Annotated in this window: 96 protein-coding genes, 1 tRNA gene and 3 rRNA genes (2 of these 100 running past the window's edge); 52 read left to right on the top strand and 48 right to left on the bottom strand. The window is 44.1% G+C overall.

Features of this window, described 5'->3' with window-relative positions:
• Both B1L02_RS12750 and B1L02_RS12745 read left to right on the top strand, forming a co-directional pair.
• Positions 1 to 122, top strand: partial view of a hypothetical protein gene (locus B1L02_RS12750; protein WP_088531324.1) — the end only. The gene continues 625 nt to the left of window position 1, outside the view; the window shows 122 of its 747 coding nt (coding positions 626–747); its start codon lies beyond the left edge, outside the window; the stop codon is at positions 120 to 122.
• Positions 122 to 1,108 carry a tetratricopeptide repeat protein gene (locus B1L02_RS12745; protein ID WP_088531323.1) on the top strand — a complete coding sequence of 329 codons (987 nt, stop codon included), beginning with the start codon at positions 122 to 124 and terminating at the stop codon, positions 1,106 to 1,108. Before B1L02_RS12750 ends, B1L02_RS12745 begins: the two co-directional genes overlap by 1 nt.
• A 61-nt stretch (positions 1,109 to 1,169) precedes the next feature.
• Here B1L02_RS12745 and B1L02_RS24030 read toward each other — a convergent pair whose 3' ends face one another.
• From B1L02_RS24030 to B1L02_RS12720, 5 genes are all read right to left on the bottom strand, one after another.
• Entirely contained in the window at positions 1,170 to 1,340 is a 171-nt protein-coding gene (locus B1L02_RS24030; protein WP_010607252.1) for a hypothetical protein, read from the bottom strand.
• A 399-nt stretch (positions 1,341 to 1,739) separates the two neighbouring features.
• The gene (locus tag B1L02_RS12735) at positions 1,740 to 2,369 is read right to left on the bottom strand and encodes an SDR family oxidoreductase (protein ID WP_088531322.1); all 630 of its coding nucleotides are present in this window, start codon (positions 2,367 to 2,369) and stop codon (positions 1,740 to 1,742) included.
• 169 nt (positions 2,370 to 2,538) lie between these two features.
• Positions 2,539 to 3,927, bottom strand: a complete 1,389-nt coding sequence (gene dbpA / locus B1L02_RS12730) for an ATP-dependent RNA helicase DbpA (protein WP_088531321.1) — start codon at positions 3,925 to 3,927, stop codon at positions 2,539 to 2,541.
• Between the two features lie 99 nt (positions 3,928 to 4,026).
• Positions 4,027 to 4,836, bottom strand: coding sequence for a fascin domain-containing protein (locus B1L02_RS12725; protein ID WP_088531320.1), 810 nt, complete (start codon positions 4,834 to 4,836; stop codon positions 4,027 to 4,029).
• 95 nt (positions 4,837 to 4,931) lie between these two features.
• On the bottom strand, positions 4,932 to 6,353 hold the full coding sequence (locus B1L02_RS12720) for a DEAD/DEAH box helicase (protein ID WP_088531319.1): 1,422 nt from the start codon (positions 6,351 to 6,353) through the stop codon (positions 4,932 to 4,934).
• Positions 6,354 to 6,620: 267 nt separating this feature from the next.
• Between B1L02_RS12720 and B1L02_RS12715 the strand changes: the two genes are divergently transcribed.
• Complete coding sequence (locus tag B1L02_RS12715) at positions 6,621 to 7,622, top strand: catalase family peroxidase (protein WP_088531318.1); 1,002 nt, start codon at positions 6,621 to 6,623, stop codon at positions 7,620 to 7,622.
• Positions 7,623 to 8,150: a cytochrome b gene (locus B1L02_RS12710; RefSeq protein WP_088531317.1), complete on the top strand. Its 528-nt coding sequence runs from the start codon at positions 7,623 to 7,625 to the stop codon at positions 8,148 to 8,150.
• A gap of 29 nt (positions 8,151 to 8,179) precedes the next feature.
• On the opposite strand, the gene B1L02_RS12705 is transcribed toward B1L02_RS12710, so the two are convergent.
• Positions 8,180 to 9,487 (bottom strand): ABC1 kinase family protein, encoded by a 1,308-nt coding sequence (locus B1L02_RS12705; protein WP_223192011.1) that lies wholly within the window; start codon positions 9,485 to 9,487, stop codon positions 8,180 to 8,182.
• 134 nt (positions 9,488 to 9,621) lie between these two features.
• On the opposite strand from B1L02_RS12705, the gene B1L02_RS12700 reads away from it, so the two are divergent.
• Both B1L02_RS12700 and B1L02_RS12695 read left to right on the top strand, forming a co-directional pair.
• Positions 9,622 to 10,761: an EAL domain-containing protein gene (locus B1L02_RS12700; RefSeq protein WP_088531316.1), complete on the top strand. Its 1,140-nt coding sequence runs from the start codon at positions 9,622 to 9,624 to the stop codon at positions 10,759 to 10,761.
• A gap of 454 nt (positions 10,762 to 11,215) precedes the next feature.
• Positions 11,216 to 11,605, top strand: a complete 390-nt coding sequence (locus B1L02_RS12695; protein WP_223192012.1) for a hypothetical protein — start codon at positions 11,216 to 11,218, stop codon at positions 11,603 to 11,605.
• 595 nt (positions 11,606 to 12,200) lie between these two features.
• Here B1L02_RS12695 and B1L02_RS12685 read toward each other — a convergent pair.
• Entirely contained in the window at positions 12,201 to 13,172 is a 972-nt protein-coding gene (locus B1L02_RS12685; RefSeq protein ID WP_088531314.1) for a transposase, read from the bottom strand.
• Between the two features lie 358 nt (positions 13,173 to 13,530).
• On the opposite strand from B1L02_RS12685, the gene B1L02_RS12680 reads away from it, so the two are divergent.
• The 8 genes from B1L02_RS12680 to B1L02_RS12645 all read left to right on the top strand — a co-directional run bounded on the left by B1L02_RS12680 (position 13,531) and on the right by B1L02_RS12645 (position 20,637).
• Entirely contained in the window at positions 13,531 to 13,995 is a 465-nt protein-coding gene (locus tag B1L02_RS12680) for a hypothetical protein (protein WP_088531313.1), read from the top strand.
• A gap of 36 nt (positions 13,996 to 14,031) precedes the next feature.
• A complete protein-coding gene (locus B1L02_RS12675) occupies positions 14,032 to 14,532 on the top strand; it encodes a hypothetical protein (protein WP_088531312.1) in 501 nt (166 codons plus the stop codon).
• Positions 14,533 to 14,794: 262 nt separating this feature from the next.
• A complete protein-coding gene (locus B1L02_RS12670) occupies positions 14,795 to 14,980 on the top strand; it encodes a hypothetical protein (protein WP_017217836.1) in 186 nt (61 codons plus the stop codon).
• A gap of 310 nt (positions 14,981 to 15,290) precedes the next feature.
• Positions 15,291 to 15,575 carry a MerC domain-containing protein gene (locus B1L02_RS12665; protein WP_420541214.1) on the top strand — a complete coding sequence of 95 codons (285 nt, stop codon included), beginning with the start codon at positions 15,291 to 15,293 and terminating at the stop codon, positions 15,573 to 15,575.
• A gap of 117 nt (positions 15,576 to 15,692) precedes the next feature.
• On the top strand, positions 15,693 to 16,331 hold the full coding sequence (locus tag B1L02_RS12660; protein ID WP_088531311.1) for a DUF1826 domain-containing protein: 639 nt from the start codon (positions 15,693 to 15,695) through the stop codon (positions 16,329 to 16,331).
• 12 nt (positions 16,332 to 16,343) lie between these two features.
• Positions 16,344 to 17,279, top strand: coding sequence for an endonuclease/exonuclease/phosphatase family protein (locus tag B1L02_RS12655; RefSeq protein ID WP_088531310.1), 936 nt, complete (start codon positions 16,344 to 16,346; stop codon positions 17,277 to 17,279).
• Positions 17,280 to 17,485: 206 nt separating this feature from the next.
• The gene (locus B1L02_RS12650) at positions 17,486 to 19,459 is read left to right on the top strand and encodes a DUF2207 domain-containing protein (RefSeq protein WP_088531309.1); all 1,974 of its coding nucleotides are present in this window, start codon (positions 17,486 to 17,488) and stop codon (positions 19,457 to 19,459) included.
• Positions 19,460 to 19,731: 272 nt separating this feature from the next.
• Positions 19,732 to 20,637 (top strand): DUF808 domain-containing protein, encoded by a 906-nt coding sequence (locus B1L02_RS12645; RefSeq protein WP_088531308.1) that lies wholly within the window; start codon positions 19,732 to 19,734, stop codon positions 20,635 to 20,637.
• A gap of 46 nt (positions 20,638 to 20,683) precedes the next feature.
• Here the strand turns inward: B1L02_RS12645 and B1L02_RS12640 are convergent, their stop codons facing one another.
• The gene (locus B1L02_RS12640) at positions 20,684 to 22,459 is read right to left on the bottom strand and encodes a sulfatase-like hydrolase/transferase (RefSeq protein ID WP_088531307.1); all 1,776 of its coding nucleotides are present in this window, start codon (positions 22,457 to 22,459) and stop codon (positions 20,684 to 20,686) included.
• A 195-nt stretch (positions 22,460 to 22,654) separates the two neighbouring features.
• A complete protein-coding gene (locus tag B1L02_RS12635; RefSeq protein ID WP_039492137.1) occupies positions 22,655 to 23,395 on the bottom strand; it encodes a hypothetical protein in 741 nt (246 codons plus the stop codon).
• 406 nt (positions 23,396 to 23,801) lie between these two features.
• Here B1L02_RS12635 and B1L02_RS12630 point away from each other — a divergent pair, with 406 nt between their 5' ends.
• The gene (locus B1L02_RS12630) at positions 23,802 to 24,668 is read left to right on the top strand and encodes an alpha/beta hydrolase (RefSeq protein WP_088531306.1); all 867 of its coding nucleotides are present in this window, start codon (positions 23,802 to 23,804) and stop codon (positions 24,666 to 24,668) included.
• Here the strand turns inward: B1L02_RS12630 and B1L02_RS12625 are convergent.
• From B1L02_RS12625 to B1L02_RS12615, 3 genes are all read right to left on the bottom strand, one after another.
• On the bottom strand, positions 24,660 to 25,835 hold the full coding sequence (locus B1L02_RS12625) for an alpha/beta hydrolase-fold protein (RefSeq protein ID WP_088531305.1): 1,176 nt from the start codon (positions 25,833 to 25,835) through the stop codon (positions 24,660 to 24,662). The two genes, B1L02_RS12630 and B1L02_RS12625, sit on opposite strands and share 9 nt — an antisense overlap.
• A 121-nt stretch (positions 25,836 to 25,956) precedes the next feature.
• Complete coding sequence (locus B1L02_RS12620; protein ID WP_088531304.1) at positions 25,957 to 26,526, bottom strand: hypothetical protein; 570 nt, start codon at positions 26,524 to 26,526, stop codon at positions 25,957 to 25,959.
• Positions 26,527 to 26,556: 30 nt separating this feature from the next.
• Positions 26,557 to 27,390: a DUF2306 domain-containing protein gene (locus B1L02_RS12615; protein ID WP_088531303.1), complete on the bottom strand. Its 834-nt coding sequence runs from the start codon at positions 27,388 to 27,390 to the stop codon at positions 26,557 to 26,559.
• A gap of 197 nt (positions 27,391 to 27,587) precedes the next feature.
• On the opposite strand from B1L02_RS12615, the gene B1L02_RS12610 reads away from it, so the two are divergent.
• Entirely contained in the window at positions 27,588 to 28,706 is a 1,119-nt protein-coding gene (locus B1L02_RS12610; RefSeq protein WP_223192015.1) for a helix-turn-helix domain-containing protein, read from the top strand.
• On the opposite strand, the gene B1L02_RS12605 is transcribed toward B1L02_RS12610, so the two are convergent.
• Positions 28,703 to 29,662 carry a hypothetical protein gene (locus tag B1L02_RS12605; protein WP_088531301.1) on the bottom strand — a complete coding sequence of 320 codons (960 nt, stop codon included), beginning with the start codon at positions 29,660 to 29,662 and terminating at the stop codon, positions 28,703 to 28,705. The two genes, B1L02_RS12610 and B1L02_RS12605, sit on opposite strands and share 4 nt — an antisense overlap.
• Before the next feature lie 37 nt (positions 29,663 to 29,699).
• Complete coding sequence (locus tag B1L02_RS12600) at positions 29,700 to 30,470, bottom strand: NAD(P)H-dependent oxidoreductase (RefSeq protein ID WP_088531300.1); 771 nt, start codon at positions 30,468 to 30,470, stop codon at positions 29,700 to 29,702.
• A gap of 91 nt (positions 30,471 to 30,561) precedes the next feature.
• Here B1L02_RS12600 and B1L02_RS12595 point away from each other — a divergent pair, with 91 nt between their 5' ends.
• Positions 30,562 to 31,467, top strand: a complete 906-nt coding sequence (locus tag B1L02_RS12595) for a LysR family transcriptional regulator (protein WP_088531299.1) — start codon at positions 30,562 to 30,564, stop codon at positions 31,465 to 31,467.
• Here the strand turns inward: B1L02_RS12595 and B1L02_RS12590 are convergent.
• Positions 31,448 to 32,797, bottom strand: a complete 1,350-nt coding sequence (locus B1L02_RS12590) for an MFS transporter (RefSeq protein ID WP_088531298.1) — start codon at positions 32,795 to 32,797, stop codon at positions 31,448 to 31,450. The two genes, B1L02_RS12595 and B1L02_RS12590, sit on opposite strands and share 20 nt — an antisense overlap.
• Before the next feature lie 314 nt (positions 32,798 to 33,111).
• Between B1L02_RS12590 and B1L02_RS12585 the strand changes: the two genes are divergently transcribed.
• The gene (locus B1L02_RS12585; RefSeq protein ID WP_088531297.1) at positions 33,112 to 33,315 is read left to right on the top strand and encodes a hypothetical protein; all 204 of its coding nucleotides are present in this window, start codon (positions 33,112 to 33,114) and stop codon (positions 33,313 to 33,315) included.
• A 117-nt stretch (positions 33,316 to 33,432) separates the two neighbouring features.
• Here B1L02_RS12585 and B1L02_RS12580 read toward each other — a convergent pair whose 3' ends face one another.
• Positions 33,433 to 35,985: an Ig-like domain-containing protein gene (locus tag B1L02_RS12580; RefSeq protein ID WP_088531296.1), complete on the bottom strand. Its 2,553-nt coding sequence runs from the start codon at positions 35,983 to 35,985 to the stop codon at positions 33,433 to 33,435.
• A 197-nt stretch (positions 35,986 to 36,182) separates the two neighbouring features.
• Here B1L02_RS12580 and B1L02_RS12575 point away from each other — a divergent pair, with 197 nt between their 5' ends.
• Entirely contained in the window at positions 36,183 to 36,656 is a 474-nt protein-coding gene (locus tag B1L02_RS12575) for a VOC family protein (protein WP_088531295.1), read from the top strand.
• Positions 36,657 to 36,912: 256 nt separating this feature from the next.
• The gene (locus B1L02_RS24025; protein WP_162836400.1) at positions 36,913 to 37,074 is read left to right on the top strand and encodes a hypothetical protein; all 162 of its coding nucleotides are present in this window, start codon (positions 36,913 to 36,915) and stop codon (positions 37,072 to 37,074) included.
• Between the two features lie 72 nt (positions 37,075 to 37,146).
• Here the strand turns inward: B1L02_RS24025 and B1L02_RS12570 are convergent, their stop codons facing one another.
• Entirely contained in the window at positions 37,147 to 38,163 is a 1,017-nt protein-coding gene (locus tag B1L02_RS12570) for a CDP-glycerol glycerophosphotransferase family protein (protein WP_088531294.1), read from the bottom strand.
• A gap of 114 nt (positions 38,164 to 38,277) precedes the next feature.
• The gene (locus B1L02_RS12565) at positions 38,278 to 39,315 is read right to left on the bottom strand and encodes an NAD(P)H-dependent flavin oxidoreductase (protein ID WP_167651279.1); all 1,038 of its coding nucleotides are present in this window, start codon (positions 39,313 to 39,315) and stop codon (positions 38,278 to 38,280) included.
• Positions 39,316 to 39,419: 104 nt separating this feature from the next.
• Between B1L02_RS12565 and B1L02_RS12560 the strand changes: the two genes are divergently transcribed.
• The gene (locus tag B1L02_RS12560) at positions 39,420 to 39,599 is read left to right on the top strand and encodes a hypothetical protein (protein ID WP_010370747.1); all 180 of its coding nucleotides are present in this window, start codon (positions 39,420 to 39,422) and stop codon (positions 39,597 to 39,599) included.
• 11 nt (positions 39,600 to 39,610) lie between these two features.
• Here B1L02_RS12560 and B1L02_RS12555 read toward each other — a convergent pair whose 3' ends face one another.
• The 8 genes from B1L02_RS12555 to B1L02_RS12525 are packed head-to-tail and all read right to left on the bottom strand — an operon-like array spanning position 39,611 to position 58,141.
• A complete protein-coding gene (locus B1L02_RS12555; protein WP_232003086.1) occupies positions 39,611 to 43,195 on the bottom strand; it encodes a poly-gamma-glutamate synthase PgsB in 3,585 nt (1,194 codons plus the stop codon).
• Between the two features lie 11 nt (positions 43,196 to 43,206).
• Positions 43,207 to 43,677 carry a hypothetical protein gene (locus B1L02_RS24540; RefSeq protein ID WP_232003085.1) on the bottom strand — a complete coding sequence of 157 codons (471 nt, stop codon included), beginning with the start codon at positions 43,675 to 43,677 and terminating at the stop codon, positions 43,207 to 43,209.
• On the bottom strand, positions 43,667 to 47,866 hold the full coding sequence (locus B1L02_RS12550; RefSeq protein WP_232003084.1) for a hypothetical protein: 4,200 nt from the start codon (positions 47,864 to 47,866) through the stop codon (positions 43,667 to 43,669). The genes B1L02_RS24540 and B1L02_RS12550 overlap by 11 nt, the downstream gene beginning before the upstream one ends.
• Positions 47,866 to 48,618 (bottom strand): hypothetical protein, encoded by a 753-nt coding sequence (locus tag B1L02_RS12545; protein WP_088531291.1) that lies wholly within the window; start codon positions 48,616 to 48,618, stop codon positions 47,866 to 47,868. The genes B1L02_RS12550 and B1L02_RS12545 overlap by 1 nt, the downstream gene beginning before the upstream one ends.
• A complete protein-coding gene (locus B1L02_RS12540; RefSeq protein WP_088531290.1) occupies positions 48,605 to 50,857 on the bottom strand; it encodes a hypothetical protein in 2,253 nt (750 codons plus the stop codon). Before B1L02_RS12540 ends, B1L02_RS12545 begins: the two co-directional genes overlap by 14 nt.
• Complete coding sequence (locus tag B1L02_RS12535; RefSeq protein WP_088531289.1) at positions 50,844 to 53,948, bottom strand: poly-gamma-glutamate biosynthesis protein PgsC/CapC; 3,105 nt, start codon at positions 53,946 to 53,948, stop codon at positions 50,844 to 50,846. The genes B1L02_RS12540 and B1L02_RS12535 overlap by 14 nt, the downstream gene beginning before the upstream one ends.
• Positions 53,949 to 55,922, bottom strand: a complete 1,974-nt coding sequence (locus B1L02_RS12530) for a hypothetical protein (RefSeq protein ID WP_088531288.1) — start codon at positions 55,920 to 55,922, stop codon at positions 53,949 to 53,951.
• Positions 55,923 to 55,936: 14 nt separating this feature from the next.
• Positions 55,937 to 58,141, bottom strand: coding sequence for a CapA family protein (locus tag B1L02_RS12525; RefSeq protein ID WP_174694555.1), 2,205 nt, complete (start codon positions 58,139 to 58,141; stop codon positions 55,937 to 55,939).
• Between the two features lie 288 nt (positions 58,142 to 58,429).
• Here B1L02_RS12525 and tyrR point away from each other — a divergent pair, with 288 nt between their 5' ends.
• Positions 58,430 to 59,986: a transcriptional regulator TyrR gene (tyrR, locus tag B1L02_RS12520; RefSeq protein WP_088531287.1), complete on the top strand. Its 1,557-nt coding sequence runs from the start codon at positions 58,430 to 58,432 to the stop codon at positions 59,984 to 59,986.
• A 24-nt stretch (positions 59,987 to 60,010) separates the two neighbouring features.
• On the opposite strand, the gene B1L02_RS12515 is transcribed toward tyrR, so the two are convergent.
• A complete protein-coding gene (locus tag B1L02_RS12515; RefSeq protein WP_167651257.1) occupies positions 60,011 to 60,502 on the bottom strand; it encodes a hypothetical protein in 492 nt (163 codons plus the stop codon).
• Between the two features lie 277 nt (positions 60,503 to 60,779).
• Here B1L02_RS12515 and B1L02_RS12510 point away from each other — a divergent pair, with 277 nt between their 5' ends.
• Positions 60,780 to 61,313: an acyl-CoA thioesterase gene (locus B1L02_RS12510; RefSeq protein WP_088532277.1), complete on the top strand. Its 534-nt coding sequence runs from the start codon at positions 60,780 to 60,782 to the stop codon at positions 61,311 to 61,313.
• A gap of 74 nt (positions 61,314 to 61,387) precedes the next feature.
• On the opposite strand, the gene B1L02_RS12505 is transcribed toward B1L02_RS12510, so the two are convergent.
• A complete protein-coding gene (locus tag B1L02_RS12505; protein WP_010370776.1) occupies positions 61,388 to 62,038 on the bottom strand; it encodes an OmpW/AlkL family protein in 651 nt (216 codons plus the stop codon).
• Positions 62,039 to 62,297: 259 nt separating this feature from the next.
• On the opposite strand from B1L02_RS12505, the gene dapE reads away from it, so the two are divergent.
• The 5 genes from dapE (at position 62,298) to B1L02_RS24535 (ending at position 65,334) form a co-directional block, all read left to right on the top strand.
• Entirely contained in the window at positions 62,298 to 63,479 is a 1,182-nt protein-coding gene (gene dapE, locus B1L02_RS12500) for a succinyl-diaminopimelate desuccinylase (RefSeq protein WP_088531286.1), read from the top strand.
• Positions 63,480 to 63,633: 154 nt separating this feature from the next.
• On the top strand, positions 63,634 to 64,080 hold the full coding sequence (locus B1L02_RS12495) for an Hsp20 family protein (protein WP_088531285.1): 447 nt from the start codon (positions 63,634 to 63,636) through the stop codon (positions 64,078 to 64,080).
• A 112-nt stretch (positions 64,081 to 64,192) separates the two neighbouring features.
• Positions 64,193 to 64,639, top strand: a complete 447-nt coding sequence (locus tag B1L02_RS12490; RefSeq protein WP_223192016.1) for an acyltransferase — start codon at positions 64,193 to 64,195, stop codon at positions 64,637 to 64,639.
• Positions 64,640 to 64,666: 27 nt separating this feature from the next.
• A complete protein-coding gene (locus B1L02_RS12485; RefSeq protein WP_232003083.1) occupies positions 64,667 to 65,149 on the top strand; it encodes a hypothetical protein in 483 nt (160 codons plus the stop codon).
• A gap of 5 nt (positions 65,150 to 65,154) precedes the next feature.
• Positions 65,155 to 65,334 carry a hypothetical protein gene (locus B1L02_RS24535; RefSeq protein WP_232003082.1) on the top strand — a complete coding sequence of 60 codons (180 nt, stop codon included), beginning with the start codon at positions 65,155 to 65,157 and terminating at the stop codon, positions 65,332 to 65,334.
• A 56-nt stretch (positions 65,335 to 65,390) separates the two neighbouring features.
• Here B1L02_RS24535 and B1L02_RS12480 read toward each other — a convergent pair whose 3' ends face one another.
• Genes B1L02_RS12480 through B1L02_RS12470 form a run of 3 tightly spaced genes read right to left on the bottom strand, consistent with a single transcriptional unit; the run spans position 65,391 to position 68,097 of the window.
• Entirely contained in the window at positions 65,391 to 65,912 is a 522-nt protein-coding gene (locus B1L02_RS12480) for a hypothetical protein (protein ID WP_088531283.1), read from the bottom strand.
• Positions 65,909 to 67,087, bottom strand: a complete 1,179-nt coding sequence (locus tag B1L02_RS12475; RefSeq protein ID WP_088531282.1) for a peptidyl-prolyl cis-trans isomerase — start codon at positions 67,085 to 67,087, stop codon at positions 65,909 to 65,911. The genes B1L02_RS12480 and B1L02_RS12475 overlap by 4 nt, the downstream gene beginning before the upstream one ends.
• Entirely contained in the window at positions 67,087 to 68,097 is a 1,011-nt protein-coding gene (locus B1L02_RS12470) for a phospholipase (protein ID WP_088531281.1), read from the bottom strand. Before B1L02_RS12470 ends, B1L02_RS12475 begins: the two co-directional genes overlap by 1 nt.
• 212 nt (positions 68,098 to 68,309) lie before the next feature.
• Here B1L02_RS12470 and B1L02_RS12465 point away from each other — a divergent pair, with 212 nt between their 5' ends.
• Together B1L02_RS12465 and B1L02_RS12460 are read left to right on the top strand one after the other, a co-directional pair.
• Positions 68,310 to 69,125 (top strand): MipA/OmpV family protein, encoded by an 816-nt coding sequence (locus B1L02_RS12465; protein ID WP_088531280.1) that lies wholly within the window; start codon positions 68,310 to 68,312, stop codon positions 69,123 to 69,125.
• Positions 69,115 to 69,513, top strand: a complete 399-nt coding sequence (locus B1L02_RS12460; RefSeq protein WP_088531279.1) for a DUF3019 domain-containing protein — start codon at positions 69,115 to 69,117, stop codon at positions 69,511 to 69,513. Before B1L02_RS12465 ends, B1L02_RS12460 begins: the two co-directional genes overlap by 11 nt.
• 25 nt (positions 69,514 to 69,538) lie before the next feature.
• Here B1L02_RS12460 and B1L02_RS12455 read toward each other — a convergent pair whose 3' ends face one another.
• The 5 genes from B1L02_RS12455 to B1L02_RS12435 all read right to left on the bottom strand — a co-directional run bounded on the left by B1L02_RS12455 (position 69,539) and on the right by B1L02_RS12435 (position 74,590).
• Entirely contained in the window at positions 69,539 to 71,098 is a 1,560-nt protein-coding gene (locus B1L02_RS12455) for a cryptochrome/photolyase family protein (protein ID WP_088531278.1), read from the bottom strand.
• Complete coding sequence (locus B1L02_RS12450; protein ID WP_088531277.1) at positions 71,098 to 72,402, bottom strand: DASH family cryptochrome; 1,305 nt, start codon at positions 72,400 to 72,402, stop codon at positions 71,098 to 71,100. The genes B1L02_RS12455 and B1L02_RS12450 overlap by 1 nt, the downstream gene beginning before the upstream one ends.
• A gap of 59 nt (positions 72,403 to 72,461) precedes the next feature.
• Positions 72,462 to 72,974, bottom strand: a complete 513-nt coding sequence (locus B1L02_RS12445) for a hypothetical protein (protein WP_088531276.1) — start codon at positions 72,972 to 72,974, stop codon at positions 72,462 to 72,464.
• Between the two features lie 150 nt (positions 72,975 to 73,124).
• Positions 73,125 to 73,595 carry a hypothetical protein gene (locus tag B1L02_RS12440; protein WP_088531275.1) on the bottom strand — a complete coding sequence of 157 codons (471 nt, stop codon included), beginning with the start codon at positions 73,593 to 73,595 and terminating at the stop codon, positions 73,125 to 73,127.
• A gap of 215 nt (positions 73,596 to 73,810) precedes the next feature.
• A complete protein-coding gene (locus B1L02_RS12435; RefSeq protein ID WP_088531274.1) occupies positions 73,811 to 74,590 on the bottom strand; it encodes a delta-class carbonic anhydrase in 780 nt (259 codons plus the stop codon).
• A 609-nt stretch (positions 74,591 to 75,199) separates the two neighbouring features.
• On the opposite strand from B1L02_RS12435, the gene B1L02_RS12430 reads away from it, so the two are divergent.
• The 22 genes from B1L02_RS12430 (at position 75,200) to rrf (ending at position 103,502) form a co-directional block, all read left to right on the top strand.
• Positions 75,200 to 75,276: transfer RNA gene (locus tag B1L02_RS12430), tRNA-Met, on the top strand.
• A 271-nt stretch (positions 75,277 to 75,547) separates the two neighbouring features.
• Positions 75,548 to 76,003, top strand: coding sequence for a ribosome maturation factor RimP (gene rimP, locus B1L02_RS12425; protein ID WP_088531273.1), 456 nt, complete (start codon positions 75,548 to 75,550; stop codon positions 76,001 to 76,003).
• A gap of 39 nt (positions 76,004 to 76,042) precedes the next feature.
• A complete protein-coding gene (nusA, locus tag B1L02_RS12420; RefSeq protein WP_088531272.1) occupies positions 76,043 to 77,542 on the top strand; it encodes a transcription termination factor NusA in 1,500 nt (499 codons plus the stop codon).
• Between the two features lie 25 nt (positions 77,543 to 77,567).
• Positions 77,568 to 80,255: a translation initiation factor IF-2 gene (infB, locus tag B1L02_RS12415; RefSeq protein ID WP_088531271.1), complete on the top strand. Its 2,688-nt coding sequence runs from the start codon at positions 77,568 to 77,570 to the stop codon at positions 80,253 to 80,255.
• 82 nt (positions 80,256 to 80,337) lie between these two features.
• On the top strand, positions 80,338 to 80,742 hold the full coding sequence (gene rbfA, locus B1L02_RS12410; protein WP_088531270.1) for a 30S ribosome-binding factor RbfA: 405 nt from the start codon (positions 80,338 to 80,340) through the stop codon (positions 80,740 to 80,742).
• A complete protein-coding gene (gene truB / locus B1L02_RS12405) occupies positions 80,742 to 81,689 on the top strand; it encodes a tRNA pseudouridine(55) synthase TruB (protein WP_088531269.1) in 948 nt (315 codons plus the stop codon). Before rbfA ends, truB begins: the two co-directional genes overlap by 1 nt.
• 105 nt (positions 81,690 to 81,794) lie before the next feature.
• A complete protein-coding gene (gene rpsO, locus B1L02_RS12400) occupies positions 81,795 to 82,064 on the top strand; it encodes a 30S ribosomal protein S15 (protein WP_010370825.1) in 270 nt (89 codons plus the stop codon).
• Positions 82,065 to 82,288: 224 nt separating this feature from the next.
• On the top strand, positions 82,289 to 84,412 hold the full coding sequence (pnp, locus tag B1L02_RS12395) for a polyribonucleotide nucleotidyltransferase (protein ID WP_088531268.1): 2,124 nt from the start codon (positions 82,289 to 82,291) through the stop codon (positions 84,410 to 84,412).
• A 199-nt stretch (positions 84,413 to 84,611) separates the two neighbouring features.
• Positions 84,612 to 85,499: a lipoprotein NlpI gene (gene nlpI / locus B1L02_RS12390; RefSeq protein ID WP_088531267.1), complete on the top strand. Its 888-nt coding sequence runs from the start codon at positions 84,612 to 84,614 to the stop codon at positions 85,497 to 85,499.
• Positions 85,477 to 86,604, top strand: a complete 1,128-nt coding sequence (locus tag B1L02_RS12385; protein ID WP_088531266.1) for a hypothetical protein — start codon at positions 85,477 to 85,479, stop codon at positions 86,602 to 86,604. Before nlpI ends, B1L02_RS12385 begins: the two co-directional genes overlap by 23 nt.
• A 203-nt stretch (positions 86,605 to 86,807) precedes the next feature.
• Positions 86,808 to 89,600 carry a monovalent cation/H+ antiporter subunit A gene (locus B1L02_RS12380; RefSeq protein ID WP_088531265.1) on the top strand — a complete coding sequence of 931 codons (2,793 nt, stop codon included), beginning with the start codon at positions 86,808 to 86,810 and terminating at the stop codon, positions 89,598 to 89,600.
• The gene (locus tag B1L02_RS12375; RefSeq protein WP_088531264.1) at positions 89,600 to 89,935 is read left to right on the top strand and encodes a Na+/H+ antiporter subunit C; all 336 of its coding nucleotides are present in this window, start codon (positions 89,600 to 89,602) and stop codon (positions 89,933 to 89,935) included. Before B1L02_RS12380 ends, B1L02_RS12375 begins: the two co-directional genes overlap by 1 nt.
• A 3-nt stretch (positions 89,936 to 89,938) precedes the next feature.
• On the top strand, positions 89,939 to 91,453 hold the full coding sequence (locus tag B1L02_RS12370) for a monovalent cation/H+ antiporter subunit D (protein ID WP_088531263.1): 1,515 nt from the start codon (positions 89,939 to 89,941) through the stop codon (positions 91,451 to 91,453).
• Positions 91,454 to 91,990 (top strand): Na+/H+ antiporter subunit E, encoded by a 537-nt coding sequence (locus B1L02_RS12365; protein ID WP_088531262.1) that lies wholly within the window; start codon positions 91,454 to 91,456, stop codon positions 91,988 to 91,990.
• On the top strand, positions 91,984 to 92,253 hold the full coding sequence (locus B1L02_RS12360; protein ID WP_010370838.1) for a K+/H+ antiporter subunit F: 270 nt from the start codon (positions 91,984 to 91,986) through the stop codon (positions 92,251 to 92,253). The genes B1L02_RS12365 and B1L02_RS12360 overlap by 7 nt, the downstream gene beginning before the upstream one ends.
• 9 nt (positions 92,254 to 92,262) lie before the next feature.
• Complete coding sequence (locus tag B1L02_RS12355) at positions 92,263 to 92,589, top strand: Na+/H+ antiporter subunit G (protein WP_088531261.1); 327 nt, start codon at positions 92,263 to 92,265, stop codon at positions 92,587 to 92,589.
• 213 nt (positions 92,590 to 92,802) lie between these two features.
• On the top strand, positions 92,803 to 94,917 hold the full coding sequence (locus B1L02_RS12350) for a methyl-accepting chemotaxis protein (RefSeq protein WP_088531260.1): 2,115 nt from the start codon (positions 92,803 to 92,805) through the stop codon (positions 94,915 to 94,917).
• 103 nt (positions 94,918 to 95,020) lie between these two features.
• Entirely contained in the window at positions 95,021 to 96,943 is a 1,923-nt protein-coding gene (locus B1L02_RS12345; protein WP_088531259.1) for a DNA topoisomerase III, read from the top strand.
• 78 nt (positions 96,944 to 97,021) lie between these two features.
• Positions 97,022 to 97,879 (top strand): tetratricopeptide repeat protein, encoded by an 858-nt coding sequence (locus B1L02_RS12340; protein ID WP_088531258.1) that lies wholly within the window; start codon positions 97,022 to 97,024, stop codon positions 97,877 to 97,879.
• 628 nt (positions 97,880 to 98,507) lie between these two features.
• Positions 98,508 to 100,040, top strand: a 16S ribosomal RNA gene (locus B1L02_RS12335).
• Between the two features lie 273 nt (positions 100,041 to 100,313).
• A 23S ribosomal RNA gene (locus B1L02_RS12330) occupies positions 100,314 to 103,197 on the top strand.
• Positions 103,198 to 103,388: 191 nt separating this feature from the next.
• Positions 103,389 to 103,502 (top strand): 5S ribosomal RNA (rrf, locus tag B1L02_RS12325).
• The 16S, 23S and 5S rRNA genes sit together here, the layout of an rRNA operon.
• A 364-nt stretch (positions 103,503 to 103,866) precedes the next feature.
• On the opposite strand, the gene B1L02_RS12320 is transcribed toward rrf, so the two are convergent.
• From B1L02_RS12320 to B1L02_RS12270, 12 genes are all read right to left on the bottom strand, one after another.
• Positions 103,867 to 104,379, bottom strand: a complete 513-nt coding sequence (locus B1L02_RS12320) for a hypothetical protein (protein ID WP_088531257.1) — start codon at positions 104,377 to 104,379, stop codon at positions 103,867 to 103,869.
• Positions 104,380 to 104,497: 118 nt separating this feature from the next.
• Complete coding sequence (locus tag B1L02_RS12315) at positions 104,498 to 104,722, bottom strand: hypothetical protein (RefSeq protein WP_088531256.1); 225 nt, start codon at positions 104,720 to 104,722, stop codon at positions 104,498 to 104,500.
• Positions 104,715 to 105,692 (bottom strand): hypothetical protein, encoded by a 978-nt coding sequence (locus tag B1L02_RS24530; protein ID WP_223192017.1) that lies wholly within the window; start codon positions 105,690 to 105,692, stop codon positions 104,715 to 104,717. The genes B1L02_RS12315 and B1L02_RS24530 overlap by 8 nt, the downstream gene beginning before the upstream one ends.
• Positions 105,662 to 106,360, bottom strand: a complete 699-nt coding sequence (locus B1L02_RS24525; RefSeq protein ID WP_223192018.1) for a hypothetical protein — start codon at positions 106,358 to 106,360, stop codon at positions 105,662 to 105,664. The genes B1L02_RS24530 and B1L02_RS24525 overlap by 31 nt, the downstream gene beginning before the upstream one ends.
• Positions 106,357 to 106,653, bottom strand: a complete 297-nt coding sequence (locus B1L02_RS12305) for a hypothetical protein (RefSeq protein WP_088531255.1) — start codon at positions 106,651 to 106,653, stop codon at positions 106,357 to 106,359. The genes B1L02_RS24525 and B1L02_RS12305 overlap by 4 nt, the downstream gene beginning before the upstream one ends.
• Positions 106,653 to 107,648, bottom strand: a complete 996-nt coding sequence (locus B1L02_RS12300; protein ID WP_088531254.1) for a hypothetical protein — start codon at positions 107,646 to 107,648, stop codon at positions 106,653 to 106,655. Before B1L02_RS12300 ends, B1L02_RS12305 begins: the two co-directional genes overlap by 1 nt.
• The gene (locus tag B1L02_RS12295) at positions 107,648 to 109,720 is read right to left on the bottom strand and encodes a hypothetical protein (protein ID WP_088531253.1); all 2,073 of its coding nucleotides are present in this window, start codon (positions 109,718 to 109,720) and stop codon (positions 107,648 to 107,650) included. The genes B1L02_RS12300 and B1L02_RS12295 overlap by 1 nt, the downstream gene beginning before the upstream one ends.
• 2 nt (positions 109,721 to 109,722) lie before the next feature.
• Positions 109,723 to 110,082 (bottom strand): hypothetical protein, encoded by a 360-nt coding sequence (locus B1L02_RS12290; RefSeq protein ID WP_088531252.1) that lies wholly within the window; start codon positions 110,080 to 110,082, stop codon positions 109,723 to 109,725.
• On the bottom strand, positions 110,079 to 113,819 hold the full coding sequence (locus tag B1L02_RS12285; RefSeq protein ID WP_088531251.1) for a tape measure protein: 3,741 nt from the start codon (positions 113,817 to 113,819) through the stop codon (positions 110,079 to 110,081). Before B1L02_RS12285 ends, B1L02_RS12290 begins: the two co-directional genes overlap by 4 nt.
• A 63-nt stretch (positions 113,820 to 113,882) precedes the next feature.
• Entirely contained in the window at positions 113,883 to 114,629 is a 747-nt protein-coding gene (locus B1L02_RS12280; protein WP_088531250.1) for a hypothetical protein, read from the bottom strand.
• Entirely contained in the window at positions 114,626 to 115,045 is a 420-nt protein-coding gene (locus B1L02_RS12275) for a phage tail terminator protein (protein WP_088531249.1), read from the bottom strand. Before B1L02_RS12275 ends, B1L02_RS12280 begins: the two co-directional genes overlap by 4 nt.
• Positions 115,045 to 115,343, bottom strand: the 3' portion of a protein-coding gene (locus B1L02_RS12270) for a gp436 family protein (protein ID WP_088531248.1). 130 nt of this gene lie beyond the right edge of the window; only the last 299 of its 429 coding nucleotides appear in the window; its start codon lies beyond the right edge, outside the window; its stop codon occupies positions 115,045 to 115,047. The genes B1L02_RS12275 and B1L02_RS12270 overlap by 1 nt, the downstream gene beginning before the upstream one ends.

The following is a 115,343-nucleotide window of genomic DNA, read 5'->3' as shown; positions in this document are numbered from 1 at the left end:
CGCAACTATTGCCTGGGGCATGGCAGCTAGTGCCATGGTTGTTACCCGTTGTGATCGGCACTTTGGGTATCCTGTTTTACAAAAAGCAGTTAGTTAGCCGTCAAACTAGGAGGTGCAAATAATGTCTTGGGAGAACAAAGTACTGAACTTATTGATGATGCTAGTTGCAACCTCTAAAGTGTTTGCGACGCCGAGTCCGACAGACGCGTTGGAGCATGCCAAAACACTATTTGAACAACAGGTAAAAGTGGATGCAGAGCAAGCTTTTCTAGCTCTGCAAGAAACGCATTCCAATGAGTCATTTTATTACCTTGGTAGGATTAAACTGGCGTCTGACAAGCTCGACGAAGCCGAAGACTACCTTAAAAAAGCATTGCGTCTCGAGCCCAACAGTGCGGATGAGTATTATTGGTACGCCAAGGTCAATGCAGAGCAAATAAAGCATGCTTCTATCTTTTCAAAACTGAGTTATGCCAACAACATAGAAAATGCGTTTTTAGCAGCAATAGACAAAGACTCAGCACATATCAAAGCGCAGCAAGGGTTATTCTATTTCTACCTTTCAGCACCAAGCATTGCTGGTGGCTCTGAGGCCAAAGCGGTGCAACAGATAAGGGCGATAGAAGCCTTATCTTCCCATGCCGCAATGAAGCTATGGATCGACTTTTATTTGCAGACTGGCAATGATGAAGCGTTGATAACCTATACTAACACCTTGCTCGAACGCAAAACTATTGATGAAGCAGTGTTGTTTAAAGCTGGAATTGCGCTGCAGAGTATCAAACATTACGATGGTGCATTTGTGTTTTTCAGGACTTTAATAGTAAAAAAGGAACCAAAGCATTACGCTGCGGGGCTTTACCAAATTGGCCGGACGGCGGTGTTTTCACAGGTAAATGTAGGCGAGGGGATCGCAGCATTACAAGCGTATTTAACGCTCGAGATCGGTGCCGATGACCCAGATAAAAATTGGGCACGGTTGCGTTTAAGCCAGCTTTATATGCTCCAAGGAGATACTCCACGTGCTAAACAGTTAATCGGCGAATTAAAATCAACGCGAATTGGCGACAAAGATCTAATCAAAGCGATTAGACAGCTGCAGCTTTGAGTAACCAGTTAATTTGTTTTATTAGGATGGCAAACGTCGAGCAAGCTCGACGTTTTAGCGATTACTGAGCTGAAGTTAACCAGCTCAGAAATTGACGTGCTTCGCCGCCATTGGCGAATTGTGTGATCTTACGGCCTGTGCCGTCAGCAAAGATCACTTTAGATTTGTTCACCGAAATTGAGCTAATTGGTTGCTCAACACGGATCTCTGTTCCGTTATATGTATATGACATAATAAAACTCACTTTTATAATGCTCAGCAAATTAGCTGATGCTTTTGATAGTAGATGAGCTTCATTACAGTTTAGCGAACAGGATACACTGTCCTCACAACGACCCGATATGGGCATGACAGCTTAGACCAATCTTCTTGATTGGCTTGATTTTCGCCTGACTATATTAAGCTCTACTTGTATTTTTTATGCGGACTTACTGGATCAAGGCAAGGAGGCATTACTTGAGGTCTGCTTTATTTTGAGAGGAGGTTAAAGCAAGAGAACAAGGATATAGAATTGTAATTAGCAAAGCAAGCTTTTTATTTCAGCATAGCGATAAATACTCTCAACACTTAGCCAACTTAAGGCACCTAAGGTTGCCTCGAGGTGTTAAACCCCGAGAACATAGTTACTCCATTAGCACAGCGTTTGTTCGACTGACTGCTTGCCGTTAAATAGCTCGAACGTTAGATTCTGAGGATGCTGAGCGGCAAGGTAAACTAGCGCATCTGCGACATTTTCTCGACTTATCACGGCATCTTTTCTATTTTCAGGGCGTGTAGTGGAAAATCCTCCAGTAGCGGGCTCGTTTTGTAACGTACCTGGTCGAACGATGGTGTAGTTTACAATACTTTGCTGTAAGTGTTGATCGGCCATATGTTTAGCGACCAAGTACGGTTTGATTTCACTTTCAATGTTATCAGGATCGTCTGCACCAATAGAGCTGACCATAATAAAATGTCTAATGTTTGCTTTCTCTGCATATTTAACGGCTTTAATCGCGGCCCATAAATCGATCAGTAGGGTTTTATCAGCACCTGTCGCTCCACCAGAACCTGCACTAAATATTACCTGCTCGACGTTGTCAAAGGCTGAACTAAAATCGTTTTCAAGGTCTTGTTCAATGATACTTAACTGCTCAGACTCAATATCTGCTAGCTTGTCTTTATTACGCACCAACGCCACTATGTCATGGCCTTGTTCCAGCATTTTCTTTGTCGTCATTTTTCCAATTTGACCACTGGCACCAATGATTAAGGTCTTCATAGATAAACTCCTTTAAAGTGTTTGCTTAATTAAGACCTTGGGGTCATGGTGTAGATTTAAACCCCTTCGGTGTAAAATAAGTTATAAATAGGCGAGCAATTGCTTAACTAATCTAAAAATTATGGTGGCCAGGGAAAAGTTGACCACCGTAGAGAGGGGAAATTACCTTTTACTTTGTCACTTTGCGAGCTCTAAAGTTACGGCCTTTCATTTTCCCTTCTGAGATTGTTTTAAGCGCCACGTTGGCAATACTGCGCTCAACCGCAACGTAGGATGACATCGCAGTGACTTTTATTTTGCCGATTTGGTCACCTTTTAACGCTTTATTTGAAGTCAGTGCGCCCAAGATATCACCCGGTCTTAATTTCGCTTTCTTACCGCCGTCGATTTGAATGGTTACCATAGGCGCTCGGTTAATTTTGTTATTTAACACTTGGTCGCTTGGCAGGGTATTGGGCTCTATTGTCTTGCCTAAATAGTCTTCGAGGGCATTTACTTTATGCGACTCTTTATAACTCATTAAAGAGCATGCCACGCCTTTATTGCCTGCACGTCCGGTTCTGCCAACGCGGTGAACATGCACTTCTGGGTCATGAGCGATATGGTAGTTGATCACCATATCTACGTGATCGACGTCGATACCTCGAGCAGCGACATCCGTTGCCAATAAAATGGTCACGCTCTTATTTGCAAAACGAACCAGTGTGCGGTCACGGTCTTTTTGTTCTAAGTCACCATGAAGTGCAGCCGCATCAAAACCTAGGCTATATAGGTTGTCGCATACGCTCTGGCACTCCGCTTTGGTATTACAGAAGATAACCGCTGAGTTTGGTTGAAATTGCATTAACAGCTTTTGTACTGCTGGTAATCTTGCGTCGTTATTGTCTATTTCATAAAAGTACTGTTCAATCGAGCTATCATCATGGGTTGCTTCGACCGTGACTTTGGCTGCGTCTTTCATGATGTGCTGCGCGAGCTGCTCTATTTTTGGCGGGTAAGTTGCACTAAATAACAGGTTTTGGCGTGCTGTAGGACAGTGATCGATGATGCACTGCAGCGACTCTTCAAAACCCATCTCCAACATGCGATCCGCTTCATCCAGTACAAAAGTATTTACTTCATCTAGCGACAAACGGCCTTTGCGCAGGTGCTCTTCGATGCGTCCTGGCGTGCCCACAATGATGTGCGCGCCGTGTTCAAGAGAGCCAATTTGCGGACCCATTGGTGCACCACCACACAGCGCTAACACTTTGATGTTATGGACTGCACGGGCAAGCTTGCGAATTTCAACTGCAACCTGATCGGCAAGCTCTCGAGTTGGACAAACCACAAGCGCTTGCACACGAAAGCGTTTCACATTTAAATTATGTAATAGTCCTAAAGAGAAAGCGGCGGTTTTACCTGAGCCCGTTTTACCTTGGCCAATGACATCTTTACCCGCCAAGATAAGCGGTAAGGTTTGCGCTTGAATGTCGGTCATGGTGTGATATCCCAATGACGCGAGGTTATCGAGTAACGCGCTGGAAAGTGAGGTACTTGAAAAAAGTGGCTGAGTCAAAGTCGCTGTCTCTGTAGTTCTAAAACAGCAATTATAACATGGGTCGAATGGATAGCGTGTGTAGGGCCGTGATAAAATTTTTTACCACGGCCATGTGCGTTAAAAAATAATCTTAAACATTTCCCATGAACAGGGATAAGTGGCATTACAGCCTATGACGGTAGGATGCACATTGGCTCCTGCACCACCATTACCTGCGGCTTGGATATAGTGACCATTGATTGACCTAAGTGCCACTTTATCGCCATTTTGGATTAAGGCGCCGGGGTTATTCGGTAGCTCAATCGTAAAGGTTTCCCAAATAGAAGCCACTGTTCGATCGGCATTTAGCTCAGCGCCGCCACCTTGCTCTGCAACAAAGTAATAGCCAGTGGCTGTTTGAATGTGGATGGTGTCGCCATCAAACAGGTTACCACCGTTGACATCGATAAGATTAAACCGCTCCCAAGGGCCAATCGCGATGCGATTGGCGTTTACAGTATTACCGCCATTGTTTTCTGCAACGAAGTAATATTGTCCGCCCGTTTCAAACGAAACGTTAGTAAAAATCGTAGGACTACATGGGGCAGTGGTGAAGGTTAAGTCTTCCCCCTGAATTGTGGTGCGAGGTGGCTTTGGATCTCCTCGAAAACGAAAATGGTATTCGGTGCCACAATCTAGGTTCGTTATTTGTGCGCTAACCGGGCCATTAACGCCAGCGGGTGTCGCGAGTACGCTGTAGCCGTAGTTAGTAGTTAGGCCATAATCAAACGTTTCTCCACTTAAACCGATAGTAGAAGCGGAATAACCGTTTAATTGAGCGGAAGTTTCTGTGATATTGCTCGCAGCTTGGGTCACATATTGCGTACCAGCATGCGCTAAAAATGTACTACCAAACAATGTGAACAGTATCAATTTCAAGATATTCATTGTCTAGCTCCTTTGACGAAAAAAGGCTGTTAGGATTAACAGCCTTTTTAGCTTAGGAGAAGGTGTTGCAAATGCTATTACACCTGCTTACAGCTTTAATTGCCAGCAGTAGGCTTCTGACGTGGGGTACGCTTGTCTCCAGAGTGTTGGCTCTTTGGCTTGTTTGCAGACGATGATGGGCGACGTCTGCGGTTACCATTGTTGTTACTAGCAGGTTTGCCGTTACCACTCGGTTTATTGTTGCGAGGGCCTGAATTTTGCTTAGGTTTGTTTTTCGGCTGAGCGGAAGGTGTTTGCTCGGCTTCGTCCACCTTTGACTTTTTCGGTTTCTTTGGCTTTTTCGGCTTGATTGGGCGCGTATCCAACTTTGATTCTGGTACGGCAAGTTGCGGTTCGAATCCTGGTTCCACTTTACGCGGCACCAGCTGTTGAATTAATCGTTCAATGCCAAATAAGTCGCTCGCGGTCTCTTGCGTAACAAATGAGATAGCTTCTCCCGTCGCACCAGCGCGGCCTGTTCTACCAATGCGGTGAACATAATCTTCGTAAACATTTGGCAGATCAAAGTTCACGACATGAGGCAGCTCTTGAATATCTAAGCCTCTTGCCACAATATCAGTGGCAACAAGTACACGTACTTCACCGTTTTTAAAACCTGCAAGGGCTTTCATGCGAGCACTTTGGCTTTTATTACCATGGATTGCAGCGGCGTTGATCTTGTCTTTTTCCAGATCTTTAACCAAGCGGTTGGCACCGTGTTTTGTGCGGGTAAATACCAACACTTGTTGCCAATCATGCGTTTGGACTAAATGTTTTAGTAAACCTGTACGTTTACTTTTGTCTACTGGATACACCCATTGAGTCACGCTTTTAGCTGTGCTGTTTGCAGGTGCAACAGAAACTTCTACCGGGTCATGGATTAACCCTTTCGCCAAGGCTCTAATTTCTTCAGAGAAAGTCGCAGAAAACATTAAATTTTGTCTGCGGCTTGGTAATGCTTTAATGATGCGCTTGATATCATGGATGAAGCCCATGTCTAACATACGGTCGGCTTCATCCAATACCAGCACTTCAAGGTCGTCAAACTTCACCGCATTTTGCTGGTAAAGATCGAGTAATCGGCCAGGTGTTGCCACTAAAACATCAACGCCTTTACGCAGCCTCATCATTTGCGGGTTGATCTTCACACCGCCGTAAACTACTTCAGAGCTGATAGGAAGATGCTTACTGTACAGCGTAACGCTTTGCCATACTTGATCAGCAAGTTCTCTGGTAGGCGTTAGAATTAGCGCGCGTACGTTATTCGCACGTGGCTTAGTACCTGCAATTAGCTTTTGCAACAAAGGTAATGTAAAGCCCGCAGTTTTACCTGTACCCGTTTGCGCCGCAGCCATCACGTCTCTGCCTTCTAAAATAGCAGGAATGGCTTGCTCTTGAATGGGGGTCGGTTTGTCGTAACCTTGTTCGACAACGGCTTGATTTATTTCTGGGGCTAAACCTAGGTGGCTAAAGCTCATGATTTTGTACTCTGTATTGGGCGGCGGGCAAGAGTACAGTATTTACTCCGCTTAAGCAATTTTGCCGTGTTGTTAAATAAATATAGGCAGGGTAGATAACACTATCATAGCGTTAAAAGTATAATTTAAATATCAGGTTTACAATCAAAATAAATGAAAGGAAACGTTCACAGCACGGGTCTATTGATGGTACTGATTATTCGCGACCAGTTTGCCCCATTTAAAGGTCACATATTCAGCAAATTGGTGTAACTTAGGAGCCGTTTTGTGAAATACGCATCAGTATCTTTGGTAGAAAAGGGTTTTTATTTTGCGAGCCTTAGCGTTGTGTTGTTACTTTCACCGCTAACACAAGTACAAGCTGAGCAAGTCACCGCACAGCAATTTGTTGACTTGCAACAAGGGCGAGCTCACTTCCCTGGGTTTCGCAGGGCACATGCAAAAGGGATTTGCGTGTCAGGAGAATTTAAGTCGAATGGGAGATTATCTCAGTACTCTAGCGCAGCAGTTTTTAAAGCGGGCACGCATCCATTTATCGGCCGATTGGCCATTGCCGGAAATAATCCGCACGCTAGAGAGCTAGCAGCACCGGTAAGGAGTTTTGCGCTGAGCTTCGTGAAAGGTGCTGAGCGTTGGAATATTGCGATGAATACGCCTCCTGTGATGGCGGTAACGAATCCCCATGATTTTTATCAGCAGATAGTCGCTCTGAAGCAGGGCAAAGAGGCAATAAAAGACTTTTTTGCTGAGCACCCTGAGAGTGCGGATTATTTAGCATGGAAAGCGAGTTACACGCCAAGCCCGAGTTTTGCCCTTGAGACTTATCATAGTATTAATGCGTTTTATTTGGTGGATGAAAAATCGCAGCGTCAGGCTATTCGCTGGAAAATGCTGCCAATAAATGAAGAAAGTAAAAACCCTTACACTGGCAAAAACGCGCTACAACAAGAGTTTGCAACTCGATTAGAGAAGGGAACTGTGCGCTTCACTTGGCAGTTTATATTTGCCAAGCAAGAAGATGATGAAAATAATCCAGCCAAACTCTGGCCCAGTAATCGCGCCAAGTTAGATGCAGGAGAGATCTCCATCACTCATTGGCAACCGCAATTAGAGGGTAACTGCCATGCACTCAATTTCGATCCCTTGATACTACCCTCCGGTGTAATTGCGACCGAAGATCCAATTCTAAGAGCGCGCTCTGCTGCGTATGCTGAGTCTTATCGCCGTAGAGCTAAGGAGCAATTGATGGGGCATTTGAGGAAAAAGTGAATGACTAAGCAGAAGATACGATTTAATCTCGCGATGAGAGTGCTTCACTGGTCTATGGCATTACTTGTCTTTGCTATGATTTTTGCTGGTCTTACGATGGTGTATTCTCTAGAGCCTTGGCAGCTGACACTGCTTGGACTGCATAAGTCATTTGGTGTGTTGGCACTAATGCTACTTTTATTGCGCTGTGTTATAAGAATAAAGTCATCGACTCCAAACTTACCATCAGGGATGCCCGCAATCCAAGTCAAACTGGCCAAGCTCAGTCACTGGCTGCTCTACTTATTGATGCTAGTCATACCGACTAGCGGTCTGTTGATGCAGTATTATGCGGCGCGACAAATTGTGATGTTCGACTTCTTCATCATTCCAGCAGCGATGGTACCACGCATCGAATACTTTGCTGTGTTGCGCGAAGGACATGGCTTAGCTGTATTGCTATTGGTAACAGTACTTGCAGTTCATATTGGCGCGGCGCTTTACCATCACTTTATAAGAAAAGATGGCGTGCTAAAAAGTATGTGGTAATGACCCAAGGCCTGCTTACTGGCAGGCCGCTATTTTAAATATGTTTGCAGTGCTGTTAAGTCTACCTTTGCTTGTAATTTTGCTGCGATTAAATATAACCCTGCCAGTTTGCGGTGAATAAACAACGCATCTACAGGTGGTGTATGCCACTCGTTAGAGCGGCCATTCAACGCTAGCCCTTTTTCACTGAGCTCTTTACTCAGTTTGCTGTTAGCGAAATCAAATGGGCCGTTGTAGCGAAGCGGGGTCGTTGCAAGTAAAAACAGCTCAATAACCGCATCACAGTACTCAGGTGCAATATTTGTGTCGAAATAGCCGATGTCGCATGCAGCCTGTTTAACGGCGGCATGGTCTTGCTCCATGGCAGCCCCAAGCAAGCTTTTATAACCACTGCTAATAGTGTCGCTGACTACACGTGTTGCGCCAAAGTCTAGTAACACGATTTGAAGGGGATCTTTATTAAATAGATAGTTGGCAAAGTTAGGATCGGTTTGTATCAATTTAAGTTCGAACATTTCAATAAAGAAAAGCTCGATCAGTGTTGCCATAATTTTATTGCGAGCTGGCTGTGGTAAAGCAACAGCCTCGGCTAGTGGCTCGCCAGAGACGTATTCCATAGTCAGCAGATGCTTGCTACTTAGGCTTTGGTATACCTTAGGAATTTTAAAGCGTGTATCTTTTGCAAGTCCGCAGGCAAACTGCTGCAAATAGTTCGCTTCTTGTTGATAGTTAGTCTCTGCGAGCAATTGGAATTTAGCTTCGGCTACTAAAGGGACGATGTTGATGTTTTTAGGAAGTAGACCAGTCATTTTGATAAGACTTACTACGTTGTCTACATCGCTTTGAATACTTTTTGCCACCCCAGGGTATTGTATTTTTATGGCAAGTGGTTGACCATCTTCGGCATTGGCTTTATGCACCTGCCCAATGGACGCTTGTGCAAAACTTTTTAGCTCAATATGGCTAAACTTGTCGAGCCAGTCTTGCCCCAACTCTTGTTCTAGTGCGCCAATGAGCTGCTTGTATGGCATCGGCATTGCATCTGCACGCAGGTGTGTAAGCAGCATCGCAAGTTCAGGTGGTAATAGGTCGCCTGCATCCATTGAAAGCAATTGACCTAACTTCATTGCTGCGCCACGCAAATGGCTCAGTTTTTCTGCAACTGCGTGAATATTTTTGCTTTGTAGTAGTAAATCAGTGCGGTTGACGGGTTGTCCTTGCAGTGTCTGCCTTGCCCCTTCAAGTAGCATATTTGAGGCAACTTGACCTGCCAGCCCACCTAAGTGAACTAGGCGGCTAAACCGAGATGATGGAACTTTACGTGAGCTGCTCTTCAAACTTAAACCTTGGTGTGACTGTTTTATTTCGCTAACGAATAATACGGTATACGCTACTGTTAGGTTCACCTCTAAGTGAGCGGTTTTGAGGTAACGCACGTACAAAAGGCTGACTAAAACCTATGGAGAATGCTATGTGGTGTGCAGATTGTGAAGCAATTGAGTCATATTTTTTTGAAACAACGTACTTTTGGTTTTTCCTGCCGACCAGTAATGCTGAGCAAAATTTGATGCAAATGTGCACTGAAATGGCGCTAGCCCCAGAGTTAGTAGCAGATAAATGCATTACTGTTCAGGTGAATAAAAATGGACTTTCTACGTTTTTAAATAATATCGGTGGTTGTTTAGCAGGGCCAGAGTTCGGCCAGTCCAAAGTGACGACCATGGCACAAGAAGGCCACCCAGATATCAATGCGATTAGCCGAGTCGCCAGTGTAGAAACCTTCGCGCGCCGCCATCAAGCGCGGTGGATTAAAACTGCGGTAGAAAACGAGACGTACCAAAGCTGGTTTCAACCCATTGTACGAGCTTATTCGGAGCCGGGAAACCTTGATGTGTTTGCTAATGAAGCGCTATTTAGGCTGTTCGATGATGAAAATAATATGGTACCGCCAAGCCTCGTTTTTAATTTAGCCGAGCAAAGCGGTTTACTCTTTTCCCTTGATTTAATTGCACGAAAGTCTGCTGTAGAGCATGCTGCTAAAGCGAATTTGAATTCCAAGATATTCATAAACTTCAACCCTTCTAGCATCTATGATCCGTCATATTGTTTGCGTTCGACCGCCTCTGCGATTAGTGAACTGGGGTTTCAACCTCAGGACATCGTATTTGAGGTGACCGAGACACACCAAGCTCGGGATATGAATCATTTGAAGGGAATTTTGGCGTTTTATCGTAGCTGTGGCTTTGGTGTTGCACTAGATGACATTGGCTCTGGGTGGTCGAGCTTAAATATGTTGGCGCAGCTGAGACCAGATTATATAAAGGTAGATATGGAGCTGGTAAGACACATCGACACCAATCAACACAAGCGTAATATTGTCTCTCATTTAATCCAGCTCGCACATGAAAATGGTATCGAAGTAATTGCGGAAGGGGTGGAAAGTCGTGCAGAAGCACAAGTGCTCCGAGATATAGGGGCAGATTATCTGCAAGGTTATTATTTCGCGAAACCAGCTGCGCTGAGTACACGATTGTCTAATAACCTTGAAGAGGAGATAACGCAAAAGGTAAAGCCCTTATCAAACGCCGCTAATCAATTTGATAGATTGTGATAAATAAGCAAGAGAGGGGAAGAAGTTTTTAAAGAAGCCGAGATAGTATCCCCCTTCGAGTTGAAGCTGCCATTTTAGGAGCGTCCACATTTGAGGTGGGTGTCTAAACACATTTGAGGTGGGTGTCTGGTTTAAATTTGATAAATACAGTAATTGCAAGGACCAGCTGCCTAAACGAAGTGAAGAGTTGCCTCAGGGTATTTAGATTCAAAATGACAACGGCTATTTTAGATAACAGTGTTCTGCCAAATAGCACAGGTTGTGCGCCTCTATGTTCTTCAGTATAGGTGATTTCATTGAATTCCTTGTGTATCAAGTCCGATAAAAAGTGTGCTATGTTTGTCGATGTTAGTCTCCGCTGTTTAGTTATTTGACAAACTCATTATGGCTCTGGCTTTGCCTTAAGCTAAACCACAAAGAAGCGGAGGGTAGCACTGTGTGGGAGTCATTATGTATGGGGAATATGGAAGTTAGACTTGTGGTAAAAATCATCCTTTGCATCTGGTGTGTCTGTTTAATTGTTGGTGGTGCAACACATATTTTTGATAGTGTTTATTTTGGCTTGTTGCCGTACAAGTTCGTCCCATTATGGCTAAATATTTACTGGTCAGCTTTAGGCGTTATAGATTTAGTTGCTGTCTTTTTACTGCTCAAGTATAGGTTGCAAGGGGTCTTACTTACGTTAGCAATCATGTTAAGTAATGTAATTGTTAACTCTATCGCTTATTATTCACTGGAAGTTATTTCGGATGCTTGGTCGTTACAGCTTCAAACTTTGTTTTTTGGGTTTTGTTTAGGGTCAGCATTTTTACTGTGGCGTACAGGTGTTGTTAAACAGACGTAGTAAAAAATAAGTGACAAAAATAAAGAGATACGAATAGCGAATAGATCAATAGCGAATAGATTAGCGAATAGATGAAGATTAGCGAATAGATGAAGATTAGCGAATAGATGAAGATTAGCGAATAGATGAAGATTAGCGAATAGATGAAGATTAGCGAATAGATGAAGATTAGCGAATAGATGAAGATTAGCGAATAGATGACACCCACAACTATTTGCACCAACGCTGGAAAATGCAGGTTAAAAAGTATAAAAATACTTCAATCACTGGGTACAAAAACGTTTTTCGATAGGGCTATTTTTTAGCACTCAAGCGTATCCATTCACTAAAACTGGGTTATCGCGTATGACAAATAAGTAAAAATAAGTGACACCCATCACAGAAAATAAGTGACACCCATCACTATTAGCCTCAAAGCTGAGAAAGTGAAGTTAAAAAGTATCAAAACACTTCAATCACTTTGGTCAAAAACGTTTTTCGATAGGCCAATTTTTAGCGCCCAAGCATATCTTTACACTCAAACCGGGTTATCGCGCACGACAAGGCGCTGCAAATACAGCAGTAAGAAATTCGAAAATTGAGAATGTGAGTTTTGCTAAGCTAACAAGCGCTCGCAGTTTGTTAGATTCGTCCGCCGTCGTTTTTGTAGTGTTTCACAGTAAGCGGTTATTGTTCGCTCTCGACCAACTGCACCATGGAATACCCGAGAAAATTGTGTGGTGAGTTTTATCCGGTTCTCAGTCTCTATATTTAATCGAGTAAGAATGGGTTGTGCTTCATCGATATACCCGCGTTTATCGGCGCGAATACATTGGCCTGTGAGTTCAACCAACTCAATATAGGACTTGAGTTCAAAAGGCAGGCCTTTTGGCATATGTTTTCGTGGGCTGCCCGCAAAGCGTAGTAGGCTTTTTGGTTGTTTGCCCTGTTTAGCGTGGTCGATGCGTTTTTTGATGCTGGTGTAGTCTGAGGTTTCAGGTGTTGCTGCGATTTTGGCTCTAATGGGGTTTAGGTCTACGTAAACGAGACAAGCAGCCAATGCCGCCTCGTCCAGCAGCGCTTGGGATTTAAATCGTCCTTCCCAAAACCGACCTGTACAGTTATCTTCTTTATTTGCTCTGCGGGCGATGTCTTCGTTGAGTACTCGCATAAACCAGCTAATATCTGCAAGTCTTTCCCTGTACTTGGCGACATGTTCACTGAGTATCAATTGCTCCAATTCACTGAGTGGCTCACCTTCAATAAATTTTTGGCTTATCCAATTGCCTTTAAATAGCTTGTGCCACCGTATCACAACTGCTTTATCAGACAGGCGCTTAGCCTTTCTATCATCAACATATAAAACAATGTGGGTGTGATTACTCATCACGGCATAAGCACAGATATCAATACAAAACACAGACCCTAACATTAGGAGCTTTTCTTCAACCCAATCCCGGCGATGCTCGTATGATTTGCCAGTAAATTTATCTTCACCGCATAGAAACGCGCGCCTTACGCAACGGGAGATACAGTGGTAGTATTTGGTGTCGGTTAAACTGATTTGCTTTTTACGGGCAGTAGCCATAGTTGGTTTCCTCAATCCTTTGAGTGCAGAATTAAAGCTTAGACGGCATCTTAGGATGATGCAAATTAGTGATGGGTGTCTGTGATTTAGCATGTGATTTACAAATTAGTGATGGGTGTCTGCGATTTACAATTTACAAATTAGTGATGGGTGTCTGCGATTTACACTGGCTTGCGATTTACACTGGGTAAAAGTTTCTTTTGGGCTAGAACTATAAAGGTCCCTTATCTGACAAAAAATGAAGCACTTGAGTTAGTCGAGGAGCTTAACAATTACTTACATCGCACATAATAAGTCAAGACTGCCGGACTGCTTCGCTGCCGCAGCTTGACGCATTAGGCATACAAAGGAGAATGATATGCAAAAACTAAGCTTTGCATTAATGTTGATAGCTGTATCGTTTTCAAGTGTAGCTGGGAACGAATTTACACCTGAACAATTAATTGAAAAAGGTAAGGCGTTTGTCCAAGCTAAAAATGCGCGCCAGCAACCGAGTAGTAAGATTGAGGATATTGAAAACTATTTATCTTTGTTGTCAGACAGCTTTATTGATGAACACGTTAAATACAATTTCACTTATACCGATAAATCTAGACTCCGGCAAGATATGGTCGGAAAGCTCAAAGACGAAGTTATTAGTAGCAGCATCACTATCAATGAGGTTATGACTGGCTCAAATGTCATTTTTATCAAAATGACGGAGTCTGGTAAAGTAAAGCCAGCGCATCTAGACAAAATCATTGAATACAATAAAACCAACATTGTCTCATTGGAATTCGATAAATCCGGTTTAATTAAGCGTATACGAAGGCACCATGGTTAAAAGTGTGCCTTTGAGCAAGGCATTGGTTAGGAAGTTATGCGTAAGTTTTTAAATGTGAGTAAACAACGTCAAACGGCGTTAGAGAAACAATTTCCAAATCTTATAGATTTAGCTCAAGTTAACGAAATGAAAGGGTACACTTACTTAGCTGTCTCTATTTTTGACCATTGGCTAACGCGAGATGAATCAATAGATCTATTGGGTGATCTTGATACAAACGAGATCATAAGAAGAGCTTCTAAGTTTGAAACCTTCAATCAGTTATTATCAGAACAAACAGAAATTTTAACTTTTCGGTTTCGTGGACTAAGAGGCGACAAACCTAAGTTTAAATCATTCCTATCACAGCAAGTGCAATCTTCGTATTTGAGACAAACTGATATGGGGATGTATCAAGTTGTTCTCCCTGAATTAAATGCGGTGTACTTTGAAGGCAATGACGACACAAATGTGATTTATTTACAAGATCTCAGTGTTAGACCCATTATTGAGTCATGTGCCGAGAAAGTTGGCTTACATTGTCTGGATCATTGGTAATCTAACCAGAGATTATGGCGTCAACGAAATTGTAAGAGTCGTTTAAAGCTGTGAATACGTTTTAATCATTGGGAGTCAAAAGTGCTCATACATGGGGCTTTTGGCGCTTGCCACATTACAGCATTGTTTAGGCTTAGAGATCACATTACTAATGTGTTTAACAAATGTATTATATATTGATTTTTTGTTTCTCCGCTGCCAGTATAGTCATTAGCTAGTTTCCATTTTGGAAACTTTAAACAATGATTATCAAGGAAATAAAATGAAACTGAGCCTTAAGAAAAGGAACATGAAAGTACTCAATAAAGATAATAGCCAAATAGCTAAAAATGTCACTTTGCAAATTGCTGGTGGTTATAATCGAGGTTATACAGACTTTTATTTTTGTGGGACAACGCATTGTCCATCTGCGTATCCAGAGTGTGAAACTATGGGGTGTAACGCGTAACCTTGCTCCATAGTTGGCGATTACTCATCAATTCATAGGTTTGTTCTGAATCTCAAACCTGTGAATTGTAATTCAGTGCATTCCTATTTTATCAAACACCTTCCAAAGTGCCTTTGCGTTTACTTGCTACAACACAGAAAAATCACGACAAGTAGAGATTGACTCTCTGAGTGCTTTAAATATACGTCACTTTTATATGTTGGGCTTTGTATCAAACACTCTTTTGTAGTATGGCTTTTAACGTTTTACTCTTTTTTGATTGGTATGTTATATTGTATCAATTGTGGGCGAGCATGACAAAGGAGAAAGCGTGAACGTAAAAGTACAGTCGTTTGGAGACAAGGCAGCAATTGGGTTATCTATGTTGTGCTTAGTCCATTGTTTAATATTACCTTTTTTATTATTTGTACTTCCTCCCTTTGCGGGCTTATTAGCGCTCTCTGATGAAGCTTTTCACGAGTGGTTACTAATAGCCGTAATACCCATTAGCGTGTTGGTCCTTGGGTTTGGCTATATGTGGCATAAGTCAGGTCTTGTGGTGGGCGTGGGGTTAGTGGGCTGCACACTCTTGGTGCTAGCAACTATATTTAGATGAACAACGCGGAGAAACCTTGTTCACAGTGCTTGGCGCTATGCTCATCTCCTACGCTCATCTTCGAAACTATGCGCTGCGTCGCAATTTTCACTAAATAAAACCCTATTTGGAGTTACTATGAATAGCCTTATGCCAATAGAGCCGTTGCTTGAGGTGGACTCAGTGCATCATCAGCAGTCAGAACACGCTACCGTGTTAACCAAGATTTATGAGCCTGACACCAATATTGTGATTTGGCAACATGCATTATCACCTGCTTTGAAAACAGAGTTTGGTCACTACTTAGAAACAGCAAAAGAGATAGAGCTAGCGCTACAAATTGCGACTAGCAATATCACTTGCGAAGTTAGTGAGCCGTTAAAGCGGCTGAATTTTAGCGATACGATGGTGGCGCATATTATTGAAATAGTAGATATGTTTAGCTGCTTATTTGAACTTCGCGTCGTTGGTTTACGGTTAAAAATACTCAAGACTGCAATGTGCCCGAAATTTCATGCTGATAAAGTACCTGTACGACTAGTGACTACACTAGCAGGCGCTGGCAGTGAGTGGCTTAGAAACCAGCATGTATCAAGGGATGGCAACAAACTGACTGTTGTCCCGGAAGCAGACGCAATATCACTAGCCTGTGGGGATGTGGCATTATTAAAAGGCGAGCGTTGGGAAGGCAATGAAGGCCGTGGCTTAGTGCATCGCTCGCCCGCGGTAGAAACCGGAGAAAAACGATTGCTACTGACGTTAGATTTTATCGCATAGATTGGATTCATTATGACAACAAAATTAACTGCATTTGTATTTAGCGCTATTTTTAGCCTCTCGCTGTTGGGATGCCAATCGGAGCCTTCGAATACCGATACCTCCGTGGTAAGCGGCCAAGCAACGGCCGCACCGCTTAAAATCGCGACTTGGAACATGGAGCATTTAGCGTACCCATCGAGCGCAGGATGTAGGCCTCGTGACGAGCAGGAGATAAGCGCACTGCGCGATTATGCAAAAGGGCTTAATGCAGACGTTATTGCACTGCAGGAAGTCGCATCGGTTAAAGCATTAGAGCAGGTCTTTCCAAGCAGTGAATGGCAGTTACTGATTTCAAATAGAGCTGATAGCGCGACGTACGACTGTAGAGGAAGTGGCAACCTCTCTACACAGCAGAAAACCGCGTTTGCAATTAAAAATAGCCTTACCTCAAGCAAAGTGGATAACGTGACCGAACTTAGCGTGGATGTTGAAGGGCTAAGACATGGTCTAGTTGTGACCTTAAATACTCAGTTTGGCGAGCTTTCAGTGCTTAATGTGCATCTTAAAAGCGGCTGTTTTGTTGATAACTACTCGACTTCGGATAAAAAGGCCTGTCGATTGCTGGCAGAGCAATTACCAGTGCTCGAGTCTTGGTTGGAGAAACACGCAAATAGCAACACCATTGTGTTGGGCGACTTTAATCATCGTTTAAGCCATGGCGACAATCAATTTTGGCAGCAGTTAACCAAGCACCAAAATAATGCCTCCGCACCTTTGATAAACGCAACTAAAATACTGACAGGTTGTCATCCACGTTACCCTGTGCCGATTGACCATATATTGCTGAGCAACAAACTTGCAAACACGGTGAAATTCGACCCCAGCGTACACTTTTTTGCGGATATGGCTGAAGAGAAAATGCTCAGCGATCACTGCGCTATTTCGGTGTCAATTAGCATGCGTTAAGACGGTTGTTCGTTGCACCAAAAGGGAGCGTATATAGCCAAAAAGCCAACCGGTGACGTGCAAATATTATCAAGGTCTAATCGCCAAAAGGGGGTGTCTTTAACGGTAACTTTAGTGTTGAAATTAGACCTTATTTGCTTTAGTCTGCTGCGCAAATTGAGCTGAGTTATATAGACTTAGCGCTTTGCATTCAAAGGATTTGAACAATGACTAAACGCTTTTGGTTTACCACGCTTTACGGTGTATTGCTGGCAATCATTTTATTGGTTGTGAGCACTCCTTCTCAGGCTTATTTAAGATTTAAAGATGCGTCGGTAGCGGATCCTCACTTCTCTCAGCTACAAGTTAAGCTCGATATTAATAAAACTGGTGCACTTCAAGTGACGCAGCAAGGCATATTGCAAGGCGGAAACTTCGATTGGCAGGGTCTCGCACAAACAATTGAGCTGGATGTGAGGTATCCAGATGGTACACACTATCTGAGCGATATCAGCATTGACTCAGTAAAAATCGACGAGCAAGAAGTGCGTTATGCACTGAAGTATAACTACGATAGAAGTGCAGTAACGCTCGTAATAAGCAAAGAGCAGCTCCCAAAGCAAGGGCAAGCTCAGCAATTTGAAGTGCGATATCAATCAAAAAACCGTATGCGATTTTATCCGGCATTGGACGAATTGACTTATGCACTCTTTCCGAATGTTAATCTGAAAATAAATAAGCTCACCGTCTCCATTCTCTATCCTCAAACCGCGACGCTGAAGGAGCATCAATTGTTTGTCGATCATCTAAGCAATGATGCGTTTGTGATAAGCAATAGGATGGTTGATGGACGTAATCAACTCCTGTTGAAGAGCCAATCTGAGATAGCAGATAAAGCACAGGGAGAAATCGCTCTTGCGTTTGAAAAAGGTGTATTTAAGGATAACTATCTTTACCGCAAAGTTTGGTATCCGTTTAGAGTGTTATTTATTGCTTTGCCGTTTTTAATGCTATTTGCATTGGCTGTGTGGCAAACGCGTAAGCGCCTCCACGCATTGCCAAAACTTGCCGATGCGCATCCTTGTTCAACTCAACCACCAGACTTACCGATTTGCTTGGTGAGAGAGCTGGTTGCTGCAAATATCGAACGCATGCTAACAGCAAAAGACGCGTTAGCTGAGGTGCTAAAGCTTGCAGTGGCGAAACAGTTAACGATTAGCGAACGGGGTAAAAACAATGATGAATTTAGTAATGTTGACCCAAAAAAGCTGCATCAAATTCAGTTAAATCCTGAAGCGCCGAGCCAGCCAGAGGCGGTTGGGTTAAGCGGTAAACTGCATCGTTACTTTTATCAACAGCAAGACGTACAAAACCCGAGTGGAAAACGCAAGCGAAAACGAGTGATAAAAAACCGCTTTGTTATTAACAAAGGAAACGAGGGGAGAACGCCTTTCACAGAAATAATATGTCATTATGTGAATAATGCCGAGGTGGGGAAAGCTCAGCATAATGTAAACTTTCTTGCTTTTATTGTGCCTATTTTACTTTGGTTAAGTGCTTCTTTTGTTGTGATTGGAGTTGGTGCTGGCAATGGGTGGCAAGTATTTGCGGGTAGTTTAATTGTAGGTTTATTGTGCACTTCAATATTATTAATTGCGGTGCTTATTGTAGAGATGTTCATAGAACATCGCAGCGAAGATAAAAAGAGCCGGGAAATGTGGCTTGTACGCGCGTTAATTTATATTCCTACCTATTTATTCTTATTATGGATGTGTGTTGATGGTGATGATGAGCTGGTGAATGGTACCAGTGTGGTTTTTCACTTCTTTTACCTGGGTTTTATTGCGGCTTTCTTTTCATTTATCGGGCCTTCCAAGCAATTTAAAGCTTGGGTATTGCAGTCTCAGCAATTTTATCAATACATTAAACTTAAGAGTCAGCACTGCTTCGCTGAAGGAGTCGAAAAAGCGGAGTACGAAGCATTGTTACCTTATGCGTATGCATTTGGTTTGTTGAATGAATGGATTAAAGGGTATGAGGCCTACCTAACAGCTGAGCTGGACGACACTATGCCTTTGATCCCTTGGATCAGGTATAAAAAAATTACCGAGCCGAGAGAATTAAAGCAACATTTAAGTTGTCTTGAAGCGGTCATGCCTGCAATATCATGTTTGGCCTATGATAAAAATATTGTGTATTAGGGGCTGTTGCTAACATAACCTGAGGTTTGGATAAGGAATGAGCTAACTCATTGTTTTTAATGCTATATTAAATTATACCCTTATCTAGCCAGTCAGTTTTAGGGATAACAAGGCGAATTTATGCACCAATAGCTGGCTATTGGAAGTGAATTCAACGCAGTTAGCGCTAAAACTGGCTGCTAGAAAGGCATTAATTATCCGAAGCTCAGGTTAACGTAAGCAGTAATTTGACAACCGCGCTTGATGATTAACTTAAACGAAAGGAGTGTGCTATGCCATCTGCAAACTTACTTGCCTTGCTTGATGATGTCGCTGCGCTAACAAAATTAGCGGCGACCAAAACTGCTCCTGTGTTAGGTGACGACCTTGCCGTCAACGCAGAGCAACTATCGGGTGGAATAAAGCCTGATAGAGAGCTTGCTGTGGTATGGAAGGTGTTTAAAGGCTCCTTGCTGAACAAGTTTATTTTAGTGCCCGTGGCTTTGGCTTTTAGCTACTTTGCGCCGTTTATGATCCCCATTATGCTAATTTTAGGGGCGCTGTACTTGCTATTTGAGGGCGGCGAAAAAATTCTCCACGCTATTTTTCACCGTCAGGAGCAACAGCAAGAAACCGATGAGTTTGTCAAAGCGCTTGAGGATGAGCGTGTTGACTTGGTCGAGTTTGAAAAAGACAAAATCAAGGGCGCTATTGTTACCGACTTTGTTCTGTCGGCGGAAATTATCATTATTGCGCTGGGGGCGATTGCTGATCAGCCTTTTGAAAAGCAAGCAATAGTCCTTTCGTTAATTGGGCTTGCGCTGACAATCGGGGTTTACGGGATTGTGGCCCTGATTGTTAAGCTTGATGATATTGGTTTAGCCATGATTAAGGACGCAAGTAAGACGACACTTGCGGCGATAAAACGTGGGGTGGGTAAGGGGCTGCTTTATTTTGCTAACGGTCTGATGAAGTTTTTGTCAGTCGCCGGTGTGCTGGCAATGCTTTTAGTTGGTGTTGATATTTTGGCTCACCAGTTCCACTTACTCGAAGAAATTGTTCACGCTATCGAAGAGCTGCTCCCTGCAATGAGCTGGCTTTTGAGTATTATCGCCAAGCTTGGATTGGGTGCGGTGATTGGTGTCATTATTGCGGCGGTGCTAAGTCAGTTGTTGGCAGTGTTTAAAAAGCATAAATAATCGCAAGTAGCCCGTATATTTCAGGGCTACTTGCAGAGCTTTTCGATTACCTTCTAATCGGCACTTGCTGGTTGATTGGCTTTTGCGGTGCTTCATTGAGGTTTTGTGGTAATAAACGTTTGGCTTTACGCTGCTCCCGTAGCGTAAATTGCAGCGCTTTTAAAATCCGCGCATCCAATGGCGTTTCGCAAAACGGGCTTAGCAGGTTGTTCTCTTCCGTCGGATCTTCACTCAAGTTATAACACTCGTATTCACTGGGAATGAACTGAGTGGTTGTTATTCCGTCAGGGTTGCCGACGCCAACGACATTACTCACAGACGATTGCGTGGTAGGCTCATCGTTACCACCAAGATCAACTAAGTTCGGGTCTTGCTCATAGAATCGAGCACTATCAAAATAACGCACAAACTTCCATTTCGTGTCACCGCTGATGTCCGGTAGTTGCGTTACCACGGCTTCGATATGATTCGGTTGGATAATACTGTTGTAAGCTTTACCGGAAAGCATATTCGTCATATCACTACCAACCTCGATGTTGTCATCGGTCATAAAGTAAATGGCTTCTTCTTGAGGCGACGTTTCACCTAAAATAACGTTGGCTAGGTTTCTGCCAACGAGTGGCTGTGCTTCACTGTGATCTTTAGCAAGTTGAGTACGAGTTTGCTCAATATCTATATCTGCTAGACCAAGCAGGGTAGGCAGTAAGTCGATATGTGATGTGGTGATATCAAGCTGCTTAGGTTGATTGAAAAGCACAGGATTAGAAATAATAAACGGCACGTTTAATACTTCTTGATAGGCGGTGTACCACTTTTGATGTAGACCGCCGTGAGCACCCAGTAGCTCACCATGATCTGAGGTAAAAACGACAATGGTATTTTCATAAAAAGATGACCGCTTTAATGCGTTAAATACCTGTTCTATATGCTTGTTCACTTCTGCGATAAGGTAGTAATAAAACTGTCGATAGGTTTCATCTGGTGGCTGTGGTAGATACATATGCGGGTACATAAGCTGATAGTCTTTTTGGCATCTAGGCTTGTCCATTAAGCTTTCATTTTGGCTTGGGGCTGGCGCAACACTTGGAAGGTTACCTGCTTCTTTTTCGGCATAAAAGTTGGAAAACCAATCTTTTTGTCCCATTAATACAATGTCGTGTGGGTTTACGAATGAAGAAACCAGTAAAAATGGCGTTTGGTCGCCGTTTTGTGCCTTTTCTTCAAGTTGTTTAATGGTTTCACAAACTTGATTGGCAAATCCCGGATCTCGAGATGTACCTGAATTGTTCTCTGCAGCGCCATGAGGTTCAGGACCTATCCATTGACTAAAGCCAAACTTATCTAGACGCTCAGCGCGCTCATAGAGCGCTTGTTTTGCTGGGTAAGGCTCTCCGGTTTCGGAGTTACTATACAGCGCTTGCTGACTCCCCGGTACGATAATATCCTCATCGGAGAGGTGCCACTTACCACGATAATAGGTTTGATAACCCGCTTCGCGAAACCAAGAGCCCATGGTTGGCACGGTATTGGGAGCCAGCCAGAACATGTTTTGATCAAATGACGACTTGCCAATTCCAGGTGTTTGGCTGACGCCGTGTAGGGATGGATATTGTCCTGTGTAAATGGATGTTCTACTCGGTGCGCATGCCGTTGCTGCTGCATTATGGTTCATAAATTCCATGCCACAGCGGCGCATTTCTGCCATGCACGCACTGTGCTTGAGTCGATACTCTTTTGCTTGTGAATTTTCGTAAGGTGGAGGGAAACGCTCTTCATCGGTGGTAATGATTAGAAAATTCGGTTGTTTGCCATTAATCTTCATTACAATCTCCTTTTAACTTGTACAGGGCAAATGCCCACGGAGAGTGTAGTTGAAGATCCTTAGATATTTGCGCTTGGTGTAATTTAATTGTTTTTTTATTTTAAATAATGTGTAAAAACAACATTCTGTATTTTCTCAACGACGAATAGAAAAAAGGCCTTATCGGCCTTTATATAGGTTTTGGTATCTGGTGAGTTACCAGTCGCCTGGGTCGCCGCCATCTGAGTCGCTGATCTCCTCGTAAGTACCGCCAGTGTCAATACTCAGCTGTTTAAGAAACTGAAATGTTGGGGTACTAGATACTGACTGAGATGCAGATGAAACATCCAATACATACATCTTATCTTTATTAGCCAGAATATTTTGCACTGTGCCTGTATAGATTGTGGCATTGAATTGCACTGGTGGTAGCTCAAACAGGTATTTAGAGGTTACGCTCGTTTGCCAATTTGAGCCGCCACAGCTAGAGACTGGGCTGTCATTTTCGCCGCCATCAGTAGAACCATACACTCTTAACAGTGCGCCATTAGCGGCTTCTGTTGAGTAGTTTGCTCTTAATTCATCAGCGCCATCACACATAGCTTGTGCAAGTGCAGTTAACCCTGAGCACCCTTCTGGATCTAGTTGATAGAGTGCCATCATTGCCGCATTGAAACCGACAAACCCGTTAGTTAGGGATTGAATTTGACCGCCACTAGCAAACGTTTTCACATTTAGCTGTTGGCCATTAATTGTGGCATCTAAAAAGAACTTTGATACTTTTTGCACTGCTTGTTGCTTTGAGAACGAACATCGGCTTTGTCCATCTGGGCGTAACGTGTTCATTGAACTACTGCGGTCTAAAAAAAGCACGCCATAAGATTCAGGTGCAGCGAGTGAATTGAAACTCGACATTGTGGTTGCCAATACAATGGCAGATACTAAGATTTTCATCATCGTGAACTCCATGTCAAAAGAGACCATTTGCATTATCTAGTCGGAAAACTCCAAGACTGCGATAAGATATTGTTCAAATGGTGTAAGGAGTATCTGGCCGTACTGCTGATGCAGATACCTGATTTGCGCAAGTAAAAAAAATGAACTCAATTGGTTGCAAATTTGTTGCGCAGCGTAAGGGTAGGGTAGATTCTGATTTTATCCATTACACCTCATTACAGCGAAAATTTATTTTTAAAACATACTGTTACATTATTTTTATAAGTAAACTTTAATACTTTCAAGGTTTTATATTTAGCTGCCTGACATAATAGCGGTTGCGATTTAGTTTCTAAAAAATATACAGTAGGATGAAGTAAGCGGTACTCAAAAGTACGAAATAATAAAAACAATGACAGGACGTTTTATGAAGCGATATCTATTTTCTCTCTTAGGTTTAATTGCCATCGTCGCTGCTGGTTGGAAGTTTACCCAGTATCAGTCTCATTATACTTCTGACTATGTTGATGTAGTGTTGCCTTCACAAGTGCTTAATGAAGATCGAAAGGTCTTTATTCGCCTCCCGAAAGGATATGACAAGGCACGTAGTTACCCACTCATTATTCGCACCGATGGCAACTTTAATCTCGCACGGTGGGATGAGGTACTTAGCAGCCTCGCCGAACAAGGTAAGGTAAAAGATGCCATTTTAGTGTCTATTCCCAACCAATTTTGGACAGAGACCCGTAACCGCGACTTAGTACCGCCTTATGCTCGACAAGATGTTACGATTGAAGCTCGTCCAGAGAGTGACAATGATCCTGCCATTTTTGGTCGTGCAGATCGTTTTTTGCAATTTGTTGAAAGCGAGCTGTTACCCTATTTAGACGCTAACTATTCAATTAACGACAACCGTGTGTTAAGTGGATTCTCTGCTGGTGGAAGTTTTGTACTTTATACCATGGTGACTAAACCTGCGCTTTTTGATGGCTACTTTGCGTTCAGTCCTGCAGCGTGGTACGACGACTCGGTTGTCGTAAAAGAATTCGCAAAAAGCCTAGCAAGTATTCAAGGAAAACCTAAGTATATTTACCTCTCCATCGGCGGTGCTGAGAATGACATTATTACGGGGTCATTTCACGGTTTATTAGATGCACTTGAACAGCATGCGCCTGCTAATGTGCGTTGGGGACACAGCATTAGCGAGGGCGCGGGGCATTCGCAAAACCCAGTGGTTTCCGTGCCACTTGCGTTGAGTGAATATCATCACTTTAGAAAAAATCAGTTAATGTAAATGCTGCAATGCTTTGATTTCAGAGAGTAAATGTTTTTGCTCGCGTTCACTTAGCCCTTCAAGCTTAAGCATGGCTTGGTAGGTCTTTAATAGCGATGACTTATCTCCTTTTTGCTGATAAGCCATCGCCAATTGCTGCAGTGCCTTGAGGGACTCTGAGTTGTGCTGGCTCACAAAGCTAAATAGGTTGATGGCCGCAGTGAAGTTACGTTCGAATAGGGCGGCATACCCGAGCGAAGTCAGTGCATTGTAGGGGTAAGCCTTGAGTCCATATAGTGACTTAGCGATGGCGACATGATTTTCCAGCTGAGTGATACTAGCGGCTGCTACCTTCAAGGATGGCTGGTAATGGTTGAAGAGGTGCTGCAGACCATGATAATAGCTCGGGTAGACGGCGCTCATATGGGTTTCGCCGCTAAAGTGCTGCGCTTTGAAGTCAATTCCATTTGGCTTTCGCCAAGCATCATTGAGACGTTGAAATGACTGAGTTATGATTGCGCTTTCGTCGGCCATGCTGATGTAGATACACTTGTTGATTAACGCTTTTGCCAGTAAGTCATTTAATAATCGCTCTTTATCCCACCAAAGGCTTGGACTTGCCAACATCACACCATTAAATAAATCGGGTTTTTCAAGTAGCGCATAGGTTGCAAACAGCCCGCCGAATGAATGTCCTGCTAACGCGCGATAGCCTGATGTTCGATAATGCTTGTCTACGTAAGGGATGAGTTCTTTGTCGATAAATTGCAGTAGCATTTCCGCACCGCCCGGGTTTTGCTGCCGTGTTGGGCCTGCAAAATGTCCCAGTACAGCAAGGCTGCCTTTGCGATAAGGCGGAGTAAGATCTCGAGTGCGGTGTTCGTTGGTTTCGATGGCAACAATGATAAGTTCCGGTATTTTATGTTGTTGTGCCAAGAAGCGAGCCGCTGAAGCAGTATGTTCGAGATTACTCTGACCATCTGTCAGATATAACACTGGATAGCTTGTATTGCCTTGCTCATAGCTTGGTGGTAGGACGATATGAACCGTTCTTTTTTGCGAAAAATAAGCGGACGAAAGCTGCAGTGTCGAGTTCGGATCTACTGAGTTATTAGCAACAGCGCTACCAATTGACAGCAATGTAAAAATAGCCACGATAACAATGTGAGTAACTAACCTAGTTTGCATAACCGCTCGTTCCTTGCTTAAAAATCATCGCTAATTTAACACGAGTCAAAACGACAAGGAACGAGTTATATAGAAGCGCCTAGGAATTATTTGTTTTGTCTTGAGCTTTGCAAGGTCACTATTACTCCACTCTCATTGGTGTTTGTATCTTCTTAAGTAATTTAGAAAAGATAGGTTTTAAGCAAAAAAGAGAAAACACTGAAACTAATGCCATCACTAAAATGCCGATCAGTGGAATAGCATAACCAAAGGTAAAACTAGCACCGACCACGTGTCCCAATATGCATTCTGCGCGGTAGATTGGATAAAATAATCCAGCTATCAAAAGTCCTAAGGCTGTATATATGGTGAGGCTTTGATAACCGAACTCCCAAAGGGCTGATTGCAACAAACTAAAGAGTAACATCACAAAGAATGCGACCAAAAACTCAGTAGGAATAACCACGGGTGCTGTTTTTTTAATGCTCTCTGTGCCAATTGCTTTATGTAGCCGCAGTGCAGTAAGCCAAGCTAATACGGGAATTATGATAATTCCCCATGCGTTAGATACTGCTGGAAAATCCGCTCTGTGAAGTAAGTGGTGACTCACTATTCCGCCATTTAAATGTTGCCACATCAGCGTTAATATCACGAGCAAGATTGCCGATGTAATTAGGCCTTTGTTGATTTTTTTCGCTTTGACTGAAAGCATGTTTCTACTCCTAACTGATTAAACTGTAATTTAACTAAAAAAGACGGCTGAAATACGTGGCCACCACATCATGACAGCAGTCGCGCAGACGCCAATCGCGGTGATCACAAAACCAAGGCTCATCATCACCGCGATTATCCAAACTGTTATGTTGACTTTGGTTTGGCGTTTTGCCCAAAAGTAGAGCTCTGCGAGTACCATTGGTAGCAGATAGCAGGCAAACGAAATAAATATATCGACAGGGCCATCTAAGGTTGCGGTATTGCCATTGAAGCCTTGGTTGACCATGTACCAACCAAACAAATACAGACGAAACGTCCACACCCCATTAACCAAGAAAAAACTATGTGCGGCATAACGTTGATGTGTAGCGATATTTTTTTGTATGGCAGCGCGCCAAGCAAAAAATATCGCAATGGGAATTAATATACCGTTGAGTGTTATCCCAATGGCACCAACATCGCTTAGCCTAAGACCGGTTACCCAAGTGAGATATAACCCTGTGAGTGCGCCCGAAATACCGAGAATAAAAAATACGCGTCCGTTGTAGCGGTGAAAGCGTGGGAAGCGTTTTCGCACCGCAGGAATAAGCTGTAATAAGCCGCTGGTGGCCAAAATCACAGCGGGTAAAACATGGCTAAAAAACACCTTGGCATCTTTTGTGTGTCCACTCGCCGGTGAAGCGGCTGCACTTTGCTCTGTGAGCTCCATGATGAGCGGAATGGCGTACAGGCCTAAAATATAAACAGCAAACATCCATTGCCCGAGCAGTGCAACACATATCCAGCTCTTTACGGCACCATTCAATACGCCAAAGGGACTAAAGAAAACCCTTGTTGAATTGGTTAGATTGAGGCAAGACAAAATACTTATCCTTATAAATCAATAAACTTGATATATAAAATGACAAGGTTTTGCTATCTCGTCGCTTTGATTTTGAAAATCAAAGCAAAGAAAGTAGGCCGAATTTTAAAAATGGCGGTGTTAAGTTTGCTTAACCTGATGTAATGGTTATTTACAAAGTTAATTTGAATGCTTTTGGTGTGGCTGTTAGAGTTTCTGTGTCGATCAATATTCCTTCAACCACCATGACTATTGAAAACTATTACCTACTTTTGCTTAGCCTATGTTGCACTTTAGTTGTTGCTCAGCTTTTTGTAAAAGAGAAAAAAGCAGCACATTTACTCTTTGCTTTAGTGTGCGGCTCGATAGCATTGGCCACGACCAAAAAGCTGACTCAGGACTCCTTAAATGGATATCAGTATTTAATTGGCATGGTCGCTTGTGTGACCTGTAATGGGTTTTGGTTGCTTGCTCGGGCACTATTTAGAGAAAAACATGCCATTTTAAAAAGGCATGTTGTGTTTGCAATCGCCATTGCTGCATTGGTCATATGGCGACAAGGTTATTTGTTTATCGATAGTCAATTACACATGACTGCTAGCGGATTTGTTGAGTGGCTTAACATTGCGGCGTATGAGCTTACCTTGTTGTTGTCATCTAGTGTGCTCATGCTGGCATTTTGGGAAGGGTGCCGAGGGTTCTCGCAGTCTCAAGGGCAAGAAAAAGCACAAAGGGTGCTATTCTTATCCGCTTATTTTATTTGCGTCGCAGGCACCAAATTAGTCGAAAATCGCTTTGCCAACAATCGTGAGGTTCAAGAATGGGCAGTGACAAGCGCAGCCATCCTCATCATATTGACGGCGCAAGTGTTACTGTATTGGCGATTTTCATCTCAACGTACAATTACATCATCCGTTAGGCTCATTGAATCAAATGAACCAACACAAACCGAGGATGATATTGCGCTCCAGCAACAGGTGGAACACTTTCTTATCAAGCAAAAAGGCTTTCTCAAAGAAGGGTTAAAAGTCGCTGACTTAGCTCAGCAATTTAATGAACCTGAATACAAGATAAGCCGAGTGATACGGCAAAACCTGCAAGCGCGCAACTTCAGCCAATTGGTCAATGAGATGAGGGTTGAGTATGCCAAAGTGCTGTTACAAGACCCCGCTAAACAGCATTGGCCAGTACTTGTCGTTGGACTGGAAAGTGGTTTTGCGTCGGTTGGACCATTTACTAGAGCATTTAAAATCGCCACGGGAACCACGCCAAATCAATTTAGAAAGCAAAATAACCAAACGCAAGTGCTACGTGAAGCGCAAGATCAACAGGCCTAATCTAGCTTAGTTAGTTTGTATTGTAGCTGCTGAATAGGTAGCTCTATCGTCTGTGGATCAAGCTCTGGCGTAATATCACTGACGGGAAAGACGTTATCTATTTCCACCGCATTCGCGATAGCGTTAGTATCGCCATTGGGTAAAAAAGTAAGTTGGGTGTAATCACTGGGCTGTAAGTCATACCGAGCCAGCGTTGCCTTTAAATCTATGCTGTATTCGTATGCGGCTAACAGGCTACCTGCGTTATCGTTGTATCTGCAGATCCGCCATTGATAGCTACTTTCGATAAACTCCAGCGCCCAAATCCCACCTTTATCTTGGATCATTTGTTGTGGTTGTTGGCAGGGCTGCGGTAGAGGCAGTAAACGGCTATGAGACCAAAGCCCCTCGTGGTTTTGGCACAATAAGTCACCTTTACCAAGGTCGATAATATGCGAGCTTAGACCATATTGGCAAAACTGGGAGGCGGGAACGAAAAAGGGTGCGGTATGCTTGTTAAGCGCGCCAAACGCAATATAGCCCATTAATACCTCAGTATTGGTCATCCAGCCAAGATAAACATATTCATCATCTTGCCAGTTTGTTGATGCGATTTTCCCCTGTTTAATGGTGTTAGTCAGCGTGAAGTTTTCGCTTTTGCCATTAAATGTACAAGTCAAACTGCCTTGTGTAGCGTCGATGTTGCATGATTGCTTAGCTCGCTCCTGTGATAGCCGCTTAATTTTAGAGTTTGGCGTTTGATGAGTAAGCGCGGAGGTGAATTTAGCTGAAGCAGACAACTGGCCGGTTTGATCTTGTTTAAAACGGCATTTAGGCTGTATCTTTGAGGAATTGAGCACGACACTACCATCAAGTACAGCAAGCTCACAGCTTTTGGCCATTGTGCAAGTTGTGAGCAGTATAAAGCCTGCAAAGGCAATCCACGTGTTTTGCAAATCACAATACTCATCAATCATCAGCTACGTCTTATAAACATAGCTGATAACACACTGATTAAGCAATATGTGCAGCAATACCCGACTTCCCATTAGCGACTTCGGCTTTGAGCACTTGGCCGTTGATGTAATCGCCACTGTTTTGTTTTCGGTAGGGGATTGGCTGCTCACTGAATACGTGTGTTAAGCGCTCTGACCAATTGGCAATTTCATCAGCTATACGCTGATTAGGTTCGCCTTTGGCGTCGAAAATAACATGGTTTTGTAAAACGTCCATACCAGGGAAAAACAAAGTCCCGTGCGTGATCGGAAACAATAATTCGTCCATTGTGCCGTTTATCCCTAAAGGAGAGTAATCCTCATATCCACCCCCTGTAGTTACGCAAATCAAGGCACGTTTTCCCTGTAAAATCCCCTCGCCGTAGCGCAATTGGTTCCCCTTGTTTTGATAGCCGTAAGCAAAGCCGTAGGCATAGACTCTATCAAACCAGCCTTTAAGTATGGCGGGCACGCTGTACCACCAAAGCGGAAAATGAAAAATAACCAAGTCTGCGGCCAGCAATTTTTGCTGCTCTTGAAGAACATCTTCGGTTAGGGTATTTGAGTGATACGCTTTGCTAGACGCAGTAATAATCGCAAGTGGTGCTTGAGAGTCATCTTGTGGGAAGTCGGTTGCGTCGATCACTGCTTTCCAGTTCATTTGGTATAGATCTGAGGTTTGAACTTGCAAGCCCATGCGCGTTAAGGTTTCGACACTGGTTTTGGCGAGTGTCAGGGTTAAGGAAGTCGGCTCTGGATGTGCCGATACCACTAGTGCGGATTTGGTCATGATAAGTGCTCGGTAACGAATAGGTGTTGTTACTATCTCTATAATCTTGTTATAAATGAAATTAAATATTTTTGCTCCAGGTATAAATTAAATGGATAGTAAGAGGGTGGACTTAAACCTGCTTCAGACTTTGGTGGTGTTACTGGAAGAGTGCAATGTGACCAAAGCGGCAGATAGGCTGAACCTCAGCCAGCCAGCAGTAAGTACTCAGCTAAGTCGTCTGCGTGGGCTATTTGATGATCAGTTATTAGTCCCTATTCATAAAGGCATGCTACCAACTGCCAAAGCGCTTGCTTTGCTGCCTGAACTTCGCGCTGCGATGAAGTTAGTGAGCAATGTGTTAGTAGAGCATCAAGACTTTATCCCTGAAACGGCCAATTTAACCTTTAAAGTGGCATGTACAGACTATTTACAGCTGGTGGTGATGACAGAGGTGATACGGCGTTTAAAAGTTGCTGCGCCCAATATTAAGGTCGTGCTTTGCCATCTAAAAATAGCAACGCTTGCAGCCCAGCTACAACACTCAGAACTCGACTTGGCATTAATGTCGCCGGAATGTGGGCCTGATTCATTAAGATTTAAAACCTTATATCAAGAGAAGTATGTGTTGATTGGCAGAAACCACCATCCACAGCTAACGTCAGAAATGACAATCGCAGATTATGTGAAGCTTGAGCATATTGTGGTGTCTTTTGAGGGAAATAGCACCTCGACATTCGTTGATTCAATCTTGCAGCAATATGGTGTATCGAGACAGGTGATGACGTCAGTACCCTCATTTTTATTGGTGCCGGAACTGGTGAGAAATACTGAGTTGGTTGCACTTATTCCAGCTCGTCAGGCATCAAAACTCGGAGCAGATTTTACCCTCGTTGAAAACCCTATACCTGACTGTGCTTTTGACGTCGCTATGGTGTGGCACGAAGTGCAGCATCAATATCCTGCACTTCGTTGGTTACGGGCGTTTATCAGTCAGACTATGGCTGAGGTTTGTTAGTCGTTTCCTCTTGCTCCTCGGCTTGCTCACTAACTTGCCCATTGTCGTCGAGTTCATCGTCATTGTCGCGAGGTTCGTCTTCGTCAACAACAAGCAGCTGCTCGTGCGCCGTTTTTTCCTCGATACGCGGATCCATGGTGGCAGCGAGCGGTGAGCTGGTAATATCAGAAGTCGCGGCAACATAGTCGCTAGGCTCTGGCTGCTCGGCTTTTTGTCTAGCGTTGATAAAGTGGAGGAGCAAGAACATGACAACGGTTAGTGCGCTTAACGAAGCGTATAGGGCTTGATGGCCAAAATGGGACATGATCTGTGCAATCGCGGCCGAGCCAACACAAGCACCTCCCCCAAACGCCACCAGCAGTGCAGAAGAAACGCCAACACGGTCTTCATCATCAACACGGGAGTTTGCTAGTGCCGAAGAAAGTGGATACATGGTAAATGCAAATAACCCAAAGCCAAAAGTCAGCCAAAGACTGTAGCTTGGGCTCAGTGGAAGCAAAAATATACAAAGAGAAATCAAACCGATAAAAACGGCATTACTGCGCAATAAGATACTTCTGCGAACTCGGTCAGAGATAATGCCCATTGGCCACTGTGCAAGCAAGCCTGCAAAAATAGTTACCGACATATACATAGCAATTTCTTCGGCATTAAACCCTGATTGACTGGCAAAAGTCGGGGCGAGGCCATAAAAACTGCCATTAATCACACCCGCAAAACAGACCGCGGTGAGAGATTGAGGCACTTTTTTGAAGTAGGTAAACAAACTCACTTGAATGGGCTTAAGTGGCTTTGGGTGGATCCGCCTCGTCGTTGAAATTGGGATAATCCCAAAGGATAAGGCAACGACTATTAAAAATAGCGGCGCATAGCCAAGCTCGGGAAAGTTAGACAGCGCAAACTGCCCAGTTACCATACCGAGGTAGGAGGTGAGCATGTAAAAAGAAAATACTCGCCCCCGTTGCTCGGGTGCCGCTTGTTCATTCAGCCAGCTTTCGAGCACCATAAAGTTACACATCATGCCAAGACCAACCACAAGTCGTAGCCCAAGCCAAAGATAAATATTGTCACTCACCCCATGTATTGCTACGCAGGCCGTCACTGCCGCTGTGCTTGCCGCAAACGCGCGGATGTGCCCAACCGACTTGATCAAGTGGTAGCCTAATTTGGCACCGAGCAACAAACCTAAGTAATAAAATGAGGTAAGCAAGCCAATCCAAAATGTACTGACGCCGCGCTGACCTAAATAAAGCGCTAAGTAGGTGGTCAGCAGGCCTGTCCCACCGACTAAGAATAGATTTGTTAAATAAAGCGATGGAAAAGATTTCATATCGACCTTGGGATTCATTATGAATTTGTGTGTAACGCTATAATAGTAGGGGAGAAATAGTTTATTTCCAAGCAAAAAGCTGTTGACTGTTTATCAGCCTTGTTTGTTTGTGTCGTTGGCTGATTGCTACATAGTCTAAGTTATAGGGTTGTTCAGTGTGGTTCTGGCAAAAATACAGTGATAACACGCGAATGATTGAATTGTTGCTTTAATTGAGTTGAGTGTTTTTTGTTCAGGTGATACAACTTAAATTCAGGACTAAATTATTACGAGCTAGTTCCTGAGTTTATCAATAAAACAAAAAAGGATTACCAATGAAATTAACGGTTAAAAAATTAAAGTCTTTATCTAAAAACAGCCAAACACTTGATTATGCTGCGACGCCTAATGTGGCAGGTGGTTATACAACGAGACCTGGCACGATTGGTTGTGAAACCACGACCAAAGAGTGTGATTTAATCACCACGGCACTTTGTACAAGCGCTCGATGTGGTAACTACACGACTGAAAATTGTTAGCAATCAAGTAAGCAGGAGCTGGGCTGTACCTGCCTTTATTTTTTGTATTTTATTGATTAATCAACCTGAGCTCAGAATAACGTTTGACGTACATACCAAGCTCAGGCCAATGTAACTTTAATTTCCTTGATTCATCTGCGTTAATTTATCGCCAATGGGTTGAGAGAAGTTATAGCCATCGTACTTGTCCCAGTTAATCGACCATGCCATCACGCCACCAAAGTTCGGATAAGCCCTACTGGGTTGGATAGTGCCACATCCTGTACCTTTGGTTAAACAATCTAAGGCATTGATGATATTGCCGATAGGCGCTTGACCTGAATTTGCCGACTGTGGACCAGAAGGTAGACCAATGGCTACTTGGTCATCCCTAAGTGGCGCAAAGCGGGTGCCATCAGCAAGACCAAATCCCTCAATCAGCATTTTTGCATGGGCAACCATCATGTTCACTGAGCCCTCAGGAGCACTTCCCGGTTCATATGGGTTAGGTAGGCCGCCATTGTTGTATAGCTGCACGTGCAGTAAGTCTAATGTATCACGTAGCTCATTTATAAGTGGAATATAAGCGCCCCAAATACCTGAATAGGCAATCATGCCACCATGCACATAGGGATGCTCAGGGGCCATGGTAAGTACCATATTGCCACCAATATTTTGTTCTATTTGTTTTAATGCTCTTGGCAGCCGAGCTTGGATCTGAGAGCCATGCACAAGGTTCGAGCCACTCTCTAGGTCGATATCGAGTCCGTCAAATCCCCATTGTTGAATAATATCGGTGAGGCTACTGACAAATGCCGCTTCATCGGCATCCGTATTGAGGGTAATTGTGCCTTCTGCACCACCAAGGCTTAGCACAAAAACTTTACCTTGCGCTTGTAGTGCCTGCATGTCGGATTTGAATTTTACCGGGTCGATAGGCGGGCAGTTAGAGCGAATGTCTTTTTCAAATGGAGTGAAGTGCACTGTGCCATTCGAGTTTCTATCATTTTCAGCAAAGGCAATATCGATGATGTCCCAAGCATTAGACATCTGATCAAGTGGAATAGGGCAACCAGCTGGATTGACAAAGTTATGCCAATAGCCAATCAGTTTGTGCTTTTTACCGATGGGCTTGTCAATGACTTGAACTGTCACGCCGCTACTAGACACCTGATCATTATTGTCGTTGGTTGCTGTGGCATAAAGTGTTTTTGTACCAATCGATGCTGGTGCATAACTATATTCGTAGGGTGGCGTTGTGTCAGTATTGAGTAACACGCCATCAGCATAAAACTGTACTTGTGTGATTTGTCCAACAAAAGAGGATGCTTGTGCAATCAACTGAGTGGAATTACCCAAGGTAACTTGGCTGCCGCTAGTGGGGGCAAGTAAATCAACGGCAATCGGTTTATCAGTCACATTCACTGTGATCGTTTGCTCGCTTTGATTACTTTCGTTATCGACGGCAATGGCTTTTAGGCTCACGGTTTTGAGGGCTGTCGGTGTCCAGCTGTGATTAAGCATTCCTTGATTGGCCGTTGCGAGGAGTGTGCTGTCGGCATAGAGTGACAGCGTAGCAATACTGCCGTCAGTATCTTGAGCATTGACAGAGATAGTGGTGGGCGCATTGACCAAAACAGTACCATTATTGGACGGGCTTTCGAACGTTACGGTTGGCGCGATTGCGCAGATCCCTAAATCGCTCCATGCATCGCTCCAATACTGGCCCGCACCTGGCTCGTATGCCCACTGCGCGTTTGAGCTACACCAACCTGCGACATCACAGCGATATTTATGATTATTATGCGCGACGAGTTCACCAGCCTCGTAATTTTGTCCTGCGCTATATGCTCTGAGGCCTTGGCAGCCACCACCCACTTTTGTTAATACGTCGATGACAAGGTTTGCCTCACTTATCAAGCCTTGATTGTCTATCGCTGTAACATTTAGTTGGTTTACACCAATTTGCTCTGCTTGGAATTGAAATTGAAAGGGAGGATTCATGAGGCTGCCGACAAGCTGGTTGTTCACGCTAATTTCCACTCCCGCAATAGTACCGTCGTTATCTTCAGCTGTAATGCTGATCCCTACCATATCGCCTTGATAGAACTGCTGACCGTTGGCTGGTGCTACAATGGATACGCTCGGTGGTAAGTTTCCCCCACTCGGTTTTACTGTGATCCGTGCTGATTGTGAACTTCCGGTTAGCCCTTGGGCATCGGTGGCAATTGCACTGATATCGTATTCGCCAAGTACTGCGCTCCAAGTGGTTTGGAATGGCGCGGTAGTGTCCGTTGCGATGACTTGGCCATTTACTAAGAATTCGACATAAGCTAGGTCACCATCGACATCATTGGCATTAGCGGAAAAAACAGCGCTGTCATTTTCACCCAGCACAGCGCCATTATTTGGGCTGGTGAGTACGACACTCGGCGCTTGACCTGAGCCCGTTGCACAAGTTCCCAGTGACCGCCAGACATCATAAGGACCGGAGTGGCCTGCTGGATTGTCGTTTTGACTGTACCACTTAGCTTCATATGCTTGGTTTTGGGACTGTGTAATATCCCCCTGTCTGTAGACTTGTTGTTCAGACCAAGGGCTTAAATTACTACAGTTGTAGGCGTTTGCTTGGCCTGCAAGGATGAGAACACCGCTCGTCCAAGCTAATCGTAAAATAGAAGTTGGTTTCATACTGATCCCTTACATGTTGTTGTGTGTTTTATGAACAAAACCAAATTAGCATATAGGTAAATAATTCGTTAATCAACAATCGAGTTATGAGTAAGTCTTATCGTCGCAACAATATGAGCATCGCAATTTTAATTCGCATATTTCAAATAATCGGCTAGGTTTAGAGGGAATTTAACGGACTTTATAGGATCCATATAATGGCGACTTCTTCAATTCCTTCCGGTTATCATTCACTCACGCCTTATCTCATTGTGGCTGGTGCAGCAAAAGCTATCGAGTTTTACCGAGCTGCTTTTGGTGCCAGCGTAAAACTACAGTTACCTATGCCAGATGGAGGAATAGCACATGCGGAGCTGCTGATTGGTAACTCATATGTGATGCTTTCAGATATGTGCCCTGATGTGCACTTTAAAGATCCCAAGGAGCTTGGTGGTACGCCCGTTAGCTTGATGTTGTATGTTGACGATGTGGACACTGTGTTTGCGGGGGCAATTGAATTGGGGGCACAGCAAGTCACGCCCGTTTGTGATCAGTTTTATGGTGATAGGGCAGGAACGCTGCGAGACCCATTTGGTCATGTCTGGACGATAGGCACGCATAAAGAAGATCTCACAGAAACCGAGTTACTAGCGCGTATGGCTGACTTTATGGATAAGCAACAAGATGCCTAGTTGAGGTGATCTTATCTCTTCAGGTCGTGTTTTTGTTAACTTTACGTTTGTGTTTTATTTGCTTTTTGATGCTGTTTTTTCTTGGGTTTTATATTAAAAAACTTTAATTAACATTGGTTTAATGTTTTTCTTTGTCTTAAGGTGAAGTTTAAAATTAATTTTATTGTTAATAATGTTGAATTTTTTGTTTTTTCATGGCAGCTTAAGAATTAGTGATAAATTTCGATCACTACACGACTATTTCAAGGAAATGATAATGAAATTAAAATTTAAAAAAACAGCATTAAAACAATTAGATAAACAACAAAGCTTGCCTCAAGAGCAAACACCAAATATCGCTGGTGGTGCAAATAGCCGTATTCCTTGTCGTCCGCCTTTGACGGAGACTGGCAACCAATACTGGCAGTGTGATTGCTAAGATTAGTGATAAGTTAAGATGCATAAGCTCACAAAAAAGTGAGCTTTTTTGTTTTTGAAAAATGAAAATATTTTACTTTATCTTCATATAATTCAGTGCTTTACGAATTTTATAACGTCTCAATAAATTAAGCGGCTTACGTTTTAAACCAGCAGCAATTACAGTCTCTGTTGCAGCGAGTATGCGCTCAGCGCTTTTACCATCGCGGTAAGGGTGCACTTGCTGAATATATTGCTCAATACGTTCACTTTGTGCCTCGGACAGATTGAGTGCTTGTTCAACCGCTTCAGATAATTTGCCTGCTTCGGTAATATTGATTAATGCAACTTGAGGTTGGTGATTATTAAAAGTGATAACCGGTTTACCAATTAGTAGTGACTCATCAACGGCGCTAGAGGTATCAGAAATCACCACATCAGCTTGCTGAATGAGTGGAATAAGGTTATCACTCTTGGCGATTTCAAAGTCGCTAATGGTTTCAAGTTCCATGTACATCTGTTGCCATTGTTGCTTCGTCTTAGGATGAAACTTAAGTTGGACTTTGTACTTTCCTGACTCTGCGAGCTGTTTGATTTGCGCATGTAATGCTTCAAGCGACGTGAGATTCGGTGAAAAAGTGGGGGCGTACAGTATGACAGGCTTTTCATTCTCTTGCTTGGTATAATCAAAGTAAGGGTCGAGTTTTGGCCAGCCAGTTTCAATCACAGAGAAATAACCATGCTTTTGTGCGAGTTGGTTAAATGGCGCTGTTGTAATTGGGCCGTGAGTACAATACAAATCGAAGAAACCGCGGATCCCAAAATGACCTTTCTTTTTATATTCTAATCCATGAAACACTTGCACTTTGGCGCCTGGAAAAAAGTCTGGAACGACATTTCCAGGTACAAATACAGCTCTGGGGTTAAACGCCTTTACGTCCTCTACGCTCAGTAACTCTGCTTCGTCTGGTGCAAGTGAACTTGAGTTTACATCTTTACCTTTTAAAAACCACTTCACCACGTCACCGTTAGCATGGATCGCATCTTGTAGAGGTCTTAGAATGGCAAAGCTATATGGCTGCTCAATGTAGAAAAGATAATGTTTAGGCATTGAAAGTCACTTATAAAATCAGAGTTTATGGCCAGCACTTGAGGGTGTTCAACGAGGGCCAGAGCGATATTAAGCAAATAATACCGCTTTTACTGCATCAATACCAAACATCAGTTACTCGGCTGTAATGTTACCGATACGTGAATGCACCTCAGTGGCTTGGACCATCATGTTATTCATTAAGGTTTGTACGGATTCTATTTCTCGAATTAGGCCCTGAGATTGACCAATAAACTGCACGCCATGGTTTAAATCTCCGTGTATTGTGGCTGCTTCAAGCTTTTCGGTGGCGGCACCAAAGAGCGACAGCATCTTAATTTTATCAAATTGAGATAACAGTCCTAGCAGTAGCTTCCATAAGGGCATGTCGACCATTTTGGCGGCTTTGAACGATTTTATGGTGGCCATGAAAAAGTTCATCGGGCGGCGCGTTGCCTTTTCAGCCATGGGGGTTTTCATTACTCGAGCATAAAGACCATCGAAGTTCTTGGAATAAATCGTCTGTTCAACGTCTTTTTCCACTACGGTATCTTTGACATGTTGATGCAAGGGGCTTTCTTTGGATGTCGCAAAACGAGAACCCATCGCAACGCCCTCAGCGCCAAGTGCTAACGCGGCGATAAGTCCTCGACCATCGGCAAATCCCCCTGCGGCAATCACCGGTATATCGACAATATCGACTATGCTCGGTACTAAACACAGTGAAGTCACTTCTCCACCATGGGCTGCGGCCTCATGCCCAGTAACTAAAAGGGCATCAACGCCAGATTTTTGTGCTGCTAATGCATGCTTTTGCGTGACCACAGTGGCAATGACTTTGCCGCCATAAGCTTTAGCCGCTTGTACCAGCCAGTCGCCTTTTCCTAAAGAAAAATTGATGACAGGCACTTGTTCTTCTAATGCGACTTTGGCATTTTCTTTGGCGCCTGGCATCATTAACGTCACACCAATGCCAAAAGGCTTATCGGTGAGTTCACGGATTTTTCGTATTGCTTGACGTGTTTCGTCCTTGCCGAGCGGGCCTGTTGCTAAAATGCCTAAGCCACCTGCGTTGCTCACTGCCGCAACAAGTTCAGGGACAGAAATCCAGCTCATGCCGGGTAATATAATGGGTTTGTCGATGCCAAATAATTCGGTGATAGCAGTTTTCATCATTGTTATTTTACTGGTCAGATGTGTTTATGAGCATAGCTGGAATTTTGCGTGAAGTGAATACTGGTTGTAAGATACTTGTCTGTTTAGAAAGAGGAACTAAGATGAACGTAGTTATATTATTAGTGAGTTTAGTCATAGCGTTGGTCGTCTTGATACCTTTGTTGGAAAAGTATCAGCAACGTTTAGGGCTAGATAAAATGCAAAAGTATGCCAAATATGTACTGCCATTATTAATGGTGACGCTGATCATTAAACTTATCTACGTTTTGGTGGTTGGGTAATAAGCGCCGGGCTATTTTTTACGGCGCTTACCATTTTGTAACTTCAACCATCCTGGTTTTTGCGAACGATTTAATTCACTTAAAATGAGCGTTGCCTTTTCTATTGTGATCCTAAAGTCAGCGATATCTTTGTATACTTGAACTGCGATTTTTTTTCTTTTTACTGCCGCGCCAGCATCTAAAAATGACTCGACCAGTTTATTCAAAAATCGAGTTAGGGGTGAGCGAGGCAGGGTATTCTCTTTACTTTCTAACCGTTGAGTTTGTTGCTCGAGTTTACGCTTTATTTGCGTTAATTCGGCTTGGCTGAATTCGCTTTGGGCATTGGGCAAGGTTGCAAACGAGTCGAGCTTGTCAGCCAAGTATTGGCATTCAATCGCGCTGAGCTCCTCTTGTTGTAAAATTCTACTTAAGCCATTTCTAAACTCAGTTTGTGTCACGCTACGGCGGCTAAGACGCTCGCAATGCTGATTAAACAGTTGCCACTTCTGCCACATGTATACATAGCCCAATCCTGCCCCTTTGATATTTTGCATACCGACGATAATTTGATGTTCATTTGGCAGTGCTTGTTTTGCAATGATTTGAGTTAAGGCATCGGGCTTAATGTCGCTATCATGTACTAACGTACATTTGAGTTTGGCAAGTCGCTCTGCAAGCGTGGCTGCTTGCGACAGCAAGGTGCTCAGGTCTTCCGCTTCCAAAAGTGACTGAGCAATCGTCCACGCTTCAAAACGCCTTATTGTGAGCCGATGTGTTTCGTCTTCGTTATTAAGTAGCGACTGCAGCGAGTCGAGGCTTGAAAACGCAGACTCAGGTAGTCTGGCTGCCGTAGTATTTAATGATGCGATCAGCGCATCTCGTGATAACGTGAGCCGAAAGCGCGCGAGTAAATCGCGCAATGCATTGTGGTCGTTATTACTGAAAATACTCTGTAAGAGGTTTTCCAGCGCAACGAGAAAGTACTTAAAGAAGCCATCGATATTGGTGCCAACAACGACAACGGCATCAAAATGCAGATCATTGGCCAAAATGCTCGCAAATACTTGCGAGCGCGCTACACGGTCGTTGCGATTATTAATCAGTGCAACAATTTGCCCCTGTTTTCCTTGCTCGACAATGTTTAGGCGCTTCCAGTTTTCAATCGTTGCTAGGCGTTCGTTGGCAGACATGCTATTGATAAAGCTTTGACTAATTGCACCAATCTTTGCAGTCTTAAATTGCTGTAGTACACCAACATCGGGAATAACCCTAGAAGCCGTTTCTTTGAAGACATAGTCTTTGTTGATGCCAATATATTGTGCCATCTTGCAGACTAATGCGATGTTATCTGGGTGCTCAACATAGGGGTATTTCGCGAGAATATCCGGTGTTATCTGATAACCATCTCCCCAATGAATTTGAATGAGCGACGTGTTTTTCTGCTCCGCCGCCAAGTTGAGTACTGAAGCCATATTCTGCTCGGCGGTGAACACTTGGGTGTTGTAACCCAAAAAAGCAGACATTTCTTTTGCCACATCTAAGCCTGTTGGACCCAAAATATCTTCATGATCTGGATAGGCATTAGTAATAGTGGCGAAGTTGTCTTTCATCCAACGAACGAGAATTTTTACATATCTAGGGGTCAACCCCATACATTCCCATAAGAACACATCCGCTTTTACCTGCTTTGCAAAATGTAGCACATCAGCTTGCTCCCAAATACTCGCCTTGTCGAAAGGTCTAAATAGCGGGATCTCATATTGCTCACCAGAAATTTTCGAATAGATTAGCATTGCCTCACAGCCTGTGGTTTTACTCACGACTTTCAGAGCCAAGCTGCTAAATAAAGCTGATTTTAGCCTTTCAGTTCCTGACTTTCCTCGTGTTCCCCAGCCACCGATAGACACTGGAATGTGTTTGCGGTTTTGCTTTATGCTTTTACTGACATAAATATGTCGGGTCCAAAAGTAGCTAATAAATGCAAGTACAAAGAAAACCAGCTGCGAAATACTATTTTGATAAATGGCATCGACGTATTCTTTAAAACTGCTCCAAATCGTGAACAGCGCTGAGGTGACGCCAGAGCGAGAATAAAGTTGCTGAATGTCTTTGGCGACAGGAAATGGCGTTTCCGCGATGTCGCCATAGGCACTAAAATACAACGAAAACCCAAGTGCGTTAATCGCGTCCAAATATTTACCTTGCTCAAGCTCGTTGCCTTTTCGTAGATGGTCGAGCTCTGCAAACTGCCATGTTATGGTCCAGTACGCCTTGAGGCGTCGCCACAAAGTCGGAGGCGGTGTGACGGTTAAAATACCATCTGGCGTATAGGTTTTGGCATCCTCTTTACTGCGGTCATTGGTAAGCACACTTAGCAAAAAGTCGAGTAACGGTAGATGTGGTCGACTCGTTTGTTCGGCGATATTAAAGAGCAATTCCCCCGGCACTTTTGTTTCGCTAATTTCCGCGGTAGTGCAGCTAGGGACGTGGATCGATACGCTGGGCTTTTTCGCTTTGGTATGAGAATAGCTTTGACGTTTATCGGTACTTGGTTGTCTTATTTCGTGCAGTACTCGCCATAATCTTCTTGCTTGACGATAGCCTTGTTGGATACGCCAGCCAGCTTTTGTTTTTGAGGCATTAAGACTTTGACCACGTTGCGCAATATAAGAAAGGGAGCGGCCCAGTTCATCACGAGACCAAGTGGCCAGTGCGTCACTTTGTTCGTTGGCTTCAAGAGAGGTATTGAGCTGCGCGATGATGGCTTGATGATAGAAGCTACCTAGCTGCTCTCTGGCTCTGGTGATATAACGGCAAACGGCGATGTTTGTTTCGTTCGATAAGCAATCATTTAAGGTATCAATAAACCGTTTGAAGCAGAGATCAGCTTGATTTGATTCAAGTTGCATATTCAGCATAATACGCGCGCTTTGTTCAAGCGCTAAGCGCTTTAGCTGCATACTAAAGTCGCCTTTGAGTACACGTTGCCACAGTAAAAACGCAAAGTCGTGTTGGCAAAACCGGTCGGCGGATAACTGTTTTATCAGAGTGAAGCGCACGGCATTCTCACTCTCCTGCTCAAATCGTTTGGCGATTAACTCTTGTGCAAACGGTGTGGGGTAAAACTCGACAAACTCTAAGGTAACTTGGCGAACCCTCGGTAAGGTATGCTCGCTGAGTGCACAAAGCATATTGAGATCTTTTTCTGTAAGCTTTTGCTGACTGACAATAATTTTAGGGAAGATACTTAGAATATAGAGTACTTCGGCATCAACTTGCTGACTATTTTTAATGTCGTTCGCTTCTTCCAGAAGAGCCCACATGTAAGCGCGAATAAAGGTGGGGCGTTGATGTATTAAGATCTCTAAAATGTCGACGGTTGCCTGGTAGGGCATGTTGTCAGACTCAAGCAGCTCAATAAGTTTAGCGATAAGTTCTGCGTCTAATTCCGAGTCGACTTCATAGCTGTTTAGGGTTGCGACCATATTGACGAGCGCACGGATCAAGCCGTGACGAATATGTTGATTTTGGCTATGGGCGAGTAAATTTAAGCAAAATGGTTGTAAATCTAAGCGTTGCCAAGCATTTTCTAGGGTATCGTGGTGAGCACGCAAATATCGATTCGTTAGGGCCCAAGTTTGGCGATTAAAAACTTAATTTGTTGTTCAATTGTGGCAACTTGATGTTGATATCGAGCAACCACAGCGCCATCGTCAAACCATCGTGAAAATGCTTTTTTATCTTGCTCCAACGTGACTTTAGTTGCGCCAAGCTCCTGAGCATAGGCAATAATATGAAGTGCTTTTTCACTATCAAATTCAGATTTAGCGATACGCTGAACAAATCCGCTGTGGGATACCTCAAGCAACAGGATTTGTTCATGTAGAGTGTCAATCTTGTGTCTCAAAAAGGCGATAGACTGAAGCACGAGCCAGTCGGTTTCATCCTCGTTTTCCGGGCGGTTGTAGAGTAGCTCCCATGCGCACAGTTCGTCGATCAACGCACTGTATTTATGTTGATAAAGGCTCAGCCAAAACTTTTCAGTTTCGGCAAAAAATAGGGCTTCTAATTGACTCTTTAAGGCTTTAGCGCTCATGTAAATCTTGCTCTAATAAATGACTTAGCTGTAATGACTCAAAAATAATTTCGTCGTGAGCATAGGGGGCAAAAGCGGTTTGCTGTAAATTGCCTAAACGTATTTGTAGTCCAACCTGATGCGTATTGTTAAACCAGTCTTGAGTCCAAGTTACACCTAACCAGCCTGCGGTGTTATGACTAAAGTCAAAACCCGTTTGCCAACCCAATTGAGTTAAGTACTGCCATGTTGGATTAGGGCGGTTCTGATCGGCAAATACATAGCTTGATGTTAATCCGGCGTGGAAAATATGCCCTTGATAAAATTGATACCAATCAAATGAAAACAGTGCATTGTCGAGTGTTTGCCAGTCCTGATTTGACGTCAGTGTAACACCCGAACTGAAGTAGCTATCAACCCAAGGTTGATAGCGAAGCCCAGCATGCGCTTGCCAGCCATGCTTGTGATTATTACGATAAAAGGTGTACATATCAGGGCCAATTTGCTCGTCTGCAATAAATTCGTCCTTGCTGATACTGGTGTAAGTGTAAAAAGGCTGCCACCACCAAATACTTCTAAAACCGCTGTTATAACGGTGAATTTGGCCAAATTTTGCCGAAATACTAGAACTTAAATGGGTTTCACTGATTGTCGTTGCATCCTGCCAACGATTACGCATTCTTGCTTCTGCAAACCAGTTCGACTGCTGCGAGAGCCAATCGTATTGACCGTTAATTGAGAAGCTGTCTTGGTGATGATTATCCATCGTGTAGAAGGTATCAATGCGGTACCAGTTATTCTCATCCTTCACTCTCAATGATAAACCCAAATCGAGTGTGGTACGGCTAGGGCTAGGTTCAGTCGTCTGCACTATGTCATCGCTATCAATATTCAAAAAGCCTTCGATGCCAGTGCGGCTTTCATCGGTTTCAATGCGAGCTTGCTGAAATATTGGCTCAGCACTTATCGGTGTTAACCGCGGTTTGGCTTTTAAGAACAAGGGCACTTCAGGTATCAGGTTAACGCGATGCAATGTTGGACTTAACGTCCATATAAACATGCGTGCTAGCGTTTGCTGTTGTTGGCCAGTTAGAGCGACTTGTCCTGCAGGGTGAAAATAAGTGGCTTCATTTCTGATTCCATTTGCAAAGGTTTCAATTTTGATCAGGCTATCTCGAGTTAATTTCGCCGTGACTGGGGTTGTTTTATCAGAGCGATAGAAAATTTGCCTCGTATCCAATGGGATATCATGCCATTGACCTTGGTTGAAGTATTGTGGACGTACGCTCACACTTTGCCCAGACAGAGGGTTGAGCCAACGCAATTGCAATAGTCCTTGTCGCGTCTCAATTTGTTTAATGCCGTAATAGAGCGGTTGCGTTGGCTGCAATGAGATCACATCACCTTGGTTTGGCCCCACCAGCTCTACATTAGCAGGCGGTGCTAAGATTTGCGTAGCGGAAGAATAGGCAAACTTTACCCTTACCTGAACTTGTTGGTACTCAGAAAAATCAATAGTCAGTATCTCGTTAGCTCTGAGCGGCAGTCCTGATAGCTTATTCTCTGTGAGGTGTGCGGTAATTTGGTCACTAAAGCTTTGCGCCACGAGCGTATCGACCTTAACCTTTTGTGTGCCAACATAGTTTGTGTATTGCTCAGCGGCTACCCACTGACCGTAGCGCATTAAGCGGGCATATAAATCGGTTAAGATGGGATCACCCGATAAGCTCGGGTGTAGGCGTTGAAGGATCCTGTTGTAGGCTTCGTTAGTCAGTGTTTGCAGGCTCAATTGATACAGAGCATTTATTGCAATTTCTTTAGCGCTGAGCTCGTCGGCCAACAGTTTAGTGTTACTAACCAAGTGTGCGGAGCGATCTGCAAAAGCCGGAGCATTCGAGGTTTGTGGTTGTACTCTGATATCCACAAACAAATCGTTACGGCTGAAAAGCGTGAGGCTTTCATTTGCCGCTAATTGAATATATTGCTGTGATGCAATAGATAATCGAGTTGCTTGTGGCTGCAATTGTAAGTTTGCTGCGATATCACTAAATATGGGTAATAGCTTGGTTTTGGCGTTGTGCTCATACAGCAGCCATTGGGTATTTTTGTATTCTTGCCCCTGATAGGCAGCACGTGCACTTAGCTTGACCGTCAAAGGCGTTTTAGCAACCAATTTTATTGGCTTATCTGAACTTAGCGGGTACAGCTCAGTTTGATCATCCATTGACTCCACGACTTGTAAACCATCGTGACTGAGGCTGTATTGTGGTTGGGTAAGTTCGTTTGTTTGAATTGACGCGATTTGTTCGGCCTGTTTTGGTGTTAATGCCATTTGCTGGCTTGTCCACAGCGCTTCTTGTTGACGCTCTGCGTCAAGTAGGTATGTCAACAGGATATCATCGCATTGATATTGCGTAATATCGGCTTCGTAGGCAGCGCACAATAAGCTAGCTTGAATGTACTCGTCCAGTGCTAAATATCTCGTAAGTAGCTCATTGGCAGCGTATTCCCTTAGAGATTGGGCGGTGTTTTTAAGCAGTGACTTTAATAACACCTCGGCGTTTCCACTGCGCTCTAGCTGAGTCAAAATAGCAATATTAAGTTGCCAAGCCATTAGCGTAACTTGCTCACTATGACCATTCAAATACGGCTTTAGTTTTGCGAGCGCCATGAGTGGTTTGGCCTTTGCTGCCACTTGCAATTCTGCAAGCACTTTAATGGCTGTAAACTGTTTGAGGCTGTCTGTCTTAACGCTTATTTCCGGCGCACTCAGCCCGCTCAGTGATAAATGGTAAGTATCCGCTCTATTTTGTTTTCCCTTTGCTATCAGGCTTTGAACCAATGGTCCTTGGCCTAGCGCTTCTTGTGTCATGGTTAAAAATTCGGGAAATGGTTGTAAGCGGTTTACTGCCACAGCAATATCAAGCGCTTGCTTAGCACCCTCAATCGTCACAACTTTGGATGCTGGATTTATGTGTAGGGTAAGTCTTTGAAAATGACTGCTAGGCGCAACAAGCAATGTATGTTGGCCATGCTCGCTGGTGATGGTTAAGCGCTCCTGCGCTCTTGCTCGAACATATAATGTAATTGCGTTATCAACCCTTGGTATGCTCTCAAGATGATAGTTAAGTGGCTGAGACGATGTAATGTAATTTACTCGCTGAGCGCTCGAGGTGAGCAGCACTTGCCCAGCGGCGTTGCGGCTGCCCAGTGTTACTCCACTTATCGCAACATGATGAGTGAGTGGTTGAGAGGAGCTTGGCGTTAAAAAATAAGTCGTAGAGGCAATATCATTAAGCATTTGCTTACGTTTGAGCGCCAATGCCGTGTCAGCAACGCTAAAAGTGAGTGGAGAAGTATCACCATTCGTGTAAAGGGTGCTGAGTTGCTCGTTCAGCTGTTTGTTCCAATACGGATTAAATAACGACTCTTGCTGTTTTATTCCCGCGTTGTCGTCGTAAATACCGCGGTGCATTTGAAGTAAGTTAAGATAGGTAGGCACCGTTGTTGTAATGGTGAGATAACTACCTTGCGGGACGGCGATATAATCTTGGTTAGACAAGCCGACTTTAGGCTCAAGATACTCATCCGCTTGGATATCTGATATTGCAATGGTGCTGATAACCTCACCATTGACTTTAATTGTGACAGTGCCGTTTTGCTCAATCGCATGTAGATCTTTTCGAACCTCTAGTTTGAGCTTTTTGGCGTGCTCAAAGAACACGCTTGTCACTTGTGTAGGTTGTAGGTGAAACCAGCGCTCTGTATCTTGCGCCAATTGCAGCGTTTGGTCGTCAAGTCCTGGCAGTCTGAGTGCTCTTCGATATGGATCTCTGTGGCTGTGCATGCTGCCTTGCCAAAGCGCGAGAGATTGAGCATTATCACCGGTGTAAGCAATCTGAATTAAGCGGTTTTGTGCTGTTGCACTCAGTTGACAGCGGGATTGAATACATAACCAATCAGACGTTGGAATGGCACGTTGTAGCGCTGGGGTTTCCCCTGCAAAAAACTCGAATGTCTCGAGGGCACTTGGCGTCGTTACTAACCACGCGTGACTTGGCAAAAACAGCCACGCTTTTTGCTGCGGTGCAAAGTACTTGTTAGCATTGGCTTGGGTAAATTGCATACGTGACAGATCAATCCATTGGGCAGCCGTTTGTATCCCGATCTCATTGGCTCGGGATATCGTCGCAAACAGCAGTAGTGTCATTATAAAAGTGATTGCACGCATTTAGTAAACTGCTCTAGTTGTTGATTGTTATTAATTAATTGCTTTCTTGTTTGATAGCTTAGTTCAATATGGATAAAGCTATATTCTGGGAGCGCAAGTTGATGCATGATATTTTGCGTCCCGCCAAGTTCTTGCACTTCTTGAGGGTAAATCAGTGCCCGATAACCTTGCTTAACAAGACAAGACTTCAGTTTCCAAAGAGAGTCATCATTCGTTTTGCCTTGGCTCAAAATTATTTCGCTTAGTTTACCAGCGTCGGTTTTTCGCTTTTTCTGGCTAAATCCATGTATTTGAAACACTTTTGCCGTTGGGTGTAAAGATGTAAAACCTACAACAGCCGAAGTATGAATATTGTGCAGTTGCTTGGCGTAATCATAGGTTTTTGCTGTGTCATTGCCATCGTATCTGTGTTTTGTGTTGTTCAGTAACACTTGGCAACTGTGCTGGAAAATGTGCTCCCCAATGGTCAGCGTATGTTTATCATGAAAGCGATGTGGAACAGACACCACGCAAGGCCAATGCTTTGGCGTATAAAAGACTTCGCCATGTGCTTCACTTTGAGACTTTGGCGTCAATGTAAACTGCTCTGCTTGGTGCGTTAATTGCCAGCCATTGAGCGCTACTGGTTGGTTAAACCAGTGCGCCATTTTGCTGCTGTCGGGAACCGCAGCGTTAACATTCAATGACAGGCAGAATGCAATGTAAGGTGCGTAGCGACTAAGGCGTCTCATCTTGCCACCAGTTTAATGTTGCATCAGGCTGTTCATGTTCCTCTAGTACACTTATCCAAACATCATGTGAAAAGCGAAGTGTCATGGTTTTAGGCGATGTTAAGTCTTGAAACAGCGGCAAAGTAATACTTGGGTACTCGTACAGCTCTGCGTGATTAGGGTTAAAAAACATCCTCGCTTGTGCTTTGTTTGGGTGTAGCACAAAGTGTTTAGCTAAAATAGTGTATTCATCGCTTGGGGTGATTACCTTAGTGCTATTCAGAGCGGTTGCTACCGTTATTTCATCTTGAGGATCGGCGCTAAACACTTTGACGACCAAAGCGTTAGGTTGCAGGTTATTATCACTCACAGCAACAGTAAGTGGCGTTGCTTTAGCCACTTTGTACAGGCGGATCTTTCGCACGGTTCTTGGGATCCCTTGATTGATGAAAAGTGCTTGGGTGTTAGCTAACTCCTCTATTTGTAAGCTGTTTAGGGGAACTTCAAATAGCGTTGGTTTACGCTTTTGCTTCACAATCACACTGCTTGGATAGCTTGTCGCTTCCCCGAGCTTAAAGAGTGCAGATTTGGCTACCTGACGATATTCAAACTCCATTTGCGGTACTGAGTTATCAAAGTAAGCTTGCTCAATGGGCACCAACGCGATATCCGAGACAGCTAAAAGCTGATCTAAGTCTTTTGAACGGTACTGAGGTAGCAACTCAGGTACTTCAGGGGGCGCTTCAAATAAGCGCACTGATGCTATCTGCTTTTGTGTATGAAATAGGTAATGGTTGTCGGCCTTTTGGCTAAACCATGCGTCAATACCCTGATACATTGGATTTTCAGGGTCGCACACTGGGTCGCAACGATGGCTCAGATAATTAAATGTTGGGCTGCGGGCTTGCAGCTTCACCATCGCATCTTCGGCTTCAATTTTAATTTGATTAACGTTATCGGGTATTGCCAAATAACGCTTCTCTGCGGTCGGTAAGGTTTGGCGCTCCGTGGTTTCTGTTATCAGTCTATCGTACAAAGCCTGCTCCGCCGTTGCGGTAAAAACATAGTCCTTGATCCGCTCATTGTTGCTATAGAGGCGCACAGAAAGAGTGCTGCCAATGGGCGCGCGCCACTCCAAAGCGATATCGCTTTTAGGAGAGACTTGATAGTAAACCGGTGTTTGCGCGTTGAGCATATAATAATAACTATGCAGCGGGACTATTGGGTCGACACCATTTTTGAACACCCGAATACTGGTTGGGGCGTTTGCGCTAATGGTAACAAGGCCTGCTGGTAAGTTGTTCAATTTAGATTGCGTATTGGATAGCATCTCAGGCGTTAGTAGTTTTGGTGCATCGAGTTGGCGTAAATCATGCCAAACAAGGGTGAGGTTTGCTTTTTCGGTGTAGCTTAGCAAGTATTCCGTGTTTTCATAGACGCGAAAGCTTGCGCTCAGCTGCTCAGAAATAAACAAACTGTCTAAGTCTAGCTGGGTCGAAAAATCATGATTAAGCACATTGTAGGGGAGTGACTCATATAACAAGTCAGCACGAAAGTCGATGTTAGGTACGCCCTGTGGCGCTAGCTTTTGCCAGTCCAACATGACCGAATTGTATTTTTCTTCGTTGGTTAAGGCGTTTTCACCTATGGTGTGGTAATTCGTCATGCGTTCACGCCACTCGGTTGGCCTTTTAAGCCATGCTTTGGCGGGATCGGTAATACTGTTACTAGTTTGGGCATGGACGCGTACTACCACGCCTTTAAGTTGAGCATTTTCTGGTATCAGCTTTAACGTGATAGTCGTGGCCTGTTGTAACTCTTCACGATTTAAATAAAAGGATTGTCCAGACGCCACGGCCAACGCTTCACGGTTTTCAATGATTTGTTTTACCTGTTGCTGAAAGTCGTTCGAGGCGGCTTTAGCTGCATGGTGATAAGTACCACGATAAATAACCGTTCCTTTGGTATCAACTAACTGATATTCAATGGCATAGTTAACAGGTTGGTCATCCAGCGGCTGAGATTCGAATATCCCATTGGACAACACCCGAACAGACATGGTCCGAGACGCAGAAAAGGAAAACTTCAGTGCACTGTCGGTCTTTAGCCAATGAACATTGGAGCGGATATTAAACAGGTTCGAGGTATTTGAAGGCTCCGCCGATTTTATCCATACAAACAAAGTGACGGCTAACCAAACGAAAAGTAGCAGCAAAGCCGTAAAAATAGCAAATCGTAATATCTGCTTAATCCAGTACATAACGCCCCTCATGAACCGCTTTTGCATAAGTGGCTAAGTCGATAACGCGATTTCTTCTTGGTAAGTATAGCGCGAGCAGTGCGTTGTCACGGGTAAACATTAATCCCAGCTCACCATTTCTCTGCGTGCTAAAGGCGCTTATTTTGCATTGGTTTTCAAATTGACAAAGCGCTTGGATCATCGGTAAATGTTGCGTGGTGGCATAACGTCCAGTGGCGACGTGAAGCGCGTCAATAAATTGCGGTTCGGCCTCATGCCAATCATTTGGAGAGAGGGTAAGCAAGTCGATTGTTTTGAGCTTTGGTGTTTGTGCAACGGCCAAAAGACGCTGCAATAAGGCATCGTTGGTAATGGCAAAGTGCGATTTAAAATCGGATGCCAGCCACAGTGCGGCTAACTCGCTTTTTGGCGCGAACAGCTGATATCCCGACTGCGGGGTGGTACCGAGCTCCAAGCCCCTTGTTGCTTCTTGTCCCAATACGGTTTGAGTATTAACACCAAGATCAGCCAGCACCCTTTGTAGGTTAGCAATGGTGTCATTATGAATAGGGTTAGGCGTTGTGAATTGGTATGCAAGCGCCGAAGGTCTGATGCTTGCTGGTGCACTATGACTGCGGATCTGTAAATTAAGTAAGGGGTTATCATAAAAGTAGCGCTGTGCACTTTGATACACCACATTAAATAATGAGCGAACGTTGTCGGCCGCCATTACATTTGCATCAATACTGGTATACGGATGAGCACCTGCGATTGCCAGTAACTTTGCATGGGTGGCCGTAAACAGCTGGCCTGAGAATTCCAAAGTGTTACTCTCGAAGAGTGGTCTAGGTACGGCAATGGTGAGAGACGGCTTAGCCAACAACGCAATAAAGTAAATTCCTTGTCCCAAATCATAGGCAGACTTGGTATCTAAAGGAGAAATTGCAACGAATTGCCCTTGGTTATTTTCAACTAATGTTAATTGATACTGTAATAGGTTTGCTACGCGGTTTATCTGGTTCAACCTTACCTTAAGCGTTTCTGGCGCTGTTACTATCCCTAGGTTTTGCGTGATGGCAAATAGCGGTCTTAACACTTCATATTCCCACAGTGCAGCACTGGTATCACTTAGTGAACTAAATGCACCGCTGCCTTTGGCGCTAATGTGACTTGAAAATGCTTCAATAAATATCTGTATGCTCTTTTCACTTGTATGTATCTTATTTAAGTCTTTGTCGATACGTTGTAGGCCATATGCGCTTAGCAAAGAGGAGTAGCTATCCGAGCTTAAATACGCCTCAATCAGCTGGCCATGAAACTGGCGATAAGGTAAAGGTGCATTTGCTGCAAGACCAAAGTGTGCATCGTTGATACTGAGTAATGAAGCTAGCTCTGATTGTTGCACTGAGCTTGGCACATTGTTAAATATCCACATCTGTGCGTTTTCTTTCAAACTGTGTTGGTGCATCAATTGGCTTACTTGACGATTAATTTCTCTGAGTTGGACGACTTCTGGAATATCCATCGCAATGAAAAAGTCACTATAGAACTCGGTTTGTTTACCGTTCTTATCGCCACTTTGGTTAGGTCGCGCATTACCAAATGCGATAGCCTGACTTTGCCAGTAAGAAAACAATATTCCACCAGCCTCACTGGCTAGTCGCTCAGCAGTTGGGTAAGGCACACTGATGATATGTGCTTTTTGAGTTGCTAAATTAATGATAAACAAGCCGCGTTTGTATTCTTGTTGATTGTCTTTTATTACTAGAAATTGTCTCGTTCGCTGCAAAGAAAAGTCGGCTTGACGTAGTAAGGTGGCGGCTTCGGCATAGTGTGACTCACTGTCCTGCTTAAGTAGCCTGATTGCTTGTTTAAAGTAACTGCGCTTCTGTTCGGTCACATATTGACTGACATTCAAGTTAGCCGCACTTTGTGTATAGAGTTGGCTTTTATAATCACTAATCACTTGGCTAAGTGTTAAATCGCTGGCCGCTTCATTTACCGTCAGTGTATTACTTTTTACGAATAGGCTTGGAATGATCATAATTGCAAAGCCGATACAGATGGCGATAAAGCCACCAACAATAGAAGTTTGAAAGGTTGCTCGGATCACAAGACCTAGCGCATTTTTTTGATAAATTTTAAGGGCAAGCAAGGTCGATAGCATATAGCCAAAAGCAAAAGTATCGGTCACTTTTAAGGTTGGGAAGTAACCGACGACGACGTAGTTTAAAATCAGTTTGTAGACAAAGCCGATATTAAAAAACAGCAGCATGAGCCGCGCGCCCTCGATATTGGCGTGTTTTAAACGAGTAAAGTTTAAAACCAAATAGCCAAATGCCAGAATAATCGCTGTTTCAACGAATGACGTGAGTAGCTTAGTGGGTTGCATCAGTTGCAGTGCCAACAGCGCAGGCAGCATAATGCCATTAAATTCCCAGCCGTACTTTAAATTAGCTCTGGATGCGATAAATGCGGTGATCACCAAGATAATATAAGCTTTAGGGGCTGCAATGATGGAGGCCGCAACCGTTTCGTACATGACGGCAAGATTAGCAATGCTAAAGTTGGTGAACGTCATCAATCCAAAGCGAATGATGATATAGGTAACAATCAACTGAATAGCGGTGACTTTTATGCCGTATTTAAAGCCACCATTCCACATCACATTGGCGGTCAATGCGATAATAATAAGCCCGAGACTATAAAGCTGCGCTGCGTAATCAAAAGTGATGTCCCATTGTGTTAAGTACGCGGCGACCAACGGCCAAAACAGCACATCCATGGTGACTCGAACGACAATGCTTAACAAAACGATGGCAAAAAACCGGTCGCGACCGAACATTTCTGCGTAGCCCAGTCGCTCAACAAGTGTTTTGGCAAAAAAACGCATTAAGCCATAAACGACAATGGACTCAACAATGATCACCCAAGCTGATGTTGGGCTCACGATAAATAAAGGGACTAGGTAGCCTGGGACTACCAAACCGGTTAATGGGAAGCCAAACCTCAGATTGAAAAATGCGACAACCGCGATGCCTATCCAAACACACGTGATAACAGACTGCCCAAGTCCGCCCGCACTTGGGAATAGCATCAGCGCCCAGTCCATTTATTCGTCATTCCATTGTTCAGGCAAAAGTTGCTCGTTAACTGTAAGCTGCTCTGTCAGGTGTGTTAAAAAGGCTGCTTTATTATCTAGCTGAGATAATTGCTCGCCAAGGTCGATAAATTCAAACAACACCCCACTGGTTTCAAATGGTGTGCTGGCGTTAAGGCTTGTGGATTGTTTGAGTAACGCGCGAATGCTCAGTAAATAGGTGCGATTGTCTAAATAGACGGGTAATACGATTTTGCCACGCTTTAGGGTTAAATAGCGCAGCTTTCCTTTGGCTTGTTCACTATCCATATCGGTACAACGGCAAAGTAAATCCAAAGCGGACATGTCGAAAATAGATAGGCTATGCTCCCTAGCAAAGCGTTCAAGTGATTCATTTACCTGTACAATTTGGCCAAATAAGTTATATAAAATACTGGCACTGTGAAGCTGGTTAAAGACATGCTCCAGTGACGTGAGCTTTTGATCCATCTCATTAATTGCATTTTTGATTTTATGACTTAATGGCTCCCTCAGAGAAAAGGTCAGCGCCCGAGTCAGCGTACTCTTGAGATTTTTTTGCTCAGCAGAAAACACTTTATAGTGAAATAGTAACTCACCAATTTGATGCGCAAAGAGGTTCACATTTTTAATAAACGCCTGCTCATCAAAGTTATCTTGTGGGGTGACTGTTAGCGCCCAAAAGCCTCGAACATCTCCCGCGTACATCAGGGGGGCGATATACTGTTGCTCATCTTCCGCTAGATGTTGGAAGAAAGGGCGAGTGATTTTGATAGCACCAAATGCTTTGATTGCATCTGAATAGGGTACTCGTTCGTAATCTCGTCGCATCTCTAAGATATCACTGAGTTGACAGTGTATTGCGCGTATTTCGGTTACTCTATGGTCACCCTCCAAGCGAGTGAGAAATATACTTCTTTTAAGGTTGAGCTGTTGATTAACCAATTGGATAATCGCGTCCCAAGGTTCATTATGTTCAAGGAAGTGCCGTGGTAGATATCGACCCAACATGCGTTGTTGGATTAGGGCTATCAGTGATTTTAAGTTTTCTTCTTCTGACCACTTCAGCGAGATAAATACCCAAAGTAGCGTTAGCCATATCAAAGATAACAACTCACCAAGAGGCAACAACACTGAGTACCAATGATGCGCAGCAAGGCCGCATATGATAAGTAAAGCGCTGGTGAAAACCGCAATGACTATATTGGTCTTTGTCGCGTTTCTTTGGTACCACACTAAGAAGAATATTGACGCCAGTATCATGAGTGCGATTATCGTCACTTTATTTAAAGGCTGAATAAAACTGTTGGATGCAAAGCTATTGGCGATAAATGCTTGTAGGTAAACTGGTGGAAGTTCTTGCGCGCCAAAATAAGCATTGCTATTCAAGCGAGAAAACTTTGAATGCTGGGCAACTAAGATGACCTTTTCACTGAGTTGGGCTGTGAATAGGTCGCCATCAAGCACTCTCTGTGCACTGAACTTTGGTAGTGAATAATAAGGCAGCGAGTAGTCTATGATTTTGTTGAGGTATTCACCATGCTGTGGAAAGATTTTGTCCCACAGCATGTCACACGGGATTGCTGGTGGTGCGAGGCTAATTGCGCTGCCATACCAATTTTCTGTTTCTAGCAGACAAACCGATTGTGTATTGAATGGATAGTAAATCGAGTCGTCGCTTTTTTGTGGCGAAAGTTCGATATTAGCAAAGAATACAACGGCTTTTGGTTTATAGCCAGAGAGTACTTCTGCCAATCGCTGATGTTGCTGCTGTAAGTTTTCCGCTTCAATCACCACTATTTGGGTTTCTTGAGTAGTGTTGAGCTTAGAAAACCATTGTAACCCAATTAGGTTTACCTGTTTATACAAGCCTGATGCTGAAGCGATCAACAAAATAGCGAATAAACTCACAAATAGCCAAAACTCATGTTGGCGTTTTATAAAGTTTAATTGACTAAAAACCGACATGCTTGTTCACTCTTTTATTGCTGGCTAAAAGTGAGAGTCAGCTCAGTCGTCTTCACTACTTTTACTTTAATAAATTCTAGGCCATGAATTTGCTCGCTTTGCCACTGACCATTTTGCAGCATCACTGGACGCTGCCACGAGATCATCGCAATATCATCTAAAAATAAGGCACTTTCACCACTACTTGGTGGCGCCATGGATAGTCCAAACTGAACCCCACGAGCTGGCAATCCTTCATCACCAAGTAAAACGGAATCGTCTGGTAAGGTGATATCTTGTCTAAACGTTTGCCACTCATAGCTCCCCGCTGGTTTTAGCACGGGCGCTGACTCAGAAAAGATAAGGCTATCCTCTGATGTTAAGATACGAATATCAGCCTTAAATTCACCGGCATTGTTTCCTTTGGCATAACCAAAGAGCGACAGCTCATGGTAAGCCTGTGCTGTGCTCGGCGCAGGCGTAATCGGCATAGTGCGAATAGTATGTTTAAACGGCACACGCGTTGGCGTTTCATTAAACTGCGTTCGTTGTAGGCAAAGCCCCTGTACGCCTCGATATTTGCCAACTAAACAAGGCGCGATATCGTTGGCCTCAATTAACCAACGAGAGACTTCCCCTTTTTCGTTATCGCTGTCCCAGTCTTCAAAATCACCAAAAAACAGTAAGTCGCGGCCAAGCACAAGCTCAGTTTGAGCGTTACTAGCCGTGAGCTTGCTAAGGTATTCAGCACTGTTTGAATATTGGCGTAAATCGACGATATGCTCACCGGCTTCCAAAGTAATGACTTTTTGCTCGGTTTCCTTTGCTTGAGCGGGTTTATCAAAAGTGACTTCTGCAAATCCAGAGCGTAGCGAGATACCGACTTCTGGTGATGAAAATTCAGCGATGCGTTTTAGTAGGGCATTGGCAAGATCGCCACTTACAAATTTAGGAACATAGTCTTCTAGATAAACGGGGTAAGCTTTTAAGGCGCTAATTCTAGGTTTGCCTGCGGTTTCTAACTCTATAACAGAGATCAGTCCTAAAAAGGTTTCAAGGCGATTTTGCTCAAACACAAAGTTACCTAAGCCAAGTATCGTGGGTACGCCGTTGTATAGGCCAAACCCTTGCGCAACATGAGGGTGATGCGCAATCATCAAGTTAGCGCCATTTTTGGAAAGTAAATCAAAGCGATTTGAAATATACGCAGTTGGTGCATAAGAGTATTCATCACCCCCGTGAAGCTGAGTTACAACAAAGCGACCATTGTTACTGGCTTGAACTACTGTTTCCCTCATGCCGTTGGTATCTGTTAGATCGGCAGCTCCCCCTTTAGCGTCTGACGCCACGTAAGTGACAGTATGTTGGTCGCCTGTAATAGAAGTCGCAGATACAAAGTCTATAGTTGCTTCGCCAAGGTTTAGGCTATAAGGCTTAAATGCCTCTGCCGCGCTTGTGCCCGCACCACTGTGTTTAAACCCAGCTTGTTCGACATACTTCAATGTATCATCAAGCCCTGGAGCTCGATAGTCATAAACATGGTTATTGCCAAGTGCAACATAGTCAATGCCCAAATCATTTAAGGCAATTAATGACTCCGGCAGACTAAAAAATGCGAACTCTTTACTTGGATGGACCGTGGTTGGGTTTTTTAAAACCGGAGACTCTAAGTTAACCGAAGCAAAATCGACATTTTTAAATAAAGGATGCATAAACTGCACTAAGGCTTGGGCATCAGGTCCTGCGCTTTGGGGCTGGATAAGACCGTCAGGGGTGCTGGGCAATGAATTACCCATGGTAATGAGAGCTGGGTTGAAATAACGCCGGCCAAACATGGTATCACCAGCAAAAAGTAAGGTTTTTAGCGTGCTCGATTTAGTTTTTAGTTCAAGAATGATTTGTTGTTCATTATTACTTTGATTTGCTAAGGTAAAAACCAAGGGTAAATAATCTGGGTGAGATATTTCTGCGACATAGGCGCCGTATGCTAGAACCGACAGGTCAAAGATGCCAAGACTATTTGACGTAAATGACTGACCATTTATCGTGAGGCTAGCATTGGCAATGGGCGTTGCATTTGTGTTTTGCAATAATACGCTTAAATTGGGTGTCTCGTTATCCCTATCTTGCTGGCTTTTATCTTCATTCTTATCAATTTGAGAAGGACCTGTTTCATTTGGATCCTCTACAGAGCAGGCCGCGAGCGTAAAAAGTAATACTAAATTTAAAATTTTTTTCATCGTGGCGAGCCTGTTTCAAAAAAGATACATTATTTAATTCTTTAGTATTGTATCTGTAACTTCTTATGTGTTGCAATCTTTTGAAATAGAATATGAGTTTCCAAATCAAAAACTTAACAAGCGCTGAAAGGTGTTTCAAAAAGCAACTTGTTTCAGTACTTCATTAGTATAGGACAAGAATTTGCGAGGACAGCAAATTTCTGTTCAATATTCTTTACGTTTTTCTAGTCGGGCAGCTATTCTTAGAGTATGATCTCGTCAATTGTGAAAACCCGCTTTGAGGAACAAATGCGTCTAGAGATACATTGCGCTGACCGTATTGGTATTGCCCAAGAAATTCTCAATATCTTGGTGAGTTACCGTGTCGACTTAAAAGGTATAGAAGTCGATTCAGTAAATTGTCGAATGTACGTGAGCTTTCCACCCATCGAATTTGAGCAGTTTCAGAAAATTATGCCTGAGATCCGTTTAATCGATGGTGTTGAAGATGTTCGTACCACAGCGTTTTTACCGTCTGAACGAGAGCATAATGAGTTGAATACTTTGCTCAGTGCTTTGCCGGATGGGGTAATTTCTATTGACGCTAAAGGTTGGGTACGTCATTGCAATGATGCCGCTTGTCGCGACCTTAACATGGTTGAAAAGGAAGTGATCGGCGCCAACATTAACAACCTTTTGAAGGGGTTTAACTTTACCCGCTGGCTAGAAGGTAAAGAGGTGTTAGGCCAGACAACTCGTGTGGAAGTGAGTGGAGAAGACTTTATTGCTGATATTTTGCCAATCTCGGTGCCTCAAGGGGTCGAAGGTGATGTATTAGCCGGTGCGGTGATTAACATTAAGTCGCAGTCGCGATTGGGACAACAAGTCAGTGCGTTTCGTCGTTATGGTCAAGAAAGTTTTGCGACTATCCATAACCACAGCACAGCCATGCGTAGAGTAGTGCGTGAAGCCAGAAAAATGGCACAGCTAGAAGCGCCAATTCTGATCACGGGTGAAACTGGTACGGGTAAGGAGCTATTGGCTAGAGCATGTCATTATGCCTCTAACCGCTCGTTAAAGCCTTTTATTGCGCTTTCTTGCGCTTCGCTGCCTGATGACGTTGCCGAGTCTGAGCTGTTTGGTTATGCAGGATATGAAGAAAATGCAGCGCCAAAACGTGGTGTACTAGAACAGGCTGATGGTGGCACGGTATTCCTCGACGAAGTGGGTGAAATGTCAACGCAGTTACAGACTAAGTTACTGCGTTTCTTACAAGACGGTACTTTCCGTAAAGTCGGTGACGAGAATGAAGTTAAGGTCAATGTTCGCATCATAGCAGCAACGCAAAAAGATTTGCCTGCCATGGTTCAAGAAGGCGTATTCAGAGAAGACCTTTATTATCGTATTAATGTACTTACGCTTGAAATTGCGCCGCTGAGAGACAGAAAAGCGGACATTGGCCCTCTGGCCGAACATTTTGTACAAAAATATGCCCAGCAAAATGGTCATCCGGCCCCAACTTTTGCTAGAGAATGTATAGAGTTTTTAGAGAATTATCCGTGGCCTGGTAATGTTAGGCAGCTAGAAAATGCCATTTACCGCGCGGTTTCGTTGCTTGATGATAAAGAACTTCGTACTGAGCATTTAAACCTACCGACCTTTACCCATGACTTAGGGTATTTGGAGTCTGATTTTGAAGGGACGTTAGACCAAGCCGTGAAGCGATTTGAAGCAACCCTGTTGCGCAAGCTTTACCCCGCTTATCCGAGCTCTAGGCAACTAGCTAAACGTTTGGGATTAAGCCACACAGCTGTTGCCAACAAGCTGCGTGAGTATGGGATAAATAGAAAAACAGTCAAAGTATAATGTTTAGGCCACGTAATGTGGCCTTTATGATTTCGTTCCCATGTCTTTTGTCACGCCATCAACCTTAATATTCTTAATGCCATCTTCTTCAAAAGAGAGTGTGATACTGACGTTATCTCGCGCAAAGAAGTAATCTATCCCATTTACCGTTAAGACGTAATTACCTTTTACAGAGTCACTAAACTCCTTTTTCACAAGAGAGATGTGATGATCTGCAATTTGCCACTTAAACTCAGAAATAAAACCTTGATTGAATTCTTGGATCCACACACGGGTATCGTCTTTACTCAGTGTAATGGCAACTGAGTAAGACTCTGGTAGTTCAGACATGTCATAATGATTTGCACCGATGCGAAACTGTTCAGTCTGTTTGTTCCAAGCAAAACCAAACTCAAACGCTTTCTCTACACCGGTTGGGTAGGTTAGCGCGCCTTCTCCTTTAAAGTCAAAGTCAGCGTAACACATACTGGAAAAGACAAATAAGGTGGAACAGGTAACAAGGGATAATTTTTTCATCGACTTCACTTCAGCTATTTTACTTAATTAGATATTTGGCTCTATGTATTAACCGAACTCATTGTTTTTAAGATCATTTTATGGCCCTTTCTTGCTATGCTAGAAAGGCGTTCATTTTTTGAAGCTCAGGTTATTAATCTAGTTTACCGAAAGCATTACCGCAACTGCGGGTTAAAGTAATGTACCAGTTATAGACGCAAGCGCAGTAAAATAATCACTTTAGAATATGAATGGCTATGCTAGAATCGAAAAACTATTGACTGGTAAGACCATTGTTATGAATTTATATTTTCGTTTACTACTGCTGTTTTGGAGAATAAGACAGAATAAACAAACAGCAGATTCCATTTTGTCACCAATAGATATTGAGTATCGCGCCCTGCCAAGCGATTGCGATATCAATATGCACTTGACCAATTCACGATACCTGGCATTTATGGATTTGGCGCGCACTTGGATGACAGAGCGAGTTGGGTTATTTGCCGCGGTGATGAAACGCCGCTGGTTCCCAATTGTTAACGCAACGGCGATTACTTATATTCGTGATATCAAACCACTGCAAAAATTTACCATTACCACTAAGGTTGTGGGTTGGGATCACAAATACTTTTACATTGAACAGCGCTTTCATTCGAAGCGTGGACTGCACGCGATTGCATATGTGCGTGGGGTATTCAAGCGTAAGGGGGGTGTAGTTGCGGTCGAAGAAATGCTAGAAGTGGCTGGGTTTAACGGTGAAGCACCTATTTTATCTCCTGAGATTATGCATTGGAAAGCCATGTTAGAGGCAAAGAAAAACAGTAATCTTTAAACTATAAAGGCCACATCAGTGGCCTTGGGGATTGAGAAAGTAACAGTAATTCTGTGTTCTATACGGTTTAGGTATTAGAACTTATATTTCACACCGAACATTGCTACAACAGGGTCTAGCTCTACGTCAGATGTTAGTGCCTTTACGCCGTTAGCGTAAACTGTTGCATCGGTATTGATGTCCATTTTTGAGATCATGCCATGCAGACCCCACTTTTCATTTAAGTCGTAGTTAAAACCAATTTGTAATGCAATACCAAAAGAACTATCCAAATCAACTTCTACGTCGTTAGTTTTTAGTGTTGCTTTCAGTGCTGCACTTGGCTCTTCATCGAAGAATACTGTGTAGTTTAGACCTGCACCGATAAATGGACGAAACTTAGCGCTTGCATCAAAGAAGTGATACTGTGCAAGTAAGGTTGGTGGCAAGTGTTTAATGTCTGCGATTTCAGCTCCTGCTAAGCCACCAGCACCGTCAACTGTGTGAGAAAATGGTGTTGCCGCAACCAGTTCAAATACGATGTTATCGCTGTAGTGGTAGTCAAGCGTGATACCTAGCTGAGTGTTTGAGTCAGCAACTAGACCAAGAGAGTTATCTTGATCAATTGCAGAAGCCGAATTGTCAGGGTTTACGTTAATAGCACCAACATTAACACTGAAATTTGCGTGTGCGAAGGGAGCAGCAACTAGCAGAGTAGATAAAAGTGCAGCGCTTAAAGTTTTCATTGTATTCTCCTAACCCTATGTGAGGACATTTTTAAACTGTGAAACAGTGTGTGTTTTCAATGAAGCCATCTTAAAAGGGTTCAAAAAATGAAAAACTGTTCTAGATCAATTTTTAAATTGTAAGATTTCAGAAATCTTTGAAAGTTTGATTTAGATTAAGTTTTCTCGATGTCATTAATTTGCATTAAAACTGCAATGCTGTGGTCAAAGTTCCATCTTTAAATAACTGCTAGGTTTCACCTACAAATCATTCTCAGTTATGTCACTAGCAACACAGTATCAAAACCTCAGTACTTCATACGCCACAGAGATATTAACGCGTTTGATCCAAGCGCCTTCGGTTACGCCTTGTGATGCAGGCACTATCGCGTTTATGTCAGAGCAACTCACCGCGCTGGGCTTTACTATTGAGCAGTTTGAGGTGCAGGGAGTAAAAAACTTAATTGCAAGTTATCGCTTCTCTTTGGGACCAACTTTTGCTTTTTCTGGTCATGTGGATGTCGTGCCTGCAAATAATAAAGGCTGGATTGTGCCACCATTTAGTGCGCAGATTATTGATGGCGTGATGTATGGGCGTGGTGCTGCGGATATGAAAGGCGGCGTTGCGGCAATGCTCGCTGCAACTAAAACATTACTACAGCATCCTGAAAAATTACGAGGAAGCTTTTACTGGTTGCTCACTTCTGACGAGGAAGGTGAAGCGGAGTTTGGTTCCAAATTGATTGCAGAGCGATTAGCTGAAAATGGCATCGAGCTAGATGCTTGTTTGGTAGGTGAACCGACTTCACACCAAGTGGTGGGAGATACGGTTAAAAATGGTCGTCGCGGTGCGATTTCTGGGCGTATTCAGGTTAAAGGAAGAGCGGGGCATGTAGCTTATCCAGAACAAACGGTTAATGCAGCTCACATCGCAGGCCAGTTGGTCAGTCAACTCGCGCTTTTACCTTGGTGGAAAGACGAAGCGGGATCGCAAACCACGCTGCAAGTTACTGGGATCACAGTTCCAAATATCGTGGATAACTTAGTGCCAGCAGAGTGTGAAATCACCTTTAATATTCGTTACAGCCATGCCTATAAGAGCCAAGAAGTTGTGCACTATATTCAAGAGTCGCTGGCTAAATCCGGTGCCATGTTAGCGATCAGTTGGGAGCGGCCTTGTGAGTCGTATTATACCGGCGCGAAGCAAGAAAACTGTTTCTTAACGCTGGTAGAACAAGCAATCCAAGAAACAACGGGGCAATATCCGAGTTTAAGTACGGCAGGCGGCACCTCCGATGGTCGCTTCTTTGCGACTGGAAAAACGCAAGTGATCGAATGCGGGGTAAAGAATGATTCAATTCATCAAGTGAATGAACATGTATCCCTCAGCGATCTACATGCGATAGAAAAAATATACTTATCTGTTTTAAATAGGTTTTTTAAAAAAGTTGAAAATTTTTAAAATAATTTTCTTGAAAATAAATTTGCTGACCATAAATAGCTTTATGAGGACGCCGACAGGGCCTCATAAATCAAATAACTATTTGTTTTAAAAGTGCTTATTGGTTCTTTTTGAAGAGTGAGCACCTATGTATAGCTTTAAGAGGATACAAATTATGCGTACAGTAGATTTATCACCATTATATCGTTCATTTATCGGTTTTGACCATTTAGCTTCTATGATGGATGCTGCTGCAAGAACAGATAAACAACCTAGCTACCCACCATACAACATCGAAGCGCTAGGTAAAGACAAGTACCAAATTACCATGGCTGTTGCAGGATTTACCGAGCAAGAGCTAACGCTGGAATCAGAACACAATACGTTGACCGTAAAGGGTCAAAAGCAAGAGACTGACGAAGCCAACGAGCGTAAATTTATTCATCAAGGGATCGCTGAGCGCGAGTTCGAGCGAAAATTCCAACTTGGTGATCACGTCAAAGTATTAGGTGCAGACTTAGCGCACGGCTTACTGGTTATTGACCTTGAGCGCGAGATCCCAGAAGCACTGAAGCCAAGAAAAATAGAAATTGGCTCGGGCAACTTGCTTGAAAGCAAGTAATATCAATCTAATTTATTGATTTCCAACTCGCCGCCGTCAGGCGGCTTTTTTTGCCTAAATACAAAGCATTTGTTATTAGTAACGTTATGCTTCACTCGTTATCCCCCAGAAAATGAAACTTGGACTAAGACAATACGTAAAAAGACGAAATGGTGTACCACTGGGTCATAGTCAGTCACTAAGAAACATGTTACGGCGCGCTTTCGGCGCTCAGTCTTTCGATGGCTTCTGGGTTTATTGGAATCCTATCTGGAGTTATTACTTGGCGCGCTTTGTATTTCGCCCATGCGCAGCGAAAGTGGGGGAAAGACTTGGTTATTGGTTTACTTTTATAGTGAGTGGCGCATTGCATGACGTCATTGTTGGATTAGTGGTGGGAGAAACTATTTTTACATTTACTCCATTCTTTGCTGTACTTGGGGCTACTGCGCTTGGATTTAAAGTGACGGGTTATCGTTACCCGAGTCAGCACTTTCTATTTGTATCTTTGTTTAACGGCTCGATCATTGTATTTAGTTTTTATCTAAGTAGTGTTTTTAGCGAGTTACTCGTATGGTAGACGAAAAATATTGCGTTGAGATGAAGAATGGAACTAAAAGATAAGCTGATATTGTTGTTGAAATCAGGTGGGTTATCGTTACTCATCGCTGGTGGGTTTTATACTCTGTTGTTTCACATGTCTGCACAATTTCATCACCAAGTGCAATTTTCGCCCTTTTCGCAAGATACTGGCATCAACGCAATGCTAATTTATAGCTTCTTGATTTTTCTATTCAGTGCCATTTTTAGCTATTTCTTTTTGAAAATGCATGCTGCCCGCCATGATATGTATGTCGATGGCTTAGTCCTAAGCATCAAATATACACATTTAGTGCTTTGGGGAGGAGTTGTCAGCATCGCGATTTATATCTTATTACACATGAATCAACATGTGTTAGTGTTAAAACAAGCCAAAGACAGCCACACTTCAGCTCAGCAACTTGAAGCGTTGGTTTCTTATCTGCCTGAAAGTGGCGATGTGATAGAGCTTGCGGTTGCACAAAACCCGCGACGGCACCAAACACGCTAACTTATTTGAGTCTAAAGCGAGACTTTGCTACGCACCTTGCACTTGCCATGAATCCAAGTACTCCCAAAAAAGTGCTTGAAGAAATTATTAGTTATTATCATGGAGGACAACAAGATGTGGTCCTCAATGCAGTGATGAAAAACCCTAATGTGGCTAGTGGCACCATTCAGCTTCAGGTACGTTAATGGTTTTGTTCTTTGACTGAGCGTGTAGGAGACACAAGTGGAGCCAATGTCTAACTTTATTTGTTATCACGTTCGCTCAATTCAGTACGCAATTTACTTTGCATGTCTTTAAGTGCTGTGATTTTATCTCTTGCCTCTTGTAACTGTTGTTGTGGTAATCCCTCTTTGATCCCACGCGCTAACAGTGTTTCTATTTGCTCTACTTTGACATCGACGGCCGCAGCATACTGTTGTTTTAACTTGACGTCTTTTTGATCCAAATACGCTTGGTAAGCTTCAGTATCCGACAAATCGCCATGAAAATCATCCATTTGCTTTTCGGCTTGGCTTATTGGCGGCACATATTCAGGTTCCGTGATCGACTTAACGGCTTTGAAAGAGGTCTCGGCATTTGACTTGATTGGAGCATAAGTATTGTTTGGTGCGCTTAATGCTTCAGTTCTTTTTTCCTGCTTGGGCTCAGCCTGAGATGGGGCGGTATATGTGGCGTTTTGCCAACCGACGTTGGCAAAACGCAGTGTGAATACAGCGATTACTGCGCCAAGGAATATGACAATCAATGCTTGCCAATACTTCATAACACAGCTCCGTTGTTTGCCGCTTTCCAAGCCTCATAATCTCGCTCAAATTTGATCTGAGCAAACTCTTGGGTTAGCGCTCGTAGCGCTTGGTAGCGTACGGTCTCACTTTTTACATCGTAGTAATCATATATCGGTGACTGGCTATATAATACCAGCCATTCGCCACTTGGCGTGCGAATACTGGGAGTGATCTTACCCTGCTGATTACTAAATGCCAGCTGTGTTTCCCATTTCGGCGTGCTTTGGCGTGTCAGCGGAATGAGTTTGGCTTGCCATATTAATATAGGGGTATATTTAGCGACTGCTTGTTGCCATGAGTGTGTATTTGCATAGTCATTAAATTGCTGTGCGGCTTTTTGTTCGGGAAATTTCGCTGCGCTCGCACTGACTTGCTTGATGTATTTAAACCTCTTCTTATGACGCTCATAATACTTCGCGATAGCACTTTCTGGAATTTCACTTCTTAGGGTATCAACATACTGGCTCGTTGCACCATGCATCTCTTCCTTAACACCAAGAAAGGCCAACATGCTCGGCCTCAATAGTTCTGCGGTTACCACTTGTCGTAACTGCTCTATTGTCAGACCTTGCTTTGCCACATAAGGTTTTGCGGCGGTAAATAGCGCCTGTTGATTGAGATGTTGATTGACAATAGCTTGCAGTAACGAGATCTCTCCTTGGTGAAGTTTAAAGCGGTTTTGCATTGATTGGCTATGTAATACTTGAGCAAGTGTCAATGGCGCTGATTTTGTTAGCTGCAGCTGTTGCCATTTGAGTAATTGCTCGGCAGTGTATTCCCCGTCAGCGGGGTACTGTCCTAGTAAAGACAGTATCTGCTCCTTATCAAATACCAAAGGGTAGTGTTTTTTTTCAAGCTGAGAAAGTGCTGGGAACCAATGTAAGAGTGAGCTTGCGAGAAACTTATCGACGTGATATCGGGTGCTGAAACCAACGTTAGATTGGCGCTCCAAAATACTTGGGTTAAGTTGCTCCGCTTGGAATAGTAAGAACTGATTTTCAAGTAACTGCGCCGTAGTTTGCTTTTTAGATAGCGTTCGGCCTTGCTCAAGGTAGAGTTGATGAATTAAAGGCGTCAGGGCTTTAGGTATACTTGGTGAGGCAAAGCTTGGTAAGCAAAAACTGCTTACCAAGAAAAGTAAAACAAATCGCATTATCTCACGTCCATCGCGTGATTAAGTAAGTGAACCACCATAGCTATCGCATGTGGGATTACTTGTTTTCCTGTATTTACGCGGTCGTAATGATCCTCAGAGTTCAATACGATACCACCTTGTGAGTAGGAGAAAGCGCCACCTTGCGTTAGTAGTGGGCGGATGTCTGTTGAGTTAGTATCAACTGCACTAAAACTATTCATTGCTTGCTTGACCAAAGTAAAGTCATTTAACGATTCTTGATCATAATAGTCTTTCACCCAAGACTCCCAGCCAGCATGATTCAGATCTGATGTTGTCCAAGTATGGTGTGGCTGAAGTAAATCCGTGGTGTGAAATACAAAACCGAGTACTTGTGGGTTCCCGCTTTGCACATAACTTTGGTACCAATACTGACCTAAGTTGTCAATCGGTTGAAAAGGCATTTCCTCAAAATCATCATACATGCTGTACGTTGAGTGACTATCAATACGATAGTGCTTTTCTGTGATCCCATAACTATCGTATTCAGTGTCATCAGCACTAAACCATCCAGTTTCGCCGCCATGACCATCGTCTAAATAATCGCCTTTTAGCCAAGTAGCCGCCATCGTATCAACAGAGCCCCACACGGTTAGCTTTTGATAATTATAACCACCGAAGTCATTGCCGTGAGTATCAGCTCCTTGAGTATGGTTTTGGAAGTGCCAGTAACTGGTGTATTTCACGATGCTTTCAGCAGCACCCCAAAGCGGTGCCTGTACACAATCACCCGTAATGGCGCCACAAAAAAACGTATCTTCAAAGTCATCGACGTCGTAAGCCGCTTGACCCAGTAAGTTGGCAAGCGCAGATACAGACATACCGTTAGCTTGTGCGTAGGCTTGTAGTTTTGCGTATTGTGTTGTTGTCGGGTTTTGCGCCATGTAGCTCACAGCGTCGATTACGATACGCTTATGCGTTTCTTGACTAAATGCGTGGCTTTGACCAGCAGCGACTACTAACGCCAAAGGGAGTAAATATTTTTTCATGAATTGCCTCTATTGATTTTAATTTATGTGAACGCGAATTTTTCTGCTTAAAGCAAAGTGCGCTATTTAAAATAATTTATGTGAAATATTTATTAAAATAAAGTTAAATTATGTTTGGGTTAAAAGATAGGAGAAGAAGCTTGTTGGTCACAAATGGGTCAGGTATGATCTCGGGGATAATTTAGGCTCACCTGCGCTAAACGAATGGAACTATGAAAAAACTACTTATAATAATCAGTTTATTGTTACCGTTTTATGGAATTTGCGAAGAACAAATTGACGAACTTGATGACGAGTTTGCTTGGCAGCTGAGTGTTGGTGCCTTTTATGTTGATATGACAATGCCAGCTTTGATTGGCACGGACTCGACATTCAAACATGGTACTTTTCTAGTCGATGCAAAAATAGAATATAAAAGTTTTTACTTGAATACCCACTCTGGAGATTTCTTTGGCGGCTCGGATGTTGGCTACCAAATTATCAACGACGGTGAATGGGGAATTGATGCCATTTATGGCAGTTATATGTTGCCTTTTTCTGAACGTGGGTACTACGATACCGACGATGTGGTACCTGAGCTAAGAGGCATTCGTAAACGCGATCAAGATAATTCATTAGGCTTTTCCTATTATCGCCATGTCGGTGAATTTCTTGCCGTTGCTGAGATTGTTTACGATGTTTTTGGTGACACGAACGGTTGGGTTTTTCACCTCGAAGCGACACGTAACTTCGAATTGAGGAACTGGGATTTATGGCTGAACTTTGGCGCTAACTATTATTCTAGTAATTTTCATAATTACTTCTATGGTGTTTCAGAGGATGAAGTCAATGACTATTTAACTCCCTATAAACCCGGTGCTTCGGCCTCGGCGTTCGTACAAATGCAACTAAATTATCCAATTGCAGAAGATTGGGTGTTTAGCGCAGGCGCATCATGGTTAGTTGGTTCTCAAGATACGTTAGATAGCCCCTTAGTTCGCTCTCGCCACGCCAGAGTATTCTTTACTGGGGTGAAATATGTATTCTAAATTAATCACATGGACAGTGTTGTTTCTTGGGATTTTGTTGAGCCACCAGCTCCGCGCCGAAGAAACTAACTCAGTGGGAATACTTCATGCTGTACCGAGCAAGTGTGTTGCCCTGAACCAGGGGAGGACTTGTTATGCGGACGTCAAAGTAACGGTAAATGCACCAACTGAAGGTGACTATTGCATTCGAGAGAGTTTGTCGAAAAAGATCCTCCAGTGTTGGGCCAAAGCGGATACCTTTAAATATGAGTTAGACTTTAGCTCTGATGAAAGTTTGAGTTATGAGCTTATCTCAAAGCAGTCACGAGATGTACTAGCAGTGACCACCATTGAGGTGAATTGGGTCCACAAAGTAAAAACCAAAAAAAGGCGTTGGCGCCTCTTTTAATATTAAGGCTACGCGCGAGTGTAGCCTAAAGTTGCTCAATGTTATCTAAGCACCATTGAGCCCTCGTGAGCACTTCCTGCCGTGTTTTCTCATCCTGTTTTTGCCAATTTCGATAGATCATGCCAATACGATGGTTATTGGCAAACTTATCCTCATGGCGGTGCATAAAGTGCCAATAGAGGCTATTTAATGGGCAGGCATCATCACTAGATTTTTGCTTGACGTCGTAGTGACAATGCTGACAATAATCACTCATTTTTTGCATGTAGTTACCGCTTGCGGCGTAGGGTTTGGTTGCTACTATGCCGTGATCAGCAAATTGCGTCATGCCTCTCGTGTTCGGCATTTCTACCCATTCAATGGCGTCGATGTATATGCCTAAATACCATTCATCCACTTGATCTGGGTGGATTCCGGTTAACAAACAAAAGTTTCCCGTGACCATTAATCTTTGAATGTGGTGAGCGTAGGCGTAATCTAGGCTTTGGGTGATGGCTTCACTTAGACAACGCATCTTTGTTTTTCCGTGCCAAAAATAGCTCGGAAGATTACGTTGGGCGAGCAAGTAATTTTTATGGCGGTAGTCTGGCATATTGAGCCAATAAATGGCTCGGATATATTCTCGCCAGCCCAATATTTGCCTAACAAACCCCTCAATCTGCGCGATATCAATTTGTGAGTTGTTTTCAAAAGCTACAATCGCGCTATCAATAACCTTTTTGGGATGAAGCATCTTTGCATTCAGTGCAAAAGAGAGCCTTGAGTGATACAGCGCCCATTTATCGTCACTTTTGCAGGTCATTGCATCTTGAAATTGACCGAATGAAGGCAATAGGTGTTCACAGAAAAAAGCTAAAAGCGCTTGAGCTTGCGCACGGGTCGTTGGCCACAGCAGTTCAGTTTCGGAGTTACCAATGGTCTTTACTTGATGTCGTTCAATCCGCTTTAAGATGCCACTAACATCATTGGCAAAACAAAGTGGCTGCGGGATAGCGCCGATATCTTTTGGCTTGAGCTTATTACGGTTTTGACTGTCGAAATTCCATTGTTTGCCAAGCGGCTCACCGTCGTCCATTAATACATTAAAACGACGCCTGAGTTTGCGATAGAAAAACTCCATTGTGGTGTGTTTTCCTGGCGTTATATACCCATCTAGCTCTTCGTATGGGACTAGAAAATGCTCAGTGTCAAAGCATCGAACCTGTAAATGGTCGAGGGTTAATTCCATCATTTGTTTCAGTAAGCGATATTCATCAGGTCGTTGATAGTCAAAGCTCGACACTTGATATTTATCACATAAATGCGAAATTAAAGCGCGGAGATCCGAATAGTCTTGCGTCTCATCGAGTGTCAGATGTAGCACATGGAATCCAGCTTTATCCAGAGCGGCGGCAAAATTCTCCATGGCTTTGAAGAATGCACATACTTTTTGTATGTGGTGTTTGGTGTAGTTAGCCTCTTGTTTAAGTTCTGCTATCAAATAAAGATACTCAGCTTTATCGTCAGCAAACCAGCTATGTTTGACATTGAGTTGATCACCAAGAATTAATCTGAGGCCTTTGTACTGAGGCTTTAGCTGTGTCATTACTTATCCTCCAAGGGCCAACCAACATGATCATGGCTGTCGAGTTGTGGAGTCGCTTCTCCTTGCCATAATTTTATATATTCACCGTCTGGGTCAAATAGTGATTGTTGCTTTGTGATATTGAAGTGGCGACCGCCACGAGGATCTGCCCCAACACCAGCGATATACTGCCAATTTCCCCAATTTACTGCGACGTCGTAATCGATAAGATGTTGCTCGAAAAAAGCGGCACCATAGCGCCAATCTAGCTGTAGCTCATTGACAAAGTAGCTCGCTGCTATTTGTCTTGCTCTATTTGAAATCCAACCCGTTTTTGTTAATTCGTGCATGATGGCATTGACCAGCGCGCTGGGCGTTCGGCCTTGGCACCACTTTAAAAAGCGCTCTGGATAGAAACTGGTTTTTGGTGTTTTGGCATTGACGCCTGAAAAGCAAAATAGCGTGTGTTGATGTTTGAGTGCATACCAATGAAAGTACTCACGCCACAGTAGCTCAAACCAAATCCAATAGGTTGATTCGTTTGCGCCTCTTTGCTGCTCAAACTGATCTAGTGCTTGCTTGATCTGTTTGGGGCTGACAGCACCAGATGCGAGTATTGGGCTGAACCGAGTGGAAAAGTGCTTACCAAACAAGGCATTTCTGGTTTCTTTGTATGTCAGAGCTGCATCGGTTTCGAAGTACTGTTTTAGCTGTTGCTGGGCTTGCGCTTCACCGCCGGCTACTTTGATACTATATGAAGAGCTTACTTTAAATTCAGTTAAACCTGAAACCTGCTTCGGCCTTGGTGGGAGCTGAGCGGTTGCAATAGGCAGACGAGGTTCAATACCTTCTACCATTTTTCTAAAGGGCGTAAAGCTCGGTGGTAGTTCACTGACTTCGATTGGTAGTGACTCTGGCTCAAAAAGGGTGCTTGAGTGGGCGCTCACATAGTGAATGTGTGGGAAAATATCTTGTAACTTTCCCCAGAGTTTTTGTTCATCGAACCCTGGATGAACTGCACAGCCAATGTGAGTTACTTGTTGTGTATGAATAATCTCGGCCAGTGCTCTAAGCTGTGCTGTGTCATGCAGCATATACAACTTTTGTTGTTGTGACACTAGTGATTGATGCAAGACATTAAGCGTCTGATTACGATAACATTCGACAGCAAAAGAAGGTGAGCACTGCGCTTTGCGAGCCGTCCATAAGTTTGTATTTGGGATATAAATACAAATAAGTGTATCGACTTGAGACGCCAGCGTTGTGAGTGCGGGATTATCACTAAGGCGACAGTCGTTTTCAAATAAATAGAGTCCTACCTTCATGTTTATTCTTTATAGTCATGAACGAATAAGACTCTATACGTAGCAATCAGCTAAATTGCTCAGTTACTTTGACAAGATTCTATGAGTGTACGCAAGTGAGCCCCAACGTCTTGCGTTTTGGTTTGACCTTGCTCAAGTAAATTGCTCGCTTGTTGTTTTAGCTCAGCCAAATCATATTGTTCGAGCAAAGTTCTTAAATATCTAACTGTGTCAGCACCTTGCTGAAGCAAATCAGGAAACTGTTCGATGGAAATTTCCTGCTGACTTAGGCGAGAAATCGAGTTGAGTAGGTCGCTTAAATTTGCATTGTCTTGCAATGCGCCTTCAACCGCAATAAGCGCGCCCATCGGATCAGCATCAAGGTTGTTTGCTACGCAAGCTGCAACACTACCAGCTTCTGCAGATGCTTGCACTGACTCAATCCCTCTATCACGGATCTGCTCTACGACTTGCTGTAGCTCTTGGTGTTCGGATAAATATTGTGCTTCAATTTGGGCTTTAGAGTCTTCCAGCATATCGCATGCGGAAAGTGAGACGACCATAGTAGACGCAAAGGCAATCGCTCTTATCATTTTTTCACTTCCTATATAAAGGTTTTGTGAAAGTTTAAAGAGCTAATAGTCAGAAGTCACGCAGAGTTTGGGTTTGTAAGTTCAGCATGACTTTGGCCTCAGAGTGATGTTTAGTGGCTGCCGTTGCCTCTCCGTTATGAGAGGCTCAAGTTAGTTTGCTTGTTGCTGCGCTTTTTTGAATTCTTGCAGACCGACAATATTGGTTTTCTTGAACAATTCAAAACGGAGCATATTTTCGATGAGTAGCAGAGCTTTGTTCCAAGCATTTTTTGCTGCCGCGGTAAAATGCCTGCCAAGATGGCTTTTTAATGTTGCTGTAAAGGTAAACAACAAGACACTGACATCTTTTTCAGACGTCCCCATAAATAACAGTGTACCGCGCTGCTTTTGCAGGTAATGTAATAAGTTTGACTGCTGTGGGATACGCATCACACAATTTTGCACAAAATCAAATATTTGATGCTCCCAGATTATGAGTTGCCCCACATCTGTTGGAATTTGCATGCGCAAATCGTAATGTTGGACTTGGTTGTACCAAGAAGTGCAAAAGCCATGGAAATTCGGACGAATACTCGCAAGCGTTTGAGTTAAAAGTTGGTATTGATAGGGAGTAATACTCATAGACGCCTCTTCAAACTGATGAAGAGCGGATCCTTTGCTCAAAAACAAATAGCCTAGGTTTGAGTATAGCTGTTTTTTTTAAATGCGAGACTTTTTAATATTTTTTTGTGAGACTTTTCTTACATAGCAATAATTGATTGGATTTCAATATACTGAACCTATCTATTAGTATAGTAGGCCGATATTTAGCAACGGCCTACGTCCATTTAAAAATATTAGTGCTTAATTGGAGAAAGTAACTGTGGATCTGTCACGAGTTTACGAATGCCATGAGCATGGTCCTCTTCAAAAGCATTGTCTTTACACCAACGCGCGAGACTATTTATATCAACTTTGGCACAGCTTGGGCGAACGCTCCAGCTTACTTGTAAAGGTGAACACTGTTGGTTGTTATAGCTTGGTCCTGTGGTTGAGCCTAAAAACTCAACCGGTGTTCCGGTATTACTTGGTAATACACCAGCCTGATGATAGCCGCCAACTTGGCCTTGATAATCAAGCTCAGTGAAGTCTTGCGCATTTTCATCGTTAACCACTAAAAACACTTGAGTTTCAACGCGTAGATCTGGATTGGCACAGCTGTCATTTAAACACGCTCCGAGTGTAGGACCGGGTTTTACATCACAAGAGCTATGAACCCAGTGTACTTCAATGGTATCGCCCGGTTTTACGTTGTTACATACTTTAGCTTCTACGGGAGCAAGCTCTGCAGGGGTGAGGCTTGCTGTTGCATTACATTGGAATCCTCCATATTTCGGGTCATTGGAGACCACGGAGAAGTCTTTGGCTTTATGTTCTGCATTTTTGTGAAAATGGATGTTACATAGATTGAGTTTTTCTTTTGGTGGAGCCATAGCAAAAACCCGTTTGTTGTGACCCTGCAAACTATCAATATCTCTCGGTGTTTGCGGTCCAGCCGATTCACACTGTGCTGCAAACGCTTCGAAACTAAATATAGACAGCGCTGTCAATTTGCTTGATTTTATAATCGTTCTCATTTGGTTTTCCTTTCTTTCGTGATTTCATTGTCCCCAATTATGGATCAAATATTTCTTTTTTGTTACAGAAAAATGAAGGGAAACTAAACTGGACCGATGAGTTAGGTATCTTGGTCTTGTATGTGAAAAGTAAAATACCTGATTACATCTCAGCAACGAGCTGAAACGTCAGAAGATAGTTCTAAATCAAGGTTGCTATCTAGGCATACTGTCTTTATAATACGCAGCATATTTAGGCAATCGCACTGAAACTTCAGTTTTTCAGTATAATTGCCTTTAAGCATGGGCGAGACATCGCGCATTAAAATGGCATTTTTGAGATGCCACTTCTTTAAAAACAGAAGTAAAACAATTTTATGTTTCGGTGTAGAATGGAGTTGCTCGATAGATGGTCGGGCGCTTGATTTGGTAAAGTGCCGAAGGTCGTCGGTTCAAATCCGGTGACCACTTCTTTGAAAAGTAGAAGTAAAACAATTTTATGTTTCGGTGTAGAATGAAGTTGCTCGATAGATGGTCGGGCGCTTGGTTTTGTAAAGTGCCGAAGGTCGTCGGTTCAAATCCGGTGACCACTTCTTTGAAAAGTAGAAGTAAAACAATTTTATGTGTTGGCGCGGGATGGAGCAGCCTGGTAGCTCGTCGGGCTCATAACCCGAAGGTCGTCGGTTCAAATCCGGCTCCCGCAACCAAGTTAAAGATTGAGTTCTTTGATTTCGCGCATTCCTTGTAATGCGCGTTTTGCGTTTAAGCATCAACTTTTTTTGTTTAGGTTGATGGTTAATTTGGCTGAGATAGCTCGCAAACCAAGCACGGCCTTTGGCCACACAGTTTGTTATTCGTGTGACGCCCCGCTTGGTTCGGGGCGTTGTTGTATCTGGCGCAAGGTGTATTCTGAGCCCAAGATCAAGCAGCTATGATTTGGGGCTTTAGGCCCTTTTTTTGTTTGTATGGAGGAGTTCTGTGTCAAAACTCGAGCAAGATTTGACTGAAATGTTGGAGCCTGCAGTTGCTGCGTGTGGCTTTGAATTACTCGGTCTTGAGTTTGTGCAAGCTGGTCGTCATTCTACACTTCGTGTATATATCGATCATGAAAACGGCATTAATGTAGATGACTGTGCGGAAGTGAGTCGTCAAGTTAGTGCAATTTTAGATGTCGAAGACCCGATTACGAACGAATATAGTTTGGAAGTATCTTCTCCTGGTGTTGACAGACCATTATTCAAACAAGCTCACTATGAAGCAGCAGTGGGAGAGGAGGTACGTTTGCGTACTAAACTTCCGCAAGAAGGTCGCCGTAATTTTAAAGGCGACTTGGTAGCAGTTAATGGCGATATGATCACGTTAAAAGTTGACAGTCAGGATTTCATCTTGATGTTGAGCAACATTGAGCGTGCCAATATCATCGCAAAATTCTAACTTTGAGTGCGAAGGACAAGGGCAAGCGAGGCATTACCTATGGCAAAAGAAATATTGTTGGTGGCAGAAGCTGTTTCCAATGAAAAAGCGGTCCCAAGAGAAAAGATTTTTGAAGCATTAGAGTTCGCACTAGCGACAGCAACAAAAAAGAAGCACGGCGGTGAAATCGAAGTACGCGTTACTATTGACCGTAAAACGGGCGAGTACGATACTTTTCGTCGTTGGAAAGCAGTTGAACCACAGGAAGACGGTTCACTAGAAAATCCATATGCGGAAATCACGATTGAAGCGGCACAAGTTGATGAGCCTGATATTCAATTAGGTGATTACGTTGAAGAGCAGATCGAATCAATTAAATTTGACCGTATCACCACACAGATGGCGAAACAGGTAATCGTACAGAAAGTACGTGAAGCTGAGCGCGCATTAGTTGTTGATGCGTATAAAGATCAAAAAGGCGAGCTAGTGACAGGTGTTGTTAAAAAAGCAACGCGTGATGCTATTGTTATCGACCTTGGTAATAATGCTGAAGCGGTAATTTACCGTGAAGACATGTTACCACGCGAAAGCTTCCGCCCAGGTGACCGTGTACGTGGTCTACTATATGAAGTGAAGCCTGAAGCGCGTGGTGCACAGCTATTTGTTACGCGTTCTAAGCCTGAAATGTTGATGGAGCTATTCCGTATTGAAGTTCCAGAAATCGGCGAAGAAATGATCGAACTTAGAGGCGCTGCACGTGACCCTGGTTCTCGTGCTAAAATCGCTGTAAAATCAAACGATAAGCGTATAGACCCTGTGGGTGCGTGTGTTGGTATGCGTGGTGCACGTGTACAAGCTGTGTCTTCAGAGCTTGGTGGTGAGCGTGTTGACATCGTACTTTACGATGATAATCCTGCACAGTTCGTAATCAACGCAATGGCACCGGCTGAAGTAGCTTCAATCGTAATGGATGAAGATACGCGTACGATGGAAATCGCAGTTGAAGCTGATAACCTAGCGCAAGCGATTGGCCGTAATGGTCAAAATGTACGTTTAGCTAGCCAACTAACTGGCTGGGAACTAAACGTAATGACAGTTGAAGAGATGGAGCGTAAGAGCTCGGAAGAATCAGATAAACTGGTTAATCTATTCACTGAAAATCTAGACATCGACGATGATTTTGCAACGCTATTGATCAACGAAGGCTTCTCTTCACTTGAAGAAGTGGCTTATGTGCCAGTAGCTGAGTTCTTAGAAATCGACGGTCTAGATGAAGAAACCGTTGAAGAGCTTCGTAGCCGTGCAAAAGATGCACTGACTACGAAAGCACTTCGCGATGAAGAAAGTCTAGAAAATGCAGAACCTGCAGAAGACCTACTAGCACTTGAGGGACTTGAGCGTCATACCGCTTTTGTTTTCGCTAGCAAAGGTATCGTTACACTTGAAGACCTTGCAGAGCAAGGTATTGATGACTTAGTTGAAATTTCTGAGTTATCTGAAGAGCAAGCTGGTGAGTTAATCATGGCTGCACGTAACATTTGCTGGTTCAGCGAAGAGTAATTTATTAACGGAGGTAACATCACGTATGGCAGAAGTGAGCATTAACAAACTAGCCGAGAGTATTGGTACAACTGTTGATAAATTACTACAACAGTTAAAAGATGCAGGGATCACCAAAGCCGAGGGCGACCAAGTTACTGAATCCGAAAAGGCGACGTTGCTTGATCACCTAAGCAAGCAACACGGTGGCACTGGTTCAACCGGCCCTGAGCGTATGACTCTACAGCGTAAGAGTAAAAGCACGTTAAGTGTTAACTCATCTGGTAAAGCAAAGTCTGTATCTGTAGAAGTCCGTAAGAAGCGCACTTACGTTAAAAAGAGCGCAATCGAGCAGCAGAAAGAGCAAGAACGCTTAGCTGCAGAGGAAGCTGCGCGCAAAGAAGCAGAGTTAAAGGCTCAGCAACAAGCAGAGCAACAGGCCAAAGAAGAAGCTGAGCGCAACGCGCGCGAAGAAGCGGAACGCAAGGCCGATGAGGAAGCCGAGCGCAAAGCTAAAGAAGAGGCGAAGCGAAAAGCGGATGCTGAACGTCAAGCCAAAGATAAGCAGAGTAAAGAAGTGGATAGCGCGCAACAAATTAAAGAACGTCAAGAAGCTGAGCGTCTGCGTCAAGAAGCAGAAGCAGCAGCCCTGAAAAAGGCAGAAGAAGAAGCAAAACGTCAAGCGGAAGAAGCTCGTCGTCTTGCAGAAGAAAACGAAGCACGTTGGAAGGCGGAAGAGGAAGAGCGCCGTCGTCGTGAAGAAAGTGCTGATCACCACCTAACAACTTCTACTTACGCTCGTGAAGCGGAAGATGAGTCTGATGCTCGTGAAGAGAAGAGTGCACGTCGTAAGAAGAAGAGAAAGCCAAGCGCGAAAGAAGAAGCTGCAGAAGCGAACGCGAAGAAGCTGAAAGGCAAAAAAGGTCGTTTAAAAGCGCCAACTTCGTTACAGCATGGTTTCCAAAAGCCAGCGGCAGAAGTGAAGCAAGAAGTTCGTATCAGTGAAACAATCACTGTTGCAGAACTAGCTTCTCGTATGGCTGTTAAAGGCGCTGAAGTTGTTAAGACAATGATGAAGATGGGTGACATGGTTACGATTAACCAAGTTATCGATCAAGAAACTGCGCAGCTAGTTGCTGAAGAAATGGGTCACAAAGTCATTCTAGTGAAAGAAAACGAGCTAGAAGAAAAAGTACTAAATGACCGCAGCGAAGACGGTTCTCTAGAGCCTCGTGCGCCAGTAGTAACGGTAATGGGTCACGTTGACCACGGTAAAACGTCAACACTTGACTACATTCGTAAAGCGAAAGTTGCAGACGGCGAGGCCGGCGGTATTACTCAGCATATCGGTGCATACCATGTTGAGACTGAAGGTGGGATGATCACTTTCCTAGATACTCCTGGACACGCGGCGTTTACATCAATGCGTGCTCGTGGTGCGAAAGCAACCGATATCGTTGTACTTGTTGTTGCAGCGGACGATGGCGTAATGCCTCAGACGAAAGAAGCGGTACAACACGCGAAAGCGGCAGAAGTACCACTTATCGTTGCTGTGAACAAAATGGATAAAGAGGGCATTGACCCTGACCGCGTTAAGAATGAGCTTGCTCAACTAGACGTAATTCCAGAGGACTGGGGCGGTGAAACGCAGTTTGTTCATATCTCAGCTAAGACTGGCCTAGGTATTGATGAGCTACTAGAAGCTATCCTAATGCAATCCGAGCTATTAGAGCTACGAGCTTCTGAAGAAGGTATGGCATCTGGTGTGGTAATCGAATCTCGCCTTGATAAAGGTCGTGGTCCGATTGCCTCTGTACTTGTTCAATCAGGTACCTTAAACCAAGGTGATATCGTACTTTGTGGTCTTGAATACGGCCGTGTTCGTGCGATGAAAGACGAAAACGGTAAAGACATCAAAACCGCAGGTCCTTCAATTCCAGTGGAGATCTTAGGTCTTTCTGGTGTACCAGCTGCTGGTGACGAAGCGACGGTAGTTCGTGATGAGCGTAAAGCACGTGAAGTTGCACTATACCGTCAAGGTAAGTTCCGCGAAGTGAAACTTGCTCGTCAGCAGAAAGCGAAGCTCGAAAACATGTTCTCTAACATGACAGAAGGCGACGTATCTGAAGTGAACATCGTTCTGAAAGCAGACGTTCAAGGTTCTATCGAAGCAATCGCTGATTCATTGACTAAACTGTCTACAGATGAAGTGAAAGTGAAGATCGTAGGTTCAGGTGTTGGTGGTATCACTGAAACTGACGCAACGCTTGCAGCGGCTTCTAACGCTATCATCGTTGGCTTTAACGTACGTGCAGATGCATCTGCTCGTAAAGTAATTGAAACTGAGAACCTAGACTTACGTTACTACAGCGTTATCTACGACCTAATCGAAGAAGTGAAACAAGCAATGACAGGTATGCTTGCACCAGAATTTAAGCAAGAGATCATTGGTCTTGCTGAGGTTCGTGACGTGTTCAAGTCACCTAAGATCGGCGCTGTTGCAGGTTGTATGGTAACAGAAGGTGTGGTTAAACGTAGCGCGCCAATCCGTGTACTTCGTGATAACGTAGTTATCTACGAAGGTGAGCTTGAGTCACTGCGTCGCTTTAAAGATGACGTTGCTGATGTTCGTAGCGGTATGGAATGTGGTATCGGCGTTAAGAACTACAACGACGTTAAAGTCGGTGACCAAATCGAAGTATTTGAAACTGTACAGGTAGAGCGCACGCTTTAATTGTAAGTTATAAAAATACTTGAGATGGGGGCACTAGCCCCCATTTGTGATCTCATAGATTTTTAAATTTTAAGTGGTGAAAATGAGAGAATTTTCTCGTACAGATCGCGTAGCACAGCAAATTCAAAAAGAAATTGCGGTGATCCTACAGCGCGAAATTAAAGATCCAAGATTGGGTATGATAACAGTGTCAGCTGTTGAGGTATCACGCGATCTTTCTTATGCAAAAGTATTTATTACTGTGTTGAATACCAGTGATGAAGACAAAACTAAGCAAAGTGCGGCTATTCTGAATGAAGCGACTGGTTATATCCGCTCGCTTCTCGGTAAGCGTATCCGCGCGCGTATCATGCCTGAGCTCAAATTTGTTATTGATAACTCTCTAATGGAAGGTATGCGTATTTCTAATTTGGTTGACTCTGTGATCAGAGAAGACAATGCAAAGCGTGGTCCTGAATCTGGAGATAAAGACCAAGAGGAAGAGTAATGGCGCGTCGCACCAAAGGCCGTGCGATTGACGGCATTCTGTTATTAAATAAGCCGCAAGGTATTTCTTCTAACAAAGCACTGCAGCAAGCGAAAGGCATCTATTTCGCTCAGAAAGCGGGCCACACTGGTGCTTTGGATCCGTTGGCAACAGGTATGTTGCCAATTTGCTTTGGTGAAGCAACTAAGTTTACCCAATTTTTGCTTGATACTGATAAAACCTACGTGGTGAGAGCACAGCTGGGTGAGCGTACAACGACATCTGATTCTGATGGTGAAATTGTTGAAACGAGGCCAGTGGATATTACGCTTGAGCAGCTAGAGCGAGAAATTGCCAGCTTCTTGGGTGAATCTGATCAATACCCTTCGATGTATTCGGCGCTCAAATATCAGGGCCAACCGTTATACAAATATGCTCGAGAAGGCATCGAAGTACCGCGTAAATGCCGTAAGATCAATGTTTACCGGATTACGTTAGACGAATATGACGAGCAAACTCAACAAATTCAAATGACGGTACATGTGTCTAAAGGCACCTATATTCGTACGATAGTCGATGATTTAGGTGAAAAACTTGGCTGTGGTGCGCATGTTATTATGTTACACCGTAGTGAAGTTGGTCATTATCCTAGCGATAAAATGATTACCTTAGTCGAGCTGGAAGCTTTACTTGAAAAAGCAAAAGCGGAAGAAGTCGCACCTTCCACTTATTTAGATGAATTATTGTTGCCGATGGATACCGCTCTGGTTGACCTGACTGTTGTCGATATTACTACTGAACAAGGTATCGCGTTTGGTCATGGTCAAACCGTTGCAGTGGCCAACTTACCTGACGGTATTGTTAAAGTCGTTGCAGACGGTAAGTTTGTTGGGATTGGCGAGCGTAATCCGCAAGGGTTATTGAAAGCAAAACGGGCGCTCTCTTCCGCTCCACCAGAATCGCAATAAAATCTTCCTATGCAAGGGGAGTTTATGCTGGTATAATCCGCCAGCTTCCGCTTTGGCTGAATTAGTGATCGGCTGAAGCATTACTAAACTTATTTTGGAGTTATTATGTCACTAAGCAATCAAGAAAAAGCAGAAATCGTAGCAAAGTTCGCACGTGCAGAGGGTGATACTGGTTCACCAGAAGTACAAGTTGCACTTCTAACTGCTGACATCAACAAGCTACAAGGTCACTTCGCTAACCACAAGCAAGATTTCCACTCACGTCGTGGTCTTCTACGTAAAGTTAGCCAACGTCGTAACCTTCTTGACTACCTAAAAGGCAAGAGCGTTGACCGTTATGCTGCACTAATCAAAGAGCTTGGCCTACGTCGCTAATATTTTTGATTTCTTGTTGGAAATTTATCCAACAGTAAAAAAGGGGCTAATTAGCCCCTTTTTTTGTGGCTGTTCTATCAGTATACTTACAGCCGTTTAGAAATACTTTTAAACAAGCGTCAATCGGATTTCCAATTGTAGTGCTTAAGTAAATTATGAAGAGTTTATTTAAGACTGTGATTGGTCCCCGTTGACGTTGAAAACAATTTAGTAAGGAAAATATTGTGCAAGCAATTATTAAAGAATTTCAACTAGGTCAACACACGGTGACTCTAGAAACAGGTGCTATCGCACGTCAAGCTGACGGCGCAGTACTTGCAAGCATTGGTGATACTTCAGTACTTGTTACTGTTGTTGGCAGAAGAGAAGCGACTCCTGGCCAAGACTTTTTCCCACTAACGGTTAATTATCAAGAAAAAATGTACGCTGCGGGTCGTATCCCTGGCGGTTTCTTGAAGCGTGAAGGTCGTCCTTCAGACGGTGAAACATTAACAGCTCGTCTAATTGACCGCCCAATTCGTCCTCTATTCCCAGACGGCTTTGTCAACGAAGTTCAGGTTATTGCGACTGTGGTTTCTGTAAACCCTGAAATCCAACCGGATATCGTTGCTTTGATTGGTACTTCAGCAGCACTAGCTATCTCTGGCATTCCATTCAATGGCCCTCTAGGTGCAGCACGTGTTGGTTTCATCGATGGTCAATACGTACTTAACCCTACGCTAAAAGAACTAGAGACAAGCAAGCTTGACCTCGTTGTAGCTGGTACTGAAAATGCGGTACTGATGGTTGAATCAGAAGCTGAAGTGCTGACTGAAGAAGAAATGCTTGGCGCTGTTGTATACGGCCATGAGCAATCACAAGCTATCATCAAAGCAATCGAAGAGTTCCGCGCAGAAGCTGGTAAAGCAGCATGGGATTGGACTGCGCCTGAAAAAGATTTAACACTAGCTGAAAAAGTAGCTGCAATTGCAGAGCAAAAAGTAGGTGATGCTTACCGTATTACTGACAAAGTTGCACGTAAAGAAGCACTTTCTGCAGCAAAAGCTGAAGTCATTGAAAAACTAGGCGCTGAAGTTGCTGAAGGCGAGTCACTAGACGAGCAAGTAGTAGGTAAAACATTCAGCTCACTTGAGAAGAAGATTGTACGTAGCCGTATCATTGCTGGCGAAAAGCGTATCGACGGTCGTGAACCAGATATGATTCGTGCACTTGACGTGATGACGGGTGTTCTTCCACGTACTCACGGTTCTGCAATCTTTACTCGTGGTGAAACTCAGGCACTAGTAACCGCAACGCTTGGTACTGAGCGTGACGCGCAGATGCTAGATGACCTAACTGGTACTCACAAGCATCACTTCATGCTGCACTATAACTTCCCTCCATTCTGTGTAGGTGAAACTGGCTTTGTAGGTTCTCCTAAGCGTCGTGAAATCGGCCACGGTAACCTAGCTAAGCGTGGTATCGCAGCAGTGATGCCAACACTTGCTGAATTCCCATATTCAGTGCGTGTAGTATCTGAAATCACTGAGTCAAACGGTTCATCGTCAATGGCATCGGTATGTGGTACTTCACTTGCACTAATGAACGCTGGTGTTCCAGTTAAAGCGTCAGTTGCTGGTATCGCGATGGGTCTAGTGAAAGAAGGCGAAGACTTCGTTGTACTTTCTGACATCCTTGGTGATGAAGATCATTTAGGTGATATGGACTTTAAAGTAGCGGGTACAGCAAACGGTGTAACTGCACTTCAAATGGATATCAAGATTGAAGGTATCACCAAAGAAATTATGCAGATCGCGCTTCGCCAAGCGAAAGCAGCGCGTCTACACATCCTAGGTGTGATGGACCAAGCGATTTCAGCACCTTCTGAAGAGCTATCTGAGTTCGCTCCACGTATCTACACCATGAAGATCCCAGCGAAGAAGATTGCTGAAGTTATCGGTAAAGGTGGTGCTACAATTCGTCAGCTTACTGAAGAAACAGATACAACAATTGAAATCGAAGACGATGGTACTATCAAGATCGCTGCAACGAACGGCAATAGCGCACAAGCTGCTATTTCACGTATCGAAGCGCTTACTGCAGAGCTTGAAGTAGGTACGCTTTACACTGGTAAAGTTATCCGTATCGTAGATTTTGGTGCGTTTGTAAACGTACTTCCTGGTAAAGATGGCCTAGTGCACATCTCACAAATCAGTGAAGAGCGTGTAAATAACGTGTCAGATCATTTATCTGTTGGTCAAGAAGTTAAAGTTAAAGTACTTGAAGTTGACCGCCAAGGCCGTGTTCGCTTAAGCATCAAAGAAGCACAAGAGAAAAAAGCTGAGCAGCCTAAAGAAGGCGCTGAGTAATCTCTGCAAGGTTTTGCATAGAAAAGGGGCTGAATAGCCCCTTTTTTTATGCTTTAATGCTGTTTGACTCAAAATGATGAAACAAAACTGAGTTTATCTGGTCAATAGAGAACTAGGCAAAGTTATAGTAAATAATCAGATTGTTGGTATACCTGAGCAAAGACTCTAAACGGGCAAATGCCATTGAATGAGGAAGGAAATGAAGTTAGCGAAAATAGTTGTGCCATTAGTGCTAATGGGGCTGGTAGGATGTAAAAGCACGCAGCCAGAGGCCACTAAAAACATTGTAAATGTTCCGCTTGCAGTACCACTTCAAGCCAATTTCCGTAATGAAATTGCCATTGCTCGATTTAACGAGTTACTCTTGCAGCCAGATATGGCAAATGAGCAACGCGCGCAGCTGCTATACAATCGTGGTATGTTGTACGATAGCATTGGTTTGCAAACCCTTGCTCGTATTGACTTCAATCGTGCTGTACAAATTAAGCCAGATCTTGCAGAAGTATATAATTTTCTTGGTATCCACCAAACGTTAGAACAAAACTATGGCCGGGCATATGAAATGTTTGACGCCGTACTAGAGCTTGATGAACAACATGAATATGCTTACTTAAATCGTGGAATCGCACTGTATTATGGTGAGAGAGCAGATTTAGCCATAAAGGATTTTGAAGCCTTTTTGGCGCGCGCTCCAAAAGATGCCTACCGTGCTATGTGGCTGTATATTGCTCAGCAGCAAGTAGATGGGACGCTTGCTAAGCAAACATTGACGGCAAATAGCCAAGCGCTAGACCCTAATGAGTGGTCCTCTCAGTTAGTTTCACTGTATTTGGGTACTTTATCTGAAGAAGAATTTTTAGCACAGATCTCAGAGGGTGTGAGCACCCAAGAAGAGTATGCGCAGCGTCTTTGTGAGGCCTATTTTTATCTGGCTAAGCGATATCAGGCCCAAGGTGATTTAGCCTCTGCGATTAGCTATTTTAAGCTCGCGCTGGCAACCAATGTATATGAGTTTGTAGAACATAAATACGCACGTCTTGAACTTGATTTGCTTGCCCAGTTGAATGACGAACAAGACGCGAGCTAAGCACCTTTTTATTTTCATGCTTATAGGGCTGCTGTTTTCAAGCAGCCCTAATTATGCACACCTCTCTATCGCACAAAAATCAGCACTCATTGTAACCAATCCAAATAGCTATTTTGCCATAGCACCAGCGCTTGAGGTGTCACCCTCACAAGCAAGTACGCAATTAGTAGAAGCTATTGCCAACCTAAAGCAGCCAAGTTGGGAGTATGAACGGTTACAGCGTACCTTGAATGCTAAAGAGAAAAACAGCACTAGGCTGTTTTTACTTGATACTTGGTCTCGTTTAGATATTCGGCAGCGCCAGCTAGTGTCCGAGCGGTTAGTATCACTTGGCCGACATGATTTACTTTATGCGCTTTCAAAGCGCTATACGTTAAACCCTGAACTCACCGCGTTGCTAGCGGTGTGGCAAGGAAAGTCTGTAACGACATTTTTGAATAATCCTTATTTAAGGCAATTTAAATCACTTACTGAGCTTCAGCATTCAAGCGCATCTTGTCAGTTTAATCTTGCATTAATCGCCAGTGATTTAGGTGGTTTGCAGCGTTTACAAGCGCTTAAACATGGTTATGAGCAACAGCCTGAGCCGGCCAAGGGCGTATATTGCTTATCTAAGCCGATATATGCGGCGAACAAACTCAGTTGCAAGACGCACAAAGGTTTTGCAATGTGTGACTTACAACACGAACAGCGCTTGTCGAAATACGATCACCTCGTGTTAATGGCAACTGAAGGGCTTGCCAATGTAAACGGCAAGCACATGACATTGACCGCCACCAGCACTTACAATACGCTGGTACACGAGCTTATGCACTTTAGCGGTTTTGAAGATGAATACCCAATACCAGCCCATAAAGCAAAATGGCTTTGTGCGACTTCAGGGAAAAAGGCACCAAATCTTTACGTTGGTGAACAAGCACCGAACAATTGGGCTCCGAGTCGCACCTGTGAGTTAGGTAAACTCTCCTCATATAAACCTTCAAGCAGTTACTCTTTGCTGGAATATCAATCAATTAAGTTAGACGAAAATTACCGTAAAAGGTGGTTAGCAGTACTGAATTCAAGACGTTTAGAAGATAAAATAGCGGTTAACTCGGCTGAATAGTTTTGAACTTATTCTGAATAGTTTGTTAAGGTTGGCTAAAATAGCATCAGCTAGAAAGTGAAACTCTAGACAACTCAAACACTAATCAAGTATAACAGGGTTCATGTACGTGTGGTTAATGTGTATCGATTGCTCCAGCTTGGAAGGGGGATTGTCACATTAATCTAAACGAGCCATAACGACGCAAATAAAAGGTTTCATCTATGACTTTATTTTGGATACCCTTGCTATCCTTAATTGGCAGTTTTATCTCTGCATTTACGGGAAAGCTTTCTCGTAATCAGTCGACTGCTATAACCTTACTAGCGCCAGCAGTGGCAATTTTACTTGCTGTTGATCTCGCACCTGCCGTATTCGCAGGAGAGACTATTCGGTACACATTTGAATGGGTACCGCTTCTAGATATTAACATCGCGTTTAGACTGGATGGTCTTGCGTTGTTGTTTGTTTTCATGATCTTGGGCATTGGTATGCTGGTTATCTTCTATGCCAGATACTACCTTAGCACCAATGATTCAATGCCTAAGCTTTATGCTTATTTAATGCTCTTTATGACTGCCATGCTTGGTATCGTTATGTCTAATAACGTATTACAGCTGTGGTTATTCTGGGAGCTTACCAGCATCAGTTCATTTTTGCTTATTAGCTATTGGTGGCATAAGTCAGAGGCCCGTAAAGGTGCGAAAATGGCACTGGCGATAACTGGCGGTGGCGGGTTAGCACTGCTCGCAGGTTTGATGTTGATTGGAGATATTGTTGGGAGCTATAACCTTGACGTGATTCTATCGAGCCGTGAGCTTATTCAATCCCATGCATTATATGAAGTTGCGTTAATCCTCGTACTACTGGGCGCATTTACTAAGTCAGCGCAGTTCCCATTCCATTTCTGGTTGCCCCATGCGATGGCTGCACCAACACCTGTGAGTGCTTACTTACATTCAGCGACTATGGTAAAGGCCGGGATATTCTTACTGGCGCGCTTTTATCCAGCGTTGGCGGGTACAGAGCTGTGGTTTATTCTTGTTGGCTTAACCGGCTTAGCGACGCTGCTCGTTGGCGCCTATATTGCGTTATTTAAACATGATCTAAAAGGTCTTCTGGCGTTTTCAACGATTAGTCATTTAGGTCTTATTACCTTGTTACTTGGTTTGGACACCGAACTTGCGACTGTCGCAGCAGTTTTCCATATTATTAACCACGCGACGTTTAAGGCCTCGCTCTTTATGGCGACAGGGATCATTGACCATGAAACAGGAACTCGCGATATGCGCAAGCTCAATGGTATGTGGCGTTTTATGCCCTATACCGCGACGCTTGCGATGGTGGCCGCTTCTGCGATGGCTGGTGTGCCGCTACTTAATGGTTTCTTGTCTAAAGAAATGTTCTTTGCCGAGACGTTGCACCAGCAACTTCTGGGCTCTATGTCTTGGCTCATTCCAATTTTGGCGACAATCGCCGGTGCATTCTCTGTTGCGTATTCTGCGCGATTTATTCATGACGTATTCTTTAATGGAGACCCAATTGACTTACCGAAAGAGCCACATGAAGCGCCACGCTATATGCGCGTTCCAATCGAGATCTTGGTGGCTTTATGTTTAATAGTGGGTATGTTTCCTAACTTCGTCGTAGATGGCATGTTAAAGACTGCATCAAGTGCGGTATTGGGCGAGGCTGCGCCAACCTTTGAGGTTGCTATTTGGCATGGCTTCAACTTACCACTTCTGATGAGTTGTCTTGCGGTATGTGGTGGTCTATTAATTTATACTCAGCGCAAATATCTATTCCAATTCCAAGCTTCATTACCGCCAATGAACGCAAAGAAAACGTTCGAACGCACTATGTATAACATTGTGTCTTGGAGCCGTGCTCGTGTAAATGCAATCGAGAATGGCTCATTACAGCGTTATCTTATGCTGATGTTTATTGTTGTGCTGGTGAGTGCGGGATGGCCATTGTTTGAAATGTCGCAGTTAGTCGGGAACTTGGAGCCAACGCCCATAGATGTGCATAATGGTATCGGTGCTGGTTTATTAATGATTGGGGCGATTGGCACAGTTATCTGGCATCGAACTCGTATGGTCGCGCTACTGATGATTTCAGTGGTTGGCCTTATGGTATCGGTTGCCTTTACGCGTTTTTCTGCACCGGATTTGGCACTTACTCAGTTAACGGTAGAGGTAGTAACCATTATTCTGTTGATGCTTGCGTTATTCTTCTTACCACAAAGAACGCCGAAGGAATCTAGTTCTATACGCGTACTACGAGATATAGGCATTGCCTCTGCAATTGGTGTGATCATCGGGAGTATCAGTTACGCCTTGATCACAAGACCGCTGGATAGCATTTCTGAGTTCTTTATTGCAAACGCCAAAGTTGGCGGTGGTGGAACGAATGTTGTTAATGTTATCTTAGTAGATTTCCGTGGTTTTGATACGCTAGGCGAAATTACAGTATTGGGTATTGCGGCGCTGGGAATTTATAAGTTACTAATTAACTTACCGCTATTTATGCCAGGAAGTGATAGTGAAGGAAGACCTTGGGCGAAAGAGAGGTATCCGCTGTTGCTTGCAAGTATTTCGCAAAGCTTATTGCCTTTGGCGTTACTGGTTTCGGTTTATATTTTCTTGCGCGGCCACAATCTACCTGGCGGTGGATTTATTGCAGGTCTTATTACGGCGATAGCCTTTATTTTGCAATACATTGCCCATGGTTCGAATTGGATTGCAGAGCGCTTTGATGTCAATTACCGCAAGATTATTGCGACGGGTATCGCAATTTCTCTGGCAACCGGTGTAGGAAGTTGGTTCTTTGGCAAACCATTCTTAACCTCATGGTTTGATTATTTTGATATCCCATTGGTAGGTAAAACTGAGTTGGCAAGTGCCATCGCATTTGACCTTGGTGTTTATATCACCGTGGTAGGTGCAACGCTGATGATTTTGGCGAGCCTAGGTAAAGTAACGGCAAATGCGCCCAAAGAAGAGGTGAATATTTAATGGAATTGCTTTATGCATCGTGCGTAGGCTTGCTAGTAGCCTGTGGCGTATTTTTGATTCTTCGAGCAAGAACATTTCCTGTTGTTCTTGGTTTAACTATGTTGTCTTATGCGGTCAATCTGTTTTTGTTCGCATCGGGTAGATTGACCTTAAACAAAGCTGCCGTGCTTGGTTATAGCAGTGAGTATGCAGATCCACTGCCGCAAGCCTTAGTGTTGACGGCAATTGTTATCGGGTTCGCGATGACAGCATTTGTCGTAATCTTAGCTATTCGTGGTCGTTCAGATTTGGGGAACGATCATGTTAATGGCATCGTTCCTGACAAAAAAGGGTAAAGTATGATCCAGCATTTGACTTCTTTACCTATCTTATTACCTATGTTGGCGGGGGTGATCCTGCTGATGCCACCGTGTGGTAAAAACGTCGCGATTAGGCGTAAAGTCTCTGTACTTATGTCGCTTATTACATTCGCAGTTTGTGTCTCTCTTTTACTACATGTTCAGCAGTCTGGCATACACGTTTATGCGATTGGTAACTGGCAAGCTCCGTTTGGTATTGTGTTAGTTGCTGACCAACTTTCTACTCTGTTAGTCAGCTTAACCGCTTTGTTGTGTTTTGTGTGTTCGCTTTATAGCTGTGCAGGAGACGACGAGCGAGGAAGTTTCTTCCATCCGTTACTGCACTTTTTGGTGATGGGGGTAAATGGCGCCTTCTTAACTGGTGACGCGTTCAACTTATTTGTATTCTTTGAGATTTTGTTGATAGCGTCTTATGCGCTGTTAATGCATGGTGGTGATAAGCACAATACTCGTGCTTCACTGCAATACGTGATCCTAAATCTAGTCGGTTCGTCGGTATTTTTGATTGCACTAGGTATCTTGTACGGTGTGCTTGGTACCCTGAACATGGCGGATATGGCATATAAGATCACTTTCTTACAAGGAGACGATGTCTATCTTGCTAAGATTGGCGGCTTATTGTTATTGGTTGTATTTGCGCTAAAAGGTGCCTTGCTACCGCTTCATCTATGGCTGCCAAACACCTATGCAACCGCGTTACCTGTTGTTGCCGCTTTATTTGCGATCATGACTAAAGTGGGTGTGTATTCCATGATGCGCGTGTATACACTAATCTTTGGCGATCAAGCTGGTGAGTTAAGTCATATGGCACAAGAGTGGCTATGGTGGCTCGCACTTGCGACCATCGTCATGGGTGGAATAGGCGTGCTTGCTAGTCAAGACTTACGTAAGCTTTCAGCAAATTTGGTGGTGGTGTCGGTTGGTACTTTGGTGGCATTAGTTGCTGTACAAACGGTAAATAGCAGCGCTGCGGCCATCTACTACTTGGTGCATTCGACCTTAGTGTCAGCCGCATTGTTCTTACTCGCTGATTTAGTAGGAAAACAAAGAGGTAAAGTTGCAGATAGGATCACTGCTGGCCGCCCAGTCGTTCAGCCTATGTTACTTGGGATCATGTTTACGATTGCAGCAATTACTGTGATTGGTATGCCGCCGTTATCAGGCTTTATTGGTAAGGTATGGATTTTAAAGTCGACTATCGAGTCGAGTCATACCTACTGGTTTTGGGCTGTGTATTTATTAGTAAGCTTAGCTGTATTAGTCAGTGTCTCAAAAGCGGGTAGCACCGTGTTTTGGCATCATACTGGTAAAGTTGATACACAATCAGCGGAAAAAGCGCACCCAACTCAAATTATCGCAATCCTTACCCTGATAGTCTGCGCGCCGTTAATGGTTATTTTTGCCGGTCCTTTGACTGACTACGCATTGGCGGCAGCCGACTCTTTGCATGACTTTTCTAGCATGACGAATGCTGTGTTAAAAGGAGCGAAATAGATGCGTTTAGAAGCAAGATTTAAATGGCTACCAACTCCATTTCGCAGCTTACTGCTATTTACCGTGTGGTTATTGCTGAATAATAGTGTGTCAGCTGGACATCTTATTCTCGCCACTATTCTAGCTATTGTGATCCCGCTTATTACCTATCGATTTAGAACTAAGCAACCACTGATCATTAAGCCATGGCGCGCGTTTACTCATCTGCTGTTGGTGCTTTACGATATTATTACCGCCAACGTGGAGGTCGCGATAAAGATCTTAGGACCAACTAAGAAGTTACGACCCGGTTTTGTGTTAGTGCCGCTCGATATAGATCAAGCTATGCCGATCACTATTTTAGCCAGTACGGTATCTTTGACTCCAGGCACCGTAAGTGCTGAGGTATACCCTTGGCCTGAGTCTGTAAAAAGTGGCGAAAAACCAGAACGTAAATACTTACTGATCCATGTGTTAGATCTTACGGATGAGCAAGTATTGATCGATACCATCAAATCTCGTTATGAAGCGCCATTGAAGGAGATTTTTGAATGTTAGAAACTGTAATTCTTATTGTCTTCGCGATGATAGGTGTATCACTTTTACTAAACCTGTGGCGCTTGGTTGTTGGGCCTTCAATTCCAGATAGAATTTTAGCGCTCGATACCATGTACATAAATACCATTGCGCTTATTATTCTGTACGGAATGAGCATGGGGACGGCACTGTACTTTGAAGCGGCATTATTAATAGCCATGCTTGGCTTTGTAAGTACGGTCGCTGTATGTAAGTATTTGCTACGCGGCGACATCATAGAGTAGGAGAGTGGTATGTCAGAATGGATAATTTCTATTTTATTACTGTTAGGTGGTGCGTTTGTGCTAATTGGCTCTATTGGCCTTGTGAAAATGCCTGACTTTTTTATGCGTCTCCACGGTCCTACCAAGGCTACAACGCTTGGAATGGCGTGCTTATTGACCTCGGCAATGGTGTATTTCAGTACCACGACTGATGGTATAAGTGTGAAGGAAATCTTGATTTCAATATTTTTGTTGCTCACCGCCCCCATCTCTGGATATATGCTGATTAAGTCAGCAATACATCACCGCTTGCCAAGTAATGAAAAGACGACTGGCAAAGACAAGATAAAAAAATAGTGCTTCGGCACTTTTTTTATCTAGTTATTCATAATTTATTCTCCCGAATATTTCGCTGAAGCATCATAAATTTCAGTACGTTATTAAATTTTTTGCTACAGTTAAAAAAGATTTCATAGTCGCCGATAAAATAGGGGTCACTCGTTTTATCAAGTTGATGATGAACGTGCAGTGCAATTTTTTGCATACTAAGTCTAAAAAACTGGGAATGTTATGAAACAAGCTTCGATTAAAAACAAACTCTTACTCTTTGTAACAGTATTGGTAACGAGTTTGGTTGTTATATTAGTGACAACAATGTGGTTTCACCTTGCAGCAGAAAATACCAAGCAAAGTGAAGGAGTCCAACAAGCGATTTATGATGAAATATCCCAAGGCCTCATAGCTAAAGGTAATCAATATGGGCAACGCGTGGCTGGCTTTATTAATGAAGCCTATCGTGTTCCTTACACTTTGGCAGGTGTGTTATCTCATACCGCCAAACAGGATCCTCTGAGCCGTGAACAAGTGCAAGAAATTGTCAATGGCGCGCTCAAGCAAAATCGCTTTGTCTCTTCCATGTATGCACAGTTTGAACCTAATGGTTACGATGGCAATGATGCCAGCAATCAAGGTGGTTCGAGTCACTCTGTGCTGGGCGCTGGTACCTTAGAGCTCTACTTTACTCAAGAAGCCAGTGGTCCGATGCAGCAAAAAGTTGAGTCGGCAGAAGAAAAATACGCCGATGCAATCAATGAGTTTGGCCTACGAGAGGCAGAGTGGTATTTGTGTGCAAAAGACAAAGTAGCGCCTTGCATCATGGAGCCTTACTTATATGAAATTTCTCCGGGCAACAAAATGTTGATGACCTCATTAACCACGCCGGTTGTGGTCAATGGTCAATTTCGAGGCTTAGTGGGCGTGGATGTAAATTTACCTATTTTCCAAACTATGGTGGACGAACTCTCAAACTCGCTTTATTCAGGAGCCGCAAAGGTAACTTTGCTCAGTGAACTTGGCCTTGTCGTGGGCTCTAGTCACTACAAAAACTTAGCGCGCCCACTTGCGGAATCGACAAAGTCAGATAGGGCTGAGATGTTAAAATCGCTGCACACAGGTTCTGGGATTAGAGAGCTTGGTGAGGACTTGGTAGTAGCGGTACCGATTAAAATAGCATTGCCAAACACCACTTGGTCTCTTGTAATCGAACTCCCAAAGGCAATTGCTCTTAGCTCTGCTACAACGCTGCAAAGTCAGTTGGAGGCGTCGACGGACTCCGTTGGTCGCTGGATGCTTATTATCGGTATTGTTATTGCTGTTATTGGCATTGCCATTGCGGTGGTATTAGTGAACACAATTATCGGCCCGCTTACTCATATTCAGGAGCGGGTAGAGAACTTAGCTTCTAGCGAAGGTGATTTAACGCATGAGCTAGAGGTGAGCCATCATGCTGAGTTGATTGCGTTGGCGCATGGCTTTAACCGCTTTACTGATAAACTACGAAAGATGATTGATGACCTCAAAGGTCTTGCTGAATCTTCCTACGAGCAGTCGCATCGAACAACAGAAGCCGCGATAAACATCAAAAACAAAGTCGCTAATCAGCATTTAGAAATAGATAGCGTAGTTACTGCAATTAACGAACTTAGTGCAACCGCTTCAGAGGTGGCTCGGGCGTCGGAAAAAGCGGCTGCAAGTACGAATCAAGCCGCAGATCAAGTTCAGCAAAGCGAACAAAGCATCATTAAAACGACTGAAACGGTGCAATCAATGGCGGATCAAGTCATTGATGCAAAACAAGCGGTCGTGAAGGTGTCTGAGCGCAGTGATGATATTTCTAAAATACTAGAAGTGATCAGAGCCATTGCAGAGCAAACTAACTTACTTGCCTTAAACGCGGCAATTGAAGCTGCAAGGGCCGGAGAACAAGGGCGTGGTTTTGCGGTTGTTGCAGACGAAGTTCGAGCCTTGGCCTCAAAAACACAAGCCTCGACGGACGACATTAGTAAACTGATAGATAACTTGCAGAGCGAGGTCGCGAACTCTGGCCGTATCATTGAAAGCTCTGTGCAGTTAGGTGAAGATGCAGTGAGTTATTGCCAAGAATCGGCTAGGTTAATGAGTACGCTGGTTGCTGAGCTGACAAGCATTTCTAATGAAGTAACACAAATTGCGACGGCAGCTGAAGAGCAAAGCATGGTTACTGAGGAAATTAATACAAATACAACGGGCATTTCAGATGCCGCTGCTGAGCTTTCGAAGTTCGCAGATGAAGTAGAGCAAGCGGCCAGTTCAATGACGCTGATAGTCGAACAGAAACATAAGCAACTTAATTTACTAAGAACGTAAGTTTGTTGTTTTGCAAAGAGACTGGAGACAGTCTCTTTGCAGCTATGGCGTTTTTTATCAAAATTCACTATGATAACTGTATCTATATACAGTTAAGCCAATCATGAAACTCTATATCGCAGAAAAACCCTCTTTAGGTCGAGCAATCGCCGATGTCTTACCAAAACCACATAAAAAACAAGATGGTTATATAGAAGTTGCGAATGGTGATGTGGTTTCTTGGTGTATAGGCCACTTGTTGGAACAAGCAGAACCTGAAGACTACGACGCCAAATACAAAAAATGGCAGTTTCATGATCTACCAATCGTGCCTACTCAATGGCAGTTCAAAGCAAAGCCAAAAACAAAAAAGCAGCTTAGCACTTTAAAAAAGTTACTCACAAAAGCTGATGAAATCTACCATGCTGGAGATCCAGATAGAGAAGGGCAATTGCTCGTGGACGAAGTATTTCAATTCGTAAATTTGCCAGAGCGGAAAAGAGCAACGATCCGGCGCTTGTTGATCAGTGATTTGAACCCACAAGCTGTGAAAAAGGCATTGGCTTCGACACGTTCTAATCAAGAGTTTGTTCCTTTAAGTGTATCTGCGCTTGCAAGAGCTAGAGCGGATTGGCTATTTGGTATGAATTTAACCAGAGCATTTACATTGGCTGGGCAAAAAGCGGGAGTGAATACCGTTTTGTCGGTTGGCAGAGTGCAAACGCCGGTACTTGGCTTGGTTGTTAGAAGAGATCTAGAAATCGAGAACTTTGTCTCTAAACCATTTTATGAGGTGATTGCGCACATCAATAAACCGGGTTGGGGAGTTTTTGAAGCTAAGTGGGTACCAAGTGAAGCATGTAAGCCCTATATGGACGAAGATGGGCGTGTTCTGGTTAAAGCCTTAGCTGAAAATGTTGCGGATCGGATCAGTCAAAAGCAAGCTACAATAAATAAAGTTGAAACGAAACCAAAAAAGATAAACCCGCCGTTACCCTATAACCTTTCTTCTTTGCAGATTGACGCAAACAAGCGCTACGGTTTATCGGCTCAGCAAGTGTTGGATATTTGTCAGGCACTCTATGAGAAACATAAACTGATCACTTACCCTAGATCAGATAATCGTTATCTACCACAAGAACACTTTGTTGAAAGAGAGCAAGTCATTGCGGCTGCCGAGCACAATCAGGGAATAGAAAGTAAGTTTATTAAGTTAGCTGATATGGATCTAAAAGGAGCGTGTTGGAATGACAAAAAGGTAGAAGCGCATCACGCTATTATTCCAACCACTAAAAAGCTTCGCAGTGTTCAGCTTGGACATAGAGAGTTGCAGGTCTATCAGCTCATTTCTGTACAGTACCTTGCGCAATTCTTACATCCCTACCGCTACAATGAAACTAAGGTGGAGTTGGAGATTAGTGGTGGTCAATTCAAGGCGCAAGCCAAGCAAATAACAGATAAAGGATTCAAGATACTGTTTAAAGGTCACGAGGCCGAGAAAGAAAACCTATTGCCGGAGTTACAGGTGGGAGAGCAACTTTTGTGTGAGAAAGGTGAAGTTAAAGAAAAACAAACTCAGCCGCCAAAGCATTACACAGAAGCCACATTATTAGGCGCAATGACTGGTATTTCGCGGTTTGTTTCCGATCAATCTATCAAAAAGGTATTAAAAGACACTGACGGGCTTGGCACTGAGGCGACGCGGGCCGGAATTATTGAGCTTTTGTTTAGACGGCAGTTTCTTAGACGAGAAGGTAAGACGATATACTCTACGGCACTGGGTAAGGCATTCATTCAAACCCTGCCTGAGTCACTTTCATTACCAGACAGAACTGCGCTCTGGGAATCATTGCTTGGGAAGATCGCCAAAAAGGAAACGTCGTATAATCAATTTATGCAACCGCTTTGTAATGAGTTAGGTGCATTTATTAACAGCGCTCAGTCTATCAATACGAATGCACTGAAAGGTGTGCCTGTACCTGCATTTAAAAAACGTGGGGCAAGAAAGGGGAAATATACTCGAAAGAGAAAGCCAAGCTCTGCATAATTGTTTTATCGGCTTGGTTGTAAATTCAGATAGTGTCACTATATCAACCATATTAATTACTCAGACAGAAAGTAGAGCATGAGCAATAAAATTCAACTTACCCCTGAAAACATTCAGCAAGTAATAACCGATCCAAATCCAGAGAAGGTGTTGTTGCTGACCTTTTATAGCAATCAAAACCCTGAATGTGTTCAGCAAGACCAAATATTAGATGGGATCGCGACGGCTTATAGTGAGCATATAACCATAGGCGTTATTGATTGTGATGTCCAACAAGCACTGGCATCTCAACTTGCTCAGCAAATTGGTTTACAAGCTTTGCCGACGATTGTGATTTTAAAAGGTGGTTCGCCGGTAGATATGTTGGCAGGTGCAAAAACAGAAGAAGAAATTAAAGAAGCTTTGTCTGAACATCTACCAGCACCTGAAGTTATTTTACTTGATCAAGCAAAGCAATTTCTTGCAAGCGGCGATCTAAATAATGCTTTTGGTTATGCGAAGAAGGCATACGATATTGATAGTAGTAATACTCGAGTTAAGTTGGTGTTCGCTGATATCTGTATGCAAATTCAAAAATTTGATGAAGCTCAAGCATTATTAGATTCTGTAGATGAAGAACAGCGGGACCCGTATTACCATAATTTAGTTGCTAAATTGGCGCATGCTGCGGCTGCGCAAGATTCACCAGAGGTAAAGCGATTAGAACAAGCGGTGGAAGCTGAGCCTGATTCATTAGACTTACGTTGTCAGCTAGCTCAAGCTCTGTTAGATGTGGGTAAAAAAGAAGAAGCATTGGCAAGCCTACTTATGGTGCTTAAGAAAGATATGAATTACGGTGAAGCCAAAAAGGGATTCTTAGATATTATCGCTTCGCTTCCTGATGGCGATAGTGTTGCTTCAGTATATCGCCGAAAGCTATATAGTCTTCTTTACTAAAAGAGTAGAGAGTTAAATACCAAGATGCAGGTGAAAATTTATTCAACTGTATCTTGCATCCTCCCAAATTTGATCAATACTTATGATCCCTTTACGGAAACTGGTGACAGTTTTATGAAGAAAATATTGCATTTGTGTGGTTTTTAAGTGGTTTTGTGTGTTTTCTGTTCGAACGAGCCTTTTTTATAAGTTTTAATGAAAAAAAGGGTTGCACTAAAATCGGATCGCCCTATAATGCGACCCCACTGACACGGGGCGCCACGCTGAAAAGCAAAGCAGCAACGAGTTAGCGTCAAGTAAAACTTAAAATCGAAACTTCTGCTAAAGAAATTCAAAATTAAGTGTTGACAAAAAATCGGGAATGCTTAGAATGCACATCCCTCGAAACAACGAAATGTTTCGAAACGTTCTTTAAAAATATGAAGCAATCATCTGTGTGGGCACTCGTACAGATTGAGTTCTAACAGCAGATTCTAGTTCGCTAGATGACGCAAACAAATTTAGAGTCTCAATTGTAACTGAGTGACTATATAGTCAATTCGTTTTGATTTTACTTTTTTGAAAAGTAGAAACAAACAATCAGAATTCATTGAGCATGGTTTGAAGTTTACTTCAAACAAAAAACTTTTAATTGAAGAGTTTGATCATGGCTCAGATTGAACGCTGGCGGCAGGCCTAACACATGCAAGTCGAGCGGTAACATTTCTAGCTTGCTAGAAGATGACGAGCGGCGGACGGGTGAGTAATGCTTGGGAACATGCCTTGAGGTGGGGGACAACCATTGGAAACGATGGCTAATACCGCATAATGTCTACGGACCAAAGGGGGCTTCGGCTCTCGCCTTTAGATTGGCCCAAGTGGGATTAGCTAGTTGGTGAGGTAAAGGCTCACCAAGGCGACGATCCCTAGCTGGTTTGAGAGGATGATCAGTCACACTGGAACTGAGACACGGTCCAGACTCCTACGGGAGGCAGCAGTGGGGAATATTGCACAATGGGCGCAAGCCTGATGCAGCCATGCCGCGTGTGTGAAGAAGGCCTTCGGGTTGTAAAGCACTTTCAGTCAGGAGGAAAGGTTAGTAGTTAATACCTGCTAGCTGTGACGTTACTGACAGAAGAAGCACCGGCTAACTCCGTGCCAGCAGCCGCGGTAATACGGAGGGTGCGAGCGTTAATCGGAATTACTGGGCGTAAAGCGTACGCAGGCGGTTTGTTAAGCGAGATGTGAAAGCCCCGGGCTTAACCTGGGAACTGCATTTCGAACTGGCAAACTAGAGTGTGATAGAGGGTGGTAGAATTTCAGGTGTAGCGGTGAAATGCGTAGAGATCTGAAGGAATACCGATGGCGAAGGCAGCCACCTGGGTCAACACTGACGCTCATGTACGAAAGCGTGGGGAGCAAACAGGATTAGATACCCTGGTAGTCCACGCCGTAAACGATGTCTACTAGGAGCTGGGGTCTTCGGACAACTTTTCCAAAGCTAACGCATTAAGTAGACCGCCTGGGGAGTACGGCCGCAAGGTTAAAACTCAAATGAATTGACGGGGGCCCGCACAAGCGGTGGAGCATGTGGTTTAATTCGATGCAACGCGAAGAACCTTACCTACACTTGACATACAGAGAACTTACCAGAGATGGTTTGGTGCCTTCGGGAACTCTGATACAGGTGCTGCATGGCTGTCGTCAGCTCGTGTTGTGAGATGTTGGGTTAAGTCCCGCAACGAGCGCAACCCCTATCCTTAGTTGCCAGCGATTCGGTCGGGAACTCTAAGGAGACTGCCGGTGATAAACCGGAGGAAGGTGGGGACGACGTCAAGTCATCATGGCCCTTACGTGTAGGGCTACACACGTGCTACAATGGCAGGTACAGAGAGCAGCGAGCTAGCGATAGTGAGCGAATCCCTTAAAGCCTGTCGTAGTCCGGATTGGAGTCTGCAACTCGACTCCATGAAGTCGGAATCGCTAGTAATCGCAAATCAGAATGTTGCGGTGAATACGTTCCCGGGCCTTGTACACACCGCCCGTCACACCATGGGAGTGGGTTGCTCCAGAAGTGGATAGTCTAACCTTAGGGAGGACGTTCACCACGGAGTGATTCATGACTGGGGTGAAGTCGTAACAAGGTAGCCCTAGGGGAACCTGGGGCTGGATCACCTCCTTATACGATTTAGAACTTATTTGTTCGAAGTGTCCACACAGATGATTGTTGCTTGGCCTGATGGCTAAGTGATATTGCTCTTTAAAAATTTGGAAAAGCTGAAAAATTAAATTCTGATAGATAACGTAAAGTTATTTATCGAGTTTTCGAAAGAAAATGCCGATTAATAGTTCTATATAGAACAATTAATTAGCGTCTACTTTAGTATTCAATATTAACTTCTGGCGAAGTTAAATCAGTCTTTGATTTACAACTTAAAACTATTTTGGGTTGTATGGTTAAGTGACTAAGCGTACACGGTGGATGCCTTGGCAGTTGGAGGCGATGAAGGACGTACTAACTTGCGATAAGCCTAGTCAAGCCAGTAAGAGGCGCTTGAGACTAGGATTTCCGAATGGGGGAACCCACCTGCTTTGCAGGTATCGTTAACTGAATACATAGGTTAACGAGGCGAACGCGGAGAACTGAAACATCTAAGTACCCGTAGGAAAAGAAATCAACCGAGATTCCGAAAGTAGCGGCGAGCGAAATCGGAGCAGCCCTTAAGCTTTAATGTAGTTAGTGGAATATGCTGGAAAGCATGACGAAACAGGGTGATAGTCCCGTACACGACAACTTATTTAAAGTGAAATCGAGTAGGTCGGAGCACGTGAAACTTTGACTGAATATGGGGGGACCATCCTCCAAGGCTAAATACTCCCAACTGACCGATAGTGAACCAGTACCGTGAGGGAAAGGCGAAAAGAACCCCTGTGAGGGGAGTGAAATAGAACCTGAAACCGTGTACGTACAAGCAGTAGGAGCCTACTTGTTGGGTGACTGCGTACCTTTTGTATAATGGGTCAGCGACTTATATTCTGTAGCGAGGTTAACCATTTAGGGGAGCCGTAGCGAAAGCGAGTCTTAACTGGGCGCTTAAGTTGCAGGGTATAGACCCGAAACCCGGTGATCTAGCCATGGGCAGGTTGAAGGTTGAGTAACATCAACTGGAGGACCGAACCCACTAACGTTGAAAAGTTAGGGGATGACCTGTGGCTAGGAGTGAAAGGCTAATCAAACCGGGAGATAGCTGGTTCTCCCCGAAATCTATTTAGGTAGAGCCTCGGACGAATACTTACGGGGGTAGAGCACTGTTAAGGCTAGGGGGTCATCCCGACTTACCAACCCTTTGCAAACTCCGAATACCGTAAAGTAATATCCGGGAGACACACGGCGGGTGCTAACGTCCGTCGTGGAGAGGGAAACAACCCAGACCGTCAGCTAAGGTCCCAAAGTGTATGTTAAGTGGGAAACGATGTGGGAAGGCTAAAACAGCTAGGAGGTTGGCTTAGAAGCAGCCACCCTTTAAAGAAAGCGTAATAGCTCACTAGTCGAGTCGGCCTGCGCGGAAGATGTAACGGGGCTAAACATACCACCGAAGCTACGGCTGCGAATTTATTCGCGGGGTAGGGGAGCGTTCTGTAAGTGGCTGAAGGTGTGCCGGGAGGCATGCTGGACATATCAGAAGTGCGAATGCTGACATGAGTAACGACAAGAGGAGTGAAAAACTCCTCCGCCGGAAGACCAAGGGTTCCTATCCCATGTTAATCAGGGTAGGGTGAGTCGACCCCTAAGGCGAGGCTGAAGAGCGTAGTCGATGGGAAACGGGTTAATATTCCCGTACTCGGTATGAATGCGATGGGGGGACGGAGCAGGCTAGGCAAGCATGGCGTTGGTTGTCCATGTGAAAGGCTGTAGGCTGGTGACTTAGGAAAATCCGGGTTGCTAAGGCTGAGAGTCGAGACGAGCCACTAAGGTGGTGAAGTTGTTGATGCCCTACTTCCAGGAAAAGCCTCTAAGCTTCAGTTCATACTGAATCGTACCCTAAACCGACACAGGTGGTCAGGTAGAGAATACTAAGGCGCTTGAGAGAACTCGGGTGAAGGAACTAGGCAAAATTGTACCGTAACTTCGGGAGAAGGTACGCTCTTGTTTGTGAAAGACTTGCTCTGTAAGCAAACGAGAGCCGCAGTGACCAGGTGGCTGGGACTGTTTATTAAAAACACAGCACTGTGCAAAATCGTAAGATGACGTATACGGTGTGACACCTGCCCGGTGCCGGAAGGTTAATTGATGGGGTTAGCTTAGGCGAAGCTCTTGATCGAAGCCCCGGTAAACGGCGGCCGTAACTATAACGGTCCTAAGGTAGCGAAATTCCTTGTCGGGTAAGTTCCGACCTGCACGAATGGTGTAACCATGGCCACGCTGTCTCCACCCGAGACTCAGTGAAATTGAAATCGCAGTGAAGATGCTGTGTACCCGCGGCTAGACGGAAAGACCCCGTGAACCTTTACTACAGCTTGGCACTGAACATTGACCCTACATGTGTAGGATAGGTGGGAGGCTTTGAAGCGCAGACGCTAGTTTGTGTGGAGCCGACCTTGAAATACCACCCTTGTAGTGTTGATGTTCTAACTTAGGCCCCTGAATCGGGGTTGAGGACAGTGCCTGGTGGGTAGTTTGACTGGGGCGGTCTCCTCCCAAAGAGTAACGGAGGAGCACGAAGGTTTGCTAAGTACGGTCGGACATCGTACGGTTAGTGTAATGGTAGAAGCAAGCTTAACTGCGAGACAGACACGTCGAGCAGGTACGAAAGTAGGTCATAGTGATCCGGTGGTTCTGAATGGAAGGGCCATCGCTCAACGGATAAAAGGTACTCCGGGGATAACAGGCTGATACCGCCCAAGAGTTCATATCGACGGCGGTGTTTGGCACCTCGATGTCGGCTCATCACATCCTGGGGCTGAAGTCGGTCCCAAGGGTATGGCTGTTCGCCATTTAAAGTGGTACGCGAGCTGGGTTTAGAACGTCGTGAGACAGTTCGGTCCCTATCTGCCGTGGGCGTTTGAGAATTGAGAGGGGCTGCTCCTAGTACGAGAGGACCGGAGTGGACGAACCGCTGGTGTTCGGGTTGTGATGCCAATTGCATTGCCCGGTAGCTACGTTCGGAATCGATAACCGCTGAAAGCATCTAAGCGGGAAGCGAGCCTCGAGATGAGTTCTCACTTTGACTTAGAGTCAACTGAAGGGCCGTTGAAGACTACAACGTTGATAGGCGAGATGTGGAAGTGCTGTGAGGCATTAAGCTAACTCGTACTAATTACCCGTGAGGCTTAACCATACAACGCCAAAGTGGTTTATAAGCGACAGAAGTTAATAGACTAAAGTAGACAAAAGAATTTAATAAGCTTTTTCCGGATTTAAGAATTAAACAAGGTGACCAACCTCAGCGGTATCGCGAAATCGGTTCACCTTGCGCAAATGGAATGCTCGTGCGAGGCACGATGTCATTAGACATTTGCACCCAGTTTTCCTGGTGACTATAGCGTTTTGGAACCACCTGACCCCATGCCGAACTCAGAAGTGAAACAAAACAGCGTCGATGATAGTGTGGATTACCCATGTGAAAGTAGAACATCGCCAGGGCCAAATAAGAGAAACCCGTTGCAGAGATGCGACGGGTTTTTTTCGTTTGGAGTAAAGTACTTCCATGTAGCATCTCCCCTTCGCGCGTCCTTGCGCTCACTTCCTCGAACTGCGAAGCGGTGCTTCGGTTTCTCGTCACCCGAACTCAGAAGTGAAACAAAACAGCCGAAGGGTCGGCCCCGGTCAATGATAGTGTGGATTACCCATGTGTGATGCCGCGCGCGAAAACTTAATAGAAAATGTGCGAAAACCGCGAAAAGTCAACTTTTAATATGCTTAAAGAGGTTTTAATAAGTTGAAAGTGTCTATTAGTAAGCTAGACACTTTCATGATTCAGGTTTCAATCAGTCTTCATGTCGTATTTCTAAACAGTTTCTGATTCTTCGAATATCTTTGATGGGAACAAGTTTCTTGAGATGATTTTCTCAGATAACTTTTTCTTCTTCTGGCCAGGTGCATTCATATATGCTCGCAAGCTTTTTCCTTTCGGTACAGTTACTAATAATGTATATGTATCCTCATTACTTCCTTTTACTTCTCGCCGTTCTTCAATCAGCTCTGTGAGCTCGGTCCTTGAAATTAAACAAATCTGCCGATCCTCCACACATACAAGAGCAACAAAAGCTTTTTTAGCTCTACTCTCGATTTCCTTAAGTTCTTTCAAATGTGATTTGTTGAATGTGAAGCTGTACTCCTTAAAAGCCTTAGTTGGTTTTGTCGAGTATTTGAAGTAAACAGCAATATCATTATTTATCAGAAAGCTGCTACGTGAAACTTTTTTCCCATCTCTAAACGCATTAATAGCAGTAAATTGCGCATGCTCAGCTATTTGAGTCAACGCGGCTCCATGGTAAAGGTGATCGTCATTAATTTTCATTAGAGTTCTTATCCTTATGATTAAATAATAAATGTAGTGCTCGAACTATTTAGCTGGTTTCATTACATTAAATTTACACTATAAATGATTCTGGGTAGCTTATCTTTGATCTCTGACACTAAATTACTACCTCACTATACGGCAAGTCTGGTGCTTGCCCTGTGATGCGATCATTCTCTATATACACAGAGCCTTCTTGAACGCTATCACCTAGCACACGACTGGTTGTCCCGTCGCTGTGCTCTACTGTGGTGGTGCCATCATTATTAACTGTTAGCACTTTTACTATACTGCGCTGTGTGCCGGAGAGTACTGAACCGAGTCTGTTTAGTGTGTTAGACATTGCGTACCGCCTGAATTGTTTGATTTACCATAATCGCGCCTTGGTTACTGATACTGGCGGAGATGGCCAGTGAGTCCACCGTTGCTTTGTATAGCTCATCTTCGAACCTTACACCTAATAGCATGCCTGGTCTGATTGGTGGTAGGTCAGCTTTGAGCTTGGAGCGAATGGTTGCAGTTCGTTTGTTACCACTTCTTGCTAGTTCACATGTGCCACGTTGGCGTGCGGCTTGTACATCGGTGATTAGATTATCCACAATGTCGCGAGCGTAATCAGTTGCAGGAGTACCTTGGCGCTTGATTTTACATGCAACGCCTTGCTGCTCACCTCTCACAAAAACAACGTTGTGCTCAGGCTGAATGGTGTCTCGTGTATTGTGCTCTAATATTAGAGCATCATTGAGAATGACATCAGGTGTTGCTTGCTCTGTGCTCCACGGATTAACTGGCCACTCAGGCACAACTGAGACGGTTTTGGTTGTGTCGTTAATGTCCAATATCGCACCAATACTGCTGGCTACTTTTAATAGTGCAGCCGCTGGCGTCAATCCTCGATACGAAAACGCCCCCTCAGGGATTGGGTAATCAATCATTTGGTTGTCTAACGTCCAGCCTGTGTTTTCTGTAATGTCGATCATGATACCTGCGAGTGTCTTATCTACGGTGTTTACGTAATTGCGCTCACGCTGATACGGTGCAGCCAGCTCTGCCAATCGAGAACGAATCGATGCGCTATAGCTATTATTCGCAAACCGATTGCTTGTACTGGGTTGCTCGCAAATCATGATGAACTCATAGCCGTTAATGATTAACTTTAACTGCTGGCCAATCGCACGCTCCATATCTATTCTGCTGCAAAACTTGATGTTGCCCGTTGCAGCAAACTGGCCACGTTGCCATGTAATGTTGATACTATTTATCAGTATTTTTAAATCATCACTTAGTCGATTACAGCTGATTGATGGTTGCATGATGTAATATCTCTGTATCTGTGGCTCAATCGGGATTTTGGAATCGATGGGGGAATGTCATCATCTGAGCGAACTGGTCCACCGGGTAATCCCCAATAGCAGACTTTTTCAAACGGTGACATTCTGAGTTTAACTTTGCCTATCTGGGGGCTGGCATTCAGCGCGTTTTCAAACCGCACAATTACACGGCCCTTACGAGGGTGGTTTACTCGATAGCAAATATATGCGCGTTCACTCGGCCCGTAATAGATGCAAAGTGCGGTTTCATGTTGTGAAGCCTCTCTCCAGACTTGAGTTGTCTCAACGTACTTTGCCTGTCCTTTACTCCAGCTAAATTCACTTTCCTTTGTGATAACAGACATACTGCTTTTCCAACCTGTATTTACTTGCTGCTCAATAGCCGCTTGGTTTGCATGCCAAGGTAAAATTGCCTCTTTGTGGAGTGCAATCGCATTTGCCCAGCTCATTTGATAAATTGTGTCTAGTGAAAACGCGTTGGTGTATTGCAATGCAACCAGCACGGCATAGTTGTCATTATTTGAGTAAGCGACATCAAAGTAGGCCACTATCTCCTTGTCTTCAATCGGTTGAGTTGTGCCACCGCCAAACCGAACAACCAGCGGACTGGTATAGCTATTTGCAGGTGTCGTAAACCTGACCTGCATCATTCACCAGTTCCTGGTAATGATGCTTGCACTCTGTCAACGGTTTCAGCGTTAAACTGAGGCGGAGCACCATTTTTTCCATCATCAAATATTGTGACCATCAGAGCTGGGTCTAATGAGAATTTGGCTGGAGTGAGTACTTTTAACATTGGTTCACCTAGTAAAGCACCGTGATAAATTATATTTCCATTCAATCTATCTTGAACCATTATACGAGTTGCATTCGGGTCTACATCTAGCTCTAACAATCCAACGGTGTTAAGCACTGGGCCGCAAAAAATACTACTTGCAAGCATCACCATTCCTCCATGTTAATCCACAGATGACTTAATCCAGAGGAGCTGCGAACCAACCAATAAAATTGGCCTGCTAATTTAGTTGTCATTGGCCAGTAGACTTCACTACCACCAGAGCCCATGAGCGAATTATAGAAACCAGGTAAAATACCTCGAAACCAAGGTTCATTTGGTGTGAGATCTAATACACCTGCGCCTGCTATAGGGCTTCTAGTAATGTATATCGGGCTCAGAGTTCCAGGGTTATCCCATTGGAAAGATAAACTCGTTAAGTTTGGTAAGGCGTTCCTTAAGGCATAACTTGTTGCTGTGTCGCTGTTATCCGCACTATATAAACGCATATAGGTATAACTGATGTTTGCGTCTAACGGATTACTCAATGAATCTAGAGTTTGTAAGTTCCCCGCTGTAGTTGAATCCCTTTCTTTTGGGTCACATAGCGCGGTAAACTTTCCGGCGTCATTTTCCAATGTGGAAATAATGTCTCCACAAAAAAGTGTGAGGTTATATACATTGCTGCCACTTTGCATTTTATATCCACTAAAGGGTTCCGATTTTGTTGGATCTACATAGCCCATAATTAAATAAAAGGCGGTGGACGTCCCAATGATAACCCACGCTTTTGTAACGCTTCTTGCAGGGTGATAGAACGATTGCTCGTAGCCAGCATGATACGGTGTTGTGATATTGATGAACTGTTTTGCTGCCTGGAATCCCATGCTAGTTGTCGATGATGAGCCGAGAGATTCAAACCAATTTCCAGAGCGGGGCCAAAACTTGATCATACCACCTGAGCCAGCTGTTACATCATTGCGATAAACAACACCTTCTGAACTATCAAATACTCTTGACCAGCCCAGCGGTTGTTTAGCGCCATAACCGTCTACTAAACATGCATCTAATACAGTCTTAATGTCATTTGCAGAGCCATATTGCTGAGTTATCTGAGGTGCACCTTCGTCATCCCATCTATATACAGTTACAGGTGTTGGCATTAGTCTTTACTCCCTCTAAATCCGAGCGTGGATTTATCATATTTAATTTCTGTATGCCCTGGGCTAACCGAACGCGTGACCATAATTGGTTTGCCTGCTGTGGTGGTTTCAAATAGGAATGCTTCGCCTGGATTCAATCCAGACCCTAACGCCTCTTTGCGTAGAACAAAAAATGGGGACCCCGCATTAGCATTAATGGGCGTGCAGTCGCTGGTAATGTCGCCGTTATAAATGGTGCCTACATGCTCGCCAACCACATAAAACGCAGTAGTGCTGGTAAATACAATGGCCCAGCGCTGGGCAATGGTGCCGAGGTTGCTCAGCTCAATTGGGTATTGTGTGGTGTTGATCGCACTCGATGCCGGAGAGCCAAAATCACCAAAGTTATTTTGCCAGGCTGAGAGAGTCCGTTCATCTTTGGTCAGCGCTTGTAGGTCTCCAAGTACGTAAGCGCTTGAGACCGTTGCACCAACGTCATATGTTCGCTTAAGCGGAGAAAGTATTTTTAGCGTGTCGCCGTCGATTACATCCACTAAAACCAACTCACTGAGCACTACTGTTATGATGAACGGGCCGGAAAAGTTAGCAATGCCAGGCTTGATTGTGACTTTGCCTGTGGCTTTGTCATAGCTGTAATTGTCATCATTGGCGCTGTAGAGCGATAGGCCATCATTATCAACAATATCTACCCAGTTAGCATTAGCAGTAACGGTTAGCTCTTGGCCATTACTCAGTGTTGCGTGTTGAGATCTGCTCCGGTCTTGAACGCACACAAGATTAAACTCATGGAATATTGGCACATAGCCGCCTTCTGGAAGCTTGCTGCGGTCAATGCCACCAGGTGGGCTAGGCACATTGATAATGGTGAGTTCATCATAATCATAGGTGATAGATTCCTGCACCATATCTACCGCAAACACCAGTGAAACCGTGCCATTACTACTTACTGAGCCAGATATATTAGTACCTGTGATGTTGCCATTGTCATCGCTAGATGCACTATATTCAGTGCCAGCCTCAGACGTTGCACGAATATAAATACTATTGCGAGCAAATGATTGAGACGGTAACGCAAATTCGATTTCTCGCAGTGAAAGTGGTTTTAACTGAATTAACGCGCCCAGCTCTTCGCTTACCGTCCCGCTATAATCGATTGGCTCTAACTCAGTAATTACGCCTGTATCATAATCAATCGTCGCGATAATATAGCCAGAATGAATAAATCGACCACTACCATCATCCGTGATTATTTGGCTAGAGCCGGATTTTTTTAGCTTAACCGTCCCTTTAACAATGGTTTCTGTCGCACCTAATGTGATGTTTTGACTTGAGGCAAATGAATGAAACCTAAAATCCAGCTTTGATAAGTAGTAGATCCAAAGAAAGTAACCGCTAGGCAAATATCTTCCTTCATACGTTTCCCCTGATACCACCGTGCCGTTGATAGTGTGCTGCTTCCAAAGAGAAAACCACGAATGCTCGCGCACAACAACTCTCGTGTAATCAAGCAATAAGTCTGGAATATCCACACTGAACTCACTTAAATTACCAAATGACTCAATCTTTTTGTATCGATAGCCCGTAACATCGCTATCACTGTCCAGCTGTGGTCTCAGTCCTTGTTTAGACTGAGTGCGAGTAACACTTGGCGCTAAGGAGCGCTGCAAGTCTCGCACTCTTAGGTGCAGTTCGCCGCTTTGATATGGCGATGTTAAATGACTCAACCCGTGGTACTTGGTCGTGCTGGCAGTCATAAGCTCCAACATATCTTCAAGCAGTGAATCGTCTCGTAAATTTGGAGACTCAACCAACAGTGTGTGAACCAAAGGATCTTCTGGTTGGTCGGCAATAAATACATGGGCCTTAGATAATTTTGTTGCATCATCCGTTGCAACAGCGGGGTAAAGTTTTACAAGATCAAATGCGCTGCGCGCATGATCGACGTCGCTGATTGAGCTAAATACATCGTTTAGCTTTCCGCTTATCACCGCGTTGTTGGTGCGGTGGCCACCTGCATTGGGTGCGCTGCCAAGCCGCTGGGGCTTAAATATTTTAAGGTGACTTCTTAACATGGTTACACCGTTTTTAGTCGTAAGGTTATGTTTTCAAAAAAATCAGGTGCTGCATCCGAGTAATAACTGACGGCGCTGCCCGTGACAGGCTTTTGGCTGTGGTCCCAAACCACGGTGTATACCGTGCCTCGTATCGATATATCAAACACGGTTAGTGTGGTTCGGCTATGGTCAAATAGTGCAATGTAGGCACTCGCAGTCTCCAGCACACTCTCAATCGTGATAGGCCGACCAGGTAACAGCGTTTTTTCAATATGGGGCGCACCGTTAATGGCGAGTTCCGTTTGCTCAGCAACGGCTTGATAATCGTGCTCATCTGTCCACACGGCGTGTGGTAGCGCTATGGCGTTAATTACTATCATTGGGCGTTACTCAATTGTTCTAGCTCTTCTAAAAGTTGATCACGGATAGTGGTGTACAGCTCAGCGGTGTTCCCACTGGGTAATTTGAGTTCCAAGACTATGCGTTTACCTGATTGCTGGCCTGTCAGTAGGGTTAGCAATTTATCGAGTTTGCCATTTACCGCATCACTCAGCGGTGAGCTATTGTTTGGCCTAGTCGGCACAGGGCTTGGGCTGTAATACTCAGTGTTTTCACGTGGTGTGATTGTGTTTGAGCGTGTGGGATTGCGTTTGGCACTGGCAACTTGCTTGAGTGATTCACGCTGGCGGTCAATTAAATCTCGCAATGCGCGCTTTTGTTCGCCATCGATATAAACGAGCTGTTTAAATATCCGGTCATAAATTTTGGATAGCTCTGACGTTGATGTGGATGCGTTAATTGCACGCTCAAACTGCGCGTACTGTTGCTGCTGCATTTTCTCGCGCTCGCGACGGGCGCGCTCGGCAATGACCTCATCACTTTCAAATCGATAGGCAGCACCTCTCCCTGTTTCGTACTTTTCCTGATAGTCCACTATCTGCTCAACCGTTGGGCGGTTGCGGTTTTGGTAGTTACTCATGCTGGTTGCAGCACGGTTGGCGCTTTGGCTTACACGCTCTAACTCTTCTTTTTGTTGACGTAGGCTTTTTAGAGACCGCTCATTGGCCTTTGTTGCATCTTCAGTTGCGCGGGTTCCTCGCTTGGTTGCATTCGTTGCATCGTCTTGTGCATCTTTAAAGTCGCCGAGTAGGTCATTCACCACAGATAAGATGTTACTTATCCGCTCCTTTTTGTGTTGGTAGTCTTCAGCGGTTAATGCGCCTACCTTGTATTGTTGATTAACTTGCTCAAGCTCTTGTTCGAGCTTGCGCTGCTCAACATTTAGCCCTTGTAGATTTTTGGTTTCTAGCTCTCGCACCCGCGCCAAATCGGTTTCTTGTTCTACCACCAATCCAGTCTGACGGTTTAGTGCCGCCTGTGCTTTGGCCTTTTGCTCAGCTGAGGCTGTAGAGCTGTCTAGGATTTTTTTATTGTTTTCCATTGCAGCACGGGTGCTGGCTAACACACTGGCAAACTTTGCTGTAGCGGTACTATTTTCATCTGTGGCGGGCTTGAGCTTGTTAGCAGCGTTAACCAGTTTATCCAATTCAGCAGTTAAACCCAGCGCGGCCGCTGCCGCTTGCACAGACGCAGGCACAGTTTGGTCTGTGGCGTTGGCGGCTTCAACGGCGGCTTTGGCCCACTTCAAAAAGGCTTGTTGCTGCATCGCAACTGGTTCATTGCTTTGTTGGAGTAGTTCAAACGCTCCTTGTAATTTAGTAGCCGTTTGAGTCAGTGCGTCGGCGCTGGTGATGCCCAGCTCTTTATAGGCTTTGCTTACATCGTTGGTCAGGTATGCTTGGCGTTCTAGCGATTCGTTATGAGATTCAAACTTAGCTTTTAATGAGTCCAGTAATACTAATTGCTGGCTATACTCAGCCCCAGCACCAGCGAGCGCGGTACGTGCCGACTCAATGGATTGGATAAAACCATCAACACCAGCGCGTACACCATTTAGGTTTTGCGCCTGTTGCTCTAATGTTTCTATCACACGCAGCGCTTCAGGTATGGTGAGCCTGAGCAATTCTTGGCGCTTGCGCTCTTCTTCAGCGGCAATGCGTGTGGCCTCGGCGAGCGCTTCGGCTTTACGTGCTGCGTTTTCATAGGCTCCGGTGGTTTCATTCATGACCAGCGTGCCAGCAGCCACGGCAGCCTCTAGCTCTTTTAGGTTTGTTACCAGTATGCCAGTGGTTGCACTGATAACTTCAAACTCGCCTTTTAACTTGGCAGCTTGTAACTCGGCATTGCGCTGACTTTCCGCGACGCCTGCTTCAGCAACTTTTAAATTTTGATACTCACCAATCAGGTTAATAACCTCATTGGTTAGCGCTAAATACACACCGCCTCGGGCAATCACACCAGCCACATTGCGCCAGCGGTTTGCAGCAACGGTCGCAGCATTGGTGGCTGTTGTCGCTGCGGTTACGGCGGCTCTATAGGTAACAAATGCCCGGGTGGCACTCACTGCACCTGCCACAACACTACTAAAATAAGAGCCGATTTTAAGCGCAAGCCACGCTTTGGCTACAAATCCTATCTCCTCACGGTATTCATACAGCGTAGTGATGGTGTCTTTGATAGCAGTGCCGGTTGCCACAATGGTATCGCTGATTGACTGCGCCCATTCTTGCAATCGGCCATCAGCTGCCATTGCAGCAAATTCTTTGTTTAAATCACCAATCTGGCCCTTGAGCCAATCCATTGCACCAGACTTAGCAATGAGGTTATAAAACTGTTCCAGATTGTCTTTGGCGTTAGAGACCTGGCCGCTAAATAATGCCATTTGTGCAGCGGCACTGCCTGTGCTGGTTCTGCCCATTTCGTCAATCAATTGTTTGATAACGTCACGGCCTAGCTGGCCTGCGCTACTTAACTTTTGTAGTTCCTGTACGTTTTTACCCGTGACCGTTTGCAGCATATCCCATACAGGAATACCACGTTCAACTAGCTGAAGGATTTCTTCACCTTGCAGTTTCTGTTTAGCCCAGGCTTGGCCAAGCGCGAGGCTTATCCCTTCAACCTCCTGATAACCTCCACCTAGTTTTAGTGCGCTGTCTGTAATAGATTGCAGCGTGCCGTCCATTGGGTCTAGGCCAAACGCCTTGAGCTTCACAAATGCTTGTGATACTTCACCGAGCTGAAGCGGCGTATTTTTAGTAAACTCAGTTATCCAGGCGCTGGCCTTCTCACCTTGGGCAATGCTGCCCATCAGGCCATTCATTTGCACCTGGAGCTTTTCAAACTTATCGCCTGTTTCAAACACGGAGCGCACAGCTTGGCCAACTTGGTCTAACCCAACATAGGCAGCAGCAACCGCCGCGATTTGGCTTGCGACGCTACCAAGGCTTGCCGCATGCGCTTGTTGGGCAGCACTGCCTTGCTTTAGGTCTTGCGTAAATCCATCAACAGACTTACCAGCTTTAGTAAAGCCTGCGGCTAAATTACGCTTTGCAACGGTAAGGTCTTTAGTATCAATGCCTGAGCGTTTTAGCTCAGCTTGCAGAGAGTTATGCTTGGTAATTTGCTGCGTCAGCTCAGCCCGCATTTGCTGCAAGTCTCGCTCTGCAAGGTCGATGCCTCGGGCAAGCTCTACAAATGGTTTGGTGGTGTCTTGTGCTTGTTTTTGTAATTGGTCGAGTGCGTGCGCGGCGGCAGCCGTGGCAATCTCTTGCTCTTCGAGTTCACGCTTTGAACGCTCAAAGGCACGAATAAGTTCTTGCTGATTGCCTAGCTCGTCTATGACATCCGCAAGCACGCCTGCTTTTTGGCTGGCGTTCGTTGTAGCTGTACCAACTTGATTTAAGTCGCCGCTCAGTGTTTGCGTATTGCTCGCCGTGGTTTTCGCTTTATTTGAGACGTCTTGAAGAGACTCACCCAGCTTAGCGCTAGCGGTAGTTGACGACGCTAAGTCATCGGCAAGCTCAGTTGATTGCTTGCTCGTTTGCTTTGCGGCTTGGGCCGTCTCATCTAAATTCTGGCCGAGTTGGTCAGTGGCAGGTGCGGCATCATCAGCGCTTTGTTCAATGTTTCTTAGCTCAGCAACCAGTTGTTCTAAGTTCTGTTTGCCAGTGGCTTCAGCCACTATTCTTAATGCGAGCTGGAGTGTTTTATCTGCCATGCCATTTACTCAGTTTGAAAAGAGGTTTGAAATAGTAAAAAGGGGCCGAAGCCCCAACGGGAGCTATGCGTCTAATTCGGTATAGGTGAATGGGGTTGCTTTACCTGCTGGCAGCTTGGCAGTACCTGCTAGGCCACCACTCACAAACTCACTGGCTGCGAAATCAATTTCTTTATCTGGCATCAGTGATACGTCGTATACTTCAAGCTCAATGGCTTTACCGTTGGCAAGGTTGGTTCCCTCACCAAAAATACGTGCTCGAACTTGTGATTCAATGCCACCTTGGATGGTCTTACCGCTTCGCGCATTGTGTTGATAGCTCACGGTAATGCTGCCACCTGCATCTACTTCGCCACCTTTGACAGAGCGGATCAAACCCAGTGCATAGTTGATCTCAAAATCAGTCCCTAGCGTGAGTGGGGTAGTTGCTTGCTTAACCGTAAGACCTTCGGCGGCTAGATTCTTATGGCCAAGCTCTAGCCAGCCCTGATTGGCGGGCAAGGTTTTTGCTGCATCTGTTACCGTGCCGCTGGCTTCGTTTAGATCAACCACTTTACCCATCAGCGCCATTGCCAATAACTCAGAGGGTTGGTCATCAAACTCGCATGACACTTCAGCAGGCTTGGCAATCTTGACGTCATCTAACGCTTGGCCATAAGACTCTTTTTTACGAGATGCACGAGTCTTGGTCTCAGCTTCTGTTTTGATGCTGAGCTTGGTCATATTGATAGGGCCAAAAATACCGAGGCTTTGGCCTTGTGGGTTTAATCGGTCAATAAAGAAATTGCCCGCTACTAGTAAGCCACTCATGTAAGTGCTCCTTTAAACTTCATTTGACAGGTAAAGGCCAGCGGGTAAAACGCATGGCCGCTTGTGTATCTTGGTTTGATTGGGGTGTTAACGCGTTGCCACGGGCCAGCATCGCCAGTCATTTTTCCGGCAATGGCACGAATGGTAGCGGCAATGTTTTTGCCTGCGGTTTTGCTGGCTTTTCGCTCCGCTAGAATTACTAACCAAGTTTGCGTTAACAGGGTATTAGCTCCAGCGTACGCGCTCTCCTTTAATTGCTCACCGTAGTAGAGATAAAACAAGCTCGGGGTATGATTGGTTTTGTCTATCTCTGCTAGGTCATCGAGCGCCTTAACGTGGCGTATGCCAGGCACTGCACTTAGGGCTGTTTCTAACAGTTGGCCCGCTGCTAAAAAGTCATCTTTAATTTCAAACATCAGATGAACCCCTTGGCTTTGTTGCGAGCAAATACGCTGCCTGCTGATTCCATCACGGCGGTGTCGTTGGTGGTTGCCTTGTCACCTTGGCTATCAATACCCAGCGCCACCTTGCCTTGATTCACTGCTTGTAAAAACTTTAGCGCGTCCGTATAGCGGGTGTGTATGTGCTCCGGCGCGTTATCGCCGCTTAAAAAGTAGCGGGCAATATCACAACAAATGCGCACCAATGCCATTGGTACAATGCTAAGTGGCAGCATGTAACGGCCAGAGAGATAAGCGTTTATCTCAGCTGTTG

This window comes from Pseudoalteromonas piscicida (genome assembly GCF_002208135.1).
Lineage (GTDB): Bacteria > Pseudomonadota > Gammaproteobacteria > Enterobacterales > Alteromonadaceae > Pseudoalteromonas > Pseudoalteromonas piscicida_A.
The sequence above is the reverse complement of the archived record's forward strand: the minus strand, read 5'-3'. Positions and strand labels throughout refer to the sequence as shown.

Coding starts and splice junctions, on each gene's coding strand:
- B1L02_RS12745 (WP_088531323.1), top strand. CDS start 122: ATGTCTTGGGAGAACAAAGTACTGAACTTATTGATGATGCTAGTTGCA.
- B1L02_RS24030 (WP_010607252.1), bottom strand. CDS start 1,340: ATGTCATATACATATAACGGAACAGAGATCCGTGTTGAGCAACCAATT.
- B1L02_RS12735 (WP_088531322.1), bottom strand. CDS start 2,369: ATGAAGACCTTAATCATTGGTGCCAGTGGTCAAATTGGAAAAATGACG.
- B1L02_RS12725 (WP_088531320.1), bottom strand. CDS start 4,836: ATGAATATCTTGAAATTGATACTGTTCACATTGTTTGGTAGTACATTT.
- B1L02_RS12720 (WP_088531319.1), bottom strand. CDS start 6,353: ATGAGCTTTAGCCACCTAGGTTTAGCCCCAGAAATAAATCAAGCCGTT.
- B1L02_RS12710 (WP_088531317.1), top strand. CDS start 7,623: ATGACTAAGCAGAAGATACGATTTAATCTCGCGATGAGAGTGCTTCAC.
- B1L02_RS12700 (WP_088531316.1), top strand. CDS start 9,622: ATGTGGTGTGCAGATTGTGAAGCAATTGAGTCATATTTTTTTGAAACA.
- B1L02_RS12695 (WP_223192012.1), top strand. CDS start 11,216: ATGGGGAATATGGAAGTTAGACTTGTGGTAAAAATCATCCTTTGCATC.
- B1L02_RS12685 (WP_088531314.1), bottom strand. CDS start 13,172: ATGGCTACTGCCCGTAAAAAGCAAATCAGTTTAACCGACACCAAATAC.
- B1L02_RS12680 (WP_088531313.1), top strand. CDS start 13,531: ATGCAAAAACTAAGCTTTGCATTAATGTTGATAGCTGTATCGTTTTCA.
- B1L02_RS12675 (WP_088531312.1), top strand. CDS start 14,032: ATGCGTAAGTTTTTAAATGTGAGTAAACAACGTCAAACGGCGTTAGAG.
- B1L02_RS12670 (WP_017217836.1), top strand. CDS start 14,795: ATGAAACTGAGCCTTAAGAAAAGGAACATGAAAGTACTCAATAAAGAT.
- B1L02_RS12660 (WP_088531311.1), top strand. CDS start 15,693: ATGAATAGCCTTATGCCAATAGAGCCGTTGCTTGAGGTGGACTCAGTG.
- B1L02_RS12655 (WP_088531310.1), top strand. CDS start 16,344: ATGACAACAAAATTAACTGCATTTGTATTTAGCGCTATTTTTAGCCTC.
- B1L02_RS12650 (WP_088531309.1), top strand. CDS start 17,486: ATGACTAAACGCTTTTGGTTTACCACGCTTTACGGTGTATTGCTGGCA.
- B1L02_RS12645 (WP_088531308.1), top strand. CDS start 19,732: ATGCCATCTGCAAACTTACTTGCCTTGCTTGATGATGTCGCTGCGCTA.
- B1L02_RS12640 (WP_088531307.1), bottom strand. CDS start 22,459: ATGAAGATTAATGGCAAACAACCGAATTTTCTAATCATTACCACCGAT.
- B1L02_RS12635 (WP_039492137.1), bottom strand. CDS start 23,395: ATGATGAAAATCTTAGTATCTGCCATTGTATTGGCAACCACAATGTCG.
- B1L02_RS12630 (WP_088531306.1), top strand. CDS start 23,802: ATGAAGCGATATCTATTTTCTCTCTTAGGTTTAATTGCCATCGTCGCT.
- B1L02_RS12625 (WP_088531305.1), bottom strand. CDS start 25,835: ATGCAAACTAGGTTAGTTACTCACATTGTTATCGTGGCTATTTTTACA.
- B1L02_RS12620 (WP_088531304.1), bottom strand. CDS start 26,526: ATGCTTTCAGTCAAAGCGAAAAAAATCAACAAAGGCCTAATTACATCG.
- B1L02_RS12605 (WP_088531301.1), bottom strand. CDS start 29,662: ATGATTGATGAGTATTGTGATTTGCAAAACACGTGGATTGCCTTTGCA.
- B1L02_RS12600 (WP_088531300.1), bottom strand. CDS start 30,470: ATGACCAAATCCGCACTAGTGGTATCGGCACATCCAGAGCCGACTTCC.
- B1L02_RS12595 (WP_088531299.1), top strand. CDS start 30,562: ATGGATAGTAAGAGGGTGGACTTAAACCTGCTTCAGACTTTGGTGGTG.
- B1L02_RS12590 (WP_088531298.1), bottom strand. CDS start 32,797: ATGAAATCTTTTCCATCGCTTTATTTAACAAATCTATTCTTAGTCGGT.
- B1L02_RS12585 (WP_088531297.1), top strand. CDS start 33,112: ATGAAATTAACGGTTAAAAAATTAAAGTCTTTATCTAAAAACAGCCAA.
- B1L02_RS12580 (WP_088531296.1), bottom strand. CDS start 35,985: ATGAAACCAACTTCTATTTTACGATTAGCTTGGACGAGCGGTGTTCTC.
- B1L02_RS12575 (WP_088531295.1), top strand. CDS start 36,183: ATGGCGACTTCTTCAATTCCTTCCGGTTATCATTCACTCACGCCTTAT.
- B1L02_RS24025 (WP_162836400.1), top strand. CDS start 36,913: ATGAAATTAAAATTTAAAAAAACAGCATTAAAACAATTAGATAAACAA.
- B1L02_RS12570 (WP_088531294.1), bottom strand. CDS start 38,163: ATGCCTAAACATTATCTTTTCTACATTGAGCAGCCATATAGCTTTGCC.
- B1L02_RS12565 (WP_167651279.1), bottom strand. CDS start 39,315: ATGAAAACTGCTATCACCGAATTATTTGGCATCGACAAACCCATTATA.
- B1L02_RS12560 (WP_010370747.1), top strand. CDS start 39,420: ATGAACGTAGTTATATTATTAGTGAGTTTAGTCATAGCGTTGGTCGTC.
- B1L02_RS24540 (WP_232003085.1), bottom strand. CDS start 43,677: ATGAGCGCTAAAGCCTTAAAGAGTCAATTAGAAGCCCTATTTTTTGCC.
- B1L02_RS12550 (WP_232003084.1), bottom strand. CDS start 47,866: ATGACACTACTGCTGTTTGCGACGATATCCCGAGCCAATGAGATCGGG.
- B1L02_RS12545 (WP_088531291.1), bottom strand. CDS start 48,618: ATGAGACGCCTTAGTCGCTACGCACCTTACATTGCATTCTGCCTGTCA.
- B1L02_RS12540 (WP_088531290.1), bottom strand. CDS start 50,857: ATGTACTGGATTAAGCAGATATTACGATTTGCTATTTTTACGGCTTTG.
- B1L02_RS12535 (WP_088531289.1), bottom strand. CDS start 53,948: ATGGACTGGGCGCTGATGCTATTCCCAAGTGCGGGCGGACTTGGGCAG.
- B1L02_RS12530 (WP_088531288.1), bottom strand. CDS start 55,922: ATGTCGGTTTTTAGTCAATTAAACTTTATAAAACGCCAACATGAGTTT.
- B1L02_RS12525 (WP_174694555.1), bottom strand. CDS start 58,141: ATGAAAAAAATTTTAAATTTAGTATTACTTTTTACGCTCGCGGCCTGC.
- tyrR (WP_088531287.1), top strand. CDS start 58,430: ATGCGTCTAGAGATACATTGCGCTGACCGTATTGGTATTGCCCAAGAA.
- B1L02_RS12515 (WP_167651257.1), bottom strand. CDS start 60,502: ATGAAAAAATTATCCCTTGTTACCTGTTCCACCTTATTTGTCTTTTCC.
- B1L02_RS12510 (WP_088532277.1), top strand. CDS start 60,780: ATGAATTTATATTTTCGTTTACTACTGCTGTTTTGGAGAATAAGACAG.
- B1L02_RS12505 (WP_010370776.1), bottom strand. CDS start 62,038: ATGAAAACTTTAAGCGCTGCACTTTTATCTACTCTGCTAGTTGCTGCT.
- dapE (WP_088531286.1), top strand. CDS start 62,298: ATGTCACTAGCAACACAGTATCAAAACCTCAGTACTTCATACGCCACA.
- B1L02_RS12495 (WP_088531285.1), top strand. CDS start 63,634: ATGCGTACAGTAGATTTATCACCATTATATCGTTCATTTATCGGTTTT.
- B1L02_RS12490 (WP_223192016.1), top strand. CDS start 64,193: ATGAAACTTGGACTAAGACAATACGTAAAAAGACGAAATGGTGTACCA.
- B1L02_RS12485 (WP_232003083.1), top strand. CDS start 64,667: ATGGAACTAAAAGATAAGCTGATATTGTTGTTGAAATCAGGTGGGTTA.
- B1L02_RS12480 (WP_088531283.1), bottom strand. CDS start 65,912: ATGAAGTATTGGCAAGCATTGATTGTCATATTCCTTGGCGCAGTAATC.
- B1L02_RS12475 (WP_088531282.1), bottom strand. CDS start 67,087: ATGCGATTTGTTTTACTTTTCTTGGTAAGCAGTTTTTGCTTACCAAGC.
- B1L02_RS12470 (WP_088531281.1), bottom strand. CDS start 68,097: ATGAAAAAATATTTACTCCCTTTGGCGTTAGTAGTCGCTGCTGGTCAA.
- B1L02_RS12465 (WP_088531280.1), top strand. CDS start 68,310: ATGAAAAAACTACTTATAATAATCAGTTTATTGTTACCGTTTTATGGA.
- B1L02_RS12460 (WP_088531279.1), top strand. CDS start 69,115: ATGTATTCTAAATTAATCACATGGACAGTGTTGTTTCTTGGGATTTTG.
- B1L02_RS12455 (WP_088531278.1), bottom strand. CDS start 71,098: ATGACACAGCTAAAGCCTCAGTACAAAGGCCTCAGATTAATTCTTGGT.
- B1L02_RS12450 (WP_088531277.1), bottom strand. CDS start 72,402: ATGAAGGTAGGACTCTATTTATTTGAAAACGACTGTCGCCTTAGTGAT.
- B1L02_RS12445 (WP_088531276.1), bottom strand. CDS start 72,974: ATGATAAGAGCGATTGCCTTTGCGTCTACTATGGTCGTCTCACTTTCC.
- B1L02_RS12440 (WP_088531275.1), bottom strand. CDS start 73,595: ATGAGTATTACTCCCTATCAATACCAACTTTTAACTCAAACGCTTGCG.
- B1L02_RS12435 (WP_088531274.1), bottom strand. CDS start 74,590: ATGAGAACGATTATAAAATCAAGCAAATTGACAGCGCTGTCTATATTT.
- nusA (WP_088531272.1), top strand. CDS start 76,043: ATGGCAAAAGAAATATTGTTGGTGGCAGAAGCTGTTTCCAATGAAAAA.
- infB (WP_088531271.1), top strand. CDS start 77,568: ATGGCAGAAGTGAGCATTAACAAACTAGCCGAGAGTATTGGTACAACT.
- rbfA (WP_088531270.1), top strand. CDS start 80,338: ATGAGAGAATTTTCTCGTACAGATCGCGTAGCACAGCAAATTCAAAAA.
- truB (WP_088531269.1), top strand. CDS start 80,742: ATGGCGCGTCGCACCAAAGGCCGTGCGATTGACGGCATTCTGTTATTA.
- rpsO (WP_010370825.1), top strand. CDS start 81,795: ATGTCACTAAGCAATCAAGAAAAAGCAGAAATCGTAGCAAAGTTCGCA.
- nlpI (WP_088531267.1), top strand. CDS start 84,612: ATGAAGTTAGCGAAAATAGTTGTGCCATTAGTGCTAATGGGGCTGGTA.
- B1L02_RS12385 (WP_088531266.1), top strand. CDS start 85,477: ATGACGAACAAGACGCGAGCTAAGCACCTTTTTATTTTCATGCTTATA.
- B1L02_RS12380 (WP_088531265.1), top strand. CDS start 86,808: ATGACTTTATTTTGGATACCCTTGCTATCCTTAATTGGCAGTTTTATC.
- B1L02_RS12375 (WP_088531264.1), top strand. CDS start 89,600: ATGGAATTGCTTTATGCATCGTGCGTAGGCTTGCTAGTAGCCTGTGGC.
- B1L02_RS12370 (WP_088531263.1), top strand. CDS start 89,939: ATGATCCAGCATTTGACTTCTTTACCTATCTTATTACCTATGTTGGCG.
- B1L02_RS12365 (WP_088531262.1), top strand. CDS start 91,454: ATGCGTTTAGAAGCAAGATTTAAATGGCTACCAACTCCATTTCGCAGC.
- B1L02_RS12360 (WP_010370838.1), top strand. CDS start 91,984: ATGTTAGAAACTGTAATTCTTATTGTCTTCGCGATGATAGGTGTATCA.
- B1L02_RS12355 (WP_088531261.1), top strand. CDS start 92,263: ATGTCAGAATGGATAATTTCTATTTTATTACTGTTAGGTGGTGCGTTT.
- B1L02_RS12350 (WP_088531260.1), top strand. CDS start 92,803: ATGAAACAAGCTTCGATTAAAAACAAACTCTTACTCTTTGTAACAGTA.
- B1L02_RS12345 (WP_088531259.1), top strand. CDS start 95,021: ATGAAACTCTATATCGCAGAAAAACCCTCTTTAGGTCGAGCAATCGCC.
- B1L02_RS12340 (WP_088531258.1), top strand. CDS start 97,022: ATGAGCAATAAAATTCAACTTACCCCTGAAAACATTCAGCAAGTAATA.
- B1L02_RS12320 (WP_088531257.1), bottom strand. CDS start 104,379: ATGAAAATTAATGACGATCACCTTTACCATGGAGCCGCGTTGACTCAA.
- B1L02_RS12315 (WP_088531256.1), bottom strand. CDS start 104,722: ATGTCTAACACACTAAACAGACTCGGTTCAGTACTCTCCGGCACACAG.
- B1L02_RS24530 (WP_223192017.1), bottom strand. CDS start 105,692: ATGCAACCATCAATCAGCTGTAATCGACTAAGTGATGATTTAAAAATA.
- B1L02_RS24525 (WP_223192018.1), bottom strand. CDS start 106,360: ATGATGCAGGTCAGGTTTACGACACCTGCAAATAGCTATACCAGTCCG.
- B1L02_RS12305 (WP_088531255.1), bottom strand. CDS start 106,653: ATGCTTGCAAGTAGTATTTTTTGCGGCCCAGTGCTTAACACCGTTGGA.
- B1L02_RS12300 (WP_088531254.1), bottom strand. CDS start 107,648: ATGCCAACACCTGTAACTGTATATAGATGGGATGACGAAGGTGCACCT.
- B1L02_RS12295 (WP_088531253.1), bottom strand. CDS start 109,720: ATGTTAAGAAGTCACCTTAAAATATTTAAGCCCCAGCGGCTTGGCAGC.
- B1L02_RS12290 (WP_088531252.1), bottom strand. CDS start 110,082: ATGATAGTAATTAACGCCATAGCGCTACCACACGCCGTGTGGACAGAT.
- B1L02_RS12285 (WP_088531251.1), bottom strand. CDS start 113,819: ATGGCAGATAAAACACTCCAGCTCGCATTAAGAATAGTGGCTGAAGCC.
- B1L02_RS12280 (WP_088531250.1), bottom strand. CDS start 114,629: ATGAGTGGCTTACTAGTAGCGGGCAATTTCTTTATTGACCGATTAAAC.
- B1L02_RS12275 (WP_088531249.1), bottom strand. CDS start 115,045: ATGTTTGAAATTAAAGATGACTTTTTAGCAGCGGGCCAACTGTTAGAA.